Source organism: Streptomyces sp. NPDC091292 (genome assembly GCF_044757265.1).
In the GTDB taxonomy this organism is placed as follows: Bacteria; Actinomycetota; Actinomycetes; order Streptomycetales; family Streptomycetaceae; genus Streptomyces.
The window spans coordinates 1-115,343 of the sequence record NZ_JBIVUQ010000002.1 but is presented as its reverse complement, the minus strand read 5'-3'; the positions used below and the strand labels follow the sequence as shown (position 1 = coordinate 115,343).

General features: G+C 71.7%; 85 protein-coding genes, 2 pseudogenes and 2 riboswitches (1 of these 89 running past the window's edge). Of the genes and pseudogenes, 42 read left to right on the top strand and 45 right to left on the bottom strand.

Features of this window, described 5'->3' with window-relative positions; translation table 11 throughout:
• Positions 1-309, bottom strand: partial view of a GreA/GreB family elongation factor gene (locus ACIQNU_RS08620; RefSeq protein WP_401362828.1) — the 5' portion only. It extends 156 nt beyond the left edge of the window; the window shows 309 of its 465 coding nt (coding positions 1-309); it begins with the start codon at positions 307-309; the stop codon falls past the left edge of the window.
• 145 nt (positions 310-454) lie between these two features.
• Between ACIQNU_RS08620 and ACIQNU_RS08615 the strand changes: the two genes are divergently transcribed.
• On the top strand, positions 455-1,096 hold the full coding sequence (locus tag ACIQNU_RS08615) for a DUF1345 domain-containing protein (RefSeq protein WP_401364193.1): 642 nt from the start codon (positions 455-457) through the stop codon (positions 1,094-1,096).
• 105 nt (positions 1,097-1,201) lie between these two features.
• Complete coding sequence (locus tag ACIQNU_RS08610; protein WP_401362825.1) at positions 1,202-3,589, top strand: FdhF/YdeP family oxidoreductase; 2,388 nt, start codon at positions 1,202-1,204, stop codon at positions 3,587-3,589.
• On the opposite strand, the gene ACIQNU_RS08605 is transcribed toward ACIQNU_RS08610, so the two are convergent.
• The 6 genes from ACIQNU_RS08605 to ACIQNU_RS08580 form a co-directional block, all read right to left on the bottom strand.
• Positions 3,553-4,743 carry a HupE/UreJ family protein gene (locus ACIQNU_RS08605; RefSeq protein ID WP_401362822.1) on the bottom strand — a complete coding sequence of 397 codons (1,191 nt, stop codon included), beginning with the start codon at positions 4,741-4,743 and terminating at the stop codon, positions 3,553-3,555. The genes ACIQNU_RS08610 and ACIQNU_RS08605 overlap by 37 nt on opposite strands.
• A 99-nt stretch (positions 4,744-4,842) precedes the next feature.
• Positions 4,843-8,826 (bottom strand): metallophosphoesterase, encoded by a 3,984-nt coding sequence (locus tag ACIQNU_RS08600; RefSeq protein WP_401362820.1) that lies wholly within the window; start codon positions 8,824-8,826, stop codon positions 4,843-4,845.
• A gap of 231 nt (positions 8,827-9,057) precedes the next feature.
• Positions 9,058-10,251, bottom strand: coding sequence for an ABC transporter permease (locus ACIQNU_RS08595; protein WP_401362817.1), 1,194 nt, complete (start codon positions 10,249-10,251; stop codon positions 9,058-9,060).
• Positions 10,248-11,015: an ABC transporter ATP-binding protein gene (locus tag ACIQNU_RS08590; RefSeq protein ID WP_401362814.1), complete on the bottom strand. Its 768-nt coding sequence runs from the start codon at positions 11,013-11,015 to the stop codon at positions 10,248-10,250. The genes ACIQNU_RS08595 and ACIQNU_RS08590 overlap by 4 nt, the downstream gene beginning before the upstream one ends.
• Positions 11,012-12,097, bottom strand: a complete 1,086-nt coding sequence (locus tag ACIQNU_RS08585) for a peptidoglycan-binding protein (protein WP_401362811.1) — start codon at positions 12,095-12,097, stop codon at positions 11,012-11,014. Before ACIQNU_RS08585 ends, ACIQNU_RS08590 begins: the two co-directional genes overlap by 4 nt.
• Positions 12,094-12,774, bottom strand: coding sequence for a hypothetical protein (locus ACIQNU_RS08580; protein ID WP_401362808.1), 681 nt, complete (start codon positions 12,772-12,774; stop codon positions 12,094-12,096). Before ACIQNU_RS08580 ends, ACIQNU_RS08585 begins: the two co-directional genes overlap by 4 nt.
• Before the next feature lie 133 nt (positions 12,775-12,907).
• Between ACIQNU_RS08580 and ACIQNU_RS08575 the strand changes: the two genes are divergently transcribed.
• From ACIQNU_RS08575 to ACIQNU_RS08565, 3 genes are read left to right on the top strand one after another with little or no spacing between them, the layout of a single operon-like run.
• Positions 12,908-13,600 (top strand): response regulator, encoded by a 693-nt coding sequence (locus tag ACIQNU_RS08575; RefSeq protein ID WP_401362805.1) that lies wholly within the window; start codon positions 12,908-12,910, stop codon positions 13,598-13,600.
• A complete protein-coding gene (locus ACIQNU_RS08570; protein ID WP_401362802.1) occupies positions 13,597-15,072 on the top strand; it encodes an ATP-binding protein in 1,476 nt (491 codons plus the stop codon). The genes ACIQNU_RS08575 and ACIQNU_RS08570 overlap by 4 nt, the downstream gene beginning before the upstream one ends.
• On the top strand, positions 15,069-15,575 hold the full coding sequence (locus tag ACIQNU_RS08565) for a hypothetical protein (protein WP_401362799.1): 507 nt from the start codon (positions 15,069-15,071) through the stop codon (positions 15,573-15,575). The genes ACIQNU_RS08570 and ACIQNU_RS08565 overlap by 4 nt, the downstream gene beginning before the upstream one ends.
• A 64-nt stretch (positions 15,576-15,639) precedes the next feature.
• Here ACIQNU_RS08565 and ACIQNU_RS08560 read toward each other — a convergent pair whose 3' ends face one another.
• Positions 15,640-16,440, bottom strand: a complete 801-nt coding sequence (locus ACIQNU_RS08560; RefSeq protein ID WP_401362796.1) for an SDR family NAD(P)-dependent oxidoreductase — start codon at positions 16,438-16,440, stop codon at positions 15,640-15,642.
• Between the two features lie 132 nt (positions 16,441-16,572).
• Between ACIQNU_RS08560 and ACIQNU_RS08555 the strand changes: the two genes are divergently transcribed.
• Positions 16,573-17,217, top strand: coding sequence for a TetR/AcrR family transcriptional regulator (locus ACIQNU_RS08555; protein WP_401362793.1), 645 nt, complete (start codon positions 16,573-16,575; stop codon positions 17,215-17,217).
• An 86-nt stretch (positions 17,218-17,303) separates the two neighbouring features.
• A riboswitch (cobalamin riboswitch) is annotated at positions 17,304-17,537 on the top strand.
• Positions 17,538-17,704: 167 nt separating this feature from the next.
• Complete coding sequence (metE, locus tag ACIQNU_RS08550) at positions 17,705-20,023, top strand: 5-methyltetrahydropteroyltriglutamate--homocysteine S-methyltransferase (RefSeq protein WP_401362791.1); 2,319 nt, start codon at positions 17,705-17,707, stop codon at positions 20,021-20,023.
• A 94-nt stretch (positions 20,024-20,117) separates the two neighbouring features.
• Here the strand turns inward: metE and ACIQNU_RS08545 are convergent, their stop codons facing one another.
• On the bottom strand, positions 20,118-20,876 hold the full coding sequence (locus ACIQNU_RS08545; protein ID WP_401362788.1) for a CbtA family protein: 759 nt from the start codon (positions 20,874-20,876) through the stop codon (positions 20,118-20,120).
• Between the two features lie 22 nt (positions 20,877-20,898).
• Positions 20,899-21,120: a CbtB-domain containing protein gene (locus tag ACIQNU_RS08540; RefSeq protein WP_389887354.1), complete on the bottom strand. Its 222-nt coding sequence runs from the start codon at positions 21,118-21,120 to the stop codon at positions 20,899-20,901.
• A 35-nt stretch (positions 21,121-21,155) separates the two neighbouring features.
• Positions 21,156-21,341: riboswitch (cobalamin riboswitch) on the bottom strand.
• Between the two features lie 142 nt (positions 21,342-21,483).
• Here ACIQNU_RS08540 and ACIQNU_RS08535 point away from each other — a divergent pair.
• From ACIQNU_RS08535 to ACIQNU_RS08520, 4 genes are all read left to right on the top strand, one after another.
• A complete protein-coding gene (locus ACIQNU_RS08535; RefSeq protein ID WP_401362786.1) occupies positions 21,484-21,816 on the top strand; it encodes an antibiotic biosynthesis monooxygenase family protein in 333 nt (110 codons plus the stop codon).
• A 96-nt stretch (positions 21,817-21,912) separates the two neighbouring features.
• Positions 21,913-23,622 (top strand): ABC transporter ATP-binding protein, encoded by a 1,710-nt coding sequence (locus ACIQNU_RS08530; protein ID WP_401362783.1) that lies wholly within the window; start codon positions 21,913-21,915, stop codon positions 23,620-23,622.
• A complete protein-coding gene (locus tag ACIQNU_RS08525; protein WP_401362780.1) occupies positions 23,619-25,412 on the top strand; it encodes an ABC transporter ATP-binding protein in 1,794 nt (597 codons plus the stop codon). Before ACIQNU_RS08530 ends, ACIQNU_RS08525 begins: the two co-directional genes overlap by 4 nt.
• Positions 25,413-25,509: 97 nt before the next feature.
• Positions 25,510-26,586, top strand: a complete 1,077-nt coding sequence (locus ACIQNU_RS08520) for an iron-siderophore ABC transporter substrate-binding protein (RefSeq protein ID WP_401362777.1) — start codon at positions 25,510-25,512, stop codon at positions 26,584-26,586.
• Positions 26,587-26,669: 83 nt separating this feature from the next.
• Here the strand turns inward: ACIQNU_RS08520 and ACIQNU_RS08515 are convergent, their stop codons facing one another.
• Both ACIQNU_RS08515 and ACIQNU_RS08510 read right to left on the bottom strand, forming a co-directional pair.
• Positions 26,670-26,873, bottom strand: coding sequence for an MbtH family protein (locus tag ACIQNU_RS08515; RefSeq protein WP_401362774.1), 204 nt, complete (start codon positions 26,871-26,873; stop codon positions 26,670-26,672).
• Positions 26,874-26,893: 20 nt separating this feature from the next.
• Complete coding sequence (locus ACIQNU_RS08510) at positions 26,894-49,099, bottom strand: non-ribosomal peptide synthase/polyketide synthase (RefSeq protein ID WP_401362772.1); 22,206 nt, start codon at positions 49,097-49,099, stop codon at positions 26,894-26,896.
• Between the two features lie 265 nt (positions 49,100-49,364).
• Between ACIQNU_RS08510 and ACIQNU_RS08505 the strand changes: the two genes are divergently transcribed.
• The 3 genes from ACIQNU_RS08505 to ACIQNU_RS08495 all read left to right on the top strand — a co-directional run bounded on the left by ACIQNU_RS08505 (position 49,365) and on the right by ACIQNU_RS08495 (position 52,457).
• On the top strand, positions 49,365-50,390 hold the full coding sequence (locus ACIQNU_RS08505) for a FecCD family ABC transporter permease (RefSeq protein ID WP_401362769.1): 1,026 nt from the start codon (positions 49,365-49,367) through the stop codon (positions 50,388-50,390).
• A gap of 131 nt (positions 50,391-50,521) precedes the next feature.
• Positions 50,522-51,517 carry a FecCD family ABC transporter permease gene (locus ACIQNU_RS08500; RefSeq protein WP_401364190.1) on the top strand — a complete coding sequence of 332 codons (996 nt, stop codon included), beginning with the start codon at positions 50,522-50,524 and terminating at the stop codon, positions 51,515-51,517.
• A gap of 4 nt (positions 51,518-51,521) precedes the next feature.
• Complete coding sequence (locus ACIQNU_RS08495) at positions 51,522-52,457, top strand: ABC transporter ATP-binding protein (protein ID WP_401362766.1); 936 nt, start codon at positions 51,522-51,524, stop codon at positions 52,455-52,457.
• 65 nt (positions 52,458-52,522) lie between these two features.
• Here ACIQNU_RS08495 and ACIQNU_RS08490 read toward each other — a convergent pair whose 3' ends face one another.
• Positions 52,523-53,476 (bottom strand): methionyl-tRNA formyltransferase, encoded by a 954-nt coding sequence (locus ACIQNU_RS08490; RefSeq protein ID WP_401362763.1) that lies wholly within the window; start codon positions 53,474-53,476, stop codon positions 52,523-52,525.
• A gap of 82 nt (positions 53,477-53,558) precedes the next feature.
• Here ACIQNU_RS08490 and ACIQNU_RS08485 point away from each other — a divergent pair, with 82 nt between their 5' ends.
• Positions 53,559-54,890, top strand: a complete 1,332-nt coding sequence (locus tag ACIQNU_RS08485) for a lysine N(6)-hydroxylase/L-ornithine N(5)-oxygenase family protein (protein ID WP_401364188.1) — start codon at positions 53,559-53,561, stop codon at positions 54,888-54,890.
• Between the two features lie 58 nt (positions 54,891-54,948).
• Here the strand turns inward: ACIQNU_RS08485 and ACIQNU_RS08480 are convergent.
• Positions 54,949-55,299, bottom strand: a pseudogene (locus ACIQNU_RS08480) (isochorismatase family protein); the annotation flags it as partial.
• Positions 55,300-55,482: 183 nt separating this feature from the next.
• Positions 55,483-56,964, bottom strand: a complete 1,482-nt coding sequence (locus tag ACIQNU_RS08475) for an amidohydrolase (protein ID WP_401362761.1) — start codon at positions 56,962-56,964, stop codon at positions 55,483-55,485.
• Positions 56,965-57,393: 429 nt separating this feature from the next.
• Between ACIQNU_RS08475 and ACIQNU_RS08470 the strand changes: the two are divergent.
• A pseudogene (locus ACIQNU_RS08470) lies at positions 57,394-58,136 on the top strand (hypothetical protein).
• Between the two features lie 24 nt (positions 58,137-58,160).
• Here the strand turns inward: ACIQNU_RS08470 and ACIQNU_RS08465 are convergent.
• From ACIQNU_RS08465 to ACIQNU_RS08455, 3 genes are all read right to left on the bottom strand, one after another.
• Positions 58,161-59,747, bottom strand: coding sequence for a flavin-containing monooxygenase (locus tag ACIQNU_RS08465; RefSeq protein WP_401362758.1), 1,587 nt, complete (start codon positions 59,745-59,747; stop codon positions 58,161-58,163).
• Between the two features lie 2 nt (positions 59,748-59,749).
• Complete coding sequence (locus tag ACIQNU_RS08460) at positions 59,750-60,214, bottom strand: cupin domain-containing protein (protein ID WP_401362755.1); 465 nt, start codon at positions 60,212-60,214, stop codon at positions 59,750-59,752.
• Between the two features lie 160 nt (positions 60,215-60,374).
• Complete coding sequence (locus ACIQNU_RS08455; RefSeq protein WP_401362752.1) at positions 60,375-61,142, bottom strand: IclR family transcriptional regulator; 768 nt, start codon at positions 61,140-61,142, stop codon at positions 60,375-60,377.
• Positions 61,143-61,268: 126 nt separating this feature from the next.
• Here ACIQNU_RS08455 and ACIQNU_RS08450 point away from each other — a divergent pair, with 126 nt between their 5' ends.
• The 8 genes from ACIQNU_RS08450 to ACIQNU_RS08415 all read left to right on the top strand — a co-directional run bounded on the left by ACIQNU_RS08450 (position 61,269) and on the right by ACIQNU_RS08415 (position 68,075).
• The gene (locus ACIQNU_RS08450) at positions 61,269-62,054 is read left to right on the top strand and encodes an SDR family oxidoreductase (RefSeq protein ID WP_401364185.1); all 786 of its coding nucleotides are present in this window, start codon (positions 61,269-61,271) and stop codon (positions 62,052-62,054) included.
• Positions 62,054-62,557, top strand: a complete 504-nt coding sequence (locus ACIQNU_RS08445; protein WP_401362749.1) for a cupin domain-containing protein — start codon at positions 62,054-62,056, stop codon at positions 62,555-62,557. The genes ACIQNU_RS08450 and ACIQNU_RS08445 overlap by 1 nt, the downstream gene beginning before the upstream one ends.
• On the top strand, positions 62,554-63,495 hold the full coding sequence (locus ACIQNU_RS08440; RefSeq protein ID WP_401362746.1) for an alpha/beta fold hydrolase: 942 nt from the start codon (positions 62,554-62,556) through the stop codon (positions 63,493-63,495). The genes ACIQNU_RS08445 and ACIQNU_RS08440 overlap by 4 nt, the downstream gene beginning before the upstream one ends.
• Entirely contained in the window at positions 63,492-64,427 is a 936-nt protein-coding gene (locus tag ACIQNU_RS08435; RefSeq protein WP_401362744.1) for a 2,3-dihydroxyphenylpropionate 1,2-dioxygenase, read from the top strand. Before ACIQNU_RS08440 ends, ACIQNU_RS08435 begins: the two co-directional genes overlap by 4 nt.
• Positions 64,428-64,450: 23 nt before the next feature.
• Positions 64,451-65,293: a 2-keto-4-pentenoate hydratase gene (locus ACIQNU_RS08430; RefSeq protein WP_401362742.1), complete on the top strand. Its 843-nt coding sequence runs from the start codon at positions 64,451-64,453 to the stop codon at positions 65,291-65,293.
• Positions 65,290-66,231, top strand: a complete 942-nt coding sequence (locus tag ACIQNU_RS08425) for an acetaldehyde dehydrogenase (acetylating) (RefSeq protein WP_401362739.1) — start codon at positions 65,290-65,292, stop codon at positions 66,229-66,231. Before ACIQNU_RS08430 ends, ACIQNU_RS08425 begins: the two co-directional genes overlap by 4 nt.
• A complete protein-coding gene (dmpG, locus tag ACIQNU_RS08420) occupies positions 66,228-67,307 on the top strand; it encodes a 4-hydroxy-2-oxovalerate aldolase (protein ID WP_401362736.1) in 1,080 nt (359 codons plus the stop codon). The genes ACIQNU_RS08425 and dmpG overlap by 4 nt, the downstream gene beginning before the upstream one ends.
• A 72-nt stretch (positions 67,308-67,379) precedes the next feature.
• Positions 67,380-68,075 (top strand): alpha/beta hydrolase, encoded by a 696-nt coding sequence (locus ACIQNU_RS08415; RefSeq protein WP_401362733.1) that lies wholly within the window; start codon positions 67,380-67,382, stop codon positions 68,073-68,075.
• A gap of 77 nt (positions 68,076-68,152) precedes the next feature.
• Here the strand turns inward: ACIQNU_RS08415 and ACIQNU_RS08410 are convergent, their stop codons facing one another.
• Positions 68,153-69,313 (bottom strand): esterase-like activity of phytase family protein, encoded by a 1,161-nt coding sequence (locus tag ACIQNU_RS08410; protein WP_401362730.1) that lies wholly within the window; start codon positions 69,311-69,313, stop codon positions 68,153-68,155.
• 216 nt (positions 69,314-69,529) lie between these two features.
• Here ACIQNU_RS08410 and ACIQNU_RS08405 point away from each other — a divergent pair, with 216 nt between their 5' ends.
• Positions 69,530-69,964, top strand: a complete 435-nt coding sequence (locus ACIQNU_RS08405; RefSeq protein WP_401362727.1) for a nuclear transport factor 2 family protein — start codon at positions 69,530-69,532, stop codon at positions 69,962-69,964.
• Here the strand turns inward: ACIQNU_RS08405 and ACIQNU_RS08400 are convergent.
• On the bottom strand, positions 69,906-70,931 hold the full coding sequence (locus tag ACIQNU_RS08400) for an NAD(P)H-dependent flavin oxidoreductase (RefSeq protein WP_401362724.1): 1,026 nt from the start codon (positions 70,929-70,931) through the stop codon (positions 69,906-69,908). The two genes, ACIQNU_RS08405 and ACIQNU_RS08400, sit on opposite strands and share 59 nt — an antisense overlap.
• A gap of 156 nt (positions 70,932-71,087) precedes the next feature.
• Here ACIQNU_RS08400 and ACIQNU_RS08395 point away from each other — a divergent pair, with 156 nt between their 5' ends.
• Positions 71,088-71,408 (top strand): hypothetical protein, encoded by a 321-nt coding sequence (locus ACIQNU_RS08395; RefSeq protein ID WP_401362721.1) that lies wholly within the window; start codon positions 71,088-71,090, stop codon positions 71,406-71,408.
• 558 nt (positions 71,409-71,966) lie between these two features.
• On the opposite strand, the gene ACIQNU_RS08390 is transcribed toward ACIQNU_RS08395, so the two are convergent.
• Complete coding sequence (locus ACIQNU_RS08390) at positions 71,967-72,593, bottom strand: LysE family translocator (RefSeq protein ID WP_401362718.1); 627 nt, start codon at positions 72,591-72,593, stop codon at positions 71,967-71,969.
• A 234-nt stretch (positions 72,594-72,827) separates the two neighbouring features.
• On the opposite strand from ACIQNU_RS08390, the gene ACIQNU_RS08385 reads away from it, so the two are divergent.
• Complete coding sequence (locus ACIQNU_RS08385; RefSeq protein WP_401362715.1) at positions 72,828-73,973, top strand: PQQ-dependent sugar dehydrogenase; 1,146 nt, start codon at positions 72,828-72,830, stop codon at positions 73,971-73,973.
• A 55-nt stretch (positions 73,974-74,028) separates the two neighbouring features.
• Here ACIQNU_RS08385 and ACIQNU_RS08380 read toward each other — a convergent pair whose 3' ends face one another.
• Both ACIQNU_RS08380 and ACIQNU_RS08375 read right to left on the bottom strand, forming a co-directional pair.
• On the bottom strand, positions 74,029-74,946 hold the full coding sequence (locus ACIQNU_RS08380; RefSeq protein ID WP_401362712.1) for an RNA polymerase sigma-70 factor: 918 nt from the start codon (positions 74,944-74,946) through the stop codon (positions 74,029-74,031).
• Between the two features lie 30 nt (positions 74,947-74,976).
• On the bottom strand, positions 74,977-76,185 hold the full coding sequence (locus ACIQNU_RS08375; protein WP_401362709.1) for an NAD(P)/FAD-dependent oxidoreductase: 1,209 nt from the start codon (positions 76,183-76,185) through the stop codon (positions 74,977-74,979).
• A 146-nt stretch (positions 76,186-76,331) separates the two neighbouring features.
• Here ACIQNU_RS08375 and ACIQNU_RS08370 point away from each other — a divergent pair, with 146 nt between their 5' ends.
• Entirely contained in the window at positions 76,332-77,141 is an 810-nt protein-coding gene (locus ACIQNU_RS08370) for a class I SAM-dependent methyltransferase (RefSeq protein WP_401362706.1), read from the top strand.
• Positions 77,142-77,198: 57 nt separating this feature from the next.
• Here ACIQNU_RS08370 and ACIQNU_RS08365 read toward each other — a convergent pair whose 3' ends face one another.
• From ACIQNU_RS08365 to ACIQNU_RS08345, 5 genes are read right to left on the bottom strand one after another with little or no spacing between them, the layout of a single operon-like run.
• Entirely contained in the window at positions 77,199-77,993 is a 795-nt protein-coding gene (locus ACIQNU_RS08365; RefSeq protein WP_401362703.1) for an ABC transporter permease, read from the bottom strand.
• Complete coding sequence (locus ACIQNU_RS08360; RefSeq protein ID WP_401362700.1) at positions 77,990-79,015, bottom strand: ATP-binding cassette domain-containing protein; 1,026 nt, start codon at positions 79,013-79,015, stop codon at positions 77,990-77,992. The genes ACIQNU_RS08365 and ACIQNU_RS08360 overlap by 4 nt, the downstream gene beginning before the upstream one ends.
• Before the next feature lie 51 nt (positions 79,016-79,066).
• Complete coding sequence (locus ACIQNU_RS08355; protein WP_401362697.1) at positions 79,067-79,498, bottom strand: SHOCT-like domain-containing protein; 432 nt, start codon at positions 79,496-79,498, stop codon at positions 79,067-79,069.
• Positions 79,499-79,537: 39 nt separating this feature from the next.
• A complete protein-coding gene (locus ACIQNU_RS08350) occupies positions 79,538-79,798 on the bottom strand; it encodes a hypothetical protein (RefSeq protein WP_401362694.1) in 261 nt (86 codons plus the stop codon).
• Positions 79,795-80,160, bottom strand: coding sequence for a DUF2089 domain-containing protein (locus ACIQNU_RS08345; RefSeq protein ID WP_401362691.1), 366 nt, complete (start codon positions 80,158-80,160; stop codon positions 79,795-79,797). The genes ACIQNU_RS08350 and ACIQNU_RS08345 overlap by 4 nt, the downstream gene beginning before the upstream one ends.
• 257 nt (positions 80,161-80,417) lie before the next feature.
• Between ACIQNU_RS08345 and ACIQNU_RS08340 the strand changes: the two genes are divergently transcribed.
• Both ACIQNU_RS08340 and ACIQNU_RS08335 read left to right on the top strand, forming a co-directional pair.
• Positions 80,418-80,558: a hypothetical protein gene (locus ACIQNU_RS08340; RefSeq protein ID WP_401362688.1), complete on the top strand. Its 141-nt coding sequence runs from the start codon at positions 80,418-80,420 to the stop codon at positions 80,556-80,558.
• Between the two features lie 123 nt (positions 80,559-80,681).
• Positions 80,682-81,755, top strand: a complete 1,074-nt coding sequence (locus ACIQNU_RS08335; RefSeq protein ID WP_401362686.1) for a TauD/TfdA family dioxygenase — start codon at positions 80,682-80,684, stop codon at positions 81,753-81,755.
• Between the two features lie 96 nt (positions 81,756-81,851).
• Here the strand turns inward: ACIQNU_RS08335 and ACIQNU_RS08330 are convergent, their stop codons facing one another.
• From ACIQNU_RS08330 to ACIQNU_RS08315, 4 genes are read right to left on the bottom strand one after another with little or no spacing between them, the layout of a single operon-like run.
• Positions 81,852-83,018, bottom strand: coding sequence for a hypothetical protein (locus ACIQNU_RS08330; RefSeq protein WP_401362683.1), 1,167 nt, complete (start codon positions 83,016-83,018; stop codon positions 81,852-81,854).
• Positions 83,015-84,226 (bottom strand): Dabb family protein, encoded by a 1,212-nt coding sequence (locus ACIQNU_RS08325; protein WP_401362680.1) that lies wholly within the window; start codon positions 84,224-84,226, stop codon positions 83,015-83,017. Before ACIQNU_RS08325 ends, ACIQNU_RS08330 begins: the two co-directional genes overlap by 4 nt.
• Before the next feature lie 21 nt (positions 84,227-84,247).
• Positions 84,248-84,772: an aromatic-ring-hydroxylating dioxygenase subunit beta gene (locus tag ACIQNU_RS08320; RefSeq protein ID WP_401362677.1), complete on the bottom strand. Its 525-nt coding sequence runs from the start codon at positions 84,770-84,772 to the stop codon at positions 84,248-84,250.
• The gene (locus ACIQNU_RS08315) at positions 84,769-86,121 is read right to left on the bottom strand and encodes an SRPBCC family protein (protein WP_401362674.1); all 1,353 of its coding nucleotides are present in this window, start codon (positions 86,119-86,121) and stop codon (positions 84,769-84,771) included. Before ACIQNU_RS08315 ends, ACIQNU_RS08320 begins: the two co-directional genes overlap by 4 nt.
• A gap of 176 nt (positions 86,122-86,297) precedes the next feature.
• On the opposite strand from ACIQNU_RS08315, the gene fdxA reads away from it, so the two are divergent.
• From fdxA to ACIQNU_RS08300, 3 genes are all read left to right on the top strand, one after another.
• The gene (fdxA, locus tag ACIQNU_RS08310) at positions 86,298-86,645 is read left to right on the top strand and encodes a ferredoxin (RefSeq protein ID WP_401362672.1); all 348 of its coding nucleotides are present in this window, start codon (positions 86,298-86,300) and stop codon (positions 86,643-86,645) included.
• The gene (locus ACIQNU_RS08305) at positions 86,642-87,676 is read left to right on the top strand and encodes an NAD(P)/FAD-dependent oxidoreductase (RefSeq protein ID WP_401362669.1); all 1,035 of its coding nucleotides are present in this window, start codon (positions 86,642-86,644) and stop codon (positions 87,674-87,676) included. Before fdxA ends, ACIQNU_RS08305 begins: the two co-directional genes overlap by 4 nt.
• 257 nt (positions 87,677-87,933) lie before the next feature.
• A complete protein-coding gene (locus tag ACIQNU_RS08300) occupies positions 87,934-88,731 on the top strand; it encodes an IclR family transcriptional regulator (RefSeq protein ID WP_401362666.1) in 798 nt (265 codons plus the stop codon).
• A gap of 86 nt (positions 88,732-88,817) precedes the next feature.
• Here ACIQNU_RS08300 and ACIQNU_RS08295 read toward each other — a convergent pair whose 3' ends face one another.
• From ACIQNU_RS08295 to ACIQNU_RS08280, 4 genes are read right to left on the bottom strand one after another with little or no spacing between them, the layout of a single operon-like run.
• Complete coding sequence (locus ACIQNU_RS08295; protein WP_401362663.1) at positions 88,818-89,174, bottom strand: cupin domain-containing protein; 357 nt, start codon at positions 89,172-89,174, stop codon at positions 88,818-88,820.
• A complete protein-coding gene (locus ACIQNU_RS08290) occupies positions 89,171-89,944 on the bottom strand; it encodes an HpcH/HpaI aldolase/citrate lyase family protein (RefSeq protein WP_401362660.1) in 774 nt (257 codons plus the stop codon). The genes ACIQNU_RS08295 and ACIQNU_RS08290 overlap by 4 nt, the downstream gene beginning before the upstream one ends.
• Positions 89,945-89,972: 28 nt before the next feature.
• Positions 89,973-91,136 (bottom strand): amidohydrolase family protein, encoded by a 1,164-nt coding sequence (locus tag ACIQNU_RS08285; protein ID WP_401362657.1) that lies wholly within the window; start codon positions 91,134-91,136, stop codon positions 89,973-89,975.
• Positions 91,137-91,163: 27 nt separating this feature from the next.
• Complete coding sequence (locus ACIQNU_RS08280; protein ID WP_401362654.1) at positions 91,164-92,024, bottom strand: fumarylacetoacetate hydrolase family protein; 861 nt, start codon at positions 92,022-92,024, stop codon at positions 91,164-91,166.
• 350 nt (positions 92,025-92,374) lie between these two features.
• Here ACIQNU_RS08280 and ACIQNU_RS08275 point away from each other — a divergent pair, with 350 nt between their 5' ends.
• The 4 genes from ACIQNU_RS08275 to ACIQNU_RS08260 all read left to right on the top strand — a co-directional run bounded on the left by ACIQNU_RS08275 (position 92,375) and on the right by ACIQNU_RS08260 (position 96,604).
• Positions 92,375-93,457, top strand: a complete 1,083-nt coding sequence (locus ACIQNU_RS08275) for a zinc-binding dehydrogenase (protein ID WP_401362651.1) — start codon at positions 92,375-92,377, stop codon at positions 93,455-93,457.
• The gene (locus ACIQNU_RS08270; RefSeq protein WP_401362648.1) at positions 93,454-94,665 is read left to right on the top strand and encodes a class I SAM-dependent methyltransferase; all 1,212 of its coding nucleotides are present in this window, start codon (positions 93,454-93,456) and stop codon (positions 94,663-94,665) included. Before ACIQNU_RS08275 ends, ACIQNU_RS08270 begins: the two co-directional genes overlap by 4 nt.
• A complete protein-coding gene (locus ACIQNU_RS08265; RefSeq protein WP_401362645.1) occupies positions 94,662-96,065 on the top strand; it encodes an amidohydrolase family protein in 1,404 nt (467 codons plus the stop codon). The genes ACIQNU_RS08270 and ACIQNU_RS08265 overlap by 4 nt, the downstream gene beginning before the upstream one ends.
• 71 nt (positions 96,066-96,136) lie before the next feature.
• Complete coding sequence (locus tag ACIQNU_RS08260; RefSeq protein ID WP_401362642.1) at positions 96,137-96,604, top strand: VOC family protein; 468 nt, start codon at positions 96,137-96,139, stop codon at positions 96,602-96,604.
• Positions 96,605-96,680: 76 nt separating this feature from the next.
• Here ACIQNU_RS08260 and ACIQNU_RS08255 read toward each other — a convergent pair whose 3' ends face one another.
• From ACIQNU_RS08255 to ACIQNU_RS08215, 9 genes are all read right to left on the bottom strand, one after another.
• On the bottom strand, positions 96,681-97,079 hold the full coding sequence (locus ACIQNU_RS08255) for a nuclear transport factor 2 family protein (RefSeq protein ID WP_401362640.1): 399 nt from the start codon (positions 97,077-97,079) through the stop codon (positions 96,681-96,683).
• Positions 97,061-97,516 (bottom strand): VOC family protein, encoded by a 456-nt coding sequence (locus tag ACIQNU_RS08250; protein WP_401362638.1) that lies wholly within the window; start codon positions 97,514-97,516, stop codon positions 97,061-97,063. The genes ACIQNU_RS08255 and ACIQNU_RS08250 overlap by 19 nt, the downstream gene beginning before the upstream one ends.
• A 104-nt stretch (positions 97,517-97,620) precedes the next feature.
• On the bottom strand, positions 97,621-98,535 hold the full coding sequence (locus ACIQNU_RS08245) for an ABC transporter permease (protein ID WP_401362635.1): 915 nt from the start codon (positions 98,533-98,535) through the stop codon (positions 97,621-97,623).
• Positions 98,532-99,713 carry an ABC transporter permease gene (locus ACIQNU_RS08240; protein WP_401362632.1) on the bottom strand — a complete coding sequence of 394 codons (1,182 nt, stop codon included), beginning with the start codon at positions 99,711-99,713 and terminating at the stop codon, positions 98,532-98,534. Before ACIQNU_RS08240 ends, ACIQNU_RS08245 begins: the two co-directional genes overlap by 4 nt.
• Positions 99,710-101,263, bottom strand: coding sequence for an ABC transporter ATP-binding protein (locus tag ACIQNU_RS08235; protein WP_401362629.1), 1,554 nt, complete (start codon positions 101,261-101,263; stop codon positions 99,710-99,712). Before ACIQNU_RS08235 ends, ACIQNU_RS08240 begins: the two co-directional genes overlap by 4 nt.
• A 29-nt stretch (positions 101,264-101,292) precedes the next feature.
• Positions 101,293-102,381, bottom strand: coding sequence for a BMP family ABC transporter substrate-binding protein (locus tag ACIQNU_RS08230; protein ID WP_401362627.1), 1,089 nt, complete (start codon positions 102,379-102,381; stop codon positions 101,293-101,295).
• 296 nt (positions 102,382-102,677) lie between these two features.
• Positions 102,678-104,057 (bottom strand): amidohydrolase family protein, encoded by a 1,380-nt coding sequence (locus ACIQNU_RS08225; RefSeq protein ID WP_401362624.1) that lies wholly within the window; start codon positions 104,055-104,057, stop codon positions 102,678-102,680.
• On the bottom strand, positions 104,054-105,076 hold the full coding sequence (locus tag ACIQNU_RS08220) for a zinc-binding dehydrogenase (RefSeq protein ID WP_401362621.1): 1,023 nt from the start codon (positions 105,074-105,076) through the stop codon (positions 104,054-104,056). Before ACIQNU_RS08220 ends, ACIQNU_RS08225 begins: the two co-directional genes overlap by 4 nt.
• 577 nt (positions 105,077-105,653) lie before the next feature.
• A complete protein-coding gene (locus tag ACIQNU_RS08215) occupies positions 105,654-107,102 on the bottom strand; it encodes an aldehyde dehydrogenase family protein (RefSeq protein WP_401362618.1) in 1,449 nt (482 codons plus the stop codon).
• Between the two features lie 73 nt (positions 107,103-107,175).
• Here ACIQNU_RS08215 and ACIQNU_RS08210 point away from each other — a divergent pair, with 73 nt between their 5' ends.
• The 5 genes from ACIQNU_RS08210 (at position 107,176) to ACIQNU_RS08190 (ending at position 115,182) form a co-directional block, all read left to right on the top strand.
• Entirely contained in the window at positions 107,176-108,258 is a 1,083-nt protein-coding gene (locus ACIQNU_RS08210) for an NAD(P)-dependent alcohol dehydrogenase (protein ID WP_401362615.1), read from the top strand.
• Positions 108,259-108,389: 131 nt separating this feature from the next.
• Complete coding sequence (locus tag ACIQNU_RS08205; protein ID WP_401362612.1) at positions 108,390-110,666, top strand: cytochrome P450; 2,277 nt, start codon at positions 108,390-108,392, stop codon at positions 110,664-110,666.
• 228 nt (positions 110,667-110,894) lie between these two features.
• Positions 110,895-113,111 carry an MMPL family transporter gene (locus ACIQNU_RS08200; RefSeq protein WP_401362610.1) on the top strand — a complete coding sequence of 739 codons (2,217 nt, stop codon included), beginning with the start codon at positions 110,895-110,897 and terminating at the stop codon, positions 113,109-113,111.
• A 133-nt stretch (positions 113,112-113,244) separates the two neighbouring features.
• Positions 113,245-114,495: a sensor histidine kinase gene (locus ACIQNU_RS08195; RefSeq protein WP_401362607.1), complete on the top strand. Its 1,251-nt coding sequence runs from the start codon at positions 113,245-113,247 to the stop codon at positions 114,493-114,495.
• A gap of 9 nt (positions 114,496-114,504) precedes the next feature.
• Positions 114,505-115,182 carry a response regulator gene (locus ACIQNU_RS08190; protein WP_401362604.1) on the top strand — a complete coding sequence of 226 codons (678 nt, stop codon included), beginning with the start codon at positions 114,505-114,507 and terminating at the stop codon, positions 115,180-115,182.
• Positions 115,183-115,343 lie beyond the last annotated feature (161 nt).

Here is a 115,343-nt window from a genome sequence, read left to right as displayed (position 1 = left end):
CTGGACCGTGTGTTCGGAGCCGTCCGCGAACCGTAGGGTCACCGTGGATCCGACGCCGACCGTGTCGGTGCGGGGCGGTCCTGCGAGGGCGGACTCTTCGAGCCGCACCTTGATCTCGGCGATACGGGAGTCGATGCGGTCCACCTGGGTCGCGCGCTGCAATTCGTCGGCCTGGTCGGCGGTGTCGCCCGGCGAGTCCGTGCCGCCCAGGGTGGCCGCGACCGCTTCGCGTTCGACGTGCAGATCCGCAAGCTCCCGTTCGAGTGCCCTACGGCCTTCCGCGCTGATGGGGCCGGATTCGCTGGTCATTCCTGCTCCCGTTGATCATCCATTTCGCCGTTTGTGAGCTTAGTGGGCCGCTCGCATCGGCGCGCGGCGCCATATACCCGTAACCTCGCCAGGCAGCCACGAACCACTACCGTTGTCGCTTGTGAACCTGCGTCCCCGGTTGTCGATGTCCGCGGTGCCACGGCTTGCCTTCGCGGTGGTCGGTGGGGCCGTGGTCGGTGCGGCCGTGGGATTCCTGGTCGACGCGCCGCTGGGAATTCTCGGCGGTATCGCCGCGACCGAGACATTCTTCGTCGTGGCCGGCTGGAGCGTGCTGTGGCCGATGGACGCCGACGCCACCCGCCACAACGCCCGGCGTGAGGATCTGCGGCCCGTCGCCGAAGAGATCTCCGTCGTCGCGGCTGCCCTGTGCGGCCTGATCGGCATCGTGGTGTTTCTGCTCGGCAATTCCGACACCGCCCATGCCGGGGCGGCCCTGATCGGCGTATTCATGGCCTGGGCCGCGCTGCACCTGATGTACGCCACTCGATACGCGTACCTCTATTACGAGGAATCCGGGGACGGTGGGGATGCCGGGGACGGCAATGTCGGCGGCGGTATCGATTTCAACTCCGACCGGCCGCCCGCGTACCGCGATTTCTTCTATTTCAGCTACAACCTCGGCATGACTTATCAGGTCTCCGACACCGATGTGTCGAGTTCGACCATCCGCGCGATGGCGCTGCGCCACACCCTGCTGTCGTATGTGTTCGGCACCGGCATCCTGGCGACCGCCATCAGTCTCGTCGCGGGAGTCTTCACCCACTGACCGGCCGCCGGGATCCGTTTGAGCGAGCCACCGGATGGTTGTAGCGTTCCTCCATATCGCGTGCACCTTTTGTCCCCATACGGCCCCGTCGAAGGGTTGACCAGCATGGCTACCTCGGATGACGACAAGACCGGCACGCCCGCCGGTGGCGAAGGTCCCCGCACCGGGAAACGGCCGTCCCAGCACGCGTACCACCACCCGGCGGCAGGCTGGGGTGCCGCCAAAAGTGTCACGCGGGTCCTCCTGCGGGAGCGCGCGCTGATCGACGGGCCGCGCGCCATCTTCAAGATGAACCACGAGAACGGCGGCTTCGACTGCCCCGGCTGTGCCTGGCCCGACGACACCAAGGGCCTCAAGCTCGACATCTGCGAGAACGGCATCAAGCACGTCACGTGGGAGATGACACCCAAGCGCGCGCGACGTGAGCTGTTCGCCGCAAACACCGTGTCGGAGCTGGCGACGTGGACCGACTTCGCCCTGGAGGACACGGGCAGGCTGACCGAGCCCATGGTCTACAACGCGGAGACCGACCACTACGAGCCCATCACCTGGCAGGCCGCGTTCGATCTGATCGGGAGCGAGCTGCGCGCCCTCGACTCCCCCGACGAAGCCGCCTTCTACACGTCGGGACGGCTCGGCAACGAGGCGACGTTCCTGTACCAGCTGATGGCCCGCGAGTTCGGCACCAACAATCTCCCCGACTGTTCCAACATGTGCCACGAGGCGTCCGGACGCGCCCTGCGGGCCTCGCTCGGTACCGGGAAGGGCACGGCCGACCTCGCGGACTGGGAGAGCGCCGACGCCCTGTTCGTCATGGGCGTCAACGCCGCGTCGAACGCCCCGCGCATGCTCACCGCACTCGCCGACGCCTACCGTCGCGGCGCGCAGATCGTGCATGTGAACCCGCTGATCGAGGCAGCCGCGACCCGGACCATCGTCCCGCACGAGTTCGTCGACATGGCCCTGTTCAAGTCGGTGCGCACCAGCACACTCAACCTCCAGGTCCGCTCGGGCGGCGACCTCGCGCTGATGCGCGGGATCGCCAAGGCGGTGATCGAGGAGTCGGCGACGGACCCGAAGGCGCTCGACCGCGAGTTCATCGACCGGCACACGCAGGGGTTCGAGGAGTACGAGGCGCTGTGTGCGGCGACGCCGTGGGAGGAGCTGGAGCGTCAGTCCGGTCTGTCACGTGCGGACATCCTCAAGGCCGCCGAGGTGTACTCGCGGTCCGACCGGACCCTGATCAGTTGGTGCCTGGGCGTGTCGCAGCACGAGCACGGCGTGGACACCGTGCGGGAGATCGTCAACGTCCTGCTGCTGCGCGGGAACCTGGGGCGCGAGGGCGCCGGCCCTTCTCCGGTGCGCGGGCACAGCAACGTCCAGGGGAACCGCACCTGCGGCGTCGACCACCGGCCCACGCCCGAGTTCCTCGACCGGCTCGCCGCCGTGTGCGGCATCGACCCTCCCCGTGAGCACGGTCTGGACACGGTCGGGACGGTCGAGGGGATGCACCGGGGCACGGTGAAGGTGTTCGTCGGCATGGGCGGCAACTTCGCGATGGCCGCGCCCGACACCCCGTACACCGCCGAAGGGCTGCGGCGGTGCCGGCTCACCGTCCATGTCAGTACGAAGCTCAACCGCAGCCATGTCGTGCACGGGCGGAAGGCGCTCATCCTGCCGTGTCTCGGCCGGACCGAGCGGGACCAGCAGCGCGGCGGACTCCAGTCCACGTCGGTCGAGGACTCCATGAGCATGGTGCATCTGTCGCTCGGCATGAAGCGCCCGGCCTCGCCGCATCTGCTGTCCGAGCCCGCGATCATCGCCGGTATCGCGCGGGCGACGCTGCCCGACAGCGCCGTGCCGTGGGAGCACTACATCGAGGACTACGACCGGATCCGGGACACCATGGCCCAGGCCCTGGACGGGTTCGAGGACTTCAACCGCCGTGTCCGTCTGCCGCTGGGGTTCCGTCTCAAGCAGCCGGCCCGCGAACTCGTCTTCCTCACCCCCTCGGGCCGCGCCGAGTTCTCCACCGCTCCGCTGCCGGACTCCGTGCCCGAGGGCGACTTCCTGATCCTCCAGACGATGCGCTCCCACGACCAGTGGAACACCACCATCTACTCCGACGACGACCGCTACCGGGGTGTCAAGAACCTGCGCACCCTCGTCCTCATGAACGCCGCCGACATGCGCGCCCGGGGGATCACTCCCGGCAGCACGGTCGACATCACGGCCACCTCCAGGGACGGCAGCGAGCGCCGTCTCACCGGATACCGTGCGCTGCGGTACGACATGCCCCGTGGCTGCGCGGCGGGGTACATGCCCGAGATGAACTTCCTCGTCGGCGCGGCCGACTTCAGCAGGCAGAGCGATCAGCCGCTGATGAAGAACATCAAGGTCCGCATCGCTCCGAGCGCCACGGGCACCGGTTACGGCGCGGGCGCCGGCGACGCCGCTCAGGCGCTGACGGAGACCCGGTCCCACAGCCAGTAGAGGCTCACGGCGACGATCGGCACCGTCAGCGCGGGCAGCACCCAGCGGTGGACCGGCGACCTGCGCAGCAGGAGCAGCAGCGGGAACACCACGGCGATGATGCCCAACTGCACCGCCTCGATACCGACGTTGAAGCTGAGCAGCGACACCAGCAGCTCCCAGGACCAGCTTTCGTCGATGCCGAGTGATCCGGCGAAGCCCAGACCGTGGACGAGGCCGAACACGAAGACGGTCGGCAGCCGCCAGCGCGCGTTGTCCTCACGGTCGCGCAGCAGGAAGCCCGCGACGGCGACGACGGCGATGGACGCGGCGATCACCGGTTCCACCACGGCTGCCGGTACGTCCACGACGCCGCACGCGGCCAGCAGGAAGGTGATGCTGTGCGCGACGGTGAACGTCGTCGCGGTGAGCACGATGTCGCGCAGGCCGCGGGCGCCGATGAGCAGCGACAGCAGGAAGAGGATGTGGTCCAGTCCGAACAGCAGGTGTTCGGTGCCCAGCAGGAAGAACTCCCAGACCTGGTGCGACTCCTGGCCGTCCGCCGCGGCTGCGGTCACGGAAGGGTCGGTGACGGTGAGTACCTGCGAGCCGCGCTGCCCGTCGATGTCGTAGTGGACGATCGTTTTCGTGCTGTGCACGAAGCTCTCGGCGTCGGGGAACAGCGCACTGGAGACCGTGACGGGTCCGGTGGCGCCCGCGGGGCAGGTGAAGGCGAGGGTGAGCACGGCGTACGCGCGCTTGCCCCGCGTGGTGATGTCCGCGTCGCCCTCGGTGCGGGCCGTGCAGCGCTTGTCGTCGCGGACGACCGTGAAGCGTCCGGTGACGTACGAGGACACCGCGTCCGCGTTGAGCCTGAGCTGGCGCAACTGCTCGGTACGGTCCTTCGCGTCGTACGCCTCGGCGTACAGCCAGGCCGACTTCATCAGCAGGTCGTACTCAAGGTCGAGGGTGGCCTCGGGGCGGGCCGCGCTGCCGGTGATCTCGGCGTAGGCGTTCGTGGTGGCGTCGTGCGCGGCGGCCGGGGCCGCCTGGATCAGACCGGCGCCGAGCACCGTGGCCAGGGCGGCGAGGACGGTGAGCAGGGCGCCGCGCGCCCTTCGGGACCGGAAGCCGTGGGCGGGCACCGGGGCCTGCGTGGGGTCGGGGGGACACATGGGTGGCTCGGTTCTCCTGTCCGGGGATACGGACGGCGGGGCCCGCCGCCCCGGACCGGTCGGGTCCGGGGCGGCGGGCTCAGGTGGCCTTCCGGCGGGTCAGCGCCGGCCCGTGGACGGGCCGAACCACTCGTAGAAGGGCGTGTCCGGACCCCATGTGCCCGGTCGTCCGTGCGCGTCCTTCGTCACGAAGACGCTCGGTTCGGAAGCGGTCACACCGCCGCCGCCGGAACGCGCCGTGACGAACCACGCATGGGTCGAACCGGGCTTGAGGTTCTTCCACGGCACCGAGGCGACCGCCCCGGACTTGACCTTCGTACGGCCGATGACGTCGACCGGGTTGTACAGCGCGACCGAGTCCGTACGGAACATCGTCTTGCGTGTCTTGAGGTCGACCGGCAGCACCATGTTGTCCTCGGTGCCGTCGTACCGGTGGTCGGTGTCGTACTCGGTGGCACCGAACTCGTCGAGCAGCGGCGAGTAGGTGTCGACCGTCAACTCCGACCGCTGCACATTGAACTGGAGCATCCGGAAGAAGCTCGCGCCGAACTGGAGTCGGTCGTCGGGCTGGTAGCCGCCGATCTCGGTGAGCCCGAGCCGGTCCGCGGACACCGTGTAGAACTGGTAGTCCGCGAGGAGTTCGACCACGCCGTGGCTGACCTCGCCGACCTTCGGCTTCACGTTGGTGCCCACGCCGTGCTCGTGTCCGGCGAGGATCAGGAACACGTTCGGATTGTCCTGGACCACCGTCTTGTACAGCATCGAGCCGTCGGGCGCGGAGAACGGGGCGCCGCGGCCGTCGGGGCTGGTGCTCGGCGCGAGGTAGTCGTGCGAGAGCAGGATGCCGTTGCGGTCGGGGAAGCGCTTGAAGATCGAGTCGGCCCATTCGGCCTCCTCACGCGTCACGCCGTACGACAGACCGACGACGACGAAGTCCTGGCCGCCGGCCGAGAACAGGTCGTAGTGGTTCTGGTTGTCGCCCGCGCGCCAGGGGCCGCCGTAACTCGCGTGCTCCCAGCCCTGTGACACCGCTTCGTAGCGGTGCGGACCGTAGTACTGGTTGTAGAGGGCGTCCGGTCCGTTCTCGGTGCCGGACTGGTTGTCGTGGTTGCCCGCGATCACCCCGTTCGGGATGCCCGCGTCGTCGAGGATCTTCTGCTGCTTGGAGGACATCTCCATCTCGCCGACGACCTGCTTGCGTGTGGCTTCGTCGGCGGGCTTGCGGATGTTGTTCTCGATGATGTCGCCGGTGTGGGCGACATAGGCGATCTTCCGCTTGTCCTTGTTGGCGGCGACCCAGCGGGAGACATCCCCGTACGCCTTCTCCCAGACCGCGCGCTCCTCGGCCGTCTCCTGCTCGACCGCGCCCTCGGAGAGGTACTGCGTGTCGGTGTAGTGGACGATCGAGAAGTCGTACGAGGAGGGGTCGGCGAACGCGTTCGGGTCGCCCGCGTCGATGTCGTCGGCGAAGGGGTCCTCGCCCGTCACCATGACATGGACCTGCTGGCGGTCGACGTAGCCCCGGTCCAGGACCACGGTGAGCACCGTGTTGCCTTCGGCGGCGCCCCGCGCGCTGCTGACGACGTCCCACTGTGCGGTGCGGCTGTTCCAGACCCGCAGTGAGGCGAGCCGTTCGGGGTCGATGACGCCTTCCCAGCGCAGCACCGGCTGGTCGACGTGGCCCTTCACCTGGATGTCGAACCGCTGGAAGGTGACGTCGGACGAGGACGGTGCGGCGAGCATCTTGCCGTCGGCGGGTGCGAGCCCCGCGGCCTTGATCTTCTTCTCGCCCTTGACCTTGAGGGTGGTCGGGACGCCGGTGGACGTGCCCTGGTACACCTGGCCCGGCGTGAGGATCTCGGCCTCGGAGAACGTGGCGGTCACGTCACCGCCGTCGGGCTCGGCCACCTTGGCGGACAGGGTGACGTTCCGGCCGGCGTCGGTGGTGCCGGACGCGGGCGTCAGCCGGGCGGGGGTGTCCGGGATGCCGGCGGAGGTGAACTTCACCTCGCGGGTCCCGGTGTTGCCCAGGCCGTCCGTCGCGGTCACCGAGAGCGTGTGCTGTCCGGCGGACAGGCCGGGGCCGATCGCGGCGCCCGCCTTGACGGCCTTGCCGTCGAGCTTGATGTCCGGGCCGCTCACCACACCGGACGCGTCCTTCATCTGGACGCCGAGGACGACCGACGCGGTGATCTTCTGCCCGGCCTTCGGGGTGCTGCTCGCGATCTCGGGCGCCGAGTTGTCGGTGACCAGGGCGCGGGTGGCGGTCTTGCCGGTCTTCGAGGTGGCGGCCAGCTTGTGCTGCCCGTCCTTGATCTTCGCGGTGTCGAGGTCGGCGCGGACGCCCTTGGCCGGGCCGTCCACGAAGAACTCCAGGTCGACCTCGGTCAGCGGGTTGACGTTGTCACCGCAGTTGCCGTCGCCGAAGCTGTAGGAGCCCTTGACCATCCGGCCTTCGGCGGTGGCACCGGCCGGTGTCAGGGTGATCCCGGAGAGCGCGAAGTCGTCCCGGTTGGCGCCGCACGAGGTGGGATAGGTGCCGGTGACGACGTCGATGGTGTTCCAGCCGGGCACCAGCCACTCGTTGGGGAACGTCACATCGACGTGTTGGCTGACGTAGTCGGCGTCCAGGACGAGCTTCTGGCCGTTGACCAGGAGGTGGTTCTGGTAGCGGGCCTCGATGGAGTTGCTGCCGACGGTGAAGCCGAAGGTGGCGTTGCCGGAGCCGAGCGTGTCGGTGACGGCGACGGCCGGGGCGTCGATCGTGTAGTGCAGCTCGGCCTCCGGCAGCCGGTCGGTGCCGGTGCCGCAGGTGCCGTCGCCCATCGGGTAGGACGCGGCGATGTCCTTGCCGGTGACGGTGGCGCCGTCCAGGGCGAGTTGGAGGCGGGAGATGTCGAAGTCGTCGCGGTTGTTGCCGCAGCTCTCCTTGTACGCGCCGGTGACGACCTTGACGGTGTTGTCGCCGGGCACGAGCCACCGCGCGGGTATCGCGATGTCGACCCGCTGGCTGACCCAGGTGCCGCCCAGGTCGATCCGCTTGCCGTTGACCAGCAGGTAGTTGTCGTACTTGTCGTCGAGCGAGTTGGCGCCGACGTCGAAGGAGAACGTGGCCGCGCCGTTGCCCAGCTGGGGTGCGGTGACCGGCTTGGCGCCGTCGACGGTCAGCGAGGACACCGCGCCGTCGGCGCCGGCCGGGAAGTTCGCGAACACGGACTGTCCGCCCTTGACGAGCGTGCCGTCCTTGGGGAGCAGCCGAGGGGCGCCCGCCGGGGCGTTGTTGACGGTCACCTCGTTGGTGACCGTCTTGCGCGAGGCGGTGGTCGCCGTGATCGCGTGCTCGCCGTTGGGCAGCTTCGTGGTGTCCAGGTCCGTCCGCAGGCCGGTGGTGCCCTTCGGGTCGCCGAGGGCGAAGAAGCTGAGCGACGCCTCTTTGAGCAGTGAGGTGTTGGTGCCGCAGGAGCCGTCGCCGAAGGAGTAGGTGTACGCGTTCTCCTCGCCGTCCGCGACCTCGCCGAGGAGGGTGAGCTGGATGTCGGACAGCACGAAGTCGTCGTAGTTCGTGCCGCAGGAGGACTCGACGCTGCCGGCGAAGATCTGGATCTTGTTCTCGCCCTTGACGAGGTGTTCGTTGGGGATGTCGATGGTGCCGCGCTCGTTGACGAGGTCGCCGATGTCCACGCGGTACTCGCCGTTGACCAGCACGTAGTTGTGGTAGCGGGCCTCCGTCGAGTTCGAGCCGACGTCGAAGCTCAGCCGGGACACCCCGACCGTCTTCTCGGCGTCGACCGCCTTCCCGTCGACCGCGAGCTGCGTCACCGAGTCGCCCGCCAGGGCCGGCACGGCCGCGACCTTCTGGACGCCCTCCAGGTACGACCCCTCGCCGGGGGTGAGCGTGGGCAGGGTCGTCGCACTCTCGCTCGCCGCGCTCTTCTTGTCCGTGGCGCGCTGGTCCGTGCCGGTGTCGCCGTGCGCCACCGTCACGTTCGCGCCGACCAGGACGAGCGCGGTCAGGGCGGCGCCCGCGAGCCGTTGCCCGCCGGATCCACCACCCTGCCCTCTTCGCCGCTGTGTTGACCGCATCAGCAGCCGTCCTTCCTCAGGTTCGACATGAAGGGCGCGCGCCGTCCGGCCAGGACCTGGCAAATCGGGCATGCCCATGACGAACCTTCGGCAAGGAAGGTGAACGCCGGTGATGAACGGATGAACAATCAGCCGAAGGAACTTCGGACACATCGCGGTCGGAACCACCGTCGAGTCGCTCTGTGTTCAGCACCACCGTCGAGTCACACCGCGTTCAGCGCCACCGTCGAATCACGTCCCGTTCAGCGCCACCGTCGGATGGAGGCGGGCGGCGCGGATCGCCGGGTAGAGGCCCGCGACCACACCGAGCAGGAGGGTCGCGGCCAGGCCGCCCGCAAGGGACCAGGGCGGAACCACCGCCGTCCACCCCTGGACCTGCGCGAAACCATAGGTCGCCGCCGCGCCGAGCAGCGCGCCCGTCACTCCACCGAGCGCCGACAGCAGCAGCGACTCGGTGAGGAACTGGAGCCGGATCGCCTGCCGGGTCGCACCGAGTGAGCGGCGCAGCCCGATCTCCTGACGGCGCTCCAGGACGGAGATGACCATGGTGTTGGCGACCCCCACACCGCCGACCAGGAGGGCCACCGCGCCCAGGCCGAGCATCAGGTTCGTCAGGCCCTCGTCGGTGGCGGCCTTGGCGGCCAGCGCGTCCGACGGGCGGGAGACCTTGACGACCGCCTCGTTGCCGGGGCTGATGGTGCGGGCCAGGACCGCCCGCACGTCCTCCACCGAGGCGTCCGTGGACCGTTCGAAGACGGTGGTGGGGTGACCGTCGAAGCCGAAGTAGCGCTCGGCCGCCGGGAATCCGACCAGGGCCACCCGGTCCAGGGTGGGGACCAGTTCGAGCGGTGCGAGGATGCCGACGACGACCACGCGCGTGTCGTTCATCATGATCGTCTGGCCGGCACGGGTGACGCCGAGCCGGTCCGCCGCCCGCGCGCCGAGGACCGTCGTGGGAAGGCGCTCGCCGGCCGGGGTGAGCCATGTGCCCTTCTCGACCTCGCCACCGAGCGTGGACAGCAGGTCGATACGGGCCGCCTGCGCGATGACTCCGGCGCTGCGCTCCTCGGGGACGACGTCGCTGCGGCGGATCCTGGCGTCGACATCGGCGGTGGCCGTGACCTGCCGCACCGGGCCGATCCGCTCGACCATGGCGACCGCGTTCTTGGGGAGTTCGACCTCCCCGCCCATGGGGTCCTCGGCGGCTTCGGCGGTGAGAAGGTTCGTGCCGAGCCGGTCGAGCCGGTCCATCAGGTCCGCGCGGCTCGACTCGGAGAGGCCGACGACCGCGACCATCGTCGCGATACCGATGGCGATACCGAGCGCCGAGAGCACCACCCGTGCCCGCCGCGCCCGCAGACCGACCGCCCCCACGCGGAGGATGTCGCGGGGCGCGAGGCGGGCGGGTTTGAGGTCGTTCTTCATGAACCGGCTTCTTCCGTACGGGAATCGGAGCGCGGGCCGGAACCCGTGGCGGAGTGCGTACCGGAGTACGTACCGAAGTGCGTGCCGGAGCGTGTGTCCGAGACGATCTCGCCGTCCTTGAAGCGGACCCGGCGTGGCAGCGATTCCGCGATCCCGGTGTCGTGGGTGATCACACAGATGGTGGTGCCGGACGCGTTCAGCTCGTGCAGCAGCTCCATGACGATCTCGCCGGACGCGGTGTCCAGCGCTCCGGTGGGTTCGTCGGCGAGCAGCAGCGTGGGGTCCCCCACCAGGGCGCGGGCGATGGCCACGCGCTGTTTCTCGCCGCCGGACAGCTCGTTCGGCGTGTGCGCGTGGCGGTGGTCCAGGCGCACCTGGGCGAGCGCGTCCCGCGCCCGTGCGCGTCGTTCCCTCAGCGGTACGCCCGCGTACAGCAGTCCGTCGGCGACGTTGTCCACGGCGTCGCGGCCCGCCGCCAGATGGAAGTGCTGGAAGACGAAGCCGATGTGGCGGGCGCGCAGGGCGGACAGCCGGGAGTCGGAGAGCCGGGACACGTCGTACCCGGCGACCCGGACGGTGCCCGATGTGGGGGTGTCGAGGGTGCCCATGACGTGGAGCATCGTGGACTTGCCCGAGCCGGACGGGCCGACGACGGCGACCAGTTCGCCCGTGTCGACGGTGAGGTTCACTCCGCGCAGGGCGTGGACGCCACCGGGGTACGACTTGGTGGCGTCGCGCAGTTCCAGGACCGGGACCGGCGTCATGACGTCGCCGCCACGCCGACCTTCAGGCCCTCACGGAGGTCCGGGCCGCTGACCTCGATCCGCCCGTCGGCGGTCATGCCCGTCTCGACCCGCACCATCGTGGAGGTACCGCCCCGCACGACCTGGAGTCCGTAGCCGCCGTTCTCGCCGCGCAGCGCGACGACCGCCTCGACGGGGACCGCGAGGACTCCCTCACGTGCCTCGCTGACGAACGTCACACTCGCCGGCACCTTGGCGTCCTCACGGGACGCCGCGCGCACCCCGCCGTCCAGGACGACCTCGACGGTGATGCCGTCCTGGGCACCGGTACCGCCCTCGGCATTGGACTCGTCCTCCGGGCGCACCGTCCCGGCGACCCGCCCCGCCACGGTCTTCCCGCTGGGCAGGGTGACCTCGACCTTGGTGCCCTTCGCGGTGAGCGCACCGTCGGTCTGCTCCAATTGCGCCCGCACGACCGGTTTGGTGGAGGCGATCGTCAGGACCGCGTTGCCCGGGGCGACCTGTTCGGCGAGCGCCGCGTCGGCGGAGACCACCTTGACCTGGCCGGGCTGGAACACGACATCGCCTCTGCCGACCCTGCCGGTGGTCTCCCGGTTCAGGGACTTCTGCCACAGTTTGACGGCGGCCTCGGTGCCCTTGTCGTACCGCGTGTCGACGTACAGCGTCGCCCCGTACCCCAAGTCCCGCAGATTGCGCTCCAGTTGGAGCACGTCGCTGCCCCGGTCGCCCACCTTCATCTCGCGGAACATCGGGACCGGCCCGTAGAGCAGCGTGACGGGTTTGTCGTTCAGCTCGTACAGCGCCTGCCCCATGGTCAGCGTCGTCCCCTCGGACGCGGCCACCGTGACGGTGCCCTCGACGGCCGATGGGACGGCGCGGCGCTGCGCGAAGTCGAGCTTGCCGTCGACGGTCTTGGACTGCACGAGGTCGGTGCGGACGATCTTCGCGGTGGCGGGCGGCAGATCGCCGCCCTTCCCGGAGGCGCCCGCGTCGCCGCCGTTCCCGAGGAGGACGAATCCCCCGGTGACGGCGGCGCCGGCGGTCACGACGGCGAGGCCGAGAAAGGTGGTGCGGCGGCTCACTGCATGCCGTCCAGACCGTCGAGCAGCTTCGACTCGCACGCCTTGCGGGCCTGCTTGTACTTCGGGGACTCCTCGTCGTAGGCCCGGGACAGCGGGTCCGGCTGCCCGCCGGGCTGGGCGTTGCCCGCGCTCATGGTCGGATTGGTGAAGCGGGAGATGCCGTTGTCCCGCATGCACTGGGCGTGCGCGAGCATCGACTCGTACGCCTTCTGCTGGTCCACCTTGGGCTCGGCAGCGCCTACGGCCCGCAACTCCTTGACGCAGGCGCCGTTCCTGCCGCCCTTGATGCCTTCGTTGCGGCCCGGCTGGGAGCCGATCTCGTTGATCTTCGTCCAGTCGAGATGGCCGCTGAGCTTCGGGTCGGGGAAGTCCTTGAAGCCGCCCTTGGCGCGCATGCACGCGACGTAGGTCATCTGGGCGTCGTAGAACTCGCTCTTGGCCTCGGCGGGGGCGCTCGGTTTGCCGCTGTCCTTCGCACCGCCCGTGTCCGGCGCGTCCGACGCGTCCGGCGCTTCGGGTACGTCGGCGACCGTGTCGTTCTTCTGCCCACCGCCGGCGGTGTCGTCAACGCCGCCGCAGGCCGCCGCGAGGGCGAGGACGGGGGCCACGGCGAGCGCGGTCAGAAGCAGTCGGGAGGTGGAGCGGGAGGTGGAGCGGGAGATGGTCTTCGGGATCATGACCGCAACCCTCACCGCGCCACGTGATGGCCTGTGCATGGCCACATGATGGGAACGTAACAATGCCCCCGACCTGTGCTTCCGCCCCCTCCCGGGGCACCGGGCGGCGATCGTGGTGCCCATAATCGACGGCATGCCGCATGTACTTCTGATCGAGGACGACGCGTCCGTACGGGACGGGATGGAGCTGGTGCTGCGCCGGCACGGGTACGGCGTCGCCACCGCGGCCACCGGCGAGGAAGCGCTCGCCGTGCTGGCCGGTCCGGGCGGCGGGAGGATCGAACTGGCCGTCCTGGACCTGATGCTGCCCGGCATGGACGGCTTCGAGGTGTGCCGCCGCATCCGCGCCAGGACCACCGTCCTGCCGGTCATCATGCTGACCGCGCGCGGCGACGACGAGGACATCGTGAAGGGGCTGGAGGCGGGCGCCGACGACTATGTGGTGAAACCGGTCACCGCGCCCGTCCTGGAGGCCCGCATCCGAGCCGCGCTGCGCCGCGCGGAACCCGCGGCGCGCCGGGGCCCGGACGCCGACTTCGCCGGGCTGGTGATCGACCGCGCCGGGCTGACCGTCACCAAGCACGGCGTCCCGATCGCGCTGCCGCCCACCGAGCTGCGGCTGCTCCTTGAGCTGTCGGCGTCGCCCGGCCGCGTCTTCAGCCGCGAACAGCTCCTGGAATCCGTCTGGGACCACACGTTCCTCAGCGACTCCCGGCTGGTGGACGCGGCCGTGGGACGACTGCGGGCCAAGCTGGAGGACATACCGGCGAAGCCCCGGTATGTCCAGACGGTGCGCGGCTTCGGCTACCGCTTCGGACCGCTGTGAACCGCTCCCGGTGGCTCGTCGGCGGGCTGCGCACCCGGCTCGTCACCACCTTCGTCCTCGTCGCCCTCGTCAGCGCGGTGACCGCGACCGCCCTCGCCTACCGCGATGCCCGTACCGCCGTCCTCCAGCGCGCCCAGAACGCCGCCGTGGACGACCTCCGTGAACGGGTCACCTCGGTCGCCGGAGACGTCGACCTGCCGCCCGACCAGCGATCGCTGACCCGGTTCGCCGTGAAGGTCTCGGACGGTATCGGTGCCCGTATCGTCGTCGCCCGCCACCACGATCTCGTCGGGGTCTCCGACTCGCTCGCCGACACGGGGAGCCGGATCACCCCCGAGCTGCGGGCCGCCGTGCGCGGCGGGGGCGGGGCCCGGTTCCAAAGGGTGATGTGGCGGGGCGAGCCCTATCTCACGGTCGGCATGCCCGTGACGTACGCCGACGGGGACCGCGGCCTCTCCGGCCTTGAGGTCTTCGCGATCACCGATCTGCGGGCCGAACGCGACGACACCGCCGCCCTCCTGGACTCCGTACGCGCGGGCATCCTGCCGGTGGTGCTGCTGGCCGCCGTCCTGGCGCTGCTGGCCGCGGGCACGGTCCTGCGGCCGGTACGGAAGCTGGGCCGGGCGACCCGGGAGCTGGCGGCGGGCGACCTCGGCAGCCGGGTCGCCGTCACCGGTCACGACGAACTCGCCCGGCTGGCAAGGACGTTCAACGAGACCGCCGACGCGCTCCAGGCCTCGGACGCGGAGCTGCGCGAGCAGGAGGCGAAGGCGCGCCGCTTCGTCGCGGACGTGTCGCACGAACTGCGGACGCCGCTCACGGCGATGACGATGGTGGCGACCGTCCTGGAGGAGGACGCCGATCAGCTGCCGCCGGACGCGGCGCGGGCCGCCCGTACCGTCGGCGCGGAGACGGCGCGGCTGTCGCGGCTGGTCGAGGATCTGATGGAGATCTCCCGCTTCGACGCGGGTGCGGTACGGCTGAACGCGGCCGGGACCGACCTCGCCGACACGGTACGGGCATCCCTCGCGCTGCGCGGCTGGACGGACCGGGTGGAGGCGCACCTTCCCGAGGGCGTACGGGCGGTGGTGGACCGGCGGCGCGTCGATGTGATCGTGGCGAATCTGGTGGGCAACGCGCTGCGGCACGGCGCCCCGCCGGTGACCGTGACCCTCGGGACGGTCCTCGCGGTGGACGGGGAGTGGGTGACGCTGGAGATCGCGGATCACGGTCCGGGGCTGCCGCCGGGGGCCCGGGAGCGGGTCTTCGACCGGTTCTACAAGGCGGACGCGGCCCGCACGCGGGGCACGGCCGACGACAGTGGTCAGGGCAGCGGCCTGGGCACGGCGATCGCGCTGGAGAACGCGCGGCTGCACGGCGGCACGATCGAGGTGGCGGACGGACAGGAAGGGCGCGGCGCGGTGTTCACGCTGCGGCTGCCCCTGCGGCACGACGGGGAGGACGCGGAGTGAGGGTACGGGTCGGGCTCGGGCAGGGGGTGGTGGTCGCCGCGCTGGGGCTCGGTCTGGTGGGCTGCGGTGTCCAGCCGACCGGGGTGGTGGGAGCGGGCGAGCCCGCGTCGGGCGTGACGCGCGGGATGCGGCTGTACTACGCCTCGGACAGCGGGCTGCGCGGGGTACCCCTCCTCGACGAGGACATCAGGGACCTCAACGAGGTGGTGAAGCTGCTCGCCCAGGAGCCGCCGCCCGCCGAGCAGCGCGACGGCCTCACCTCGCTCGTGTCTCTCGGCGGCTACTCGGTGACGGGAACCGGGACGCGCGTCACGGTGCGCTTCGAGGGCCCGGACCCGATGCCGGGCCGCGGCCAGGCCACGGGCCAACTGGTGTGCAGTCTGGCCCGCGCCCAGTCCGTACTCGACCCGACGGCCAGGGCGGACGACGTCGAGGTCACCATCCGCCCGACCGAGGGCGCCGCGCAGGGCCCGTACCGGTGCGCGGAGTTCCTCAACGGCTGAGTTCCCCAGTGGCTGGGCCCCGTACGGCAACCGCCTTCTGTTCCAGGTGAGTTGACGGCGTGCGTCAGACCGCCGACCAGCCGTTGTCCACCGGCAGGATCGCGCCGTTGATGTTGCTCGCCGCCGCCGACGCCAGGAAGACGATGACGGCCGCCTGTTCCTCGGCCTCCGCGACACGGCCGACGTTCGCCATGTAGGCGGCGAGTACGCCCGGACCCGTGGCCCCGGGGACGGGGTCGACCTGGATGCCGGTGGCGGTGCCGCCCGGGGCTATCGCGTTGGCGCGCAGCCCCTTGTCCCGGTACATCACGGCGAGCGACTTGGTCAGCCCGGCCACCCCGTGCTTGGAGGCGGTGTAGGCGGCACCGGCCGCGCCGCCGCGCAGCGAGGCGGCGGACGCGGTGTTCACGATCACGCCGTTCCCCCGGGCCAGGAGATGCGGGAGGGCGGCGCGGGTGAGGAGGAAGGGCGCCGTCAGATTGATCCGGACGACCCGCTCCCACTCCGTGTCGTCGGTCTCCCCCAGCGCCGACATCCGGTCCATGACCGCCGCGTTGTTGACCAGGACGTCGATCCCGCCGAAGGCGTCCACCGCGGAGGCGACCAACCGGTCCACCACCGACTGGTCGCTGAGGTCGCCGGCCACGGCCAGGGCGGTGCCGCCGGCCGCCTCGATCTCGGCGACCGTCCTGTCCGCGCCCGCCTCGTCGATGTCCGCCACCACCACCCGGTCGCCCTGCGCGGCGAAGAGCAGGGCCGCCGCCCGCCCGATGCCCGCGCCGGAACCGGCCCCGGTGACCAGGACGCTGCGGCCGTGGGCACGGTCGGACGTGGTGGTGGTTGCCGCTGATGTGTCGTCACTCATGGTGTCGCGCTCCTTGTCTCGACTTCCTGTCACTCCGTGACCATAAGTCGCACCGTGCCGAAAATGCTAGAGTCGCCCTTGCGGAACGGACCCGGAAGGGGCCCCGCGTGGGAGAAGAGAAAGGGGACGCCCGTGCCGGCCAGTGAGTCGACGGCCGCCCGGACAGGGCGTCCACCGCTGAGCGAGCGGCGCCGGCAGCAGACCCGCCTTGAGGTGGCGAACGAGGCGGTACGGCTGTTCGGCACCCAGGGCGTCGCCGCCACGTCGGCGGAGGAGATCGCACAGGCGGTCGGCATGTCGGTACGCACCCTGTGGCGGTACTTCGCCAGCAAGGAGGAGTGCGTACGGCCGCTGCTGACCGTCGGCATGGAGGCGATGGCGGCCCGGCTGCGCGCCTGGCAGCCGGGTGCGCCGCTGATCCCGGCCGAGCCCTCGGACGACTGGTTCGACACCGACGCCGGGAAGCTGGCCGGGATGCGGGAGATCGTCCGTCTCACCCGCGACGAGCCGGCCCTGCGCGCGGTCTGGCTCCAGGCGCACCACGACGCCGAGGCGCTCTTCACCCGGGCGCTCGCCGAGCGCGGCGGGCACGACCCCGCCGCCATGGAACCGCGCGTCCAGGCCGCGGTGATCAATGCGGCGCTGCGGGTCGCCGTGGAGGACTGGGCCTGGCAGGCCCCGCGGGCGGAGGAGTCGACGGAAAGGGTCGTGGCCGGCATGCAGCAGGTCATGCGGCGCGCCCTGCGGATCGCGGCGGCGGGCCTGCCGGACAGCTGAGCCCCGCGCGCCCGCCCCGGTCCCGGGTGTTCCAGCTCACCATCCGGATGATGGACCTGTCCCTGTGCTGCCGTGTGGGACGCCGTAGGCTGGTCGGTGCAGTTGGTTCGCCCCGTCCGCCAGGCGGGAGGCGTCGCAAGAGGGAACCCGGTGGGAATCCGGGACTGCCCCGCAGCGGTGAGTGGGAACGACCGCCGTCATACGCACTGGGCCCGGTGAACAGGGTCTGGGAAGCGACGGCCAGTAGGTGTCCCGTACGGAGTCCGTACGGCTGGACGCGCCCGCGAGTCCGAAGACCTGCCAGCCGCCCGCGTACGACCCGATCGTGCGCGGACATCCCGGTGACCTCGTGGGCGGGTCGGCGTACATATCGGACGGACGACCGCGCTGTGCCGCGTGAGGTCGTTTCTCCGTCCGGTCCGTCACCCCTTCGCGCTCGCGTCCCGTCGCCGGGATCTCAGGGATTCATCTCGCGAAGGAGATCTCCGTGACCAGCAGGACCGCAGCCGCGGCAGCACGGGCCACCGTGTACGGCTACCCCCGCCAAGGCCAGGGCCGGGAGTTGAAGAAGGCGATCGAGGGCTACTGGAAGGGCCGGGTCACCGCCGACGCCCTGCGCGCCACGGTCGCCGGACTGCGCCGCGCCAATTGGCAGGAGCTGGCCGGGACCGGCGTCCACGAGGTGCCGACCGGTGACTTCTCGTACTACGACCATGTGCTCGACACCACCGTCATGGTCGGTGCGATCCCCGCCCGGCACCGTGCCGCCGTCGACGCGGACGCCCTGGACGGCTACTTCGCCATGGCGCGGGGCACCCAGGACGTGGCGCCGCTGGAGATGACGAAGTGGTTCGACACGAACTACCACTATCTGGTGCCCGAGTTGGGCCCCGGCACGGTGTTCACCGCCGACTCGACCAAGCAGGTCGCGGAGCTGAAGGAAGCCCTCGCGCTCGGGCTCGACCCCCGCCCGGTGCTCGTCGGCCCCGTCACCTACCTCCTGCTCGCGAAGCCCGCCCCGGGTGTGGCGGCGGACTTCGACCCGCTGACCCTCCTCGACCGGCTGCTTCCCGTGTACGCGGAGGTCGTCGCCGACCTGCGCGCCGCCGGCGCCGCCTGGGTCCAGTTCGACGAGCCCGCCCTCGTCCAGGACCGCACCCCGGCCGAACTGAACGCCGCCGCCCGCGCCTACCGCGACCTCGGCGCCCTCACCGACCGCCCGAAGCTCCTTGTCGCCTCCTACTTCGACCGGCTCGGCGACGCGCTCCCGGTCCTCGCCAAGGCTCCGGTGGACGGTCTCGCCCTGGACTTCACCGGGTCCGCCGCCGCCAATCTGGACGCCCTGGCCGCCGTGGGCGGGCTGCCCGGCAAGCGGCTGGTGGCGGGGGTGGTCGACGGCCGCAACATCTGGGTGAACGACCTGGAGAAGTCCCTGGCCACGCTCGGCACCCTCCTCGGCCTCGCCGACCGGGTCGATGTGTCGGCCTCCTGCTCCCTGCTGCACGTGCCGCTCGACTCCGCGCCGGAGCGGGACATCGAGCCGCAGATCCTGCGCTGGCTCGCCTTCGCCCGCCAGAAGTCGGCCGAGGTCGTCTCCCTCGCCAAGGGCCTGGCCCAGGGCACCGACACGATCGCCGCCGAACTCGCCGCGAACCGCGCCGACCTGGCGTCCCGCGCGGGCTCGCCGATCACGCACGACCCGGCCGTACGGGCCCGCGCAGCCGCCGTCACGCAGGCCGACGCCCGCCGGTCCGAGCCGTACGGGGAGCGGGCCGCGGCGCAACGGGCCCACCTGGGGCTGCCGCTGCTGCCGACCACCAGCATCGGTTCCTTCCCACAGACCGCCGACCTGCGCGCCGCGCGCGCCGATCTGCGGGCCGGGCGCATCGGCGCCGCGGGCTACGAGGAGCGCATCAGGGCGGAGATCCAGGAGGTGATCTCCTTCCAGGAGAAGACCGGTCTGGACGTCCTAGTGCACGGCGAGGCCGAACGCAACGACATGGTGCAGTACTTCGCCGAGCAGTTGACGGGGTACCTGGCCACGCAGCACGGCTGGGTGCAGTCCTACGGCACCCGCTATGTCCGCCCGCCGATCCTCGCGGGCGACATCTCGCGGCCCGAGCCGATGACGGTGCGCTGGACGACGTATGCCCAGTCCCTGACCGACCGCCCGGTCAAGGGCATGCTCACCGGCCCGGTCACGATGCTCGCCTGGTCCTTCGTCCGCGACGACCAGCCGCTCGGCGACACCGCACGGCAGGTCGCCCTCGCGCTGCGCGACGAGGTGAACGACTTGGAGGCGGCGGGGAGTTCGGTGATCCAGGTCGACGAACCCGCGCTGCGCGAGACGCTTCCCCTGCGCACCGCCGACCGCCCGGCCTATCTGGCGTGGGCCACCGAGGCGTTCCGGCTCAGCACGAGCGGGGTGCGTCCGGCCACGCAGATCCATACGCACATGTGCTACGCCGAGTTCGGGGACATCGTCCAGGCCATCGACGACCTCGACGCCGACGTCATCAGCCTGGAGGCCGCCCGCTCTCACATGCAGGTCGCGCGCGAACTCGCCGCCCACGGCTATCCGCGGGAGGCGGGCCCCGGCGTGTACGACATCCACTCCCCGCGGGTGCCGAGCGCGCAGGAGGCCGCCGAACTGCTCCGTATCGGGCTGAAGGCCATTCCCGCCGAACGGCTGTGGGTCAACCCCGACTGCGGCCTGAAGACCCGCGGCTGGCCCGAGACCCGCGCCTCCCTGGAGAACCTGGTCACCGCCGCCCGCACGGTCCGCGGGGAACTCCCCGCGAACTGATCCCGGCCCCGGCCGACCGGGGAGGGGGCTTCGGGCTCCCTCCCCGGGTTCCCCTGCCCGGCTTCCCCTGCCGGGTATCGGGAGAGGTCAGTTGTCAGTTGGGTGCGGTGGCCGGCTCGCCCGGGGTGACCCTCGCAGGCCTCGGGTGGAGCAGCCGCTCGGCCAACTCTCCGAAGACCAGGCCGAATCCGCCCCACAGGGTGATCTGCATGGCCAGCGCGGACACCCGGAACCGCCACAGCACGGTGGCCGGGAAGTCCGCGGGCACCTCGTTGACGACGGGCAGGAACGCGTACGCGAGTCCGATCGCGACCGCGAAGGCGGCCAGGGCGGCGACCGTGGCGTACCAGGTGCCCAGCCTCGGTGCGAGGCGTTTGCCCAGGAGGGTCGCGGCGACCGCGAGGAGGATGCCGAGGAGCATCATCAGGAGGTACAGGGTGGTGCGTTTGCCGATGGTGTCGCCGTTGCCGACGGCGGGCGGGTTGGCCGGATACTTCAGGAACGGCACGACGTACACGGCAAGGAGCGCGCACCCGGACAGGAGCAGGGCGGTGGCGCGGGCGCCGAAGCGGCCGACGCGGCCGAGCGCGAAGCAGTAGGCGAGGGCGGCGATACCGCCGAAGGCGATCCCGTAGATCAGGACGCCGGTGGCCAGACCGGCGGTGGACTGGAGGGAGCGCGAGACGAGTTCGACCTCGTGCTCGTGCCCGGAGGCGTGGGCCTCCTCGAAGCCGATCGCCCTGTCGACCATCGGTTCCCCGAGGAAGTAGGCGACGACCAGGGCGAGCACACCGGCGGCGAGACCGGCGAGCATGCCGCGTACGAGGAGATTTCTTACCGTTGCGGAGTTCATGTGGGTCCCGGTGTCCCTTGCGTCAGTGGCAGGGGAAGCCGAGGAGGTGGCGGGCGTCGTGCACCCACTCGTGGACGTCCTCACCGGAGACCACGGCGGTGGCACCCTGCTCGGCGCCGACGAAGTACAGCAGGACCAGCATCAGGATCCCGAAGAACACCGCCCACGGGACGATCGCGCCGATCGGCAGCTTGGCGGGCAGAGCGGGGGTGGTGACGGCCGGCGGGGCGACATGCTGCGCCATGGCGGGGCCTCCTCTGGGAGTTCGCGTCCCATCTCGGTGGTGCACTGGACGACGGCTACGGGTCTGACTCGCCCTCCCTCGTACGACGCGTCCAACTCATACAGCGCGTACGACTCGCACAAGGGGTGGCACACAGTGGCGCGACCGTTCCGGATTCTCACCGGCTTCCGTCCTGCCGTCGTCGATATCGCGTCGACGGTACCGCCTGGCGCGTACATGGCCAAGACCGGGCGTGACCGGGCACCACCCGCGGAAAGGGCCGTTCGGTGGGCGCGGCCGTTCGGCGGAATGCCGGGCCACACGTCTCGGCGGAATCCCGTACCGCACCCGCGCCCCCACCGCCGTAAGGGGAGAGATACGCGCATGACTGTTACCGTGACGATCGATCCCAGCCGCCCGGTGGCCACGCTCATCAACGTGTTCACCGTCTCCCCCGACCGTCAGGGCGAACTGATCGCCCTGCTCGCTCGCGCCACCGAAGAGACGATGAAGCATCAGCCGGGCTTCGTCCGTGCCAGCTTCCATGCCTCCCTGGACGGCGAGCGAGTCGTCAACTACGCCCAGTGGGAGTCCGTGGAGCACTTTCGCGCGATGCTCGCCGACCCCGAGGCCCGTGTACACATGGACGAGGCTTCCGCCCTCGCGACCGACGTCCAACCACGGCTGTTCCGGGTCGAGTCGACCCACTCGCCGTGAGGCCCTTCAGCCGGGCCACTCGGCCGGACCATTGACGCCCCCGCATTTACTTAGAGTAGCCTACCCTAAGTTGACCGGCTTCCGGAGGGTGGCGGGGTGGGACCAGGGGAATGGTCGAGGCGGGCTGTCCTGACCCGTTCGATCAGGGGACAGGCACGGCACCTCGGACTCGGTGCGGCGCTCGGGTGCGGGCACCAACTGGGGGAAGCCCTGGTGCCGGTGCTGATCGGTGTCGTCATCGACCAGGCCGTGGCCGGGCAGGACACCGGGCGTCTCGTGCTCTGGCTGGCCGTCCTGGCCGTGCTGTACGTGGGTCTGTCGTGGAGCTTCCGGCTGGGTGCGCGGGCCGGTGAGCGCGGCGCCGAGGAAGCGGCGCACACCCTCCGCCTGGCCCTGGTGCACCGGGTGCTCGACGCGCGCGGCGGCGCCGAGGAGGGACGGCTGCCGGGCGAGCTGGCGAACGTGGCCACCGAGGACGCCAAACGGGTCGGCGCGGTCAACATGGCGCTGCTGAACGGTGTCTGGGCCGTCGCCGGTGTCACCGCGAGCGCCGTGGCGCTGCTGCTGATCTCCGTACCGCTCGGCCTGATCGTGCTGCTCGGCACCCCGCTGCTGCTCTGGCTCGGGCATCTGCTGAGCAAGCCGCTGGAGCAGCGCAGCGAGGCCGAGCAGGACCGGGCCGCCCACGCGTCCGGGGTCGCCGCCGACCTGGTGGCGGGGTTGCGGGTGCTGAAGGGTCTGGGTGCCCGGCAGGCCGCCGTCGAGCGGTACCGGCGTACCAGCCGTGTCTCGCTCGCGGCCACCTTGCGCGCGGCGCGCGCGGAGTCGTGGCAGACGGGTCTGGTGCTGGCCCTGACCGGCGGGTTCATCGCACTGGTCGCCCTGGTGGGTGGCCGTCTGGCCCTCGACGGCTCGCTCACGCTGGGCCAGTTGGTGTCCGCGGTGGGGCTCGCGCTGTTCCTGCTCGGGCCGTTGGAGATGTTCGCCTGGGTGAACGCCGAGCTGGCCCAGGGCCGCGCGTCTGCCGCCCGGGTCGCGGAGGTGCTCGCCGCCGCGCCCGCCGTCGTGGGCGGGTCCGAGCCGGTGCCGGAACCGGTGCGCGGCGGGCTGCGGCTGCGCGGGGTGCGGCTCGGCGGACTGGACGGCGTCGACCTGGACGTACCGGCCGGGCTGCTCACCGGGGTCGCCGTGACCGATCCGGCCTGCGCCGACGCGCTGCTGCGCTGTCTGGGCCGTGAGGCGGACCCGGAGGCGGGCTCGGTCGAACTGGACGGGGTGCCGCTGACCCGGCTCGATCCGGCGGAGCTGCGGGCGGCGGTGCTGGTCGCCGCCCACGACGCGGCGCTGTTCGAGGGCTCCCTGGCCGCGAACGTCGACCCGGAGCACGGAACGGAGCGGGGCGGCCCGGATCCACGGACCGCGCGGGCCATGGCCGCCGCACGCGCCGACGAGGTCGCACGCTCCCTGCCCGACGGCACCGCCACCGAGGTCGGCGAGGGCGGCCGGTCCCTGTCCGGCGGGCAGCGTCAACGGGCCCTGCTGGCAAGGGCGTTGCGCGCCGATCCGGCCGTCCTGGTCGTGCACGACCCGACGACGGCAGTGGACGCGGTGACCGAGGCCCGTATCGCGGAAGGGCTCCGCGAGGTCCGGCGGGGGCGCACCACGGTCGTGGTGACCAACAGCCCGGCACTGCTCGCCGTGGTCGACCGGGTGGTGCTCCTCGACGCGGGCCGGGTCGGGGCCGAGGGCACGCACGCGGAGCTGGTGCGGGCCGACGCGGCCTACCGGACGGCGGTGCTCGCATGACGACACAGACCGGACCAGCGGCTCCCGACCGCACCCTGCTGCCCACGGCCACGCCCGCCCGCACCCGGGCCGCCGTCCGCGAACTGCTGCGTCCGCACCGGGGGTTGGCCGTCGCCGGGTTCGGCATGGTGGCGCTGGCCACCGCCGTCGGGCTGTGCACCCAACCCCTGCTCGGCCACATCGTCGACGTGGTCACCGAGAAGCGCCCGGCCGGGGCGCTCACGCTGCCCGTGGTCGCGCTGGCCGGGGTCGCGGTGGTGCAGGGCGCCACGACCGCGCTGGGCATGTTCCTGGTGTCCCGGCTCGGCGAGACCGCGCTCGCCCGGCTGCGGGAACTCTTCGTGGAGCGCGCCCTGTCGCTGCCGCTTGAGCGGCTGGAGAGCGCGGGCTCCGGCGATCTCAACGCCCGGGTCACCCGGGACGTGTCGCGGGTCGCCGAAGCAGTGCGCGGCGCCCTGCCCGAGCTGGCCCGCTCCGGGCTGTCGATCGTGCTCACCCTGGGCGCCCTCGCCCTCCTCGACTGGCGGTTCCTGCTGGCCGCGCTGGTCGCCGTGCCCGTACAGGCGCACACCGCCCGCTGGTACGTGCGCCACGCCGTCCCGCTGTACGCGAAGGAGCGGATCGCGACCGGGGCCCAGCAGCAGCAGTTGCTGGACAGCATCGGCGGGGCGCGGACCGTACGCGCGTACCGGCTCCAGGACGGCCACACCCGGCGGGTCACCGAGCGGTCGCGGGCGGCGGTGGAGCTGACGATGAGCGGGGTGCGGCTGGTGCTGCGCTTCTACAGCCGGCTGCACATCGCCGAGTTCGCGGGGCTGACCGCCGTCCTGGTCACCGGTTTCCTGCTGGTGCGGTCCGGCTCCGCCTCGGTCGGTACGGCGACGGCCGCCGCCCTCTACTTCCACAGCCTCTTCGGACCGGTCAACACCGCGCTGGTGCTGCTGGACGACGCCCAGTCGGCGACGGCCGCACTGGCGCGCCTCGTCGGGGTGGTGGACGAGCCGGCGCCCGCGGCCTCCGGGCGCGAGGACGACCGTACGGCCCCTGGGGGCGCCGCCCTGTCCGTGACGCTGACCGGGGTCTCGCACGCGTATGTGCCGGGCCGTCCGGTCCTGCACGACATCGACCTGGAGGTGCGGCCCAAGGAGCGGGTCGCGCTGGTCGGTACGAGCGGTGCGGGCAAGACGACCCTGGCCAAGCTGGTCGCCGGGCTGCACCACCCGGTGACGGGCACCGTCGACATCGGCGGCACCGCGCCGGACGAGTCGGGCCGGCTGGTGGGGCTCGTCACCCAGGAGGTGCACGTCTTCGCCGGACCGCTCGCCGAAGACCTGCGGCTCGCCCGCCCGGACGCGAGCGTCGAGGAGCTGCGCGAGGCGCTGGACACCGTGGGCGCTCTCGGCTGGGCCGATGCCCTGCCGGAGGGCCTGGACACGGTCGTCGGCGACGGCGGACACCGGCTCACCGCGGACCGCGCCCAGCAAGTCGCCCTCGCCCGGCTCCTGTTGGCCGACCCGCCGGTCGCCGTGCTGGACGAGGCCACCGCAGAGGCGGGCAGTTCGGGCGCACGCCTCCTGGACGAGGCCGCCGAGCGCGCGCTGCGGGGCCGTACGGCGCTGGTCGTGGCGCACCGGCTCAGCCAGGCCGCCGCGGCCGACCGGGTGGTCGTACTGAGCGACGGCCGGATCGTGGAGACCGGCACGCACGCCGAACTCCTCGCCGCCGACGGCGCGTACGCGTCCCTGTGGCACACCTGGTCCGGCAGCCGCTCCCCCGACGAACCCCACTGATCCCCTCTCTCCCCCGGGCCCTTGCCGGACACCCACCCCCCTGAAACACCCTCTCGACCCACCCTCCGCCCGACGCCACGAACAGAAGGATCACCCGATGCCCCGCGCCACCCGAGCCTCCCGGCTGACCGGCCTGCTCGCCTCCGTATCGCTGCTCTCCGCGGCGGCGGTCGGCTGCGGCTCCTCCGACCCCGATTCCGACTCCGGAGCTTCCTCGTCCGGTGGCTCCGGCTCGTCCGCCGCCGAGGGCGCCTTTCCCGTGACGCTCGACCACAAGTACGGCTCCACGACGGTGAAGTCCGAGCCCAAGCGGATCGTCACCGTCGGCCTCACCGACCAGGACGCGGTCCTCGCCCTGGGCAAGGTGCCCGTGGGGACGACGGAGTGGCTGGGCGGCTACAAGGGCGCGATCGGCCCGTGGGCCGAGGACAAGGCGGGCGGCGCGGACACGCCGACCGTGCTCAAGGACACCGGTACCGGGCCGCAGGTCGAGAAGATCGCCTCGCTCAAGCCCGATCTGATCCTCGCCGTCTACTCGGGGCTGACCAAGTCCCAGTACGACAACCTGTCGAAGTTCGCGCCGGTCGTGGCGCAGCCGAAGGAGTTCAACGACTACGGCGTGCCGTGGCAGCAGCAGACGGAGGAGATCGGCAAGGCGCTCGGCAAGGAGACCGACGCGAAGAAGCTGGTGTCGGACGTCGAGGAGAAGTTCACCGAGGCCAAGGAGGCCAACCCGGCCTTCGCAGGCGCCTCGGGTCTGATCGCGACCCCGTACGACGGCACGTTCGTCTTCGGCAGCCAGGACCCGCGCTCCCGGCTGCTGTCCAATCTCGGGTTCGCCCTGCCGAAGGACCTCGACAAGGTGATCGGGGACAAGTTCGGCGCCAACATCAGCAAGGAACGCTTCGACCTGCTCGACCAGGACGTCGACGTGTGGATAGTGCCCGACACCACGAAGGCGGTCACCAAGCTGCACAGCGACAAGGTCTACGCCGATCTGAACGTGGTGAAGCAGGGGCGCGAGGTCTTCGTCAAGGAGTCCAGCGACTACGGCAACGCGGTGTCGCTGTCGACCGTGCTGAGCATCCCGTACGTCCTCGACCGTCTGGTACCGCAGCTCGCGGCGGCGGTGGACGGCAAGCCCGGCACGAAGGTGGAGCAGCCGGCGTCCTGAACCGGAGGTGAGGGAGGAGGGGGACGGCCCGGTGTCGGGTCGGCCTCCTCCTCCTTCTTGTCCGCCTTCTTGTCCCCTGCGTCTCAGGAGCCGTTGACGAGGCTTTTCGGGCGCATGTCCGTCCAGTGGGTCTCGATGTGGTCCAGGCACTCCTGGCGGGCGGCCGGGCCGTGGGTGGCCGTCCAGCCGGGCGGGACGTCCACGAACTCGGGCCAGAGGCTGTGCTGGCCCTCGTCGTTGACGAGGACGTAGTAGGTGCCGTCGGGGTTCTCGAACGGGTTGGTCATGGCGGGGTCCTTTCGGTCGGTCAGGGACGGTCGCTGTCGGGACGCTTGCTGTCGGGTCGGTTCAGGGTGGCGGCCCGTCGGACCACCGCTTCCAGCGCCCGGAACCAGGTCCGCGCGAGGTCCCGTACCGCGTCCTCGGTGAGGAGTTCGGCGGCGTAGGCCCAGTGGGCGCTGAGTTCCGGGCCCCCGGGGCGGTCCTCGGTGAGGGCGTTGAGGGTCAGGGCGTGGGACATCGGCATGCCGGGGTCGGCGTCGAGGTCGGCGGCGTCCTCCTCGGCGGCGTAGGACCAGTCGGCGGCCTCGGGGCGGTCGAAGCGGCCCATGTAGTTGAACTCGATCTGCGGCTCGGTGAGCCCGGCGAGGCGCGGGCCTGTGCCGGGGTTGAGGTGGCGCAGCAGGCCGTGGCCGATGCCCGCCGTGGGCAGCGCGGTGAGGTGGTCGCGGATCCGGGCCAGGGCGGTGTCCAGCGCGGGGCCGCCCGCGAGGGCGTCCGCCGGGTCGGTGGCGCCCGGGTCGAGCCGGACGGGGACGACGCTCGTGAACCAGCCGACGGTACGCGACAGGTCCGCTCCGCCCGCGCACTCCTCCTCGCGGCCGTGCCCCTCCAGGTCGACCAGGACCGGCCCACCGCCGGGGCCTTCCGCGCCGAACGTCCGTGTCCTCCAGTCGCCGACGGCGAGGGCGAACGCGGTGAGCAGGACGTCGTTGACGGTGGCGCCGAAGGCGGCCGGGGCGCGGCCGAGCAGCGGTGCGGTGAGGTCGGCGGGCAGGGTCAGGGAGAGGTACCGGGTGGTGGCGACCGTGTCCCGGGCCGGGTCGAGGGGCCGAGGCAGGGGCAGGTCCGCGCCCTCGGCGAGCGATGAGGTCCACCACGGCAGCTCGTCCTCGGCCGCGGGATCAGTGGCGCGGGTGGCGAGAAGACGTGACCAGCGGGCGAACGACAGCTCCGCGGGCGGGAGTTCGGGCGTACGGCCGTCCCGCACATCCGCCCAGGCGGCGGCCAGGTCGGGCAGCAGGACGCGCCAGGACACGCCGTCGATCACGAGATGGTGGACGAGGATCAGCAGCCGCCCGGGGTGTCCCGGCCCGGCGTCGAACCAGACCGCCCGGACCATCGCCCCGGCGTCGGGGTCGAGCTTCGCCCGGGTCGCCTCGGCGTGCCGGGAGACGGCAGCCCGCAGCGCGTCCTCGTCCGCGCCCCGCACATCGGCACGGGTGAGCCAGGCGCTGACGTCGGAGTCCCGCGCCGGTGGCACCCGTAGAGCCGGCTCCGGTACGCGGACGAGGCGGGCGCGGAGCATGTCGTGCCGTGCGGCGAGCGCCTTGAGTACGGCGAGCAGGCCGGGCTCGGTCAGGTCGGCCGGGGTGCGGATGAGGGCCGCCTGGTGGTAGGCGGCGATGGGGCCGCCGCGTGCGAGCAGGGCGCGCATGATCGGGGTGAGCGGGACGGTTCCGGTGCCGTCGTCGTGGACGGCGTGCCGTTCGCCGGAGCCGAGCGGGACGGCGACGGCGGCCAGGGCGGCGGCGGTGCGGTGCTGGAACACCTGGCGTGGCGTGACCCGGAGGCCGCCGGAGCGGGCGCGGGCGACGAGTTGCATGGCGATGATGCTGTCGCCGCCGAAGGAGAAGAAGTCGTCGTCCGTACCGACCGCGTCGGCGGGCAGTCCCAGGGCGTCGGCGAACAGGTCGCGCAGGGTGCGCTCGGTGTCGTTGCGTGGCGCCCGGCCGCCACCCGCCGCGGCGAAGTCCGGGGCGGGCAGGGCGGTCCGGTCGAGCTTGCCGTTGGACATCAGCGGCAGCCGGTCCAGGACGACCACGGCGGCCGGGACCATGTAGTCGGGCAGCGCGGCGGCTGCGTGGGCGCGCAGGGCGGCGCCGTCCGTACCCTGACCTTGCGTGACCGCGTACGCGATCAGTTGCCGTACGCCCGGCCGGGGTTCGCGGGCCACGACGACGGTGCGGGCGACGGCCGGGTGGGTGGTCAACGCGGCCTCGATCTCGGCGAGTTCGACCCGGTAGCCGCGGATCTTGACCTGGTCGTCGGAGCGCCCGGCGAACTCCAGGAGGCCGTCCTCGGTCCAGCGGGCCAGGTCGCCGGTGCGGTACATGCGCGCGCCCGGCGCCCCGAACGGATCGGCGGAGAAGCGTTCGGCGGTGAGTGCGGGGCGGCCGAGGTAGCCACGGGCAAGGCCGGGACCCGAGAGGTACAGCTCGCCGGTGACACCGGGCGGGACCGGGCGCAGGGCGCTGTCCAGGACGTAGGCGCGGGAACCGTGGACCGGACGTCCGACGACGGGGCGCGCGCTGTCGCGTACCCGGCCGACCAGCGCGTCCACGGTGGCCTCGGTGGGGCCGTACAGATTGAACGCCTCGGTGTGCGGCAGCGCGGCCAGGCGGGTCCACAGCGGCTCGGGGACGGCCTCGCCGCCGAATCCGACCACCGCCAGCGGGCAGTCGCCCTCGGGTGTGATCAGGCCGCTGTCCGCGAGCTGCGTGAGGAGGGACGGGGTGACCTCCACGAAGTCGATGCGCTCCTCGCGCAGGAAGGCGGCCAGGAGTTCGGGGTCGCGGCGCGTCTCCTCGTCGGCGATGTGCAGGGCGTGCCCGTCCAGGAGCCACAACTGCGGCTGCCAGGAGGCGTCGAACGAGAACGACCACGCGTGCCCGACGCGCAGATGCCGCCGCCCGGTGCGGCGCCGCGCGGGTTCGTGCAGGTCGTGGCGGTGGCTGTGGAAGAGGTGGGCGAGACCGCGCTGGCTGACGACGACGCCCTTGGGGCGGCCGGTGGAGCCTGAGGTGTAGATGACGTAGGCGGGGTGGTCGGGGGCGGGGGGTGTGGGGTCGGATTCCGGGAGCCCTTGGGTCGACGGTGCGTCGGTCAAGGTGTCCAGGCGCAGGACGGGGACGTCCGTGGCGGGCAGCGCGTGCGCGGTGTCGGCCGTGGCCAGGATCAGGGCGGGGCGTGCGTCGTCCAGCATGTCGGCGAGGCGGGCCGGGGGCAGGTCGGTGTCGAGGGGCAGATAGGCGGCGCCCGCCTTCATCACGGCGAGGATCGCGGCGATGTGGTCGGCGCAGCGGGGCAGGGCGAGGGCCACGATCCGCTCGGGCCGGGCGCCGTGCCCGGCGAGGATCCGGGCCAACCGGTCAGTACGGGCATGGAGTTCGGCGAACGTCCAGGTGGTACGGCCGTCGGTGACGGCGACCGCGTGGGGTGCGGCGGCGGCCTGGGCGGCGAAGAGGGCGGGGACGGTGCCGGGGCGCCGGGTCTCGCCGGGCGCGAGGTCCGTGAGCGGGGTCTCCGCTGCCGTTGCCTCCCTGAGCCCGGTGTCGTTCCAGTCCTCCAGGACCCTGTGCCGGTCGGCGGGGCCGAGCAGGTCGAGGCGCCCGACCGGGCGGTGGGGGTCGGCCGCCATGCCGGTGAGGACGGTGGTCAGGGCGTCCGTGATGCGGCGGACGGTGGCCGCGTCGAACAGGTCGGGGCGGAACTCGGCGGTCAGCCGCAGCCGTTCGGCGGGCTCGACCGCCCAGGCGAGCGGGTAGTGGGTGGAGTCCTCGTGGTCGAGCACGGTCGTGCGGGGCGCGGCGCCGATCTCAGAGTTGCTGTCCTCGGTGATGTCGTCAGGCACCGGATACGACTCGAAGACGACGAGGGTGTCGAAGAGTTCGCCGAGTCCGGCGGCGCGCTGGATGTCGGCGAGGCCGAGGTGCTGGTGGGCGATGAGCGCGGACTGCTCGTCCTGGAGCCGGTCGAGGAGGGTTGCCGTGGTCTCCCTCGGATCGATCCGCACCCGTACCGGCACGGTGTTGATGAACAGGCCGATCATCGCGTCGGAACCGGGCAGATCCGGTGAGCGTCCGGCGACGGTGGCGCCGAACACGACGTCGTCGCGGCCCGTGAGCCGGCCGAGCAGCACGCCCCAGGCGGCCTGGACGAGGGTGTTGAGGGTGACGCCCCGGCGCCGGGCGAACGCCTCAAGAGCGGCGGTGCGTCCGGTGTCGAGGTCCACGGTGTGGGTGTGCGGGACGGCGGCGGCCCGGTCGGGGTCGGCGGGTGCGAGCCGGGTGGGCTCGGCGAGCCCGGCCAGGGCCCGGGTCCACGCGGTGACGGAGGTGCCGGGGTCCTGGGCGGCGAGGAGCCGCAGGTGCTCACGGTAGGGGGCGGGCGCGGCCGGGGCCCGGCCTTCGTAGCGCGCCCACAGTTCGGCGGTGAGCAGCGGGAGCGACCAGCCGTCGAGCAGGAGGTGCTGGTGGGACAGTACGAGGCGGTGCCGGTCGGGGCCGAGCCGGGCCAGCAACAGGCGTAGCAAGGGCGGGCGTTCGAGGTCGAAGCGGCGCCGCTCCTGTCCGAGCAGCCGGGGCCACGCACCGGGGTCGCCGTCCCGGCCGGTGAGGTCGAGGTGCCGCCACGGCAGGGCGGCCGTACGCGGTACGACGGCGACGGGACGCCCTGACGTCAGATGCCGGAAGCCGCTGCGCAGGTTCTCGTGAGCGTCGAGCACGGCCTGTCCGGCGGCGCGCAGCCGGTCGGCGTCCACGGGCCCTTCGAGGTCGTAGGTGACCTGGACGGTGTAGACGTCCGGGCCTTCGTCGCCGGAGTCGAGTGCGGCGTGGAAGAGCAGTCCGGCCTGGAGCGGTGAGACGGGCAGGACGTCCGTACCGGCGGGCAGACCGGCTAGTTCGGCGCGCTCGTCGTCGGTGAGGTCGGGCAGCAGGGTGCCGCCGCCCGGCCGCCCGCCGCTGCCGGTGGTCGTGGTCACGGTGGCGAGCCCGGCGGGCGACTTGTGCCGGAACACGTCACGCGGGCTGAACACGAGCCCGGCCGCACGCGCCCGGGCGACCAGCCGCATGGCGACGATGCTGTCCCCGCCGAGCGAGAAGAAGTCGTCCTCGACACCGACCCGTTCGAGCCCGAGTACGTCCGCGACAAACCCGCACAGGGTCTCCTCCAGCGGGGTGCGCGGCCGGGTGCCGGACACCTCGGCGGCGAAGTCCGGCGCGGGCAGCGCCCGGCGGTCGAGTTTGCCGTGGTCGGTGAGTGGGAGCGCGTCGAGGGTGACCACGGCGGCGGGGACCATGTGGTCGGGGAGCGAGCGCGCGGAATGGGACCGCAGTGCGGCGGAGTCCGCGGCCGGGCCGTCGCCGGGCACGACATAGGCGACCAGCCGCTCGTCCCGTATGAGGACGGTGGCATGCGCGACGCTGCCGTGGGCGGCGAGTACCGTCTCGATCTCGCCGAGTTCGATCCGGAAGCCGCGCAGCTTGACCTGGTCGTCGGTGCGCCCGAGGTACTCCAGAGCGCCGTCCCGGTTCCAGCGGGCGAGGTCTCCGGTGCGGTACATGCGGGTGCCCGGCGCCCCGTACGGGTCGGCGACGAACCGTTCGGCGGTCAGCCCCGGGCGGTCCAGGTAGCCGCGCGCCAACTGGACGCCCGACAGATACAGTTCGCCGGCCACGCCCGGCGGCACCGGACACAGCGAGGCGTCGAGGACGAGGGTGCGGGTGTTCCACACCGGGCGGCCGATGGGGACGCCCGCCGGGTCGGCGGGGACCTCGTGGGTGGTGACGTCGACGGACGCCTCGGTGGGTCCGTACAGGTTGTGCAGGCGGCGGCCCGGGAGTACCCGGTGGAAGCGGGCGGCCAGCGGCGCGGACAGTGCCTCGCCGCTGCACATCACCTGACGCAGGCCGGTGAGCCGGGCGGCGGCGGGTTCGTCGAGGAAGGCGCTCAGCATGGACGGCACGAAGTGGGCGGTGGTGACCCGCCGGTCCTCGATTAGCGCGGCCAGGCGGGCGGGGTCCTTGTGCGCGTCGGGCGGCGCGACGACGAGGGTGGCGCCGGTGATCAGCGGCCAGAAGAACTCCCACACCGATACGTCGAACCCGGCCGGAGTCTTCTGCAACACCCGGTCGGAAGCGTCGAGTTGATAGGTGTCCTGCATCCACAACAACCGGTTGGCGATGCCCTCGTGCGGCACCACCACACCCTTCGGGCGGCCGGTGGAGCCCGAGGTGTAGATGACGTACGCGGGGTGGAGGGGTTCGTACGACGTCGGCAAGGGGACCCACTGGTCACCGCCAGGAGTGCTGTCGGGTGCGCCTTCGGGGTCGACGGTGATGCGGGGCACGTCGGTGGCCGGGAGGTCGACGCCGTCGGCGGTGACCACGCAGACCGGGTGGGCGTCGGTGAGCGTGTGGGCGAGCCGGTCGGCCGGGTAACCGGTGTCGAGCGGCAGATAGGCGGCGCCCGCGCGGTGGACGGCGAGCAGGGTGACCACGAGGGCGGTGGAGCGGGGCAGGGCGACGGCGACCGTGGTCTCGGCCCGTGCGCCGTGCGCGGCGAGGGTGTGGGCGAGCCGCTCCACCCGCAGGTCGAGTGCGGCGTAGGTGAGCGTGTTGTCACCGAAGACGACCGCCGTGGCCTCCGGGGTGCGGGCGGCCTGGGCGCGGAACAGTTCGGGCACGGTGGTGCCGGGGACGGTCCGTGCGGTGTCGTTCCAGTCGGTGAGGACGAGGGCGCGTTCGTCGTCGCTCAGGACGTCGAGCCCGGCGACGCGTCGGTGGGGGTCGGCGACGACCTGTTCGAGGAGCGCGTCCAGGCGCCGGGCGAGGCGTTCGGCGGTCGTCTCGTCGAAGAGGTCGGCGCTGTACTCGATCCAGCAGCGCATGCCGTCCGCGCCCTGCTCCACGAAGTCGAAGCCGAGGTCGAACTTGGCGTCCCGCTGCCCGAGCGGTTCGCGGCGGGCGGTCAGCCCTGGCAGCGCGGGCGTGGCGCCGGCGGAGTCGAGGTGCACGACCATCACCTGGAACAGCGGGTGCCGGGCCAGCGAGCGGACCGGGTTGAGGGCTTCCACCAGGCTTTCGAAGGGCAGGTCCTGGTGCTCGTAGGCGGCGAGGTCGGTCGCGCGGACGCGGGCGAGCAGATCGGCGAACGTGGGGTCGCCGGACAGGTCGGTGCGCAGGACGAGGGTGTTGACGAAGAAGCCGACCAGGTCCTCAAGGTGTTCGTCGGCCCGCCCGGAGACGGGTGCGCCGAGCGGGATGTCGTCCCCTGCGCCGAGCCGGTGCAGCAGCGCGGCGACGGCGGCCTGGGCGACCATGAACATACTGACGCCGTGGCGGCGGGCCAGTGCGCGCAGGGCGCGGGTCCGTCCGGCGTCGAGCGTCAGCCCGACGGCGCCGCCACGGTGGCTGCCCTCCAGCGGCCGGGGCCGGTCGACGGGGAGCGCCAGTTCGTCCGGCAGTCCAGCCAACACGCCCTTCCAGTACGCGAGTTGGTGTGCCTGGCGGCTGTCCGGCGCGTTGGCGTCGCCCAGCGCCTCACGGTGCCAGAGGGCGTAGTCGGCGTACTGCACGGGCAGCGGTGTCCACGCGGGCGGGTGTCCCGCGCGGCGGGCCTCGTAGGCGGTGGCGAGGTCCCGCCACAGGGGGCCGTCGGACCACTCGTCCGTGGCGATGTGGTGCAGGACGAGCAGCAGGACGGACTCACCCTCGCGGACCGACTCCTCCTCGCCGACGGAGTCCTCCGCGCCGACCTCGAACACATGGGCGCGCAGCGGGAGTTCGCGGTCGATGGCGAACCCTTGACCGGCGGCCTCCGCGAGCCGGGCGGGCAGTTCGGTCTCGGTGGTCCGGGTGTGGTGGAGGGGCACCGAAGCAGGGTCCAGCACGACCTGGCGGGGGCGGCCGTCCCGCTCGGGGAAGACCGTCCGCAGGCTTTCGTGCCGTACGACCACGTCGTGCAGCGCGGCGGCCAGCGCGTCCCGGCCGAGCGCGCCGGTCAGCCGCCAGGCGGCCGGGACGGTGTACGTGGCGCGCGGCCCCTCGATGCGGTGGAGCAGCCACAGGCGCCGCTGGGCGGAGGACAGGGGGAGTTCGTCGGGCCGCTCGCCGGGGACGAGGGCGGGCAGCCCGCCGGCCCGGTCGTCGAGCCGGGCCGCGAGGAGCGCGGGTGTGGGTGCGTCGAAGACGCTGCGGACGGTCAGGTCGGCGCCGAGCGCGGTACGAACGCGGCTGACCAGGCGCATGGCGAGCAGGGAGTGGCCGCCGAGGGTGAAGAAGTCGTCGTCGGCGCCGACCTGTTCGAGGCCGAGGACGTCTCCGAAGAGCCCGGCGACGATCTCCGCACGCGGACCACGCGGACCACGCGGACGGTGGGGACCGTGAGCTGAGGTGCCGTCCGCCAGGGCGGCCGTGAAGTCGGGGGCCGGCAGGGCCGCCCGGTCGAGCTTGCCGTTCGGGGTGAGCGGCAGGGCGCCGAGCGGGACAAAGGCCCCGGGGACCATGTGCGCGGGGAGCGTGGCGGCGGCGTGGGCGCGCAGCGCCGCCACGTCCACCGGTCCGGCGTCCGCGACGGGGCCCGCGACCGGGACCGGGACCACGTACGCCACCAACCGCTGGTCCCGGGCGACGACGACAGCGTGCGCGACGGCCGGATGCCGGGTGAGGGCGGCCTCGATCTCGCCGGGTTCGACGCGGAAGCCGCGCACCTTCACCTGGTCGTCGGTGCGGCCCAGGTACTCGATCGCGCCGTCGGCCGTCCACCGTGCCAGGTCGCCCGTGCGGTACATGCGGGTGCCCGGCTCCCCGAACGGGTCCGCTACGAACCGCTCGGCTGTCAGCCCCGGGCGGTCCAGGTAGCCGCGCGCCAACTGCACGCCCGACAGATACAGCTCGCCGGGGACGCCGGGCGGTACGGGGCGCAGTGCGGCGTCGAGTACATGGGTGCGGGTGTTCCACACCGGTCGGCCGATCGGGATGCTCGTCGCGTCGGGTCCGATCTCGGCGGCGGTCACGTCGACCGACGCCTCGGTCGGCCCGTAGAGGTTGTGCAGTGCGCAGGCCAGCAGGTCGTGGAACCGGTGGGTGAGGGCGACGGGCAGCGCCTCGCCGCTGCACATCACCCGGCGCAGACCGGTGCAGTCCGCCGCCGAGGGTTCCTCCAGGAAGAGTTGCAGCATGGAGGGCACGAAGTGGACGGTGGTGACGCCCTGTTCGCGGATCAGGCGGGCCAGATAGGCGGGGTCGCGGTGGCCGTCGGGCCGGGCGACGACCAGTGCGGCGCCGGTGATCAGCGGCCAGAAGAACTCCCACACCGACACGTCGAACCCGGCCGGAGTCTTCTGCACCACCCGGTCCGAGGCATCGAGCCGATACATGTCCTGCATCCACAGCAACCGGTTGACGATGCCCTCGTGCGGCACCACCACACCCTTGGGCCGACCGGTGGAGCCGGACGTGTAGATGACGTACGCGGGATGCGCCGGGTCGTAGGAGAGGGGCAGGTCGCCCTCAGGGCCGGTCGGCAGTGTGTCGCGGACGACGTACACCGGGTCGGCGTCCTCGACCATGAGCGCGAGGCGTTCCTCGGGGTGGTCGGGGTCGAGCGGCAGGTAGGCGGCTCCGGCGCGGTGGACGGCGAGCAGGGCGACGACGAGGTCGGGCGAGCGCGGGAGTGCGACCGCCACGGTCCGCTCAGGGCCCGCGCCGAGCCCGGCCAGCACCCGCGCGGTCCGCTCCACGCGGGCGTCCAGCTCCGCGTACGTGAGGCGGCGGCCCTCGAAGACGAGTGCCGTGGCGTCGGGGGTGCGGGCCGCCTGGGCGCGGAAGAGTTCCGGCAGGGTGGTGCGCGGGACGGGGTGTCCGGTGGCGTTCCACTCCCCCAGCAGCCTGGCGCGTTCGGCGTCCGCCAGGAGGTCGATGTCCCGTACGGGGCGGTCCGGTGCGGCGGCGGCGCGTTCCAGCAGCCGCACCATGCGGCCGGCGAGCCGTGCGGCCGTTCCGTGGTCGAAGAGGTCGGTGGCGTACTCCAGGAGCAGGACGACTCGGTCGCGGCCGGTCTCGTCGACGAAGGTGAAGTGGAGGTCGAACTTGGCCATGCCGGTGTCCATGTCGCGCCACTCGGTGGGCAGACCGAACATGTCCGGGTCGCCGTCGGGGCGGTGGTGGTAGCCGATCATGACCTGGAAAAGCGGGTTGCGGCCGGCGACCCGGGGCGGGTTCAGGGCCTCCACGACCCGGTCGAAGGGCAGATCCTGGTACGCGAAGGCCGCAAGTGACGACTCCCGGACTCGGCCGAGCAGTTGACGGAACGTCAGCTCGTCATCTCCGGACAGGTCGGTGCGCAGCACCAGGGTGTTCACGAAGAAGCCCACCAGATCGGTGAGCGCGTCGTCGGTGCGTCCTGCGACGGGCGCGCCGAGCGGGATGTCGTCGCCCGCGCCGAGCCGGTGCAGCAGCGCGGCGGTGGCCGCCTGGAACAGCATGAACATGCTGGTCCCGGTGGCGCCCGTGAGGTCGCGCAGGGTGTGGCCGGTGGCGGCGGGCAGCTCCAGGCGGACCTTGCCGCCGCGCCCGGTGGGCTCGGCCGGGCGCGGGCGGTCGGCGGGCAGGGCCAGCTCGTCGGGCAGACCGTGCAGGGCGTCCGCCCAGTGGGCGAGCTGCGTCTCGCCGGTCCTGGCCAGCAAGTCGTTCTGCCAGAGGGTGTAGTCGGCGTACGCCACCGCCGGCGGTGTCCACGCGGGCGCCCGCCCCTCGCTGCGGGCCGCGTAGGCGGTGGTGAGGTCGGCGAGGAAGGGCCGGTCGGACCATTCGTCGGTGGTGATGTGGTGCAGGACGAGCGCCACCACATGGTCGTCGGGGCCGAGCCGGAACACCTCGCAGCGCAGCGGGAGTTCGGCGGTGAGGTCGAAGGGGCGGCGCTGGGCCGCCGTGATCAGCGCGGGCAGCGCGTCCTCCGCGCAGTCGGCCACCGTCAGGGCGGGGACCGCTTCGGCGGCCGGGACGATCCGCTGGTACGGCTCGCCGTCGTGCGCCGGGAACACCGTGCGCAGCGCCTCGTGCCGCCCGGCGACGTCCCGCAGGGCGGCGCGCAGCGCCTCGGTGTCGAGGCTCCCGCGCAGCCGGAAGACGAGCGGGAAGTGGTACGCGATGCCGCTCCCGGTGATCTGCTCGACCAGCAGAAGCCGTCGCTGGGCCGCCGACAGCGGGATGCGGGCGGGCCGGTCGGCGACGGCGGTGACCGGCGGGCGGGCCGGGTCGGCCGTGTCGGCGCGTCCGGCGAGCAGTGCGGGGCTGGGCGCCTCGAACAGGTCGCGGATGGCGAGTTCGGCGCCCAGTTCGGTGCGGGCCCGGCTGACCAGGCGGGTGGCGAGCAGCGAGTGCCCGCCGAGGTCGAAGAAGTGGTCGTCGGCGCCGACCTCGGGCAGCCCCAGCACCTCCGCGAACAGCCGGCACAGCACCTCCTCGCGGGCGGTGCGGGGGCCGCGTCCGCCGCCGAGGGCGACGGCGGGTTCGGCGTCGGGCAGCGCGCGCACGTCGAGCTTGCCGTTGGCGTTCATCGGCAGGCCGTCGACGGTGACGAAGGCGGCGGGAACCATGTACGCGGGCAGTTCGCGGCCCAGGTCCTCGCGCAGCCGCCGCACCAGGGCACTCGCCTCACGCGCCGCCGTGGGGTCGCCCGCGTAGGGCGGGGTACCGCCGCCGGGACGGAACAGGCCGCCGGTGAGGCGCGGTTCGCCCCCGGAGTCGGTGTTGAGGAACACCGCGTCGTACGTCCCGGCCTCCTCCGCCCAGGTGGTCAGCGTCCGGTATCCGGCCGCCGCGCCCAGGTCGTGCAGGTCCTCCGGGTCGACGCCCGTCTCGGCTGTCCGGCCGTCGGGTACGCGGGTGACGCGCAGGGTCGCGGGTCGGTCGCCGCGCAGGAGTGCGGTGAGGGCGTCGGCGGAGGTCCAGTCGACGGCGGGCGCGTCGTCCAGCCGGATGTCCGGCTCGTCGGCGTAGAGGACGACGTCGTAGCGGTGCCGGGTCAGCTCGTTGTGGTGCCGGCCGCGCTTGGTGCGCAGGTCGACTCCGTGACCGAGGGTGGTGAAGTAGTCCGGGTCGACCAGGAGTTCCTTCTCCAGGCGCAGACCGCGCTCGACCGCCCGGTCCAGGTCGGCGCCGGTCGTGCCCCGGGCGCGCTGGATCTCGGTGTGGAAGGTGCGGGCGAGCCGCAGATTGCGTACGTCGCCGACGAACAGGGCGCCGCCCGGTGCAAGCAGGTCCAGGGCGCCGCGCAGGACGGCGGTGAGGTGGTCGACGCTCGGGAAGTACTGGATGACGGAGTTGATGACGATCGTGTCGAAGTAGCCGGTGGGCAGGCCGCTCAGATCCTCGGCGGGGCGGCAGCGCAGCTCGACCTTCGCGGCCAGCGCGGGGTCCCGGTCCCGCAACTCCTCGCCGATCTTCCGGATGACGGGCGCGGCGAAGTCGGTCGCCCAGTACGCGTCGGCGTCCGGGGCGAGCCGGGACAGCAACAGCCCGGAGCCGACGCCGATTTCGAGGATGCGGCGGGGGCGGAGCGCGGCGATGCGGGCGAGGGTGGCCTCGCGCCACTCGTGCATCTCCTCGAACGGGATGGGCCGGCCGTCGTAGGAGCTGTCCCAGCCGTCGTAGCGCTCGGTGAAGACGGCGGTGCCGATCTCCTCGTACTCGTCGGAGTAGATCTCCTGCCATTCGCCGACCTGGGCGGCTTCGGCGGCGGACCGCTCCGCCGGGTCGGCGCCGGACGGCACGACGTAGCCGACGAGGCGTTCGTCGCGGACGACCACGGCCGCCTGGGAGACCAGCGGGTGGCGGCTGAGGGCGGTCTCGATCTCGCCGGGTTCGACGCGGTAGCCGCGGATCTTGACCTGGTCGTCGGTGCGGCCGAGGAAGTCGAGCAGGCCGCCGGGGCCCCGGCGCACCAGGTCGCCCGTGCGGTACATGCGCTCGCCGGGCGCGCCGAACGGGTCGGCGACGAAGCGTTCGGCGGTCAGCGACCGCCGGTCGAGGTAGCCGCGGGCCAGGCCGATGCCGGCGATGTACAGCTCGCCGGGCACGCCGTCGGGCACGGGGCGCAGCCAGGTGTCGAGGAGGTGGGCGCGGGTGCCCCGGATCGGCCGGCCGACGGTCGGTGTGTCGCTGTCGTGGGTGCCGCCGCCGAGGGTGTTGATGGTGTACTCGGTCGGCCCGTACAGGTTGTACCCGTACGTCCCCTCGGTGTCGCGCAGCGCCGCCCACACAGTCTCCGGGACCGCCTCGCCGCCCAGCAGCACCAACGGCGGTACGTGGCCCTCCAGCAGGCCCTGTTCGATGAGCAGCCGGGCGTAGGTGGGGGTGACGTTGACGACGTCGACGCGGTGGCGTTCGCAGTACGCGACCAGGGCATCGGCGTCACGCCGCAACTCCTCGTCGCACACGTGCACTTCGTGCCCCTCGACCAGCCACAGCAGCTCCTCCCACGACATGTCGAAGGCGAAGGACACGGTGTGCGCGATGCGCAGCCGCCGCCCGCCGGCGGCGGCGATCGCCGGGGCGAAGATCTCCTTCTGGTGGTTGAGCTGCATGTTCGTCAGACCCCGGTACGGCGTGACGACACCCTTGGGGCGGCCGGTGGAGCCGGAGGTGTAGATGACGTACGCGGGGTGTTCGAGGCTGAAGCGGCGGTGCACCGGGCCGTCCGGCCGCTCGGCCAGCTCCCGCCGGGTGCCGGGGTCGTCGAGGAGGACGCGCCGCATGTCGCCGTCCGGGGTGGTGTCCAGGGTGGCCGATACGGCGGTGGTGGTGAGCAGCAGCAGCGGCCGGGCGTCGGCCAGCATCAGCGACAGACGGTCGGCCGGGTGGTCCAGCTCCAGCGGCAGGTACGCGGCGCCCGTACGCAGCACCGCGAAGAGGGCGACGACCATGTCCGGGGTGCGCGGCAGCCCGAGGGCGACGACCCGCTCGGGTCCCGCGCCCCGGTCGATCAGGAGCCGGGCCATGCGGTTGACGGCCGCGTCGAGTTCGGCGTACGTCAGGGAACGGTCGCCGTAGACCAGGGCGCGCGCGTCCGGGGTGCGTCCTGCCTGGGCGGCGAGCAGGTCGGCGATGGTGTCCTCGGGGTCGGGGACGCGGCTCGCCTCCCACTCCCGGCGCAGCGCCGCGTGTTCGGCGGGCAGCAGCGGGTCCAGGCAGCCGACCGGTGCGCCCAGGTCGGCGGTGAGACGGTCGAGCAGCAGCGTGAACCGGTCGAGGAGGGTGCGGGCGCGGTCCGCCGGGACGAGGTCGGGGCGGTGGGTGAGGGTGACGGTGATGCGGTGGCCGGGGGTGATGACGAGGTTGGCCGGGTAGTGGGTGGCGTCGACGTTCGCGACGGCCGTCGCGCCGTGCCGGGTGCGCAGGTCGTCCAGCCGCTGTTCGGTGTCGCTGTCGCGCAGCACGAACAGCGTGTCGAACAGCTTGCGGTGTCCGGTCTCGGCCTGGAGCACCCCCAGGCTCAGATGCTCGTACGGCATGAGGTCGAGCCGTTCGCCCTGGAGGCGGCGGAGCAGGCCGATGACCGGTTCGGCGGGGTCGAGGGTGATACGGGCGGGGACGGTGTTGAGGAACAGGCCGATGATGTTCCCGACGTCCGGGACCTCGCTGGGCCGGCCGGCGACGGTGGTGCCGAAGACGACGTCGGCGCGGCCGGTGGCGGAGGCGAGGGTCAGTCCCCAGGCCGCGGTGAGGAAGGTGTTCAGGGTCAGGCCGTGCGCGCGGCCCGATTCCCGTAGCCGGTCGCCGAGTTCGGCCGTCAGGCGTACGTCGAGCTGGTCGGGGATGACCGGTTCGAGGCTGTCGGTGGCGGCCGGGGCGAGCAGCGTGGGCTCTTCGAGGCCGGCCAGGGCGGTGCGCCAGGCGGCGGTGGCGGCCTGGTCGTCCTGCTGCTCCAGCCAGGTCAGATAGGCGCGGTAGCTGCCGGGGGCGGGCAGCGAGGTCGCGTCGCCGCCGGTCTCGTAGAGCGCGAACAGCTCGTCCAGGAACAGCCACGCCGACCAGCCGTCCCAGAGGATCAGATGGCGGCCGATGACGAGCCGGTCGCCGCGCTCCGCGCCGAGGCGCAGCAGGAGCAGCCGGAACAGCGGGGGCGCCGAGAGGTCGAAGCGGCGGTCGCGCTCGGCGTCCGTCAACTCCCCTACTCGTACGTCCTGTTCGGCGGCGGGAAGGCCGGAGAGGTCGACCTCCTCCAGCGGGATGTCCGGGTCCGCGGCGATGAACTGAACGGGCTGGTCGAGGCCGTCGCTGGTGAAGCCCGCGCGCAGACCGGGGTTACGGGCCAGGAGGGTGCGGACGGCGGCCCGTAGCCGGGGGGTGTCGATGCGGGTGGCGAAGTCGAAGGTCTCGTGGACGGTGTAGACGTCGAGGACGCCCTCGTCGTACGCCGAGTGGAAGAACAGGCCCTCCTGGAGGGGGGCCATCGGCCATACGTCGGCGACCGTCGCCGGGGCGGCCACGGCACGGACGCGGGCGTGTTCGGCGGCGGTGAGCGCGAAGGCCGGGTCCGGAGCCGCGGCCGGGGTGACCGCCGCCGTGCCTGCCGCCGCTGCCAGGGCGGCGGGCGTCCGGTGGGTGAACACATCGCGCGGGCTCAGGTCCAGGCCCGCCGCCCGCGCCCGGCCCGCGACACCGATGGAGCTGATGCTGTCGCCGCCGAGCCGGAAGAAGTCGTCGTCGGGGCCCGCGTCCTCGATCCGCAGGACGGCCGCGAAGATCTCGGTGAGCCGCCGCTCCAGCGGCCCCGAGGGCTCCCGGCGGGCCGTGCGCTCGGCCTCCGGGGCGGGCAGCGCGGACTGGTCGAGCTTGCCGCTGGGGGTGAGCGGGAGGTCTTCGAGGACGACGTACGCCTCCGGGACCAGGGGCGCGGGCAGCGCTGCGGCGAGGGCGGCACGCAGCGCCGCCGGGTCGGCGAGGGCACCGGCCACCGGCACCGCGTAGGCGACGAGACGCTGGTCCCGGATGGTGACGGCGCCCCGCGCCACGGCCGGATGGCGGGTCAACTCGGCCTCGATCTCGCCGAGTTCGATCCGGTTGCCGCGTAGCTTGACCTGCCGGTCGGTGCGGCCGATGTAGTCGAGGGTGCCGTCGGGGCGGCGGCGCACCAGGTCGCCGGTGCGGTACATGCGGGCGCCGGGCCCGGTGGCGTACGGGTCGGCGACGAAGCGTTCGGCGGTGAGCGCGGGACGCACGTGGTAGCCGCGGGCCAGTTGGACGCCGGTCAGATACAGCTCGCCGGGCACCCCGTCGGGGACCGGGCGCAGACAGGAGTCGAGCACGCGCAGACCGGTGTTCCACACGGGCCGCCCGATGGGCACGGTGACGTCGTCGGCCGCGCCGTCGAAGGCGTGGTACGTGACGTCGACGGCGGCCTCGGTGGGCCCGTACAGATTGTGCAGCGGGACACCCGTCAGCTCGTGCCAGCGGCGGGCGGCCGACCCGGGCAGCGCCTCGCCGCTGCTGAACACGCGGCGCAGTCCGCCCGCCCACGCGGGGTCGGCGGTGACCTCGTCGGACGCGAGGAACGCCGCCAGCATCGACGGCACGAAATGCATCGTCGTCACGTGCTCGGCGCGGACGAGGCGGGCCAGGTAGGCGGGGTCGCGGTGACCGTCCGGCGCGGCGAGCACGACGGCGGCGCCCTCGCACAGCGCCCAGTAGAACTCCCACACGCTCACGTCGAAACTCGACGGCGTCTTCTGGAGGACGCGGTCGTCGGCCGTGAGCCCGTAGGCGCCCTGCATCCAGGCCAGCCGGTTGACGACGGCCTGGTGGGTGACGACGACGCCCTTGGGGCGGCCGGTCGAGCCGGAGGTGTAGATGAGGTAGGCGGGGTCGTCGGGGCGGGCGGCCTCCGAGCGGCGGCCGGGGGCGACCTCACCCGACTTCGCGTACGCCCCCTCCGCGTACCCGTCGTCGGCGTCCAAGGCGTCCAAGGCGTCCACGGCGAGCACGTCGAGGCCCGCGACCCCCGGCAGCCGTCCCGCGTCCGTGGCCGTCGTGACGACCGTGGTCGCCCCCGAGTCGGACAGCATGTACGTGAGCCGTTCGGCCGGATAGTCCAGGTCGAGCGGCAGATAGGCGGCGCCCGACTTCAGGACGGCCAGGAGCGCGACCATCAGTTCGGCCGAGCGCGGTACGGCGACGGCGACGAACCGTTCCCGGCCAGCGCCGCGCGCCCGTAGCTGTACCGCCAACTCTTCGGCGCGCGCGTCGAGTTCGGCGTACGTGAGCGTCGTACGCGTCGTACGTGTCGTGCCGTCGAAGACGACGGCGGTGGCGCCGGGGGTGCGTGCGGTCTGGGCGGCGAACGCGGCGGCGAGTGTGGTGGCCGGGACCGGCCGGGACTCCCCCGCCGGGTGGGCGGCGGCGCGTTCGTCCGGGGTGAGCAGGTCGAGGTCGGCGACCCGGGCGGCGGGGTCGTCGGCCAGGGCATGCAGGGCGAGGGTGAGCCGGTCGGCGAGGGAGCGTACGGCGTCGGCGTCGAGGCGCCGGGCGTGGTGCTTCAGCCGCAGGTCGAGCCGGCGGCCGGGCTTGACGACGAGGGCCAGGGGGTAGTGGACGGCGTCGTGGAAGGCGTGTCCGGTGACGGCGACCGTGCCCGTGGGGTCGGTGATGCCGGGGGCGCCCTCGCCGCCGGGGTAGTTCTCGAACACCACCAGGGTGTCGAAGAGTTCGCCGCCGTGGGGGTGCCCGGCGGCGCGCTGGATCTCCGCGAGGCCGAGGTGCTGGTGGTCGAGGAGGGCGCTCTGCTCCTCCTGGAGCCGGTCGACGAGCGCGCCGAGGGTGTCGCCGGGCGCCCAGCGCAGCCGGGTCGGCAGGGTGTTGATGAAGAGGCCGATCATCGACTCGATGCCGTCGACGGCGGCGTCCCGGCCGGAGACGGTGGTGCCGAACACGATGTCCTGACGGCCCGTCATCCGGCTGAGTACGAGGCCCCAGGCGCCCTGGACGAGGGTGCCGAGGGTCACCCCGCGCTCCCGGGCGCGCCCGGCGAGGCGGGCGGTGACGCGCTCGGTCAGCTCGACCCGGATCTGTGCGGGCGCCACGGGTCCGGCGGATGCGGGCACCTCCACCAGACGGGTGGGCTCGTCCACCCCGGCGAGTGCGGTGCGCCAGGCGGTGCGGGCGGCCTCGCGGTCGGACCGTGCGATCCGGCGCAGATAGAAGCGGTAGGGGGCGACTTCGGGCAGGGGCGGCGGGTTCTCGCCGTAGAGGGCGAGCAGTTCGCGGTGCAGGACCGGCAGGGACCAGCCGTCGGCGACGATATGATGGAACGTCAGCACCAGTCGGCTCACGTCGTCGCCGAACCGGATCAGCGCGCAGCGCACGAGCGGCGGCCGGGCGAGGTCGAAGCGGTGCGCGCGTTCGTCGGCGGCGACGGACGCGGCGAGGGCGTGCCGGGCCGCGCGGTCGCCCCGCGCGGTGAGGTCGACCTCGCGCCAGGGCAGCCGCAGCCCGGACGCGATGAGCTGGACGGGCCGGCCGTCGGGCCCCTGCCGGAAGCAGGCGCGCAGGGGGGCGTGCCGGTCGAGGAGCCGCTGCGCGGCACCGTGCAGCAGCTCACCGTCGACCGGTCCGGTCAGCTCGATCACCTGCTGGACGACGTACGCGTCGTGCTCGGCGCCGTCCACCAGCGCGTGGAAGAAGAACCCTTCCTGGAGCGGGCCGAGCGGCAGCGCCTCCTCGACGGTGACGGGGTACTCCCCTTGCAGGGCGGCGAGTTCGTCCTGGCCCAAGGTCCGCCACGGGAGGCCGTCGGTGGAATCCGCGTCGGCTCCCCCAGCGCGGGCGACGGCGGCCAGTTCGGCGACCGTACGGTGCCGGAAGACCTGGCGAGGCGTCAGCTCCAGGCCCGCCCGCCGGGCGAGGACGAGGAGCTGGACGGCGACGATGCTGTCACCGCCGAGCGCGAAGAAGTCGTCGTCCACGCCCACCGACGGCAGGTCGAGCGCGCGTGCGTACAGCCCGCACAGCAGCCGCTCGCGGGCCGTGCCGGGGGCGCGTCCGGCGCCGCGTGGGGCCCGGTCGGGTACGGGCAGCGCCGCGTCGTCCAGTTTGCCGCTCGGCGTCACCGGCAGCCGGTCCAGCGGGACGAACGCGGACGGGACCATGTGGTCGGGAAGGTACGCGGCGGTGTGCGCCCGTACGGCCGTCATCAGCGCGGCGACGTTGCGGAAGGGCGCGGGACGGTTGGTGAGCGGCCGGTTGGCGTCGGGCCGGTAGGGGGCGGCGAGGCCGTCCCGGACAGGGGCGGCACCGGGCGCGAACACGGCGTCCAGGCTGCCGTCGTCGGCGCTCCCGTCCCAGGTGACCGCCGCCTCGTAGCCGTGCCGCGCCGCGGTCTCGTACAGCGACTCGGGGTCCACGCCGTACGGTCCGCCGGCCGGCCTGCTGCTGTCGTCCAGGGCGCCGAGCGCGGCCAGGTCGTCGGCGAGACGGGCGTTGGGAATGCCGGTGACGCGCAGCGGGCCGGGGCGGGCGGTGAGCAGGGCGTCCAGCGCCCGCACCGATCCGAGCGCGGGCCAGGGATGTTCGGGCACCTGGTCCTTTACGCGGGGCCTGCCCACGGTCGGCCGCAGGACCACGTCGTACCGGTAGCGGGTGAGTTCGTTGTGGTGCGTGCCGCGCTTGATACGGAGGTCTGCGGTGAAGCCGTCGAGTCCGGCGAAGTAGTCCGGGTCGACGAGGAGTTCGCCCTCCCAGGCGACGGCCCGGTCCACGGCTGCCCGCAGCGCCTCCTTCTCACCGTCGTCCGCGCCGTCGCGCACCCGCCGCCCGGTCTCCACCGCCGCGCTCAGGGTCCGCAGCAGCCGCAGGTTGCGTACGTCGCCGACGAAGACGGCACCGCCGGGGGCGAGCAGCGCGGCGGCCCCGCGCAGCACGTCGGTGAGGTAGTCGCCGCCCGGGAAGTACTGGACGACCGAGTTGACGACGACCGTGTCGAAGAAGCCGTCGGGCAGTCCGGCGAGGTCGTGGGCCGGCCTGGCCAGGAGCGTGACGCGGTCGGCGAGTCCGGGGACGGCGGCCACCTGGGCGGACAGGGACCGTACGGCTTCTTCGGACAGGTCGGTGCCCCAGTACGCCTCGCAGTCGGAGGCGAGCCGGGACAGGAGCAGTCCGCTGCCTACGCCGATCTCCAGGACGCGGCGGGGCCGCAGTCCCCGGATGCGGTCGAGGGTCGCCTCGCGCCACTCGCGCAGATCGGCGAGGGGAAGCGGCAGCCCGTCGTACATGCTGTTCCAGCCGGCGAAGTTCTCCTCGAAACCTTCGGCGCCGGCGGCGGAGTAGAGGAGTTCGTGCAGGTCCTTCCACTCGGCGACACCGGCTTCGACGCTCGCCCGCCCGTCCTCGTCGGTGTCGAGCGAGGGCACGACGTAGGCGGCGAGGCGGCGTTCTCCGGGGCGGTCCTCGCGGACGACGACCGCGGCCTGGTCGACGGCCGGGTGGGAGCGCAGCACGGACTCGATCTCGCCGGGTTCGATACGGAAGCCGCGGATCTTGACCTGGTTGTCGGCGCGGCCGTGGAATTCGAGCCGCCCGTCGGCCTTCCAGCGGACGAGGTCGCCGGTACGGTACAGCCGTTCGCCGGGTGCGGTGGCGAGGTCGGCGGGGGCGGCGACAAAGCGTTCGGCGGTCAGGGCGGGGCGGCCGAGGTAGCCGCGGGCGAGTCCGGCGCCGCCGAGGTACAGCTCGCCGGTGACCCCGGCGGGGACGGGCCGCAGCCGGTCGTCCAGGACGTAGGCGCGGGTGCCGGGGTCGGGTACGCCGATGGGCACGAGGGTGCCGGGCGGCGTGTCCGGATCGCAGCGGCCGAGTGTGGAGTTGGTCGTGGCCTCGGTCGGGCCGTACGCGTTGAACATCATCCGGCCGCGCGCGTACCGCCCGACCAGTTCCGGCGAGACGCGTTCGGTGCCCGCGAGGAGCGTCGCCTCCGGCGGCAGCCGCACATCGTCGGGCAGCGCGGCGAGCAGGGCGGGCGGCAGGATCATGAAGGTGATGCCGTGCTCGTGGGCGTAGTCGGCGAGCGGCGGGCCCGGCACCCGGCGGTCGGCGGGTACGACGACGAGACGTCCGCCGGAGAGCAGGCCGAGGCACAGGTCCCAGAACGCCACGTCGAAGCTGGGCGAGGCGAATTGCAGGACCCGGCTGTGCGGGCCGATCCCGAAGCGCTCGCGCTGCGTGGCGACCAGCTTGGCGACGCCCGCGTGCGAGAGGACCACGCCTTTGGGGCGGCCGGTGGAGCCGGAGGTGTAGATCACGTAGGCGGCGTGGGCGACCGTGAGGCCCGCCGCCGCCGAGGGGTCGTGGGCGGGGTGCGCGGCGAGTTCGGCGACGGTGTCCGGGGCGTCGAGTACGAGCACATCGGTGCCCGGCGGCAGATCGGGGGCGAACTCCGCGGTGGTGACGAGGCAGACCGGTCGGGCGTCGGCGAGCATGTACGCGATGCGGTCGGCCGGGTAGTCGGTGTCGACGGGCAGATAGGCCGCGCCCGCCTTCAGGACGGCGACCTCGGCGACGATCATGTCGGCCGAGCGCGGCACGGCGAGCGCGACGACCTTCTCGGGTCCCGCGCCCCGGGCGACCAGGGCGTGCGCCAACCGGTTCGCGCGGGCGTCGAGTTCGGCGTAGGTGAGGCGGACGTCCTCGTGGACGAGGGCGACCTCGTGCGGTCGTGCGGCGACCTGGTCGGCGAACATGCGCGGCCAGGTGCGGGCGGGCACGTCGTGCGCGGTGTCGTTCCAGTCGGCCAGGATGCGGTGCCGCTCGGCGTCCGCGAGGAGTGGGAGGTCGGCGACCGGTGTGTCCGGGTGGGCGAGGGCATCGGTGAGGAGGGTGCGGTAGTGGCCGATGATCCGGTCGACGGTGGCGGGGGTGAAGAGGTCGGTCCGGTGGTCCGCCCTGATCTCGCCGTCGGCCAGGGACAGGGCCAGGGCCAGGGGGCCGCCCTCGTCCCAGGGCGCGTCGCCGAATCCGGTGGCGCACAGCAGCCCCCCGCCCCGGGACGGTTCGAGCGCGAGCAGTCCCAGCAGTTCGGCGACGGGCAGGCGGTGGGGTTCGGCCTGCGCCCGCGCCGCCGCGACCTGATCGCGCAGGTCGGCGAACGGGGTGTCGCCGTGGACGGACACGCGCAGCGGAAGCCCCGCGTGGGCCACCGTGACCTCGGTCGCCGCCGCTCCGCCGTAGCGGTGCAGCAGGGCGACGAAGGCGGCGAGTGCGGTGGCCTCGTCGGCCATCACGCCGGCCGCTTCCGCGCGCCGCGCACGGGACACCGGCCCTGCGGGGCGGGGTTGTGGGTACGGGAAGTCCAGGGGCAGGGATGTCTCGGGGGCGGGTGCGGCGAACCGGTCCCGCCAGTAGTCCGCCGCCGGTGCCGTCGCCCTTGCCCCTGCTGAAGAACGCGTGTTGTCCGACACAGCTTCCCGTGCCTCCCCAATCGGCGCGCGGAACGGCTCAGCGGAGCCGCGACCGCTCGCATAGTAAGGTAAGGATTGCCTAACCCAACAGACCGCTTTCGGATCCGGCCACCCCTGACCGAAGCGACTGAGGTTATGCTCACCTAACCCGTTCCGACCCGCTCACGGGACTGCCCGGCGGCCCCTCAACAGGGCACTTCGGAACGGCAGATGACACGGCAGATGACGTGGCAGATGACACGGAAGACGACATGGAGACCGGCACGTGGCTTCAGGCAGAAGGCTTCGCACCACGGTGCTCGTGGCGCTGATCGTCGCCCTCCTCGCCGTGCTGTCCCTGCTGTCCGTGGCACTGGGCGCGCTCAGCGTCCCGCCCGACCAGGTCGTCCGCGCGGTCCTCGGCCATCCGCCCAGCCGCCTCGTCGACAACGTCATCTGGTCGGTGCGCGTCCCCCGCACCCTGCTCGGCCTGACGACGGGCGCCGCGCTCGGCATGGCCGGTGCGCTGATGCAGGCACTGACCCGCAACCCGCTCGCCGACCCGGGCATCCTCGGGGTGAGCGCCGGGGCGTCCTTCGCGATCGTCCTGGCGGTCGGGGTGCTCGGCTTCGGATCCCTGTACGGATATGTCTGGTTCGCGTTCGCCGGAGCGCTCGCCGCGAGCGTCCTGGTCTTCTTCCTGGGACGGCTCGGCCGATCCGGGGCCACGCCCGTCAAACTGGCGATCTCCGGAGTGGCCGTCACGGCCATGCTGTCGTCGCTCACGAGCGCCGTGGTGCTGACCGACCAGGACGCGCTGGACCGCTTCCGGTTCTGGTCCGCCGGCACGCTGGCCGACCGGGACTCCGGCGACCTGATGCGCATCCTGCCCTTCCTCGCCGTCGGCGCCGTCCTGGCCCTGTCCTGCGCGCCCGCGCTCAACAGCCTCGCCCTCGGTGACGACGTGGCCGCTTCGCTGGGCCGGCGGCTCGGACTGGTCCGCCTCCAGGGGGTCGCCGCGGTCGTGCTGCTGACCGGCGCGTCGGTCGCCGTCATCGGACCCGTGGTCTTCCTCGGTCTGGTCGTCCCGCACATCGCCCGGGTCCTCGCCCAGTACGCGGGGATCGGCCCCGACCATCGCTGGCTGCTGCCGATGTCCGCCGCGCTGGCACCCGTTCTGCTGCTGTCCGCCGACATCCTGGGCCGGATGGTGGTGCGCCCCTCCGAGATCCAGGCCGGCGTCCTGGTCGCCTTCCTCGGCGGCCCGTTCTTCATCGCCCTGGTCCGCCGCCGCAAGCTCGCGGAGGTGTGAGCGTGTCCGTGAAATCGTCACCGGTCGCCGCCGACCCGTCCACCGATTCGCCCCCCGCCGGGTCCGTGCGCTCCGCGCGTTTCCCCGTACGCGACCGCCCCTTCCGGCTCACCGTTCCCCCGGTCTCCGGCATGCTGCGTCCCCGACTCGTCCTGACCGGAACCCTCCTCGCGGTCGGCGCCTTCCTGCTGTTCTGCTGGGGCCTGACCATCGGCGACTATCCGGTGCCCTTCGCCGACGTCGTCAGGGCGCTCGGCGGCGCGGGCGATCCCGGCACGGTCACCGTCGTCCAGGATCTGCGGCTGCCGCGCGCCCTGACCGGGCTGCTGGTCGGCATCGCGTTCGGCGTCTCAGGGGCCGTGTTCCAGACGATGACCCGCAACCCGCTCGCCAGCCCCGACATGATCGGGCTGACCCAGGGCGCGGGAACGGCCGTGGTGGCCGCCGTGGTCCTCGGCTGGGGCAGCGGCCTCGGACTGCCGACGATGGGCCTGCTCGGCGCCCTGGCCACGGCCCTGCTCGTGTACGCGCTGTCGTGGAAGGGCGGGGCCACCGGGTACCGCATCATCCTCGTCGGCATCGGCGTGTCGTGGATCTGCACCAGCGCCACCGACTTCCTCGTGGCGCGGGGCAACAGGTTCGAGGCCGAGGCGGCCCTCGGCTGGCTGGTCGGCAACCTCAACGGCCGGACCTGGGACCAGGTGAACTCCCTCGCCCTCGCCCTGCTCGTCCTGCTCCCGGTCACCCTGGGCATGGGCCGCTGGATGCGCACGCTCCACCTCGGCGACGACGTGGCGGCCGGGCTCGGCACACCCGTCCAGCGGGTCCGGCTGGCGCTGCTGCTGACCGGGGTCGGACTCGTCGCCTTCGGTACGGCGGCGGCGGGCCCGGTGGCCTTCGTGGCCCTGGCCTGCCCGCAGATCGCGCTGCGGCTGGCCGGCACGGCGTCACCGCCCCCGCTCGTCTCCGGTCTCACCGGCGCGTTCGTCGTCCTCGGCTCCGACCTCCTCGCCCGTGAGGGGGTCCCCGGGACGGAACTGCCGGTCGGGATCGTCACCGGCGCCCTCGGCGCGCCGGTCCTGCTGTGGCTGCTCATCCGCGCCAACCGCGCGGGCTCTGGAGGCTGATCGCATGTCGACCACCGACCCGCGCGCGCCGCGCGCCCCGCGGCCGTCCAAGTCCGGAGGCGGCAGCACCTTGCCCGGACCGAAAGGCAGCCTGCCCGTACCGGGCCCCGAGTTGCGGGCCCGTGGCCTCCAACTCGCCTACGACGGGCGCCCGGTGGTGGAGGATCTGGACCTCACCGTGCCGACCGGCCGGATCACGGCCATCGTCGGGGCGAACGCCTGTGGGAAGTCGACCCTGCTGCGCGCCCTGGCCCGGCTGCTGACCCCGCGTCAGGGCACCGTCGAACTCGACGGCACCACCCTGCGGTCCGTGCCCACCCGCGAACTCGCGCGCAAGCTGGGCATCCTGCCCCAGACGCCGACCGCGCCGGAGGGGCTGACCGTGGTCGACCTGGTGGGCCGGGGCCGTTCACCGCACCAGACCTGGTGGCGGCAGTGGTCGGCGGACGACGAGGAGGCCGTGCACGCGGCGCTGGCGGCAACCGGTCTGACCGGGCTCGCCGACCGGCCGGTGGACGAACTGTCCGGCGGCCAGCGGCAGCGCGCGTGGATCGCGATGGCCGTCGCCCAGGGCACCCCCGTCCTGCTCCTCGACGAGCCGACGACCTATCTCGACCTCGCCCACCAGATCGACGTACTGGACCTGATCACGGACCTCAACCGGCGCGAGGGGCGCACGGTGGTGATGGTGCTGCACGATCTCAACCAGGCCTGCCGGTACGCCGATCACGTCATCGCGATGAAGGCCGGCCGGATCGTCGCCGAGGGCCCGCCCGCCGACGTCGTCACCGAGGCGACCGTCGAGGACGTCTTCGACCTGCGCTGCCGGATCACGCCCGACCCGGTCAGCGGCACCCCGATGGTGATCCCGCTGGGCCGCCACCACCATACGGACGCCGCACACCGCGAGGACGCCGTGCCCGCGGCGGCCATCGAGTGACCCCACGGGCCCCGGCACGTACGGGGCCCAACTCGTCGGCAGGCAGGCCCCGTACACCGCGCCCCTCAGGGACGGGACGTCAGATACCCGCCCATGGTGCGGAAGTAGTCGTCGGCCGCGTGCTCGGTTCCGTCCTCCGTGCGCACCCGGCGTATCAGGAGTCCGTGGCAGCGTCCGGTGTGGGCGTCGGCCCCGGCCACGACCACGACACCGTCGTCCTCGCGGATGAAGATCCGCCCCGGGGTGCCGCCGTACCGCCCCTCCGAAACGGCGGCGGAGACGATCCTCAGCCGCCGGCCGCGGTGGAAGGCGTACGCGTTCGGATACGGGTCCGACTGGGCCCGTACGAGGCGTTCGAGGCGCTCCGCCGGCCAGGTCCAGTCGATCCGGCTGTCCTCAAGGGACCGCTTGTGGAAGAAGCTCGCCCGGCTCCGGTCCTGCGGCACCCATTGTCCGGCGTCCCGTCCCGAGGCGATCAGGTCCAGCGACTCACGCACGAGGGGAGCGATCAGGTCGACGGTCCGGTGGAACAGGTCGGTCGCCGTGTCGGCGGGCCCCACCGGCACCGAGCGCTGCACCAGTACGTCCCCGGCGTCGAGTTCGGCGTTCATCCGGTGCGCGGTCACGCCGACGCGGGTCTCGCCGTTGAGGAGCGCCCAGATGATCGGTGAGAAACCGGCGTACGACGGCAGCAGCGAGTCGTGGATGTTGAGGGTGCCGTACGGCGGGAGGTCGAACAGCTCCGGGGGCAGCCAGGTCCGCCAGTTGTTGGCCACGATGATGTCCGGGCGCGCGTCACGCACCTCCGCGAGGAGTTCGTCGTCGTCGGGGCGGTTGCGCAACAGGACCGGCACACCGTGCTTCTCGGCGAGTTCGGCGACGTTGTCACTCCAGATCTTCTCGTAGGCGTGTTCGCTCTTCGGGTGGGTGACGACGAGGACCACCTCGTGGTCGGAGTCCAGCAGCGCCTGAAGCGTGCGGTGACCCCAGGTCTGGTAGCCGAGCATGACGACCCGCATGACGGTCCTTCCCTCAAGGTTCCATTGCTAGGTAAGCCTTACCTTATCTAGCATGGGCCTGCCTGAGGGAGGCGATGCCACGGTGAAGTCACCGCTCACGGGTTCCGACGCCGTCCACGACGTCATCGGAATCGGATTCGGTCCGTCAAATCTCGCTCTGTCCATAGCGGTTGAGGAGCACAACGCGCGTCTCGGGGCCGGCCCCGGTCTGCGCGCCCTGTTCCTGGAGCGCCAGCCGCGGTTCGGCTGGCACCGGGGCATGCTGATCGACGACGCGACCATGCAGGTGTCCTTCCTCAAGGACCTCGTCACCCTGCGCAACCCGACCAGCGACTACAGCTTCCTGTGTTTCCTGCGCGAGCGGGGCAGGCTGATCGACTTCCTGAACCAGAAGACGCTCTTCCCGCTGCGGATGGAGTTCCACGAGTACTTCGCGTGGGCGGCCGAGCGCGTCGCCCATCTGGTCGCGTACGACAGCGAGGTGGTCTCCGTCGACCCGGTGCGCGACGACGACGGTACGGTGAGCCGCTTCGACGTGACCTCGCGGGACACCGCGCGCCCCGGTGCGACCGTGACCCGCCGGGCCCGCAACATCAGCGTGGCGATGGGGCTGGAACCGCATGTGCCGCCCGGCCTGGAGCTGACCGAACACGTCTGGCACAACAGCGAGTTGATCCCCCGCGCCACCGGGCTCGCGGACTCCGGCGTCCCCGTACGCCGGGCGGTCGTGCTCGGCGCCGGGCAGAGCGCGGCGGAGGCGGTGGACTATCTGCACCGCACCTTCCCGGAGGCCGAGGTGGTGTCGGTCTTCGCCAAGTACGGCTACACGCCCGCCGACGACAGCCCGTTCGCCAACCGCATCTTCGATCCCGAGGCGGTCGACGTCTACTTCTCGGCGCCCGCCGAGGTCAAGCAGTCCCTGCTCGACTACCACCGGTCCACGAACTACTCCGTGGTCGACATGGAGTTGATCGAGTCGCTGTACGCCACCGCGTACCAGGAGAAGGTGGCCGGGCGGGAGCGGCTGCGGTTCCTCAATGTGTCACGCGTCCGCGCCGTCGACCCCCGCGCCGGAGGCGGTGTCGATGTCGCCGTCGAGTTCCTGCCCACGGCGGAGCGGCAGATCCTCTCCGCCGACATGCTCGTACTCGCCACCGGCTACCGTCCCCGCGACGTCACCTCGCTGCTCGGCGCGGCGGGCAAGCTCTGCCTCAGGGACGACGGGGACGCCATCCGCGTCGGCCGGGACCACCGGGTCGAGACGGTGCCGGAGGTGACCGCCGGTATCTATCTCCAGGGCGGGACCGAGCACACCCACGGTCTGACCAGCACGCTGCTGTCGACGGTCGCGGTTCGGGCGGAGGAGATCCACCACTCGGTGCTGGCGGGTCTGGCGGGGTTGGCGACGGCCTGAGCGGCCGGAGCCGTGCGGGGCCCGGACGGCACGGTGGTGGTTGTCCGGGCCCTCCGGATCAGGCCGGCCCGGACACCGGCCCGCCGAACACGGCCGCCACACTCCGCACCGTCCTGACGGCCCCGCAGGTCGCGGCGATCCAGTCCACGGCCATCCTGTGGTCCTCAGTCGCCCGGCCGGCCACGGCGTCCGCGACGACGAAGGGTTCCAGGTCCTGCGTCCGGGCGTCGGCCGCCGTCAGCAGGGCCTGCGTCCGCGCGAACACCCCCACGATCACCGGCTGGTCGCGCCGCAGCTCCGCGAGGCGGGGGCGCAGCCGGGTTCCGGCGAAGGCGCTGAACTTCTTGGCCGTCAGCACACTGTCGCCGACCCGTGGCCGGATCCGGTCCGCGATCTCGCGGGACTCGTCGTCCCCGGGAAGACCGGGGAGACCGGGAAGGTCCGGGAATTCGGGGAAACCGGGGTGCCCGAAACCGCTCCCGTGCCCGGCCGGCTCCCGCGCATGACCTAGGGAACCCCACCGGGGGACGACATGTGCATCGGCCTTTCACCGGTGCTCGGGCGTCATCGGGAACGCCGTCCGGGGCCGGGCTCAGTACGGCCCATGGGTCCACCGGCCGTTCATCATCGTGGCGTGCACGGGCATGGCGCGCAGGGTGCCCGGGTCGGCGGTCAGCGGGTCCGCGTCCACGACCACCAGGTCGGCGGCGTCCCCGACCCTGATGAGCCGCCGCCCACGGGCCGCCGCCACGAGCGCGTCCGGTACGGACAGGCGCTGTTCGGGGTGCCAGGCGGGGCGGTCGTCGTCGGTACGGGTGACGGCCGCCGCGATGGCGAGCCAGGGGTCGAGCGGCGAGACCGGGGCGTCCGAGCCGAACTCCAGGCGGGCGCCGGCGGCGAGCAGAGCGGCGTAGGCGAAGGCCCTGTCGGTGCGCCCGGCCCAGTGCCGGTCCGCCACATCGCGGTCGTCGGTGGCGTGCCGGGGCTGCACCCCCGCCGTGACGCCCAACTCCGCGAAGCGCGGGAGGTCTTCGGGGCTCAGCAACTGCGCGTGCTCGATCCGTCCCCGGCAGCGCACCGCCGCGAAGGCGTCCAGTGCGACGGTGTTGGCGCGGTCGCCGATGGCGTGCACGGCGGGTTCGATGCCGTGCGCGGCGGCCCGTCGCATGAGCCGCACCAGGTCGCGGGGTGAGGTCTGCTCGATGCCGTGGGAGCCGTCCGTTCCGTCCAGGCCCGGATAGGGGGCGCGGCACAGGGCGGTACGGGTGTTGAGCGAGCCGTCGGTGAAGAGCTTCAGCGGACCGACGCGTACCAGCCCCCCGGACGCGCCGGTCTCGTCCCCGGTGCGCAGTCCGCGTTTCACCGCCATGTCCAGGTGGCTCGGGTAGACGGCCGCCGACACCCTTACGGCGGGCGCGGATGCGGCCGAGCGGCGCTCCCAGTCGCCGACCGTGTCGCCGTACTGGAAGTCGATGATGCCGGTGACTCCGCGCGCGGCGGCGGCCTCGCAGGCGTCCGCGACCCGGCCGTCGACCACGTCGGCCGGTGTCTCGGGGAGGGCGGACAGGACCTCGTGGGCCTCGTGCTCCCTGATCAGACCGGTGGGATGCTCGCTCCGGCCGACCAGGGCGAGGCAGGCGGAGTTCAGCCATACGGCGTGCAGGTCGGCGCTGACCAGGGCGGTCGGCCGGTCGGGCAGCGCCGAGTCGAGCAGCCGCTTGTGCGGGGCGTCGGGCCAGAGCCCGTCCCGGAATCCGTACCCGTAGAGCACCGCGCCGCCGGGCACCCGACCGCCGTGGTCCCGTACGCGGTCGGCCACCGCCCGCGCGGACGCCGTACCGGACAGGTCGAGGCGGTGCCGGGCGCTCGCCCACTCCGCCATGTGCACATGTGCGTCCCACAGACCGGGAAGGAGGGTGCGGCCGTCCAGATCGACGACACGTTCCTCGCCGTCGGACGCCCCGTGCCCCTCGGCCTCCGCCACGACCTGGGTGACCCTGCCGCCCTCGACGCGCACACGGGCGAGCGGCCCGCCCGCGCCCAGCCGCACCCGGTCAAGGGTCAGGGCGGACACCGGGGTCGGATCCCCGGCCGGGGTCCTGACCGGGCCACGTTTCCGGGCACCTTCCAAAGCACCTCCCGAAACACGTCCCGAGACACCTCCCGAGACGCTTTCCGAGACACCTTCCGGGGCGCTTGCGAAGTCCGTCATGAAGCCTCCATCTGCGACACCAGGCGGTCTCGACGGGACCGCGACGGATGGGACGAGGTCGCGGGCCTGCCGGCGCCGCGCACCGACCGGCCCACCCTGTCAGGAGCGGACAGTTCAGGGGCAGGCCAAGGCCACACCTCACAACCGAACACTCATCCAACTAAGCTTAGCCTTACCTTATCTCGCCATTCAGGCCCCGCCCGCGGGCCGACCAACGCCGCCGCCACACAAGGCCGTTGGTCATCCTGCCCCGCCCGCCACGGGTGCCACCGCCGGGGGGCAGGATCGCGTTTGCCTGGGGCGAGATCGGGTTGCCCACGGCGAGTGGGCCGCGCCGTCGACCGCATAAAGGCCGACACCGCCCACCGTCTCGCCTGCGAAGGCACCGCCCTGCTGTGGCGGGGCGACTTCCCCCAGGCACGCCAACTGCTGAAGGCGATGAGCCGCCGCATCGACCGCAAGGCTCCGCCGCACAGTGGCAACCCGGCGGAGTCCTTCCGCCTGCACCGCCGAGCACGCGGCCACCGCGCCCGCGTACTGGGCAGACTCCTCGTACTCCTGGAGGACGGCTACACCCGGAACCTGCGCGGAGCCCCCGACGTGCGCCGAGCCTGCGCCGAGGCGTACGGTCCGCCGTCCGGACCGGTGGCGGTCGCGCTCACCGAGCTGCTGGGGGTGCTCGGAGCGCATCAGTGGCGTACGAAGGGCGTGGAGGTACGCGCCATCGGCACTCGGATTCACCCGCACTACGGTGTGTTCTCGCCGGTCAGGGCGAATACGTCGACCTGGTCGCGCATGCGCCGCTCCCCTGGGCGCACGGCGGTCCCCGTACCGCGTTCGATCTCGGCACGGGGACTGGGGTGCTCGCGGCGGTGCCGGCCCGCCGGGGCATCGAGCGCGTCGCGGCCACCGACATCAGCCCGCGCACCCTGGACTGCGGGCCACGGCATCCACGGGCGAGGGACACCGCCGACCCGCTCCACGCGGCGCGCGCCGCCGAAGTCACGTCGCTGTGGCGTCTCACCGGCCGTTGATGTTCAGGGTGGATGGGTTGATGTTCAGGTCACCGGGTGGCCGGAGATCTCCTCCCCCGTGCGCTCGGCGTCAGGCAGTTGCGGCGTGGTCGCCGGTGGCACGGGGTGCGGCTCGCGTGCTGCCAGGCGCTTGAGGAGCGCCGGGGTGACGTTCTTGTAGGCGGCCGGGTCGATGGGGTTCAGCCAGTGCGAGGCGCGGACGCGGGCACTGATGTTGAGGCCGAGGTCGCCCAGCACCTCGTCGACGTTGTGCATCGAGAAAGGGATGATCTTCGTGCCGCGGCAGTGGTGCGTGTCGGTCGCATCGTCCATGAAGGCCAGCTGGTCGCGTACGGCCCGAAGCCGGGTGCCGGGGTCGGGCAGCCGCAGTTCGCCCGCGAGGTCGGCGGCGATCCAGACGGCCGCCATCTCGGCGTTGAGGGGGCTGAAGAAGGACGAGTTGTAGCCGTTGAAGTACAGGCCGGGGGTGCCGAAGGGCAGGATCTGGCGGTAGAGCTGGAAGTTCCCGCGCTCGTCGAACAGCCTGTCCCGCACCTCCTTGTCCAGGAAGGGCACCGCTTGGACGAAGCCGGTGGCGCAGACGACCAGGTCGGCCGGCAGCACCGTACCGTCGTTCAGCTCCGCGCCCGGTCTCCCGCCGTCGGCGAGGAGCCGCCTGATGGTCCGGTCCCGGTGGACGGTGATACCACCGTCGGCGACAGCCTCGAAGAACCCTTCGGTGGACAGCCCGATCGCCCCCCGGACGATGTCCTCCATCCGTCCGGCCGGCACCAGGCCGAGCTCGGCGAGGCCGAACTGCCGTACCGAGATCTTCCCGACGGAGTCCAGCATCCTGCGGCGCAGTCCGTTGCCGGGTCCGTGCAGGAACTTCTCGAATCCGCTCAGCCTGATGTACCGGAAGAGCGCCTCCCCGAGCCGGGTCAGCAGCAGCATCTTGAAGTTGACCCGGCCCGCGATCCTACGGGGGACCTTCCACAGGAGCTGACGGGCGATCACATCGGTCTGTTCCGCGACCTCACCGATCGCCATGGCGACGTCGCACGCCGACTTCCCGTACCCGACGACCAGGACGTGCCTGCCGCGCGCCTCCTCCACGTCGTGGAACGCGGTGGCGGGGCACAACCGGCCGCCCGCCCCGGTGAATTCGGACCGCCCGGGATAGTCGGGCATGTGCGGTTCGCAGAACACCCCGTTGGCCACGACGAGACGGTCGAAGACCTCCGTGACCCCGGCGGACCCGCCGTCCCCGCTTGCCTTGACGTCCCGGGTGTCGAGGGTCCACCGGTCGTCACCCGTCGGACGCGCCCCCGTCACCTCGGTGCCCAGCCGCAGGCACGGCTCGATCCCGAAGTGCCGTGCGTACGCGGCCAGATAGGACTGCACCTGCGCGCCGGTCGGCCACTCCGGATAGTCGCGCGGCATGGGGAAGTCCGAGAACGAGTACTGCGCGGCGGGGCTCTGGGTGGTGACGCCCGGGTAGCGGCGGCTGCGGCTCCACACCCCTCCGACGTCCGGCGTACGGTCGAGGACCACGACGTCGTGGCCCGCCTGGGTCAGGGTCTTCGCGGTGGTGAGGCCGGCGATGCCCGCGCCGATGATCGCGACGCGCATGACTACCGCACCTCTGGCGGCAGTTGGAGTTCGATACCGAACTCGGCCATGATCTTTTTCATCAGCGAGATGTCCTTGGGGCCGGGCGGCATGTCGGCGAGGGCCTGGTAGTAGGCCTCCAGACCGGCCGGTGACACCACGGAGACGACCCGCGACTCCTCCCCGTACGGATTGCGGAACGCGTGCACCACGTCGCGCGGCAGATAGAGGTAGTCGCCGTGTTCCAGGACGAAGTCCTCGCCGCCGAGGTGCACGTCCAGCCGTCCGGCGAGACAGATGAAGGACTCGTCCTCGCGCCGGTGGATGTGCGGGGGCGGCCCGTCGGTCCTCGGCGGGATCGCGTACTCGAACAGCGAGTACGCGTCACGGGTCGCATCGCCGTCCGCCTTCACGGTGATGCCGAGCCCGATCGCTCCGATCGCCCGCCCCTGGCGTGAGGGCAGCATGTAGCCACCGCCTAGAGTCACCGTCGTCTCCTCTCGGATGGCACACCACCACGTCCTTGGTGTGTCGGGGCTCACAGCGTGGGGCGGGCCGGTGATGAGCGCAAACAACCGTCCCGCTCACTGGGACATCAGACGGTGAGCGGTGCCGGTACGGGAACCAGTCATGGTGTCCGTACGGGCGTCAGTGCCGGTACGTGTACGCCCGGGAGGCAGCCGCCGCGGCCAGCCGGACCGCGGGACCGATCCGGTCCGCCCGTACGGCGGCGCTCGGCCCGGTCACCGACAGGGCCGCCGCGACCGCGCCGAGCGGTCCGAAGACGGGCGCGGCCACGCAGCTCACGCCGATGTTCCCCTCCTCGCGGTCGACCGCCCATCCCCGGGACGGAATCGCGGTCAGCTCCCGCATGACGGCGGCCTTGCTGGTCAGCGTGCGCGGTGTACGCGGCTCCATGCCGGCGTCCAGGACGGCGTCGATCGTCACGGGGTCGGAGTAGGTGAGGATCGCGCGGCCGAGCGCCGAGCAGTGCGCGGGGATGAGTCCGCCGACCTGGGAGAGCACCGGGATGGGGCGGTGGCCGGTGATCTTCTCGACGATGAGGACCTCGGCGCCCTTGAGGACGCCGAGCTGCACGGTGATACGGGTCGCGGTGTGCAGGTCCTGGAGGAACGGCAGTACGGTTTCGCGCAGTTCGAGCCTGAGCGGGGCGAGGCTCGCGATCTCGAAGAGCCGGTCGCCGATCCGGTAGCGCCCGTCGGGTTTGTCCATCCAGCCGAGCCGGATCATCCGCTCGGCGGTCCGGTGCGTGGTCGACCGCGGCAGGCCGCAGCGCGCCACCAGTGCGGCCAGTGTCAGTTCGCGGTGGGTGGCGTCGAAGGCGCCCAGAATCGCGGCGGCCCGGTCGAGGCCGCCCATCGCCCCGCCCGGGTCGTCCCGCTCAGCGGGACTCATGGTTGGTTCCCGAGTTCATACGGGACAGGCTAGGCCCGTCGCCGCTCGACGCAACCCCCGAAGCACGCGAAACCCATCCCCTCGTACCCGCTCACGCAACCCACCACCTCGCATCCGGAGGCAGCCATCACAGCCATCCCCACGAGAACCGCCCTGGTCGGTGGCGGTGGCGCCGGAATCGGCAACGCCACCGCCGCACACCTCCTGCGGACCGGCCACCGGGTCGTCATCACCGGCCGCGATGCCACCACCCTCGACACCGCCGCACACGGACTCCGCCGCCGCACCGGCGGTGAGGTGCACGCGCTGGTCAACGACGTGGCGGACGCGTCCGCGGCCGAGAAGGCCGTCGCGGAGGTCGAAGCCCGGTACGGCGCCCTCGACATCCTCGTACTCAACGCCGGCGGCCCCCCGCCTGGCCGCATCCTCGACGTCGGCGACGAGCAGTGGCGGACTGCGTACGAACTGCTGCTGCTCGGCCCGCTGCGGCTCGCCCGGCTGGCGCTGCCGAGGATGGCGGAGCGGGGCTTCGGCCGCGCCGTGCTCATCACCTCGGGCGCGGTCCGGCAGCCGCAGCCCGACCTGGCGGCCTCCGTCGTCCTGCGCTCCGCCGTCACGGCCGCCGCCAAGCTGCTGTCACGGGAGTTCGCGGACCGGGGCGTCACAGTCAACTGCGTGGCGCCCGGCGCGACCGCGACCGAACGGCGCACGGAGATCCTGCGGGCACGGGCGGAGCGCGCTGCGCGAACCTTCGAGGCGCTCGACGCCGAGGACACCGCGAGCATTCCGGCCGGTCGCGCCGCGCGGCCGGAGGAGATCGCGGCGACCGTGGCCTTCCTGGCATCGGACGGCGCGGCGTACATCAACGGGACCGTACTCACGGTCGACGGCGGAAGGACGGAAACGATCTGATGGGCGAGTCCGGAGAACACTTCGCGCTGGCCGACTTCCTCGGCGCGCTGTCGGACACCGTACGGCCGAGTGCGGCCCGTCCGGTCGTCGTGCGCGCCGCCGAACTCGAACCGCTCCCCGCCGACCAGGTGCACAACCCGACGAAGCTGTCGATCGCCGGCCGGCTGCCCACCACCACCTTCGAGATCTTCCGGCAGACCATCCCCGCCGGGCTCAGCTCGGACATGCAGCGCCACCACCACGAGACCGTGCACTACGTGATCTCCGGGGACGGGCACAGCGAGATCGAGGACGAGACCGCCGGCTGGTCGGCCGGTGACTTCGTCTACACCCCGCCGTGGACCTGGCACCGCCACTACAACGACTCCGCCGAGCACCCGGTCGAATTCCTGACCATCGAGAACTCCCGGCTGCTCGGACTGCTGGGCGTCGGCCGGCGGCAGAGCGCGGGACTGGCCACCGTCGCCGAGGCCCGCGAACGGTTCAAGGAGGACACCGCATGAACGGCACCGACGGGCGCGCCCTGCCCGAGCACATCAGCATCTGGGCCGAACTGGCCACCACCGACCACGAGGTGCGTCATGTGGACGTCGACGGTGTGCGGACGCGCGTACTGCGGGCCGGTTCCGGACCCGACCTCGTCCTGCTGCACGGTACGGGCGGCCATCTGGAGGCGTACGCGCGGGACATCAGGGGACTGGCCGCGCACTTCCGGGTCACCGCGTACGACATGGTGGGGCACGGCTGGTCGGACCTGCCGGACCGGCCCTACACCACCGATGTGCTGTCGGACCATCTCGTCGCCCTGATGGACGCCCTCGGAATCGGCTCGGCGCATCTGTCCGGTGAGTCGCTCGGCGGCTGGGTGGCGGCCTGGACGGCGGCGCACCACCCCGGCCGGGTCGACCGGCTGGTGCTCAACACGCCGGGCAACATCGCCGACAAGCCGGAGGTGATGGCCCGGCTGCGCGCGAGCACACTGGCCGCCGTCCAGGACCCGAGCGACGAGACGGTACGTCGCCGGGTCGCCTTCCTCTTCCACCACACGGAGATGGTCACCGACGAACTGGTGAACCTGCGGCGCGCCGTCTACGGCCGCCCCGGCTTCCTCCAGGCGATCACCAACACCCTCGTCCTCCAGGACCCCGAGATCCGCAAGGACTTCGCCTGGCGGCCGGAGTGGGTCGGCAGGATCACCGCGCCGACGCTGCTGCTGTGGACCGACCACGACCCCACGGGCGGGCTCGACGAGGCGGCCATGCTCCAGAAGTGGCTGCCCGATTCGCGGCTGCACGTCATCGAGGACGCGGGCCACTGGCCGCAGTGGGAGAAACCCGCGGAGTACCTCCGTGCCCACCACGACTTCCTCGTCCTCGGCAAGGACCCCGGCAAGGACCCCGGCAGGGACCCCGGCAGGGACCCCGGCAGGGACCCCTCATGAGCGAGATCATCGGGCTGGCCGCGCTGTCGCACTCACCCTTCGCCACCCTGCTGCCGCCCAGGGACAGTTCACAGCCGGGCGGTCGCTTCCTGGCCGACGCCGCCAGGGTGGCCGGGGCCGTGGAGCGGCTGGCGCCCGACGCCCTCGTCGTCATCGGCCCCGACCACTTCCACGCCCACTTCTACGACGTCATGCCGCCGTTCGTCCTCGGCGTCGAGGAGATCACCGGCTTCGGCGACTTCGGCAGCAGGTCGGGCCCGCTGCTCTCCGCCGACGCGCTGGCCTGGTCGATCCACGACGGCCTGGCGCGCGAAGGCTTCGACCCGGCCCTGTCGTACGCCCTCACCCTCGACCACGGCGTGGTGCAGAGTTACGAGATGGTCTGCGGCGACCGTGAGATCCCGATGGTGCCGCTGGTGGTCAACACGGCCGCGCCACCGCTGCCGGGCCTGGCCCGCTGCGTCGGCCTCGGCCAAGCGCTCGGGGCGGCGATCCGTGCGGCGCGCTCGCCCGCCCGGGTCCTCGTCGTCGCCAGCGGCGGGTTGTCCCATTGGCTGCCGTCCAACGATCCGCGCGATCCGGCGGTGGCCGGGGAGCGCCGGGCGGCCCTGATCCACGGCCGCAAGAACGTCGACGCCTTCGCCGCGGCCCGCGAGCCACGCGTCCGGGCCATGGGCGGCGATCCCGGCGCCCGGGTCAACTCCGACTGGGACGAATGGTTCCTGCGGCGGATCGCGGACGGCGACCTCGCCTCCGTCGTCGCGCTGGGCGACGAGGGGTTGGAGGAGAGCGCGGGCCGGGGCGCCCACGAGGTCCGCACCTGGCTGATCGGCGCCGCCGCGACCGGCGGGCCGCTGGTGTGGAGCAGCTATGAACCCGTGCCCGAGTGGATCACCGGCATGGGTATCGCGACGACGTTCGAGGTGAACTGACATGTATATCGAGGTGAGTTGACATGCGTGCCGACATACCTACGGACACCGGCAGCGCCTCGTCGGCGACCGCACTGGCGGTGGCCGTTCTCGCCGCCGCACGCAAGGCCGGCAGACCCTGCCCTCCGGTACGCGGACTGCTGCCCGATGGCGACCTCGACGCCGCCTACGCCGTCCAGTCCTCCTGGGTGGCGGACCAGGTAGCGGGCGGCGCACGCGTGGTGGGCCGCAAGGTGGGCCTCACCAACCCTGCCGTACAGGAGCAACTCGGCGTCGAGCAGCCGGACTTCGGTGTCCTGCTCGACAGCATGGAGTGCCCGCCGGGCATCCCGGTCGACATCGGCCGCACGCTCCAGCCGAAGATCGAGGCCGAGATCGCCTTCGTGCTGGGTTCCGACCTGACCGACACGGTGATCGGTCCGGCGGAGGTCGCCGCGGCCACCGCGTACGTCGTCGCCGGGCTGGAGATCGTGGACAGCCGGATCGCCGGCTGGGACATCACCATCGTGGACACCGTCGCCGACAACGCCTCATCGGGCCTGTTCGCGCTCGGCGCCGACCGGCAAAGCCTCGACGGGCTCGACCTGCCGGGCTGCGTCATGACGATGCGTCGCGGCGGCGAGGTGGTATCGCGGGGTACGGGCGCCGCGTGTCTGGGCGATCCGCTGGCCGCGGTCGCCTGGCTCGCGACGACCGCCCGCGACCGCGGCAGCCCCCTGCGGGCCGGTGACATCGTGCTGTCCGGCGCGCTCGGCCCCATGGTGCCGGTCGCCCCCGGCGACAGCTTCCGGGCCGAGATCACCGGCGTCGGCGAGGTCGCCGCCGCCTTCACAGGGGTACCGGGTGGACCGGGGGGACCGTCATGAGCGGGCGGGTGAAGGCGGCCGTGATCGGCTCCGGCAACATCGGCACCGACCTGATGATCAAGATGCTGCGCGTCGTTGAGCACCTGGAGATCGCCGCCATGGTCGGCATCGACCCCGCGTCCGACGGCCTGGCACGCGCCGCGCGGCTCGGGGTGCCGACCACATCGGACGGCGTACGGGGTCTCGTCGCGCTGCCCGGCTTCGCTGAGATCGATATCGTCTTCGACGCCACGTCGGCCGCCGCGCACCGGCACAACGCCGGCGTCCTGGCGCCGTACGGGAAGCGGCTCGTGGACCTGACCCCTGCGGCCATCGGCCCGTACGTCGTCCCGGCCGTCAACCTCGGCCGGCATCTGGACGCGCCCGACATCAACATGGTCACTTGCGGCGGCCAAGCCACGATCCCCGTCGTGGCGGCGGTGGCCGGGGTGGTGCCCGTGCCGTACGCGGAGATCGTCGCGTCCATCGCGTCGAAGTCGGCGGGGCCCGGGACCCGGGCCAACATCGACGAGTTCACCGTGACCACGGCGCGTGCGATCGAGTCCGTGGGCGGCGCGGCCCGTGGCAAGGCGGTGATCGTCCTCAACCCGGCCGAGCCCCCGCTCACCATGCGGGACACGGTGTTCTGCCTGGTCGACGCCCCGGAGGCGGCCACGCGTGAGCGGATCGCCGCCGCCGTGGAGCGGATGGTCGCGGACGTCGCCGCTTACGTAGCCGGCTACCGCCTCCACCGGCCCGCACAGTTCACCCCGGTCACCGACCGGGTCCGTACTCTCACGGACGGGCGCACCGTCACCCACCAGGTGTCCGTCCTGCTCGAAGTCGAGGGCGCGGGGCACTACTTGCCCGCCTACGCCGGCAATCTCGACATCATGACCTCGGCCGCCCTGCGGGTGGGCGAGCGGATCGCCGCACGCACACGGGAGGTGGCACGGTGAACAGCACCGGGACCGGCAGGGGGGCTGGAGATGCTGACGGCGGTGGGCGCCGCCTCTACCTCCAGGACGTCACCTTGCGCGACGGCATGCACGCCACGCGCCATCAGCTCCGGCCGGAACAGGCGGCCCGGATCGCCTCCGCGCTGGACGCGGCGGGCGTCGACGCCATCGAAGTCGCCCACGGCGACGGCCTGGCCGGCAGCAGCCTCACGTACGGGCCGGGCAGCAACACCGACCAGGAGTGGATCGAAGCCGTCGCCGCGAGCGTGACCCGGGCCCGGCTCACGACGCTGCTGCTGCCGGGCATCGGCACGGTCGAGGACCTGCGGCACGCCCACGGCCTGGGCGTACGGTCGGTGCGCGTCGCCACGCACTGCACCGAGGCGGACGTCGCCGCACAGCACATCGCCACCGCGCGCGAACTGGGCATGGATGTGTCCGGCTTTCTGATGATGAGTCATATGGCGCCGCCCGCCGAACTGGCCCGGCAGGCCGCCCTCATGGAGTCCTACGGCGCGCACTGCGTCTATGTGACGGACTCCGCCGGGCACTTGACGATGAACGGGGTGCGCGAGCGGGTCCGCGCCTACCGTGAGGTGCTCGCGCCGGACACCGAGATCGGCATTCACGCGCACGAGAACCTTTCCCTGTCGGTGGCCAATTCGCTGACCGCCGCCGAGGAGGGCGCCACCCGCGTGGACGCCTCGCTCGCGGGCCATGGCGCGGGCGCCGGGAACTGCCCGATCGAGGCGTTCGCCGCCGTCGCCACCATCGAGGGCTGGGCCCACGGCTGCGACCTGCTCGCACTCCAGGACGCCGCCGACGACCTGGTCCGCCCGCTCCAGAGTCGACCGGTCCGGGTCGACCGGGAAACCCTGACTCTCGGCTTCGCGGGCGTCTACTCCAGCTTCCTGCGCCACGCGGAGACGGCCGCCGAGACATACGGCGTCGACGCACGCGCGCTGCTGCTGCGAGCGGGTGAACGGGGGCTCGTGGGCGGCCAGGAGGACATGCTCCTGGACACCGCCCTGGCCATGCGAGCCGCCGAGGACAGAAGCACCACACCAGGACAATAGGTACACGGTCAGTTACGCTCCGTTCCGGGCGGGAATCGCAGGCACACCCCTCGAACGGATTGGTGCGGGAACATGGCGGACAAGCCCACGGTCGTCCTGGTGCATGGTTTCTGGGGCGGCGCCGCCCACTGGTCGAAGGTCATCACCGATCTCCACGGCCGAGGCTACGGCTCGCTGCACGCGGTGGAGATGCCGCTCACCTCGTTGGCCGACGACGCCGAGCGGACCCGCAAGATGGTCCGCCAGATCGACGGCCCGGTGCTGCTGGTCGGGCACTCGTACGGCGGTGCGGTCATCACCGAGATGGGCGACCTGCCCAACGTGCAGGGTCTGGTGTACATCGCCGCGTTCGCCCCCGACGCCGGCGAGAGCCCCGGTGGGATCAGCGAGGAGCCCGCCCCGGCCGCGTTCAAGAACATCGCCCCGGACTCCGACGGCTACCTGTGGATCAAGCAGGACGAGTACCAGTGGAGCTTCTGCCAGGACCTCGCCGACGACGAGGCCTTCGTCCTGGCCGTCACCCAGAAGGCTCCGCTCGCGTCCACCTTCGGCGACACGGTCACCGCGCCCGCCTGGCGCAGCAAGCCCGTCTGGTACCAGGTCTCGGCCGACGACCGCATGATCCACCCCGACACCGAGCGGAGGATGGCCCAGCGGATGAACCCCCGCAAGACCATCGAACTCCCCGCAGGCCACGCCTCCCTGGCGTCCCACCCCGGCCCGGTCACGGACCTCATCGACGAGGCGGCCCGCACCCTGAGCAGCTAGAGGGCCCCAGGGAATTCACGTAAGACGCCTACGGGTGCCGGGCCGACGTCGGCCCGGCGCCCATGGGCGTCAGGTGTTCAGCGGATACCGAGTGCGACGATCTGGGTGACCTCGTCCTCGGCGAAGTTGTCGTCGCTGACCAGAAGCAGGGTTCGTTCGCCGTTCCGCAGGGTCGGACCCCAGGTCATGCCCTCGGTGTTGTCGACCGTGGACAGACCCAGGTCGGCGAAGTCCGCGACCAGTTTCTTGTGCATCGGTACGACCCTCTGCCCGGCCAGCGAGTCCATGCGCCGTACGTCTGTCGCACCCCGCGTGGTGGCGTCGTAGATGCGGATCTTGAATCCCGCGCCCGCCACCCAGGTACGTTCGAGTACGAGATAGCGGCTGGGGTCGCCGGGGAAGGCGAGGATCGACGCCACTCCGGTGTCCGGGGGCCACGGGCTGGACGGGTCGGACTCGGCGAAGATCTTCTCCAGGGGGTAGGCGAACTGCCCGAGCACGGCGCCGTTGCGGCTCTGCTGGGTGACGCGGATCAGGGCGCCGTGTTCCACGGTGGGCTCCGGGCCGTCCTGGATCAGCGGACCCTCGACGGCGCTGGTGAGCACGCGGCTCCCGGCTCCGAAGGTGATCGCTTCCACGGCCTTGTTCCGCCGGATGCCCCGATCGGCCATGGTGATCTCGTACTGGGGCGGCAGGCGCAGTTGGCCGCGGTAGGCACCGGAGCGGTCGGCGAACTGGATCGACGGCTGGATCACCGGCTCGCTCGCCGACTTCGGCCGGTCGCCCTCCTGCGCCCACCAGTACCGGCAGGTCCGCGGGTCCACCCGCAGCTCCTCCGGGTCCACCGCCTTGCCGTCGCCGGCGCTCGCCGGTGGGTAGACCGAGCCGTCCGGCTGAAGGAAGGGGTGGGTGCCGGTGAAGTCGACGGAGTGCACCCCTCCGGCGTCCACCTTGATCCTGGCGGTGTAGAAGCGGGCGGGCTGGAGGTACGAGCGGTCGTCGCTGATCATGACGTACTCGCCGCTGCACGGGTCCCGGTCGACGCCGGACAGCCCGCCAACTGTCGTGTTCTGAAAGGAGAGTTTGTGCGGAACGATCTTCTCGCCGAGCAACCGGGCGTGCACCCCGATCGTGGACCGTGCGGCGGGATCGTCCGGCTGAGCCGCCACCGCGGGAGCCATCGCCGCCGTCAGCACCAGGGCCGCGGCGGATGCGCGGAGGGTCAAGGAGGAGTTCATGGAGTCGATCTTGGCCCGGCATACGCGTCCAGCGCAGTCACCCATCCGGCTGACAGGGCCGGGCACCGGGGTGAGAGGTGACGCCCCGTCACCAGCCGCCGCGCCTTACCCCCGGGGTAATCGACGGCTCTCGCCTCCCCCGGCAGGATCGACCCGTCGACGGGAAACCCCGCCGGAATCCGGCCCCAATCCGGCCGCGGCCTTGAGGAGAGCGCCATGTCAGTGAAGTCGGCGGACACCACAACGAGTTCGGACGCCACCCGGGCCGTCGTACGGGAGTTCCTTGCCGCCCGGATGGCCGGGGACACCGAGCGTCTTGTCGCCCTTTTCGCCGACGAGGTGGACTGGCTGCTCGCCGAGAACCCGGCCGCACCCTGGATCCGCCCGCGGTCCACCGCCGCCGAATGCGCAGCCCAGTTCACGGATCTGGCGGAGCACACCGTGCCCGAGGACGCGCGCGCGTCCGTGGACACCTTCCTGGTCGACGGCACCGACGCCGTCCTGATGGGCCGTCTGTCAGGAACCGTACGCGCGACGGGAAAGACCTTCGAGGGCCCGTTCGCGCTTCGCCTCACCGTCGAGGACGGCCGGATCACGCGCCACCATCTCTACGAGAACAGTCTGTCGATCGCCGAGGCGTGCGGTGCGTGAAGTCGTGGCGCCGTCCGGCGCGGTCGAGTGCGGCTTCGGCCTGCGTGGCCAGGGTGGTGACGAGGTCGGCAGCGGAGGGCAGGTCCGTGATCAGGTCGGTGGCTTCGCCGGCCCACAGCGGCTGCGACGGGATGACTCCGCGCGCCACGTCGTCCCGGTAGCCCTGCCGGGCCTCCGGGTCCGCCGCGAGTTCGGCTTCCCTGCCCCGCCACCGGTCCAGGTAGGGGTGGCCGAGGGTGCGTGCGGTGTACTTCGACGGCCACCGGGAGCCTCGGGCGATGTCGAGCACCCTGCTGCGCTCGGTGTCCTCGCTGCTACCCTCCACGATCGCCTTGGCAGTCGAAGGATGCACCAGGGCCTCGGTCGTGGCCTGGAAACGGGTCCCGATGAGCGCACCCGCCGCGCCCAGCGCCAGTGCCGCCGCGACACCGCGGCCGTCCGCGATCCCGCCGGCCGCCAGGACCGGCACCGGCGCCGCCAGATCCACCACTACAGGTACGAACGGCAAGGTGGAGCGCCCGTGCCGGGCCCCGTGCCCACCGCTTTCGGTGCCCTGCGCCACGATGACATCGGCGCCCAGGTCGACGGCCCGCCTGGCCTCCTCCAGATCGGTCACCTGAAGGATCAGCAAGGTGCCGGCCGCGCGGACGCGTTCGGTGAACGGCCTCGGGTCACCGAAGGACAGCATCACGGCCCTGGGCCCGTACTCCAACGCCCGCTCGACCGCGCCGACATCGAGCTGCCAGGTCAGGAACCCGATGCCCCAGGGTTTCCCGGCGGCCTCCGCGACAAAAGGCACCTCGCGGCCCAGCCACTCCGGGTCCCCGTTCGCGGAACCCAGCAGCCCGAGCCCGCCGCCGCGAGAGACGGCCGCCGCCAGCGCACCACCGGCCGATCCACCCATGGGCGCCAGCGCGATCGGATGCCGCACACCGAACAACTCCGTGAACTGCGTCGAAAGCACCATGGCGGCCATCATCCCTCTCGTGGAGCCGACCGTCGGCGTCGCAGTAGCGCGGCACCGCGTTGACGTGGGTGTATCCGGGCTTGGGCGGGAGACGGGGTTCCTCGCGGCAGGGAAGCCCACCCTCTAACCTGGATGGAGACGGTAAGGACCACGGCCATGAGGATTACGGTGCTCGCGATTCCGGGTTGCCCGAACGTGCCCGTGACGCTGGAGCGGCTGGATGCCGCCCTGGCCGGGCGCAAGGCCGAGGTGGTGTCGGTCGAGGTGCGTGACGAGGCGGAGGCGGCCCGGCGCGGCATGGCCGGCTCACCCACGGTCCTGCTCGACGGACAGGACCCGTTCGCACGGACCGACTCGGTGCCGGGCGTCGCATGCCGGATCTACCGCCACCTGGACGGCACCACGGACGGGGCACCCAGCACGGACGAACTCCGCGAGGCGCTGACCGCCGCCGGAATGGCCTCCGGTCACAGCTGAGCGGAGAAGGAAATCACACAGCCGCGAGGCCCTGCCCCCGGTCTTGATGAGCGGTGCGTCTCGCGTGAACAAGCGGCGACCGACGCTGTAGTACAGGCCGCGTGCCTTCGGGTGTCCCGGGGCGCCCAGGCAGGCGACCGTCGTGTGACGTGGAGATCGCCACGGTACGGCGGTGTCCGCCGGACGCCCTCGTAGGCCGTGGCTGTGTACGCGGTCGGAGCCCACGCGTCCACGTGGGCTTGAACCGCGGTCTGCGGACCGGCCTCATCGGCGGTGCGGAAGCGGAATCCGTCCGGCAGCACCGGCTGTTCCAGATCGTTCAGGTCCCGTTCGTTGAGCTGGGTCCAGGAGCCGGTGTCGCCGAACGAGGCCGGATCGGTCTCGTAGCCGTGCGCCGCCCATCACCGTGGCTCGCGTGCCCCTTTCCTCAGTTCCAGGCCAGCTCTCCGAACGAAGCGTCGCTGTTCACCAGGTCGGGACGGACGGCCGTGATCCGCTGGGCCAAGTCCTGCATGAGCTGCACGTCCGCGGCGGACAGCAGATCCCGGCGGCACCCGTCTACCTCGCCGTCGCCGTGCGGATCCCCAGGGTCACCAGCACCGCCCCCGCCACCCGCGCCGTCGCACGCCGGAACCGTGGCGTGTCGATCGCCGTGCGCGCTGCGGCGACGACGGTCGTCCAGAACAGCAACCACACCAGGACGACGCCCACATGTGCGACCGCGAGCTGCGCGATCTGCGGTGCGATGGGCCGGCTGGAGGTCAGGAACTGCGGAACGAGCGTGAGATAGACCGACGCCGCCTTCGGGTTGAGGACGTTGGACCACAACCCCTGCCCGAAGCCCCCGAGCCGAGCCCACGGCAGCCGCCAACGCGCCCGCGCCCTCACCTCGCCGCCCCGACGCGCCGAGCGCCACGTCGTCACGCCCAGCCAGATCAGATAGACGCCGCCCACGACCTTCACCACCGTCAACGCCTGGGCGGACGACATGACCAGCGCCGACAGACCCACCGCGGCGAACGTCGCGTGCACCAGGAGCCCGCACGCCGTGCCGAAGGTGGCGAGCACACCGTCGGACCGCGAACCCGCGATCACCCGCTGTGTGACAAGTGTGAAACTGGCGCCGGGGATCAAGGTGAGAGGAGTGACCGCAGCCACGAAGCCGAGTACCTGATGCCACTGCACACCCGCCAGCCTATTCGGCTTTCCGCGCCCCCTGTTGTGCCCCCTGCGGAACGGACGGCGAGATGGCCGACGCGTTGGTCTATACCAGCCACCCATGTCCCCGTATCCTCATCCGTAGCCAGTAGCACACCATCCCCCACCCAGGTTGCGTGCTGGCGCGGGCGACACCCCAACTCGCAACTGCCCCAGCAGCCGGGTGACTTCCCCCCGTTCGCCGCCTCCAGGAGGATCACGGTGAAAGTTCGTACCAGAAGCTCGGCGATCGTCGGCACGCTCTGCCTCGTCGCCTCCCTCGCCCTGACCACGGCGTCCGCCAACGGGGCCGCCGCTCCGCACCATGTGGCCGGGGTCGCGCTCACGGAAGTGGCCACGGCCCAGAATCCGTCCGCCGGAACAGCCGGTCCCGGTGGCACCGTCTGGCTGGCCGAACGCGCCGGAACCGTAAGGGTGTTGAGCGGCAAGGGGCTCAGCGAGCCCGTCCTGGACATCACCGCCGAGACCACTCTCGACGGCGAACGCGGCCTGCTGGGCATCGCGTTCGACAAGGAGTTCGCGCACTTCTACATCTCGTTCACGGACCTCGAAGGCACCAGCACCATCGACGAGTTCGCCGTGCGGAAGGGCAAGATCCAGCCGAACACCCGGCGCACCGTCCTCACCCAGACACAGCCCTACTCGAACCACAACGGCGGCGACATCCACTTCGGCCCCGACGGCTACCTCTACATCGCGCTCGGCGACGGCGGCGCGGGCGGCGACCCGCACGCCAACGGGCAGAACCTCGACACCCTGCTCGGCAAGCTGCTGCGGATCGACCCGGCCGGCGCCACGCCCGGCAAGCCGTACGCGATCCCGCCGGACAACCCGTTCGTGGACGACCCGAACGCCAAGGACGAGATCTGGGCGTACGGGCTGCGCAACCCGTGGCGGTTCTCCTTCGACGCGCGCACGGGCGATCTGCTGATCGGTGACGTCGGCCAGAGCGACTGGGAGGAGATCGACTGGGCCCCGGCGGACAGCGAGGGCGGCGAGAACTACGGCTGGTCCCAGATGGAGGGCACGCACACCTTCCGGGGCGGCACGGAGCCCGCGAACCACGTGCCGCCGGTCCACGAGTACGACCGCAGCGGCCTGGCCTGCTCGGTCACCGGCGGATACGTCTACCGGGGCAAGGCGATCAGCGGCCTCCAGGGTCAGTACGTGTACAGCGACTACTGCGACGGCACCCTCCGCACCCTGCGGATCAAGAACGGCAAGGTGACCGCCGTGGGCGACCTCGGAGTCAACGGCGGCTCGGTGGTCTCGTTCGTGCAGAACACCAGGGGCGAGCTGTTCGTGCTCGACCTGGGCGGCAAGGTCTCCCGCCTCGACCCGGCGTGACGGCTCCCCGGCCGGCCTGAGGTGCGCCCCGGCCCGAGAACCTTCGGGCCGGGGTTCACCGGAGCGTGAGCGGGGTTTCGGACGCGACGCGGGACAGTTTCTCGGGGTTGCGGACGTAGTAGAGGCCGGTGATACGGGCCTCTTCGACACGGATCGCGAGGATGCCGTCGAGTTCGCCGTCGAGGCGGACTACGAGCGCGGGGCTGCCGTTGACCACGGTGGGGTCGCAGGTGATCGTGCTGTCCACCTTGGAAGTGCCGCCGAGGTAGAAGCGGACCACCTTGTCGGCGCCGATGACGGGTCGGAGCGCGGCCTGCTTGACGCCGCCTCCGTCGCTCACCAGGACGACCCCCGGGGCGAGCACGTCGAGGAGGTCCTGCGGATCCCTGGTTTCGAGCGCGCGCTGGAACGACTCCATCGCGGCCCGGGTCTCGCTCGCGGAGACCGTCCGGCGGGGGCGGCGGGAGTCGACGTGCCGGCGCGCGCGGTGCGCGATCTGGCGGACGGCTTCCGGGCTCTTGTCCACGGCCGCGGCGATCTCGTCGTAAGCGATGTCGAAGGCCTCGCGCAGGACGAAGACGGCGCGCTCGGTCGGCGACAGCGTCTCCAGGACGAGCATCAGCGCCATCGACACGCTCTCGGCGAGTTCGGCGTCCTCGGCCACGTCGGGCGTGGTGAGCAGCGGCTCGGGCAGCCACTGGCCCACGTACGCCTCCCGGCGGCGCTTCATGGTGCGCAGCCGGTTGAGCGCCTGCCGGGTGGTGATCCGGACCAGATAGGCACGCTCGTCGCGCACCTCGCCGAGGTCGACCTTGACCCAGCGCAGCCAGGTTTCCTGGAGGACGTCCTCGGCGTCGGCGGCCGAGCCGAGCATCTCGTACGCGACGGTGAAGAGGAGGTTGCGGTGGGCGACAAAAGACGCGGTCGCGGGGTCGAAGGGCTCCGGCGCCGGGTCAGTGGCGTGGTCGCTCATCTCTCGGACCTCTCTCTTTCGCGTCGTGCCTCACGGCCGGGCCAGGGTGCCGACCGCGGCGGCCGGCGCCTCGTCGCGCTTGGCCTGGAGCAGCGGTCGGCGCTTGGCATCCTTGGTCCACCAGGTGCGGACACCCGGCTTGCGCGCCTCGTACGAAAGCTGCCAGGGGATGCCCTTGCAGATCAACTCCTTGATCTTCGCGCCCGAACGGCCGCCGATGTAGTACCTCTTGGCGGTGTCGTCCCTGCCGGTGATCTGGAAGACGCCGGCGTGGCGGCCCAGGCTGAGGCACTGGCTGACGAACCCCACGTCGATGGGCGCGGGCTGCTCACCGGCGAGGCGGCTGAGCACGGTCCGGGCGGCCTGCGGGCCGAGTTGGACGGCGGCCTGGCAGCTCATACGGAACGGCAGGTCCGAGGGTGCCGCCGAGTCCCCGGCCGCGACGATGCGCGCGTCGTCCACGCTCGTCAGGGTCTCGTCGGTGCGCAGACGGCCCAGGGCGTCGGTGCTCAGCCCGCTGCGCGCGGCCAGATCCGGCACGCCGAATCCGGCGGTCCAGATGGTCACATGGCTCGGCAGCTCGCGTCCGTCGACGAGCCGCACGGCATCCCGCGCGACCGTCGCGACCCTCGCGCCGGGCCCTTCGACGACGGTCACGCCGAGCTTGGCCAGCCGCTTGGCGACCGCGCGCCGCCCCCGGGGATGCAGGGACGGGCCGAGCGTCTCGCCGCAGACCAGGGTCACGGTGCGGCCCAGCTCGGCCAGTTCGGCGGCGGTCTCGATGCCGGTCGCACCCGCTCCGACCACCGTCACGGCGGCGGTCGTGGGCGCGCCGTCGAGAACGGGCCCCAGCCGCTGCGCCTCCTCCAGGCTGCCGATCGGGTACGCGAACTCGGCGGCTCCGGGCACCCGGGGGTCGGCGCTGCCGCTGCCCACCGCGTAGACCAGGTAGTCGTAGCCGACCGTGCCCCCGGTCGCCAGCGTCACCTCGCGCTCGGCCGCGTCGATCCGTGTCACGGTGTCGACCACGAGCCGGACGCCCTCGGCGAGGACCTTCCGGTACTCGGCGACCGCCTCATGGGATCCGCCCACCAGTTGGTGCAGGCGGATCCGGTCGACGAAGGTCGGACGCGGGTTGATGAGGGTCACGGTGACGTCGTCGCGCTGGGTCAGGCGGTTGGCCGCCATGACGCCGGCGTATCCGCCGCCGATCACGACCACATCGGTGTGCTGAGCCATGGTGTCTCCTCCGTTTCAGGGGGTTCGGCCTCAAGACACCAGGTGAGAGATCCCTGTGACAGGATGTGACGCAGGTCACACCACGATCCCATCGCTCAGCACGGTTCACTGCCCAGCCCCGTCCGACCTCTGATGGGATCGACGGCATGGACTTCGCAACAGCAGCGACAGGTGGCAGGCCGGCGACATACGACGAGATCGGAATCGGCTACCGGGAGATCCGGCGCCCCGACCCCCGGCTCGGCGCGCTGATCGTACGGGCCCTCGCGGGCGCCCGGACAGTGATCAACGTCGGCTCGGGCGCCGGCTCGTACGAGCCGCCGGACGCGGAGGTGACCGCCGTGGACCCTTCGCAGGTGATGCTCGACCAGCACCCGGGCCCGCGTAAGACCCTGGCCGGGGCCGAGCAACTGCCCTTTCCGGACGGCGCCTTCGACGCGGCCATGGCCGTGATGACCGTGCACCACTGGCAGGATCTCCCCAAAGGGCTCGCCGAGATGCGGCGGGTGTCGCGGCGGCAGGTGGTCTTCACCTGGGACCCCACCCACGCACGCGAGTTGTGGCTGGTCGACGAGTACCTGCCGGAGATCCGCCTGATGGACCACGCACGCTTCACCCCGTTGTCCGACGTGGCGGAAGCGATGGGAGCGCACACCGTGCTCCCGTTTCCCATCCCGCACGACCTCACCGACGGCTTCCAGACCGCGTACTGGCGGCGCCCGGAGTCCTATCTCGACCCTGCCGTACAGCGGGCCAACTCGACCTTCGCCCAACTGCCCGCCGACGTGGTGGAACCGGCCATGGACCGGCTCCGCGCGGATCTGCGTTCCGGCGCGTGGCACCGGCGCCACGCGGCGCTGCTCGAAGAGGAGGAGGTGGACTACGGGTACCGCCTGCTGATCGCGGGTCCCGAGCCGACTTCCTCGGAGGAGGGGAGGGGTGGGCGGCGCCCATAAAGCGCGATCAGGACCGGGCGGCGGCCCGCGAACCGCCGACCGGCCCTTCGCCCGCCGCTACCTCGGGTCGCGGTTGTAGACCGCCTTCGACCAGCGGTAGCCGAGCACGGTCAGACCGACGCACCAGGCGATCGTGATCCACCCGTTGTTGCCGATCCCGGTGCCGAGCAGCAGGCCGCGCAGGGTCTCGATGGCCGGGGTGTACGGCTGGTAGTCGGCGATCGGCCGGAACCAGCCCGGCATCGTCTCGGCCGGAATGAAGGCGCTGGAGATGAGCGGCAGGAGGATCAGGGGCATGGCCATGTTGCTGGCCGCCTCGGGGTTCGGACTGGCCATGCCCATCCCGACCGCGATCCAGGTGAGAGCCAGGGCGAACAGCGTCAGGAGACCGAGCGCGGCAAGCCACTCCAGGGCGGTGGCGTCCGTGGACCGGAAACCGATGGCCACGGCGACGACCCCGACCAGGACCACGCTCATCACGCACTGGATGACGCTGCCGACGACGTGCCCGATGAGCACCGATCCGCGGTGGATCGCCATCGTGCGGAAGCGGGCGATGATGCCCTCGTTCATGTCGATGGCGACGGACATGGCGGCGCCGATCACGGTGCTGCCGATGGTCATCATCAAGATGCCCGGGACGATGTAGGCGATGTAGTCGGAGCGGTCGGCGCCGCCGCCACCGATGCCGGCGCTCATCACGTCGCCGAAGATGTAGACGAAGAGCAGCAGCAACATGATGGGTGTGAGCAGCAGGTTCAGGGTCCCGGACGGGTAGCGCCAGGCGTGCAGGAGGTTGCGGCGCAGCATCGTGTTCGAGTCGCGTACGGCGAGGGAGAGGGCGCTGCTCATCGGGCGTCCTCCTTGGACTGGGCGGGGACGTTGGCGGGGGCGTGGGTGGTGGAGGCGGTGGAGGCGGTGAGGGCGAAGAACACGTCGTCGAGGTCGGGGGTGTGGACGGTCAGTTCGTCGGCCTCGATGCCGAGGGAGTCCAGCCAGTCGAGGAGGGAGCGCAGTTCGCGCTGGCTGCCGTCGCTGGGGATCTGGAGGGCGAGTGCGTCGTCGTCGCGGGTGGATTCGCGCAGGGCGGTGGCGGCGGACTGGTAGGCGGCCGGGTCGGAGAAGCGGAGCCGTACGTGTCCGCCGGGGATGAGCCGCTTCAGCTCGTCGGCGGTGCCCTCGGCGGCGATCCTGCCGTCGTGGAGTACGGCGATACGGTCGGCGAGTTCGTCGGCCTCCTCCAGGTACTGGGTGGTGAGGAGGACGGTGACGCCGTCGGAGACCAGTTCGCGGATGATCCCCCACATGGTGTGGCGGGAGCGGGGGTCGAGGCCGGTGGTCGGCTCGTCGAGGAAGATGATCCGGGGGCTGCCGACGAGGGTCATGGCGATGTCGAGGCGGCGCTTCATACCGCCGGAGTAGCTCTGGGCGGGCTTCTTGGCGGCCTCGGTGAGGTCGAACCTCTCCAGCAGTTCGGCGGTGACCCGCCGCCCCTCGCGCTTGGACAGGTGGTGCAGGTCCGCCATGAGGAGCATGTTCTCCTCACCGGTGATCAGACCGTCGACGGCGGAGAACTGTCCGGTGACACCGATCGCGGCGCGCACTCCGTCCGGTGAGTCGGCGATGTCGTGGCCGGCGACCTGGGCCTGTCCGCCGTCGGCGCTGATGAGCGTGGAGAGGATCTTCACGGCGGTGGTCTTGCCTGCGCCGTTCGGCCCGAGCAGCGCGAAGACAGAACCGGCAGGAATGTGCAGGTCGATGCCGTCGAGGACGGTCTTGTCGCCGTACGACTTGCGCAGACCGACGGCGGAGACGGCGGCGGGCGACTGCGGGCCACCCTTCCACTTAGACGTGGACATGACAGACGAGCGCATGGAGTACTCCCTTTCGAGGGCGGAGGTCAGCAGGGAGGGTGGTAGGGGGCGTTACTCGCAGAACACCTGCACCTTGGCGTCGGGATCGTCGACGTCGACGGTGACATCGTCGAGTTGGTCGATCAGCTCCTCAAGGTGCTGCGGCTTCAGCTCGCCGAGGTCGATCGGGACCCCTGATTTCTTCAGCTCCGCGTTGACCTTGGTGAGGGCCTGCGGAGGGATGAGGCTCGTGAGCCGGACGCCTGCGCGCAGCAGTTGCAGCGGGACCCGGATGTCGACCCGGCCCGACTCGTCACCACCGGAGCCGTCCGCCCAATACACCTTCACACGCAGGTACTTGGGCCGGGTCTTCGGGCGGGACACGGCTCCCGGGGGCGGTTCGGGCCGCTCTCGTTCGAGGGCGTCGATCAACCGCTCGGCCTCGTCCGCGGTGACCTTGCCCGCGGCCAGCATGTCCAGGATCTGGCGGCGCTGCTCGTTCATCGTTGCTCCTGACTCCTCGTCACTCGTGGCTCCTCCGACTCATCTGACGCTGACCAGTACGGCCGTTCGCCCCTGCTCACTCTCGAACCGGGTGCCGGGCAGCGCCCACAGGACCTGCCCGGCGCCACGCAGCGCACCCACCGGACTCACCCGGGTGGCGAGGCAGGCGATCAGCCCGCCCAGTACGGCGAGGAGCAGCAGCGGTGACAGCACCAGCAGGACGAGGAGTACGGGGATGTACAACCGCAGCCGACGGCCGTGGGAACGGCGTATCCGCACGGTCACCAGGTACGGGATCACCGGGTTCCCTCCAGCTCGGCCAGCGCCTCCTGGGCGCTGATCTCCCCCCGCCGCAGACGGTCGACCACGTCGGCGGCGCCGCCGGGCGCGGGGTCGGTGTCCACGAAGTCGAGTTGCTCGGCGATCCGCTTCAGCCGGGACTTGATCGTCGGGTAACTCACCCCGAAGATCCGCTCCATCTCCTTGATCGAACCGTGCGACCGCACGAACGCGGCGATGAACACCTGGTCGTCGATGTCGAGTTGTGCCAGCTGTGGCGGCTCGAACTGCCCCTCGATCGCGACGCCGCTGCCGGCGAGACGCACCCGCTCGACCACGAACGGCTGCCCGCGCGTCAGGTCCGTCAGCTCCTGCCAGTCCACACTCGGCTCCCTCACTCTCGGCGACAGCCTGTCATTCCTTTGTATCTTGAGTTTTTTGATGCGTCAACACACAGATCTTCATTTTCTTAATTCGATCTTCGAAGAACTGGATCGCGAGCGCGGTGGGCGGAGTCGGGCGCCTCCGACCTCTGGCGTACCACTTACGAGATGACGTCTCGCATATTGACGAAGGTACAGACCGTGCCTATCGTGGGGACACTTCTCGAAAGGGCGGGACCGGAAAGGACGGGACCAGCATGAAGCCAGTCGCTCTCATCGGCGTCCTGCTCGTGTCGTGCGCCGGTCGCCGGACCTACGATCAACCGCTCAAGTACTCCCCGCCCCGCGAGGGACTGCGCCCCGGTACGGCCGTCGGCGAGCCTCAGACCCCCTTCTGAGAGTTCCGCGTGCCGTTCGTCGCCGCTGTGCGACGTGCAAGGCACCGCACCGCACCGAATCGCCGTCCGTCGTGTCTTCGCCGACGGGCCCTCCACCGCTTCTTCTTCGAGGAGTACATCAGCATGACCACCACCGTCGGCCCCGAGCCGATCTCCGGACCTTCCGCCTGGCGCGGCGACGAACTGTCGAAGTCCACCGAGTGGATCTACGTCCTCAGCGACGCCGAGCGCGCCGAGCTGGAAGACCTGGGACGGCGCTTCGTCGCCGACGACCCGGACCTGCGCACCGTCACCGCCGCCGACTACCCGTTCGACGCCTGCCGCGCCCTGAACGACGAGTGCGCCCGCCAGATGGACGCGGGGCGGGGCTTCGTCCTGGTGCGCGGCCTGCGCACCGAGGAGTACGGGGACGCCATGGCCGCGGCCGTCTTCTTCGTCATGGGTCTGCACCTCGGCCGGCCGATCGGGCAGAACCAGCGGGGCGACCTGCTCGACCATGTGATCGCCACGTCGAACAAGACGTTGTCCGACGAGGGCGCGCTGCCCTCCCGGGTGCGGGACCGGCTGCCGTTCCACTCGGACAGCTCCGACGTCGTCGCCCTCATGTGCCTGCGCGGCGCCAAGGAGGGCGGGGCCTCCAGCCTGGTCAGCGGCACCACGGTCTACAACGAGATGCTGCTGCGCCGCCCGGACCTCGCCCCACGGCTCTTCGACACCTATCACTGGGACTGGCGGCGCCAGGACCCCGACTCCCCGGAGCTGACCTACACCTCGCCGATCATCAGCTACACCGACGGCGTCTTCAGCACCTACGCGGGCAGCTCGATGATCTTCAGCGCCCAGGAGTACGACGATGTCCCTCGGCTGACGCCCGATCAGACCGCGGCCATCGCCCTCTTCGACGAGATCTCGCAGGAGCAGGGCCTGCCGATCGACATGGACTTCCAGCCGGGGGACGTGCAGTGGCTGCTCAACTATGCCGCGTTGCACTCGCGCACCAGCTACCTCGACCACCCGGAGCCGGAGCGCCGCCGGCACCTGCTGCGTCTGTGGCTCAAGCGCGACGTCGGCCGTCCGCTGACGCCCAAGTTCGGCAAGCACGTCGTCGCCCTGGGTGAGCCCACCAAGCCGCCGATGCCCGGCGGCCGGTTCCACGTCGCCGACGCCGTCACCGTGAACGACGACTGGGGAGTGTGACGCCGCGCCCTCCGGCCACCCCGGGCGGAAGCCCGCGTACGCCCCGTACGCGGGCTTCCGCCCGGCACACCGAGAGCCCGCACCGGGATCTCCCGGCTACGCCGGCAGCTCCGACAACAACCGGCGGTAGATGCGCGCGTACGCGGTGAGCTGCGCCAACGACAGTTCGTCGCGGCGCGGATCGTCTGCGGCCGGTTTCGCCTGCGGGCCGAGGCGCACGGTCTCGACGCCGAGGGCGCGCAGCACGACGCCGTCGGTCGAGCCCGTCCAGCCGGTGACCGGCGGCGGCCGCGCGCCGAACTCGTCGAGCCAGGCCGCCCGTGCGGCGGTCACCACCGGGGCGTCGGCCGCCGTGGCTGCCGGTGCCGCCACCGGCTCGGCCTCCACATCGACCACGCACCCCCGCAACACCGAATCGGCGCACCGCGCCCGCAGTCGGTCGGCCAGTTCGGTCGCGAGCACCTTCGGCTCCACCTGGTCACCCGCGACGACGTACAGACCGATCCGCAGCCCGGCCGGCAGCAGGTCCGGCTTGTCCGGCCAACCCGCGCTGATCGCACCGATGCCGCAGGCCCGGCCGGTCTGCCCGATCCGGGGGTCGGCGGCCAGGTAGGCCGTGCGCCAGCGGGCCAGCTCGTCCAGGACGATGCCGGCCGATGCGATCACGCCCCCGGGTGGTGTGGCCGACTCCGCCGCCATCGCGGCACCGGAGCGGCCGGTCACCCGGACGGTCAGGTAGAGCGCGCCCGGCTCGTGCCACAGCAGTGTGGGCGGGCCGCACTTGGCGACGATCGCCGACCTCGGCAGCGGATACGTGTCGGCGTAGGCCTCCAGGCCGGTGATCCCGCCGCCGCGGCGGTGTGTCCCGGAGCCGGCGAGGAGCAGCCGCCCCGCGCCCGCCTCGGCGAAGGCGACCAGTGCGGCGGCGGCCGGTGCGCGGGCGACCCCGAGGCCGAAGCCGGACACTGCGTCGCCCGCCACGGCGAGCGGAGCGACCGGCGCGGCGCTACCGGTGACGAGCCCCATGCCCGCGCCGTCGGCGTCCAGCGAGGTGTCGAGGTGGGAGTACAGCAGCGGCCCGCCGGCCCCGTGGGAAGCGGCCAGGCTGCCGCCATCGGGGCCGTGCTCCAGCACCTGCCACTCGACGTGCGGCCACCGGTCCGCGCACCAGGCGCGCAACCGGTGGGCCGCCGTCCGCTCCCCCCCTCGTGGAGCGGGGACCGTGTCGAGCAGCCGCAGGATCTCCAGCAGCCGCTGTCTCAAAAGCGTCCCCAGTCGTCGGAGGCCGGGCGCCACACGTCGATGTTGCGCGGGTCGGCCGGCATCCTGCGGGGCCGGTGCGTCCGGTGCTCCTCCGGGGTGAACACCCGGTGGTCGTCGCAGAGTTCGAACCGTGGGCCGAAGGCGGGGTCGTGCAGGTAGAACGCGATCGACGTCGACGCCGAGTGGTTGACGATGTCGGAGGCGATCGGGGCGCCCTTGTACAGGGCGCGGGCGCGCATCCGCATGACGTGGTCGAGGCTCTTCATCGCGAAGCACAGGTGCGCGACGTAGTGTTCCGTGTTCTTCTGCACCGCGAGGCTGTGGTGGTAGCGGTCCTCGCAGCGGTAGAAGGTGGTCGAGCCGACGACGTGGTCCGAGGGCAGGAACCTGAGGACGTTCTCGTAGAAGTGCAGCGTCTCCTCGAACTTCGCGGTGGCGATGAAGGGGTGCACCAGGTCGACCGGCCGGATCTCGATGTGCGGCGGCTCGGCGTACTCCTGGAACTCGGTGAACAACTCGATGACCAGGCCGTTCGGGTCCTTCACCGCGAAGCCGTTGTCGCAGAGCGCCTGCTGCCGCTCCTGGAGTTCGAGAACGTCGAGGCCGGCGTCGAGGACGCTCTTGTGCAGTTGGTCGAGGACCTCCTCGCTCTCCACGCTGTAGCCGACGGCGGTCGTCCATCCGTCGGTGCGTTCGGGTGCGTGGATCAGCTCGATGGCGTGGTGCTCGATGTCGGCGCGCAGATAGGCGTACTCGTCCGTGCGCTGCTCCAGTTGCAGGCCGACGTGGTATTCGAGGAAGTCGATGGTGGCCTGCATGTCCGGAACCTCGATCCGGGCGTACTCCATGCCGTACGGGCCGTGCGGGCGGGTGCTCACCGGCGGTGTCCTTCCTGCCGTGAGCGACGCACGCTCGGCGAACTCGAACGAGGTGATGGCCTGCTGGGCGATCACCGGCCGCCAGCGCGTGCGCACGAAGTTCTCGTGGGACTCGCTGCCGAGATAGGCGAGCAGGTCGTCCTGAGTGTCGAAGTCGACGGCCATGGTGTGGGTGAAGGTCTGGTCGCGGGTGCTGATGTTCTCGCCGAGGACGAAGCCGCGCATGGCCGGGTACCGGTCGGGGAAGGTGCGCAGTTCGTCCAGCACGGACGCGCGTGTCGCCTGGTCGGCGCCGTCGGCGAAACGGAAGGACAGGGTATGTCTGATCATCGGGTCACCGTCCGTCGCCGGCTAGAGGATGAAGCTGAGCCGGGCGCCTGCCGCCAGCGACTCGTGGCCGAGTACGGAGCGCCGCAGCCGGAAACGGAGTCCGTCGTCGGTCGGCACCAGCAGATGGTCGTACCACCCGACGTAGGCGTCGAAGTGGCCGTCGCGCGCGCGGTGCACCACGAAGGAGGCAGCCACGCGGAAGGAGTCCTCCGTAGCCGCGGACAGCCGCACGTTGGACACCAGCCGGTGGGTACGGGAGTGCGGGTTCTCGGCGTGTGCCTTGCGGGACTTCAGGCGCTTGACCCGGGCGAGGAGCAGGTCGTAGTCGTCGTCGACGAACGATCCGCTCTCGTGCGGTGACCAGCCGGGCCGGTAGTCGGTGGTCGGGATCTCGTAGCGGGCGCCGGGTTCGAAAAGGCCCAGCCAGCCGTCGTAGTCCCAGTGGTCGAGGAGGTCGGCCTCGGCGTAGAGGAAGTCCTCCACCTCCTGCCGGGTGACGGTGCGTCCCGCACTCCGCACGGAGCCGCTGTTGCTGACCGTGGTCATCGCACATCCCTCCCCACCAGGAAGGACGCCGGACGCTCACCGTTGATCTCGGAGCCGCCGTCGAGCCCCAGAGCGTCGACCCAGTGGCGCCAGAAGCCCCGCATCGCGCCCTCGTCGACCGAGCGGCCCTGCACCCCCTTGACCTCGTCGGCCATGCCGCGCGACATGTCACTGAAGTCCAGTTCGGGCGCGCCGGTGCCCGCCGTGGCCTGGATGCCGCGCTGCACCGCCTCGTACGCCTCGATGTCGTCCGGTGTGGCGAGCCCGCCGGGACCGACGAAGCTGACGACCGTCTTCATGCGCAGGGCGCGGGTGTCCGGGTCCTCGGCGCGCGGGACCAACTGCCAGGCGCGCACATCGGTCTGGTCGGGCGCCACCGGCTCCAGTTGCCGGATCGACAGGCCCTCGATGTCGAAGAGCAGCAGATTCGGGAACACGAACAGGATGTGGCTCTCGTCGGCCACGTGGTGTGCGCGCTTCTCCCCCAGCCGCTGCGTCATCTCGGCCCGGTGGGCGTCGGTGCGGATCCGTTCGTCCTCGCCGAAGCGCGGTTCCCAGATCATGCTGATCCGTCCGCCGTGCCCGGTCAGGACCAGCAGTCCATGGCCGTTGCCGAGGTTGTACGCGTACTGGTTGTCGTCGGTGACGGCGTAGCCGCTCTCCCGGAGGTAGCCCACGAAGGTGTTGTGGGTCGGCGCGAAGTGGTAGCCGTCCATCGCGTTCTCGACGGCGAGTTTCCAGTTGCCGCGCACGCTGTAGAGCTGCGTACCGGGCAGGGTGGTCATGCCGCCGACGTGCTGCTGCTCGATCATCGTCATGTAGTCGGCGGCGTCGCCGAGGTGGTCGAGCAGCGGGGGGACGTCGGGGTCGAAGGAGACGAAGACGAAGCCCTCGTGGATCTCCAGGCGCGGCACGGCGCGCAGGCCCATCGAGGCCCGGAACTCGTCGGTCGACTCGTACGCCCCGGCGTCCGGGATCGCGGCGACCTCACCGTTGTTGCGGAATGTCCAGGCGTGGTAGAAGCACTGGAAAAGCCTGGTCGAGCCCTCGTTCTCGCGGCACAGCACGGTGCCTCGGTGCGGGCAGGAGTTGAGGAACGCGTGCACTTCGCCGGCGCTGTCCCGGCAGAAGATCAGCGGTCGACCGCCCAGCGTGCGGACCTTGAAATCGTTGGGTTGGGGGATCTCGGTCTCATGGCCGAGATAGAGCCAGGTGTGCATCCACACCCAGCCGCGTTCCCGCGCGAAGATCTCCGCACTGCGGTAGGCCTCGCGGTTGACCCGGAAGGTGAGCTGGTCCCAGTCCTCGACGATCATCGGTGCTGGGGCGGTCCGTGGATTGCTTCCCATGGGGAGTTTGCCTCTCACAAGTCCCGACCCGAGTGACGCGCTACGTGAGACGCCATCTCGTATGTCGCATTAGCGTCCCTGGCGCATTCCGTACTGTCAAGCATTCGTCCCCCTCTGTTGACATCAGGGGTCGGCGCGGCCATCATCCTGTTCCACATTGAAATACACCGTCTCGCATGTTGTGCGACCGTGTGAAGGGCAACAAGCTCGTGCCGTATGTCATCACTCAGGCCTGCGTCGACGTCATGGACAAGTCGTGCATGGAGGAGTGCCCGGCCGACTGCATCTACGAGGGCGACCGGATGCTCTACATCCAGCCCGACGAATGCGTCGAATGCGGGCGCTGCGAACCCGTCTGCCCCCAGATCTCGATCTTCCACCACGAGGACCTGCCCGAGCAGAGCAAGGAGTTCGAGCGCGTCAACGCCGAGTTCTTCACCCTCGGAAACCCGCCGCTCGGCTCGCCCGGCGGGGCCCGCAAGGTCGGCCCGGCCGGCCGCGACCACCCCGAGGTGGGGGCGTGACCGGCCCCACGGCCACGGGCACTCACCCCGAGACCGAGATCGAGTTCAACACCGGCACCGACACCGAAGTCTCCGTCGACCTGCTCATCATCGGCGCCGGCCCCACGGGGCTGTACGGCGCGTACTACGCCGGCTTCCGCGGTCTGAGCGTCGCGGTCGCCGACGCCCTGCCCGAGGTGGGCGGCCAGATCGCCGCGCTGTACCCCGAGAAGTTGGTCTACGACGTGGCCGGGTTCCCGGCCGTCCGGGGGCAGGATCTGGTGGACCGGCTCGCCGAGCAGGCCGGCCGGTGGAACCCCACCTATCTGCTCGGGCACGGGGTCACCGGGCTGGACGACACTGGCGACGGCATCGTCGCCACCACCGACGCCGGCGCGCGGATCACGGCGGGCGCGGTGCTCGTCTGCGGCGGGATCGGCAACTTCGTCCCCCGCGAACTCCCGGTGGGCTCCGCGTACCTGGGCCGGGGGCTGCGCTACTTCGTGCCGCGCCTGAACGAGCTGGCGGGGCAGGACGTCGTGGTGGTCGGCGGTGGGGACTCCGCGCTGGACTGGGCGCTCTCGCTGGAGCCGATCGCCTCCTCGGTGACGCTGGTGCACCGGCGTACGCGGTTCCGTGCCCACGAACGCACCGTCGAACAGGTGCACACGTCCTCGGTGCGGGTCCTGACGCCCTACGAGGTCGAGAAGATCTCCGGCGACGGGCCGGTCTCGGAGGTCGTGGTCACCGGTTCCGACGGCGACCGGATCACGCTGCCCGCCCAGACCGTCGTGGCCGCGCTCGGCTTCATCGCCGACCTCGGCCCCATCGAACAGTGGGGTCTTCGGCTGCGCCGCCGGCGCATCCTGGTCGACCCCACCATGCGCACCAGCCGCGAGCGGGTCTTCGCGGCCGGTGACATCGCCGACTACGACGGCAAGGTCGGCCTCATCGCGATCGGCTTCGGCGAGGCCGCGCTCGCCGTCAACCACATCGCCACCGTGCTCGACCCGGCACGCTCGATCACACCGGGGCACTCCTCCGACATGTGAGGGGACCGGGCCCTCCGTAGAGGCGGTGCGGTGAACGGGGGCGCTTCCAGGGCTGCCGACCGTTAGGCTCCCGTTCTCCACCGTCGCTCGCCAGGGTCGGCAGTCGTAGCTCACCGTGGTTCGCCGTAGCTCGCCGTAGCTCGCCGTGGAGGAACACCTCAGCACTCTTCACGCCCGCTTACCATTGCGTTATACAAGACGGCATTTCATTTGACGTCCCACTTATGTGACTGAGCATCGACAGGAGCGTGGAATTCATGGCCACGAAGGTGCAGCGCGGCACCGGCGAGCAGGACGGTCCCGAAAGGACCGCCCCGACTATCCAGACGGTGCAGCGTGCGGCGCTGATCCTCGGTTCGTTCACGGTCGGCAAGCCGCACATGAGCCTCAACGAGATCACCGCTCGCCTCGGGGCGAGCAAGGCGACCGCGCACCGCTACACGAAGGCACTGCGGGCGGCGAACCTGTTGCGGTACGACGAGCGCAGCTCCCTGTACTCCCTCGGCCCCCAGGTACTCACGCTCGCCGCGGCGGCGCGGGCGGGGCTGCCGATCGTCGCCGCCGCCGAACCGTACATGGAGGAGCTGGTCCGGCGCATCGACGAGACGATCGTGCTGTCGGTCTGGGACGGCGAGTCGGCGACCGTGGTGCGCTCGGTGGACAACACCGACCACATGGTGCGGATCAGCGTCCGGGTCGGTTCGCGCCTGAACCTCACGTCCTCGGCGCAGGGACGCGTCTTCCTCGCGCTCCTGCCCCCGGAGCTGGTTCCGACGCTGCCGCGCGCGGTGCGCAGGTCGGCCGAGCTGACCGAGGAGCTGGACGCCATCCGAAAGCACGGCCTGTCGGTCAACTCCCCCACGGTCAACGGGGTCCGCACCATCGCGGCGCCGATCTTCGAAGGGGACAAGATCAGCGGGACGCTCGCGATCGTCGGTACGACGGCGACCGTTCCCGACGACGTCACGTCGCCGATGGCCCAGGCGCTCCTGGAGACCGCCCGCGCCTTGTCGCAGCGGCTGGGCACCACCGACGGCACACCGAGCGGCGGCTGATCCCCACCGCGTACGCAAAGGTCGGCCCACCGCCGAGGCGGTGGGCCTTCCGTCGCTCAGGATCGTTCAGGTGCGTTCAGGGGCGTTCAGGGAAGCAGGTCGGCCCGTGGCGGGACGAAGAAGTCGATGTTCACGCAGGGGGCCTCGGTCGGCTCCACATAGTGCTCGCTGCCGCGCGGAACGAGCAGGAACGAACCGGCACGCATGTCGTGCGCGACACCGTCCACGTAGTAGTTCGCACGCCCCTCGGCGATGTGGACCAGTTGGTCGAAGTCCTCGTGCCGGTGCGGGTTGAGCGTCATGCCGACGTCCAGTTCGTGGTGGCAGATCATCACCTCGTCCGTCGCGTAGACCCGGCGGCGGACCCCCGGCCGCACCTGGGTCACCGGCAGCTCGTCCCAGTTGACGACGGTGTGGAACAGCGCCGCGTTGCGTGTGCTCACTGATCTCCCTCTCCGGCGGCTGCCCGCAGGCCGGCCGCCAATATCTGCAGGTCCGAACCGACTACGAGGTAGCCGGCGGCACCGAGGCCCAGGTCCGCGGCGGCGGCCCGGGTCGGCGCCCAGCCGCCGAACGCCACCCGTGCGGAACGGGCGGCGTCCCGCACCCGGTCCACCGCGGCGCGCAGCACCGCCGGGTCCGCAGGCAGGCCCAGGTCGACGGCGAGGTCGGTGCTGCCGACGAAACACACGTCGAGCGCGGCGACCAGCTCCGGCAGAGGGTCGGTCCGCGCCGTCTCGATCTGGCCCACGAGCACCGGCGGTTCCTCCTGCTCGGCGCGGAGGAACCCGGCCAGCGGGGCCGCGCCGAACCGGGCGGCCCTGTTGGCCAGGCTCACCGAACGGCGGCCGGCCGGAGCGAACCGGGTGGCCGCCACCAGTGCCTCGGCCTGGGCGAGGCGGGTGAGCATGGAGAGCTGGATGCCGGCCGCCCCGGCCTCCAGGAGCCGGTTGACGGCGGCGGCGTCGACCTCCGGCACTCGGACCAGGGCCGGCAGGCCGCAGGCGTCCGCGTGGCGCACGAGGTCGACGGCGTCCCGCTCGGTGAGGGTGGAGTGTTCGAGGTCGACGACCACGAACGCGAACCCGGCCGCCGCGGCCAGTTCCACCACATCGGGCGACGCCAGCTTGACGAAGGTGCCGACGGCGGGTTTCCCCGCCGTCAGGGCCGCTCGCAGTCGCCGCCGCAGCGGATGGACATCACTGGCGGTCATCGGAGTCTCCCCTGGAAGTGCGGGTGTGTCAGGCCGACTTGAGACCCCGCCACGGCACGATGTCGACCTCGGCGCCGGCGTGCAGCACCACCGTCGGCTCCAGGCGCGGCGCGACGATCGTGTTGCCCGCGGCGTCGGGCAGGACGACCTCGTCGGTCTCGGTGACGACCGTGACGTCGGCGCGCCCGCCGACCTCCAGGCGCCCGTAACCCTCGGTGTCGAGGCCGAGCAGCCGGGCGGGCGCGACGGTGGCCCGCCGGACGCACTCCTCCAGCGGCGCGCCGAGCGCGATCAGCTTGGAGACGCTGGTGAGCAGGTCGAACACCGGGCCGCGCCAGTTGCGCGCGCTGGTGTCGGAGCTGAGGACGTCGGGCAGGAAGCCGTCGGCGATCGCCCGGCGGGCCACCTCGAAGCTGAGGTTGCTCTTGCCGTGGGCGGAGTCGAAGAGGACGCCGCGCGCGCGGGCGGCGGTCACGGCGGGTTGTACGTGGTCGCCGTCGAGGATGCCGTGCGGCTTGCCGGTGTAGCAGTGCGCCACGATGTCGCCGGGGCGCAGATAGTCCAGGACGACGGGCAGCGGCTCCGCGGTCTCGCCTATGTGCAGCATCAGCGGCAGACCGGCCTGTTCGGCCAGCGACAGGGACTTCTTCAGCAACGACTCCCAGTTCTCGCCGACGACGTCGTCGGAGAGACGGATCTTGAAGCCGCGCACGATGTCGGGGTGGGCCTCTGCGGTCGCGAGCGCGTCCTCGGGGACCAGCGTGTCGGGGTTCAGCAGCTCGCCGAACCGGAAGTCGATCAGGCCGAGCACCGAGACGTTGAGGAAGTTGACGATACGCAGCGGGTTCGGCTCGACCACCAGCTTGCGGAAGGCCGCGAACGTCGAGGCGCCCGCCGTACCGGCGTCCGCGGCGGCGACCACGCCGCGCCGCAGATGGGCTTCCTCGGCGGGCGCTCCGACGGCGGAGACGTACTGGAATATGTGGGTGTGGCCCTCGACGAGGCCCGGTAGCACGGTGGAGCCGGTGACGTCGACCGTGCGGGCCGCGTGCGCCGCCAGGCCCTCGCCGATCGCGGCGACACGGTCGCCGGTGACCGCCACGTCGAGCCGGGCGTTGGTGGCCGATGCCGGGTCGATGACGGTGCCGCCGGCCAGGACGAGGTCGTAGGACGGCACGGAGGTGTGGGACATCGGTGTGGGCTCCTGGGTGAGGGGCGGTCAGCCGACCGGTTCGGTCAGCCGGTGGTCGCGAGGTGAGGCGTCCGAGGGACGCACGACGCGGGTGACGAGGGGGAGCACGCCGTCCACCTCGACGCGTACCTCGTCGCCGTCGGCGAGGAAGCACGCGCGGTCCTGGCCGGTGCCGGCCGGGGTTCCGGTGAGGACGACGTCGCCGGGTTCGAGCGCGGCGAACCACGAAAGCCTGCTGAGCAGATCGGGGATCGGGAAGATCATCCCGGCGCTCGTGTCGTCCTGGAGGAGCGTGCCGTTGAGCCGGGTCCGTACGCGGATCGCGTCGCGGTCGGCGAGGTCGTCGGGGGTGCGGAGCGACGGGCCGAGCGGCGTGAACCCCGGGTAGCTCTTGGCGAGGGCGGGGATGCCCGTGGTGCGCATGACCTCACGCGCCGTCATGTCGTTGGCGGCGGTGACGGCGGCGATCGCGGGCCAGATCTCGGCCTCGGTCGCCTGGTACAGCCGGCGCCCGACGACGACCGCGATCTCGCCCTCGTAGTCGGGTTCGGTCGTGGTCCGCGGGACGACCACGTGCGCGCCGGGTGCGCACACGCCGGACGACGCGGCCAGGTAGAGGATCGGCTGTTCGGGCAGTGGCCGGCCGGTGCGGGCCGCCTTCGACACGTAGTTGAGCCCGACGCCCCACACCGCGCGGGGACGGCCCAGCGGCGCCGTGAGCGTGACTTCGTCGAGCGGGATGCGCCGGCGCACCGCGCAGGACGCCAGGCACTGCAGCGAGCCCTCCTGCTCAAGGACCGCGCCGACGTGCGGAAATGCCGTGTCCAGCAGGGCGGCTGCCCCGTCCTCGATCCGGCAAAGGCCGGTCGGCGTCGTCACTACATGCATGGCGAGCATCTTTTAATGCGAGATGGCGTCATGTCAAGCGATACGCAAACGGGGGCCGGGGGCGCTCGGACACGTCACCGGGGGCCGTGTCACCGACGTCTGCGGTGTGCCGGTGTGTGGGCGACGGCCGGTGTGTCTCTCACCGGGACGACCGCGTTCAAGGCGATCGGTTCAAGCCATTGACAACCGTCGACAAGCCCCCATACGTTTCGGCCCGACCCGATCGGTGGGCAACAAACCGATCGGAGGGAGCGCTCACGACGCTCCGCGGAGGCCGTTGCATGCCGACCAGGCGTGCGACGACGAACTGGCCGGCGACCGAAGTCCCCCAGCCAGTGGAGGTCTCGCGCATGAAGGTCGTACTCCATCGAACTCACGGCGGTTCCGATGTGCTCCAGGTCGCCGACGTGCCGGTGCCCGAGCCGGGACCGGACGAAGTGCTCGTCCGCGTCGCGGCCTGCGGACTCAACCACCTCGACGTCCTCCAGCGGCGCGGCCCCGGTCTGATCCCGGGCTTCGCCCTGCCGCACGTGGCCGGCATGGACGTCGCGGGCACCGTCGCGGCGGTCGGCCCGGCGGGCATCGGACGGGCGGGCAGCGGACGGGCGGGCGACGGACGGACGGCCAACGGAACCGCGCTCGCCGAGGGCGCGCGCGTCGTGGTGAATCCGGCCGTGCCGTGCGACCGCTGCGAGAGCTGCACCGAAGGAGCCGACGGCAGATGCCCGACCGCGGGTGTCATCGGCGCGACGCTGGCCGGCGGCTACGCCGAGTACGTCCTCGTCCCGAGGGCCAACGTGCACCATGTGCCCGACGAGATCGACCTGGTCGACGCGGCCGTCGTGCCGACGATCTGGATGACGGCCTGGCACGCGCTCATCGAGATCGGCAAGGTCCGCCTCGGCGAGACGGTGCTGATCCACGCGGCGGGCAGCGGCGTCAGCACCGCGCTGATCCAACTCGCCAAGGCCGCCGGCGCCCGCGTGGTCACCACGGTCAGCACGGACGCGAAGGTCGACTACGCACACGCTCTGGGCGCCGACGTCGTGGTCAACTCCACGACCGGCGACGTCGTGAAGACCGTCCGCGAGGTCACGGGTGGACGGGGCGCCGACCTCGTACTCGATCACGTCGGCCCGGCCACCTGGAACACCGGCGTCTACAGTCTCGCGCCGCGCGGACGGCTGGTGTTCTTCGGCAACACCACCGGCAACCGGGCCGAGTTCGACCTCGTGTACGCCTACCACTTCGGGCTCCAGTTGCTCGGCTCGGACCCGTACGACCGCCGCGAGTTCGCCGCGATGCTCGACGCCTACTGGGCCTCGCCGTTCCGCACGCCGATCGACAGCGAGTTCCCGCTCACCGAGGCCGCGGCGGCGCAGGAGCGGATGGAGTCGCGGCTGGCCACCGGCAAGATCGTGCTGCGCCCGTGACCACGGCGGACTCCACCCCGGTCGGCCCGGCGCCGGTGTGGGACGTGATCAACGGCTTCGCGTCCTACTGGGCGCTCTCGGCCGCGCTCGACCTCGGCCTGTTCGACGCCCTCGCGAAGGACGCCGATTCCGGCAACGGACTGGACGCCGCACAGTTGGCGACGGCGATCGGTGCGGCCGGGCCCGGCCCGGTGACCGTGCTGGCCGAAACCCTCGTCGCGCTCGATCTGCTCGCCGCCGAAGGGGACCGCTTCCGGCTCACGCCCGTGGCCGAGCGCTATCTGGTGTCGACGGCGCCGGCCTCGATGGCCGCACTCGTGCGGTACTCGCCCGGACCGCAGGCTGCCTGGCCGGGCCTGGCCGACACTGTCCGCACGGGCGCACCCGAGCCGTCCGTGGCAGCCGAACTGACGGACCTGTACCCGGCGCTCGTACGCGCGACAGGGCCGACCCAATCGGGCGTGGCGACGGCTGTCGCCGCCGAGCTGGAGCGCCGCGCGTGGTGGCCTCGGCGGCCGACGGTCGTCGACCTCGGCTGCGGCTCGGGGGCGTGGCTCACGGCGCTGCTGCGCACCCGGCCGCACGGCACGGTGATCGCCGTCGACCTGCCGCATGTGCTGCCGATCGCCGAGCGGGCGGCCACGGACGCCGGGCTGCGTGGGCAGGTGGTCGCCGTCCCCGGCGACTACCTTGACGCCGCGCTCCCGGTCGCCACGGCCGATGTCGTCGTCCTGGCGCACGTGCTGCGGGCCGAACCGCCGGAGCGGGCACGGAAGTTGCTCACCCGCGCGGTCGAACTGGCCGGTGCGGACGGGGTCGTCGTGGTCGTGGACTACGCGCGCCCCGACCCGGCCACCGCCTCACACCACGACAGCGGCGGTACGGGCGACGGCGATACGAGCCACGGCGGTACGGGCGACATCGGTACGCGCGACATCGGTACGCGCGACATCGGTACGCGCGACATCGGTACGGGCGGCGATGACCGCACCGCCGTCTGCGCCTCCGCACGCCACGAACTGCTCCTTTCCCTGACGATGCTGGCCTCGACAGCGGGGCTCGGTGTCACCGTCGCGGACCTGCGCGCGTGGGCCGAAGCGGCCGGAGCCGAGTTGGTCGACTCGTTCGAGCCGGTGCCGCGCCAGCACGTCCGCCTCATCCGTTCCCGCACGCGCTCCCGCACCCGCACCCCGGAGGCCACCTCGTGAACACCTCACACACCACGGCACCCGCCGACACCCTGATCGTCCACACCCTCGTCGTGACGATGGACGACTCCCGCCATGTGATCAGCGACGGCGCGGTCGCCATCCGGGACGGCCTGATCGTGGCCGTCGGCAAGACCGCCGACGTGACCGCCCGGTGGCACAGCGACACCGTCATCGCCGGCGAGCGGTTCGTCGTCACCCCGGGGCTGATCAACACACACGTACACATCACCGGCGAACCACTCACGCGCGGCTTCGTCCCCGACGACACCCCGTTCCTGGAGAACGTCTTCGAGTGGCTCACGCCGATCCACACGCACTACACCGAGGAGGACGAGCACATCTCGGCGCAGCTCGCGGCGCTGGAGATGCTCAAGAGCGGAACGACCGCGTTCCTCGAAGCCGGCACGATCCGGTTCATCGATCCCGTCGTGGAGGCCCTCAGCGAGATCGGTATCCGCGCCCGCGTCGGACCGTGGGCATGGGACCTCGTGCCCGAGCCGGAGGTGCTGCGCCTGTCGACCGCGCAGGCCGTCGCGCGCCTGAACGACACGATGGACAGATACGCCTCGGTCGCCGACGGCCGTATCCAGGCCTGGCCGATCATCATCGGACACACCTGTTGCAGCGACGAGCTGTGGCGAGCCGCGAAGGGGCTTTCGGTCGAGTGCGGCACCGGGTTCAGCGCCCACATGTCGCCGGCAGCGATGAATCCCGATGGGTTCCTCGCGGCGTTCGGGCAGCGGCCGATGGTGCACCTCGACGAGATCGGCGCACTGGGCCGGAACGTGGTCCTGACCCACGCCGTGCACGCGGACGACGACGAGGTGGCGGTGCTCGCCAGGACCGGGACGAGTGTGTCGCACTGCCCGACCACGGCGCTCAAGGTGTCGTACGGCGTGACCCAGATCGGCAAGTTCCCCGAGATGGTGGCCGCCGGTGTGAACGTGGCGATCGGCACCGACGGCAACAACGCGTCGAACTACCACGACCTGATGCGCGCGACCTATCTGGTCGCCGGCCTGTTCAAGGACGCCCGGCGCGACGCCACGGTCTTCCCGGCCGAGGACGCGTTCGCGATGGCCACCCGCAACGGCGCCCGCGCACTCCAGGCCGAACACGAGATCGGCTCGATAGAGACGGGCAAGAAGGCCGACCTGGTCCTGCACGACACGAACCGGCCGGAGTGGCGGCCCCTGCACAACGTCGCCAACCAGCTCGTGTGGTCGGCCGACGGGCGGGGTGTGCACACCGTGTTCGTCGACGGGCGGCGCGTCGTCGACAACTACCGCTGCACGACGATCGACGAGGAGGACCTGCTGCGCCGCGCCCAGACCGCGGGCGAGGGCATCGTGGCCCGCTCAGGCCTGCCCGACCGAGCCAAGTGGCTCACGGTCTGACCCACCACGAAAGCAAGTCGAGGTCGGGCCGAACGGAACGAACGAACCCAACGAATGAGGAGAGCCGAACCATGGCAGAACTGACCGAACCCCGCTGGACCCACGTCGCCCTCCCGGTCAGCGACCTGGACCGATCGATCGAGTTCTATGAGCGCATCACGCCGCTGGTGCTGGTCACCAAGAACACCGACAGCAACGGGCGCGGCGCCTGGCTGTCGAACAAGGGCCAGGTCGACTCGCCGCTCGTCCTCGTCCTGGCCGAGTTCATCCCCGAGGTCGGGGCGCGCTTCGGCATCGAGCCGGGCGAGAAGGTGCCGACGCTGGCGCCGTTCGCGCACATCGGTATCGAACTGCCGCACCGCGAGGACGTGGACGCGGTGGCGGCCAAGGCGCGCGAGACGGGCAACCTGCGGTGGGAGCCGGTGGAGATGGCCGCCCACATCGGATACATCTGCGCCGTCAACGACCCCGACGGCAACACCATCGAGTTCTCGCACAACCAGAAGGTGTTCTCGACCATTCAGGAGCTGTGGGGCTGAGAGGTACGTCCTCGTGGTCGGCGACATCGCCGACCACGAGCCGACCCCGGCGGGGGCGCGGGCTGCCCGACCGGCGTCATGCCAGTTGGCGCCGCACCTCGCCGCTGTCCCAGTAGTCGGTGCGGCGCGTGACGAGACCGCCCGCGACGGTGAACACGAAGACACCGCGGACGCGCACCGGCCGGTCCCCCGCCGAACGCATCCGGAACGTCATGACGTACGGCACCGCGGCCGACCCGCCGTCCACGAGGATGGCCTCGGGCACATAGCGAAGGTCCGCGAAGTCCTCCAGGAAGCCGGTCAGCGCCGCGCGGTACTCCGCGCGGCCCTTTCGGCTGTGGCCCAGCGACGACGTGTGTTCGTTGACGAAGTCCTCGGCCACGCAGGCCGCCACGGCGTCGGCGTCGTGCGCGTTCAGCGCCGCCAGATACGCCTCCACCGCGGCGCGGGTGTCGTTCAGCGCGCGCCTCCCCACTTGGCCCGGACGGTGTCGAACACCCGCTGGTCGTGGGAGATCTCGACGACATTGCCGTCGGGGTCCTTCAGCGCGCAGATGTAGCCGACGGGATCGGGCATCTGCCGGGGCTCCCAGTGGAGGCAGCCGAGTTCGCGGGCCCTGTCGGCCAGGGCGTCGACGTCCTCACGCGCCGGCACCTCGATGCCGATGTGCGCGAACGGATGCAGCAGGCCCAGTTGGCCGCCCTTGTCCTTGTTGAACGACACCAGGACGAGCACCAACGGTGTCTCGACCTGCTGGTCGTTGGAGAGCCAGACACTTTCGCCGTCGGCGTCCTTGAACCGTTCGACTACGACAAGGGGAGCCAGCGCGGTGTAGAACGCGATCGCCTTGTCGAGATCGCCGGTCGGCAGTGCTACGTGAGTCCAGCGGGCCGAAGTGAGACCGGTTGCCACGGTTCCTCCATGGAGTGGTGCGGGTTCTGAGTGGTGCGACTTTGGGTGGTGGGACTTTGGGTGATGGGACGTTCTTCGAGCGTAGGTTCGCCGGATTCGTGCCGTCAGGTCGACCCGCGCTGGAAGGGCCGGCCGAGTGCGGCTGGTTCCCTGTGCTGGGTGGCGAACAGCAGCATGGCGAGGAGCGCGAGCAGATACGGGGCCGCCACGAGCAGTTGGGCGTTGAGGGTGACACCGAGCGCGGGAAGCGCCAGGCGCATCGCGTCGGAGAGGCCGAACACCAGGCAGCCGAGCAGCGTACGGCCGAGCCGCCACGCCCCGAAGATGACAGCGGCGATGACGATGTATCCGCGTCCCGCGGTCATGTTCTGGTTGAACGATCCGACTTCGCCGACCGCGAGATAGGCGCCGCCGAGACCGGCCAGGGCACCGCACCACAGCAGGGCCTGTCGGCGCCGCACATTGACCTTGATGCCCGTGACGTCGGCGGCCTGCGGGTTCTCGCCCACCGCGCGCAGTTCCAGGCCCCAGCGGCTGCGCTCCACGAGCCACCAGGTGAGCGGCACGAGCAGGATCAGCAGGTAGGCGGGCCAGCGTCCGGAGAACAGTGGCTCGCCGATGAGCGGGATGTCCCGCAGCAGCGGGATCGACAGCACTCCCACCTGGTGCGAGGCGAACTGCTCCGTCGTGATCAGGTAGCTCGTCAGCCCCAGCACCAGCGCGTTGAGCACGAGGCCGACGACGAAGGTGTTGATGTAGGCCCGGTGGGAGAGGTTGCCGTGCACGAAGCCGAGAACGAGGCCGGTCACGACGCCGGCCGCGAGGCCGATGGTGGCGCTGCCGGTCGCGCTGGCGGTGGCGACCGAGGTGAACGCTGCGCCGAGCATCATCGCCTCGACGGAGATGTTCATCGCGCCGGCGCGCTGTGCCAGGTACTCACCGCAGGCGGCGAACGCGAGCGGCACGGTCAGCCGGACGCCGCTCGCGAGGATGGTCTCGGTGCTGTCCAGGACGCTCACGCGGTCACCTCCATCTTGGTCGGGACGACGGGCGCGGCGGGCGGTGCCGACGGCGGCTGCGCGCCGCGGCGGCTGCGGAAGAGGTCGATGAGGACGGGCGGTACGACGAACGCGAGGACGAGCAGTGCCTTGACGATGTCGACGAGGTAGGGCGGCACACCGGTGGCCGAGAGGAAGTCGCCGCCCGCACGCAGCACGGCGAACACGAACGACACCGGGATCGCGATCAGGGGACGGTTGCGTGCGACGAGCGCGACGAGCAGGCCGTCCCAGCCGACGTTGTCCGAGAGGCCGGTCTGGAGCCGGTTGGTGCTGGCCGGGCTGGCCAGCAGCAGCCCTCCGGCCAACCCCGCGAAGGCGCCCGACAGCGCCAGGGTGAAGCCGCCGAGCGCGGACACCCGTACGCCGGCGTGCTTGGCCGTCAGCGGATTGAGCCCGACCATGCGTACTTTGAAGCCCCACCGGCTGCGGCTGAGGACGAGGACGACGCCGATCGCGGCGGCGAGCGCGAGGAACAGTCCCGCGTTGAGCTGCAACGACGGGTACTCCCCGAAGCCGGTGAGCAGGGCGCCCGCCGGCAGGGGGTTGGACTGCGCGTCGGCGATGCCGGACGAGCCCTGCGCGGTCTCCTGGAGCCACGGGCTGCTGACCGCGAAGGTGACGAGCTGGATGGCGAGGAACGTCATCAGCAGGGTGCTCACCACGACGTTGACGCCGCGGAAGCGGTACATCAGGGCGCTGAGCGCGGCCCAGGCGCCACCGCCGACCGCCGCGGCGATCATCACCACGACGACCAGTGTCGGGCCGGGCAGGGCCAGCCGCAGCCCGACCCAGGCGCCGAACAGTCCGCCGATGAGTACCTGGCCCTCCTGCCCGATGTTGAACGTGCCGGCGGTCGCGCAGATACAGGCACCGAGCGCGACCAGCAGCAGCGGCGCCGCGTTGAGCAGCGTCGTCGTCCATCCGGTGGTGTTGGCCAGACTCCCCTTCCATATTGCGGCGGCCGAGTCGCCCGGCGAGGCGCCGGTCGCCGTGAGCAGCAGGGCGGACGCGCCGAGGGCGACGGCGACGAGTACGACGGTGAGGCCGGCGGTGAGCCAGCCGTCGCGCCCGGGGCGCAACCGGGCGAGGAAGCGCCGGCCGATGTCGTCCGGGTCGGTCAGGGCGGCGAACTTCACGCGGCCTCACCGCCGACCAGCATGCCGAGCCGTTCGGGGGTCGCGTCGGCGGTGGGGAGCGCTCCGGTGATCCGGCCGGCGGAGATCACCGCGATGCGGGTGGCAAGGGCCATGACTTCCTCGAATTCAGTGGAGATGAGCAGCACTCCGACGCCTTCCGCGGATGCCTTGCGCAGTCGTGCGTACATGTCCTCGATGGCGCCGACGTCCAGGCCGTGGGTGGGCTGCGCGGCCACCAGGACGTGTGTGTCGCCGGACAGCTCCCGGGCGAGTACGACCCGCTGCTGGTTGCCGCCGGAGAGGCTGCGCACGGGTGCGTCCAGCGACGGGGTGACGATGTTGAACTCCTCCGCGAGGCGACGGGCCTCGGCGAGCATCGCCCGCCGCCGCAGCAGGAACCGGCCGCTGACCTTGTCGAGCGACTTCATCGTCAGGTTCTCGGCGACGCTCATGTCGAGCACGACGCCGCTCTGGTGCCGGTCCTCGGGCACGATGCCGAGTCCGGCCTTCGACAGCGCGCCGGGCCGGCTCACGTCCACCGTGCTCCCGGTGATCTCGACGGTGCCGGCGGCCGGCACGACGAGCCCGGCGAGGACATCGCCGAGCGTCGCCTGGCCGTTGCCCTCGACGCCGTAGAGGGCGACGATCTCACCGGCGCCCACGGTCAGATCGATGCCGTCGAGCACTTTGACCCCGCCTTGCTCGACGGTGAGTCCGGCGAGGCGCAGCGCGGGCTGCCGTACCTCGGTGGTCATGTCGTCGGCGGTGCCCGGCTGTTGTGGCAGCAGTCCGAGGGCGGCTGCCTCCTCGCCGAGCGACACCTCGCGGCCCACCATCTGCCGGGCGAGCAGTTGGGGAGTGGTGTCAGCGGTGACCGCCCGGAAGGCGACCCTGCCCTTGCGCAGGACGGTCACGCGGTGCGTGGCCTGGGCGATCTCGGCGAGCTTGTGGCTGATGAGGATGACCGCGCGGCCCTCCTCCCGCACCACCCGGCCGAGCATGGCGAACAGCTCCTGCGACTCGGCCTGGGTCAGCACCGATGTGGGCTCGTCCAGGATCAGGATCTGCGGGTCGCGCCGCAGGCACTTGACCACTTCGACCCGTTGCCGCTCGCCCGCCGAGAGGGTGTCGACGCGCGCCTCGGGGTCGATCGGGAGCCCGTACCGTGCGCAGACGGCGGCGATGTCGGCGTGGACGGCCTGCTTGTTCACCTTGCCGGTGTCGCCCAGCGCCACGTTCTCCCACACGGTCAGGCCGTTGATGAGGCTGAAGTGCTGGTGCACCATGCCGATGCCGAGTTCGGCCGCTTCCTGCGGGCTGTCCAGCGCGACGGTCTCGCCGCGCACCAGGACGCTGCCGGAGTCACGCCGGACCAGCCCGAGCAGAACCTTCATGAGGCTGGACTTGCCCGCCCCGTTCTCACCCAGGAGTCCATGGATCTCGCCGGCGTCGACCCTGAGGTCCACGGCGTCGCAGGCCATGACGGATCCGTAGGACTTGGTGATGCCGCGCAGCTCAAGAATCGCAGCCGCTGAGGTCGTCGGTGTCATCGCTGATCTTCCTCGTGGGTGTCGACGTGTCAGCCGAGGCGCTCGACCTCGGCCTTCGGGTCGATCTCCTTGCTGCCGATCTTCTTCATGAAGGCGGCCAGTTGCTCGTCCTCGTCGCCCTGGCCGGCGCAGATCTTGACGGTCGGGTAGGGGTCGACGCCCAACTGCCACACGCGGGTCGTGCCCATCTTCAGGTTGTTCTTCTCGAACTCCTCCAGCGCGGCACGGAAGTAGTCGCCGGGGCTGAACATCACCGAGATGTCGAACTTCGGGCTGGTCGAGTCGCACCGGTCGGTGCCCGGGGTGAGGGTCAGCGCGCCCTTGGCGTTCGCCAGCTTCGCCGAGGCGTCCGTCGCGCCGCCGAGGTAGGGGTAGATGACCTTGACGCCCTGGCTGAGCTGGGCCTGCGTGGCCTCCTTGGCCTTCGCCGAGTCGTTGAAGTCGCCGGTGTACGTGGTCGTCAGGGTGGCCTTCGGCACCACTTCCCGTATCCCGGCGAGGAATGCCTTGGAACCGGCGACGCTGAAGTCGGCCTTGACGCCGGTGATGAACCCGGCCTTGGTGTCGCCGGACGCCTTCATCTTCAGACCCGCCGCATAGCCGGCGACGAGCATGGACTGGTTGGGATCGTCGGTCGACAGCAGAATGCGCGGGGTCTGGTCGATGTTGCCCTGCATCGGCACGTACCAGGAGGTCTTCGCGCAGACCGGCTCCTCCGACGCGGGGATGGCGGCCTTCAGCTCACTCGCGCCGAGCGCGACCATGTCGACGTCCTGCTGACACAGCGCGCGCGCCGCGGTGAGCGCGTCGCTCGGGGGCACGCTGCCGCGCTTGATGATCGTCCAGCCCTTTTCCTTGGCATAGGCGTCCGCCGAGTCGACGAAGCTCTGGTAGTAGCCGCGGTCGTTGATGTCGCCGGGGCTGAGGACACCGATGACGACTTTGCCGTCACCGTTGACATCGGGCTGCTTGACGCCGGAGTCGCTGCCGCCGCTCGCCGTGGGCGTCGTCTTGGCCGCCGTGTCCGCGTTGCTGGCGCAGCCGGACAACGCGAGGGCTCCTGCGAGGGCGAGGCCGGCCGCGGCCCCACGACGCCGGAACATGCTGTGTGTAGTCATGTGCGGGGTTCCATTCGCTGGGTGACACCGCCTCGTCGAGGCGGTGGTGGCGGCGTGGGGGTGGTCAGTTGGCGGTTTCGATACGTCGGTCGCGCTCGGATCCGGTGGGATCGGTACGGCATTTGGTGTGTACGACGTTTGATGCGTTCGGCGTTGATGCGTACGGCGTTTACGGCCGTGAAGGAGGTGCAGGGGGCGCCGGCCGTGGAGGTGACCCGCGGGACACCGCCTCGATGTGCTCGGCGACCGGCGGCGGGAGCCCGGGGATGTCGATGAGGTTCAACGGTGTGTCCCCTTCACTGCTCGGCCGCCGGCCGGGTGGGCCAGGTCGGGCGGGGCGTGATTCCGGCGCGCCGCAGGAGCGCGGCGGACCGGTCGGCGGCAGCGGCGGCGACGGCTTCGAGGTCGACGCCCGTCGGTCGCCGGTCGCGGACGACCACGCGGCCGTCCACCAGCACGTCACGAACGGTGCGCGAGACGTGGCCCCATACGAGTTGGCGGGCCAGATCGCCCCGGGGCATCCAGGCGGGGTCGCGGGCGTCGAGTACGACGAGGTCGGCCGCCTTGCCCACCTCCAGGGATCCGATCCGGTCGCCGAGCCCGATCGCCTCGGCGCCGTCGACCGTCGCGAGCGCGAACGCCTGCTCGGCGCGGATCGGTTCGGGCAGGTCACGGTCGCGTTCCAGCCCTGCGAACAGGTAGGCGGCGAGGAGGACGTCCGGGGCGTCGCCGGCGTTGTGCGCGTCGCACCCCAGTGCCACCCTGCCTCCCCGCCGCACCAGTTCGGCGTGGCGGGACGCACGGGTGTACCCCTGGGCGAGCCGCAGGTAGGCACCCGGGCAGGCGGCGACCGCGGTATCGGTCTCCAGGATCGCGTCGACCTCCGCGTCGTCGAGCCACACGGCGTGCCCGAGGAGCAGACGCGGGCCGAGTACGCCCAACTCGCGGAAGTGGACCACGGGTCGGCGCGCGCAGCGCTGGGCGTACGCCTCGACGTCGGCGGGTCCCGGCGAGATGTGCCAGGTCAGTCCGGTGTCGAGCCGTTCGGCCAGGCTCGCGGCCCCGGTGAGGAGTTCGTCGCCGGCGAGGTCGTGGCCGACGAGCGTCACCCATCCGGTGACCGGCCCGGTGACCGGCAGGGACCGGACGATGTCCTCCTGCCGGGCGAGCACCTCGCGCGCGGGCGCGCCGAACGGCACGTCCTTGGCGTCCCAGCCCCAGCCGCCGACCCGTGCGCGGATGCCCGCTCCGCCCAGACCGGCGGCGACTCGTTCGGGGTAGGCCACCGTGCCGGGCTCCAGGACCGTGGTGATGCCACGGGACAGGCACTCGACCGCGGTGATGGTCGCGGCCAGTTCGTCGTCGTCACCGTCGGCGTGGGCGTGCAGCGGGACGATCCAGTCGAAGATCGACTCCTGTGAGCCGATGTGGTCGGGGATCGTGCTGCGTACGAGGGGGTCGACCGTCGTGTGCTGGTGGGCGTCGATCAGGCCCGGGATGACGACACACCCCGACGCGTCGATCTCCCGGGCGCCCGGGAAGCGGGCGCGCAGGTCATCGGCCGTGCCGAGCGCGGCGATGCTGTCCCCTGACACGGCGACGGTGGCACCGGTGAGGACGCGCCGGGCGGGGTCCATCGTGACGACGTCGCCGCCCACGATCAGCAGATCGGTCATGGGGTGATCACGACCTTGCCGATGGTCGCGCGGGCGGCGAGCAGGCCCCATGCCCCGGCCAGATCCTCCAGCGGGACGATCGCGGCGATGGGCAGGTGCAGGCCGTCGGCGAAGCAGGCCGAGGTGGCGGCGACGAAATCGGCCGAGGTGTAGCCGCCTGTGCCCAGCAGTTTCAGACCGCGGTGGAAGACCTCTTGCAGCGAGAACGACACCTGGTCGCCGCCGGTGTTGCCCATCAGGATGAGCCGCCCGCGGATGCCGAGGCAGTCCAGCGAGGTACGCCAGGTGTCGGCGCCGACGTGGTCCAGAACCAGGTCGGCCCCGTCGCCGCCGGTGAAGGCCGTCACCGTTTTCGCCGCGTCCGGCTCGTCGTTGGGCAGCACCAGGTCGGCGCCGGCCTCGCGGGCCGCAGCACGCTTCGCGTCGCTGCCGGCGAAGGCGACGACCGTGGCACCGGCCCGTTTGGCGAGCGCGACGGCCGCCAGGCTCACAGCGCTCGCTCCGGCGTGCACGACAAGGGTTTCGCCGGCGGCGAGTGATCCGACGTTGTGCACCGCGTGCCACGCCGTCGCGAAGGCGGTGGGCAGGGTGACGGCCGCGGCGAGCGGCAGGGATTCGGGGACCTGGACGACCGATTCCGCGGTCGCCAGGACGTATTCGGCCAGCGCGCCGGGGGCGTTGCCGCCGATGATGCGGGGGCTGACGCAGTACGCGCGATCGCCCACCGCGCAGCGCGGGCAACTGCCGCAGCCCTGGGTGGGGTCGGCGATGACCCGGTCACCGGGGACGACCGAGCTGACCGCGGACCCGGTCGCCACCACCGTTCCGGCGAAGTCCATGCCCGGCACGTGCGGAAGACGGAAGCCGGGGATCAGGCCGGGCCCCTGGAGTTGCAGCAGGTCCAGGCGGTTCAGCCCGCAGTACGCGACTTTGACGACGACGTCACGGGGTCCGCAGACCGGTTCCGGGACATCCTGGGGGAACACGGCATCGGGCCCGCCGAAATCGGTCTGCACCATGGCTCGCACCGCACGGCCTCCTCACCCTTGCTCATCTCGCATTGCGAGGCAGTGGAACGTATTGCGAGGTACTTTGCCTCCGCCGCCGGGCGCTGTCAACGCTCCTGCGCTACATCTTCGTTTCGCCGCCATTTCACCTGTTCGCGAGGCCGACAGCCCAGGTGGCGGGCGGTGGAGGCGGGTACGCGGGCGGGCGTGGGCGGGCCGCGCGGCGGGTCGATGAGGAACGAAATGCCGGTTCCGCGCCCGGCCGACATGAGTGACAAGGGAAGAGCGAATGTCGGTTCAGTGTGCGATCGACACGGGCTCGTCGCCGCGCACCTGACGTCGCCCTCGCGTGGGGGCTGCGGGGGGGGCGGGCAGCCGGCCAGGCGCGCAGCGTCTCCATCAGCCCGGGACGCCGCACGGGGCGCTGCCGGACCGGACCGAGGTGTGCCTCGGCGTACGCCTCAAGCCGGGCGCGCGGCAGAGGCAACAGCTCCTGGACGGTGCCGCAGGTGTCCCCCGCCGATGGCGCCCATGGCGTGCGGCCTCATGACGTCCGACCTCATGGCGTCCGGCCTCACGACGTCCGTTCTCAACGGCCCAGCAGCCGGATCGCCACACCCTTCTCCTGGGTGTACTCACGCAGCGCCGCGTACCCACCACCCCGGCTGAAACCGCTGTCCTTCTGCATGTTGAACGGAAAGCCGATCACTCCCGCGTCGTGGAACTGGTTGACCGCCACCTGCCCGGAGCGGACGTCCTTCGTCAGCCGCAGCGCCCGGGAGATGTCGTTGGTCCAGACGCAGGCCAGCAGGCCGAAGTCGGTCGCGTTCATCAGCTCGGTCGCCTCGGCGGTGGAGCGGAACGACTGGACGGCGAGTACCGGGCCGAAGACCTCCTCGCGCGCGACGCGCATGCCCGCTTCCACACGGTCGAACACGGTCGGCCGGACGAACCACCCCTCGTCGGCGGGTGCGCCACCGGTGACCAGCCGAGCCCCCTCGCGGGGCGCTTCGCCGAGGAAGCCGCTGACGCGGGCGAACTGCGCGGCGCTGACCAGCGGACCCATGTCCAGGTCGGCCTCCCAGGGCCCGGTCCTGATCGCGGCCATGGCGGCGGCGACCCGCTCCACGACCTCGTCGTGCACCGATGCCTCGACGAGCAGCCGGGAACCGGCGTAGCAGTTCTGCCCCGCGTTCTCGGTGATGGAAGTGACGATCGCGGGGATCGCCGTGTCGAGGTCGGCGTCGGCGAAGAGCACGTTCGGCGACTTGCCGCCGAGTTCCAGCTTCACCGGGACGAGGTTCTGTGCCGCGGCTGTCATGATCGCCCGCCCGGTGGCGGTGGAGCCGACGAAGCTGATGTGGTCGACGCCCGGGTGCGAGGTGAGTGCGGAGCCCGCCTCGGGGCCGAGGCCCGCCACGACGTTGATCACGCCGGGCGGGAAGCCGGCGCGGCGGGCGAGTTCGGCGAGGGCGAACGGGGCCAGCGGCGCGATCTCGGACGGCTTGAGGACGACCGTGTTGCCCGCGGCGAGCGCCGGGGCGACGTTCGCGGCGGTGAGCACGGCGGGCACGTTCCACGGGATGACGACGGCGCACACGCCGTACGGTTCGGGAACCGTGTAGCCGAGGTAGTCGGGGCTGCGGGTCGGGAGCGTCACTCCGGTGAGCTTGTCGGCCGCGCCGGCGAAGTACTCGATGATGCCGTGGGCGATGTAGATGTTCGTCCGGCCCCCGGACAGGGGCTTGCCCACGTCCTGTGCCTCGACGGCCGCGAGCGCCTCGACCTCGGCGATGATCAGGTCGGCCCAGCGCCGGAGGAGCGCACCGCGCTCGCTCGGGTTGGTCGCCGCCCAGGCAGGGAAGGCGCGGCGCGCCGCGGTGACCGCTCCGTCGACATCGGCGCCGCCCGCCCGCGCCACGGTGGTGATCACCTGCCGGGTGGCCGGATCGAGGACGTCCAGCGTGCCGCCGTCGCGGGCCGCGACCCACTCGCCGTCGATGAAGTGCTGGGAAGGAGGGAAGTCAACAGCCGCCATGGGGGGAACATTGACCGACCCTGTCCCGCATGTCAATATGCAGTCTCGCTTTGTGAGGCACTGAGGAGGCCCTGTGCGTGCCACCGCCGCTCTGCTGGAGCAGCCCGGACAGCCGTTCGTCCTGACCGAAGTGGATCTGGAGGAGCCGCGCCCGGACGAGGTGCTCGTCCGCGTCGCCGCCGTCGGTATCTGCGCCACGGACCTGGAGTTCGCCGGCTTCTTCCCCACACCCGCGCTGCTCGGGCACGAAGGGGCGGGCGTGGTCGAGAAGGTGGGCGCGCACGTCACCTCCGTACGTCCGGGCGACCACGTCGCCATGTCCTTCACCTCCTGCGGTACGTGCGCCCTGTGCCGTACGGGCTCGCCCGCCTACTGCCGCAGCTTCGACGCGGTGAACTTCTCGGGCCGCAGGCCCGACGGCTCCACCGCGGTGACCCACGGGGGGCGGGAGGTGAACGCCCACTTCCTCGGCCAGTCGTCGTTCGCGAGCCATGTCGTCGCACCGGAGCGGGCGGTCGTCGGAATCGACCCGTCGTGGGATCTGCTGCGGGCCGGACCCTTCGGCTGCGGCTTCCAGACCGGGGCGGGCGGCGTGCTCAACGTGCTCCAGCCGCGCCCCGGCTCGTCCCTCGCGGTCTTCGGGGCGGGTGCTGTCGGTGTGGCCGCCGTCATCGCCGCCTCGCTGAGCGGCTGCAAGGTCGTCGCGGCCGTCGACGTGAACCCGGCGAAGCTGGAGGCGGCCCGCGGTTTCGGAGCCACGCACTGTGTCGACTCGTCGGCCGGGGGGACCGCCGAGCAACTGGCCGCCCTGGTCCCCGAGGGGTTCGACTTCGTGATCGACACGACCGGGCGCGAGGACGTCCTGCGCACCGCGGTGGAGGCTCTTGGGCCGCTCGGTCGCGCTGGTGTCATCGGTGTCGGCCCGAGCGAGTCGATGAGCTTCGACTGGCGCAGCATCCTCAACGGACGCACGGTCACCGGCATCGTCGCCGGGGCGAGTGTGCCGCAGCTGTTCCTGCCGAAGCTGCTCGAACTCAACGCGGAAGGCCGGTTCCCGGTCGAGAAGATGATCACCTACTTCCCGTTCGAGCAGATCAACGAGGCTGTCGCGGCGATCCGGTCCGGCTCGGTCGGCAAAGCCGTCCTGACCTTCTGAGCGTCGTTCACGAGACATTGTCAAGCTCGGCGGCGCACCTTAGGGTGACGGACGCCGATGAGGCAGCTGACATCCGGTGGCGCGGCCGGACAACACCGCGCACTGCGCCGAGCACGTGGAGCGTGCCCACCATGTCCGCCGACTTCGACACGCACATCGACTTCGACCACCACTCCGCATCCGATCACCGCTCGACCATCGACGACCCCTCCGCGTTCGACCACCACTCCGACGAGGCCAACGCCGATCCGGTCGCCTACTACGCCGCCTTCCGTGAGAGCTGCCCGGTGGGCCACTCGGCCGCCCACGGCGGCTTCCACTACACGACGCGGTACGCCGATGTGGCCCGCATCGCCCGCGACGACGCGACGTTCTCCTCGGCCCGCAGCGACCACGGCGGGCCGGGCGTCGGCATCGTCATCCCCAAAGGACCGGGGCTCGAACAGTTCCCGATCGAGCTGGACCCGCCGCGCGCGACCGAGTACCGGCAACTGATCAACCCGCTGCTGACCCCGGAAGCGGTCGAAAACCTCGTACCGATGATCGAACGCCACGCCGCCCGCGTCGTGGACGACTTCATCGAGCTGGGCTCCTGCGACCTCGTCCGCGACCTCACCAATCCGCTGCCGGCCGCGGTCACCCTGGACTGGCTGGGTTTCCCCGAGGAGGACTGGGCGAAGCTGGCCGGGCCGGTCCACGACATCTTCGCGGCACCCGCGGGCAGCGAGCGCGCCGCGCGCGGGGCCGCGGGGCTCGCGTACATGGACCGGCGTATCCGCGAGCTGATCGCGGAGCGCCGCTCGGCGCCACGGGCCGACGCGGTCAGCGCGCTGGTGGCCGGCCGGCGTGCCGACGGCGGCGAGTTCGGCGAGGACGAGCTGGTGTCGGTGGTCGGTCTGCTCATCGCGGGTGGCGTCGACACCACGACCTCGCTGACCGGTTCGACGCTCGTCCACCTCGCGCGCCACCCCGAGCAGCGCCGGCGGCTGATCGCGTCGCCCGATCTGCTGGACGGCGCGACCGAGGAGTTCCTCCGCGCGTTCGCCCCGTCGCAGTCGATGGCGCGCACGGTCACCGAGGACGTCGAGGTCGGTGGCTGCCCGATGCGCGCGGGCGAGCGGGTGCTGATCCCGTGGGTCGCCGCGAACCACGACCCCGCCGTGTTCCCGGGCCCCGAGCAGGTACGGCTCGACCGTGACGCCAGTCGCCACCTCAGCTTCGGCATCGGATCGCACCGGTGCGCCGGTGCCCACCTCGCCCGAGCCATGTTCCGCGCGATGATGACGCAGGTCCTGACCCGGCTGCCCGACTACCGGGTGATCGAGGAAGGGCTCGTCCCCTACCCGACGCGCGGCAACCAGTCGGGGTGGGACGCGGTCCCGGCGCTCTTCCCGCCCGGCCCACGGGCGGGCGCGGCGGCAGGCACGGTCCGCACGCTGAGCACGCCGACCCCGCTGCGGGTGACCTCGGTGCGCGAAGCGGCGCAGGACGTGCTCGCCGTCGACCTCGGCCTGCCGGACGGAGGGGAACTCCCCGCGTGGCGGCCCGGCGCACATGTCGAGCTGCGGCTGCCCTCGGGCCGGCTGCGTCAGTACTCGCTGTGCGGCGACCCCGCCGACGCCACGACGTGGCGCATCGGGGTCCTGCGTGAGCCCGCGGGCCGGGGCGGTTCGGCCGAACTCCACGAACTCGCCCGCCCCGGAGCCACGTTCGCGGTACGCGGGCCGCGCAACCACTTCCCGCTCGCCGATGCGCCGTCGTACCTGTTCCTCGCCGGTGGCATCGGCGTCACACCGATCCTCGCCATGGTCCGCGAGGCCGCCGTACGCGGCACGCCGTTCACCGTCGTGTACGGCGGACGCACCCGCTCGACGATGGCGTTCGCCGACGAACTCGCCGCCGTCGCCGGCGGAGCGCTCACGCTGCTCCCGCAGGACGAGGCCGGGCTGCCGGACCTTCCCCGGCTGCTGGGCGGGCTGAACACGGGGATGTCCGGCACCGCCGTGTACGCGTGCGGGCCCGCACCGATGCTGGCGGCCGTCGAGCGCGAGTGCGCCCGTCTGGGCCTCGGCGACCGGCTGCACCTGGAGCGCTTCGCCGCGGGCGACGACCTCGAAACGGCGTTCGACGCCACGGAGAACCGGGCCTTCGAAGTCCAGCTCGCACGCACCGGGGGCACGCTCACCGTGCCGCCCGACCGCCGTCTCATCGAGGTCCTGCGCGAGGCCGTGAGCGGCCTGTCCTACGACTGCGAGAAGGGATACTGCGGCGCCTGCGAGACCCGCGTCCTGGCCGGGACACCGGAGCACCGGGACTCCGTACTCAGCGACGAGGAACGTCTTGCCGGACGCACGATGATGATCTGCGTCGGACGCTGCCGCAGCGACCGGCTCGTCCTGGACCTCTGAGCCGGACGGCCGGAGCACCCTTGTCCGGAGCACCCTGGTGAGGAGGCCGCCCGGCCGCCGGGCGGCCTCCTACCGGCGCGGTAGCCCGTCTCCTACCGGTGCACGACACCGGCCCGCGTTCTCCGCCGACCGCATCAGCACGCGGTCACGGCACACGCACGACGACGTGGAGCAGGTCCACGGGAGAGCGTTGAGGCTCACCCAAGATCGGACCTGGAGACGTTTCTCGTGGCTTCCTTCCTGTATCGACTCGGCCATGGCGCCTTCCGATGGCGCTGGTTCGTGGTGCTGTTGTGGGCCGCGGCCCTGGTCACGGCCGGCTTCGGCGCGCTCAAGGCACCGGCCGCCGACGACAGCAACACTTCGTTCATGCCGGGGATCGAGGCGCAAAAGGCCTACGACCTGATCGGCGAGCGCTTCCCGGGTGCCGACGCGAACGGTGCCGACGCCCGGATCGTGTTCGTCGCACCCGACGGCCAGAAGGTGACGGCGGCCGGTACCCGTACCGTCATCGACGACTTCGTCACCGAGGCGGGCCAGGGCTCCCAGGTCGCGAGTGCGGTCAGCCCGTACAAGAGCGATGCCGTCAGCAAGGACGGCTCCACCGCGTACGCGACGGTGACCTACAAGGTGGCGGCCGGCGATCTGACCGACTCCAGCAAGGACGCTCTGCGGCACGCCGTCGACGGCGCCCGTGACAAGGGTGTCACCGTCGAGGTGGGCGGCACCGCCCTTGCCACCCAGCCGGCCGCGGGCGGATCGGCGGAGGCGATCGGCATCGGGATCGCCGCGGTCGTGCTGCTCATCACCTTCGGCTCGCTCGCCGCCGCGGGTCTGCCGCTGCTCACCGCTGTCATCGGGGTCGGCGTGTCCATGGCGGGAATCCTCGCTCTGGGCAGCACCTTCGGCCTGTCGCTGACCACCGGCACGCTGGCCTCCATGCTCGGCCTGGCGGTGGGCATCGACTACGCCCTGTTCGTGGTCTCCCGCTACCGAGAGGAGCGCTCGCGTGGCCGTGATCCACGCGAGGCGGCGGGCCTGGCGGTCGGCACGGCGGGCTCCGCGGTGGTGTTCGCCGGCCTCACGGTGATCATCGCGCTGGGCGGTCTGTCCGTCATCGGTGTGCCGATGCTGACCAAGATGGGCTTGTGTGCCGCAGGCGCTGTCGCGGTGGGGGTGCTGGTCGCTCTCACTCTGGTGCCCGCCCTGCTCGGCATGTGGCCGGACGCGGTGCTCTCGCGTGGCGTCCGAAGGAAGCGGGCCAGGGCCCTGCGCAAGCAGAACAGCGAGCACAACGGCGGCTCGCGGTGGGCACGGTTCGTTCAGCGCCGCCCGATCGCGGTGCTCCTGGTGTGCGTCGCGGGTCTCGGAGCGCTGGCTCTGCCCTCCGCCAGTCTGGAACTGGGGATGCCGGGCGACGAGTCCAAGCCCGTCTCCACGACGGAACGCCGTGCCTACGACGCGCTCGCCGAGGGCTTCGGTGCCGGGTTCAACGGGCCGCTGACCATCGTCGTGGACGCCAAGAACTCCGACGCCCCGAAGGCCGCCGCCTCGGCGATCGCCGAGGAGATCAAGGGCACGGCCGGGGTGGTGTCGGTGTCGTCGCCCCACTTCAACCCCACCGGTGACACGGCGCTCTTCTCGGCCGTACCGGCCACCGGCCCGAACGACCAGACCACCAAGGACCTTGTGCAGACCATCCGGGCGGAGCGCCCCGGTCTTGAGAAGAGCGCGGGTGCCACCTTCGAGGTGACCGGCAGCACGGCGATGAACATCGACGTCGCGACCGCGTTGCAGAACGCGCTCGTCCCGTACCTGATCGTCATCGTCGGTCTCGCTCTGGTACTGCTCCTCGTGGTCTTCCGGTCGGTCCTCGTTCCCGTCAAGGCGGCCTTCGGCTATCTGCTGTCGGTGCTGGCATCCCTCGGCGTCGTCGTGGCCGTCTTCCAGTGGGGCTGGGGCGCACAGCTCCTGGGCGTCGAGCAGACGGGCCCGATCATGAGCCTGATGCCGATCTTCCTGGTGGGCATCGTCTTCGGCCTCGCCATGGATTACGAGGTGTTCCTCGTCGCCCGGATGCGGGAGGCGTACGTCCACGGTGACCGCCCGGCCCAGGCCGTCGTGGCGGGCTTCCGCCACAACGCGCGAGTGGTGGTCGCCGCGGCCGTCATCATGATCGCCGTCTTCTCCGGGTTCATCGGCTCGACGGAGTCGATGATCAAGACGATCGGTTTCGGCCTCGCCATCGCCGTCCTGTTCGACGCGTTCTTCGTCCGCATGACCATCGTGCCGGCGGTGCTGGCGCTGCTCGGCGACAAGGCCTGGTGGCTGCCGCGATGGCTGGACCGGCTGCTCCCCCGGGTGGACATCGAGGGCTCCGGTCTCACGCCCGCGCCGGCCGAATCGTCGCACGAGTCGGCGCGACCGGAACCGGTGCGCACCTGATCGCCCGCCCGCCAGGGCCTGGCCCTACGGGGGAGGAGCGCCGTCGCCGGGGCCTCTCCCCCGTTTGTCACTATGTTGGCGTCTGTGTCTGTTGTGGAGGTCTCTTGTGGAGGTCTGTTGTGGAGAGACCGAGATGAGTACGAGGTGGTGGGCGAGGGTTTCAGAGCGGTGGGCCAAGGTTTCGAAGCGGCCTCGCGCCGTGGAGCTGACGGCGCTGCTGCTGTTGTTCGGGGCCACCGTGGGCGGTTGTTTCGTCATCGGCTGGGTCACATCGGGATCGCTCGCGCTGTGGTCCGGGATCCTGCTGTCCGCCTTCTGCTGTCTGGCACTGTTCTGGCGCAATCGGCACCCCTTGCCCGTGGTGGGGTTCATCACGGTGCTCACCATGGTCGAGGGAGCCCTCGGCTTTCTCCTCACCCCCCTGGTGATGGGCCCGCTGATGGTGGCGCTGTACTCGCTGGGCCTGCGCGCCGACCGAGCCGTGACCCGCAATGTCTCGTTGCTCGCCGCCGTCTGCGTGGTGGCCACCGGGCTGTTCCTCGATCCCTATGGCCATCCCGTGCTGCTCGGCGTCGTCAACCCGACGGCGTGGGTTCTGCTGCCGGCGCTCCTGGGCAGCTACGTCGGCGTGCGTCGTGCCTATGCCGCCGATCGCGCCCGGCAGGCCGAGCGGACCCGTGCGGAGGAGGCCCGCCACCACGTGGTGCAGGAGCGCATGCGTATCGCCCGTGAGCTGCACGACATCGTCGCCCACCATCTCGCTCTCGCCAATGCCCAGGCGAGCACGGCGGCGCACCTCTACCACACACATCCGGACGAGGCCTTCGAGATGCTGACCACGCTCTCGGCGACCACGGCCGAGGCCCTGCGGGAGCTGAAGGCGACCGTGGGGGTGCTGCGACAGGACACCGAGACCGGCGACGGCCTCGCTCCCGCCCCGGGTCTTGCCCAGCTCTCCGATCTGACCGCGGCCTGTGCCGCCGCCGGGCTCGACGTCGACGTCACCGTCAGCGGCCCGCCACAGCCCCTCTCGCCCGGAGCGGATCTGGCGGCCTACCGCATCGTCCAGGAAGCCCTCACCAACGTCACGAAGCACGCGTCGACGCGGCGGGCGGAGGTGCGGCTCACGTATCTCCCGGACACGCTCAGCCTGACGATCTCGAACGAAGTGGCCCCAAGCCGTGCTTTCGGGGCCGCCCCTGGCTCCGGCGCCGACCGTGGCTTCGGGCTGATCGGCATGCGGGAGCGGGCACAGTCCGCCGGAGGCACCCTCACCGCGGGTCCGACCCCAGATCCCACCCCGGGCCGAGCCCCGGGCCCCGCGGCCCCCCGTCCCCGCGGGTTCCAAGTCACCTGCACTCTCCCCCTGCACCCCACCACCTGAAGGCCTCACATGACGATCCGTGTCCTGCTCGCCGACGACCAGGCGCTCCTGCGCACCACATTCCGCATCCTGATCGACACGGACCCCGACATGACGGTCGTCGCCGAGGCCGCCAACGGCCAGGAAGCCGTCGACCTTGCCCGCGATCACCACCCCGACGTCATCGTCATGGACATCCGTATGCCGGGCACCGACGGCCTCACCGCGACCTCCCGCATCGCCGCCGACCCCACCCTGTCCGCCACCCGCATCCTGATCCTCACGACCTTCGAGGACGACGAGAACGTCGCCAATGCCCTGCGCGCCGGGGCCAGCGGCTTCCTGGGCAAGGACGTCAGCGCCGAAGGACTCCTCACCGGTATCCGAACGGTCGCGGTGGGCGACTCACTCCTCTCGCCCGCCGCCACCCGATCCCTGATCAGCCGATTCCTGTCGGTGCCCGACCCCCACACCCAGCTCGTCGCACCCGAGCAGCTCGGCCTCCTCACCGACCGGGAACGCGAGGTCATGGCACTGGCCGCACAGGGTAGGACCAACGACGAAATCGCGGACGAACTGGTCATCAGCCCCCTGACGATCCGCTCCCACATCCACCGCTCGATGACCAAACTCCACGCCCGCGACCGGGCCCAACTCGTCGTCATCGCCTACCAGACGGGCCTGGTGAGCGCCCGCCCCCCGCACTGAGCCCGACCAGCGTGGTCTCACCGCCGAGGGGCAGCCACGCATCCCCTACGGACGGGCACCGTCAGCCCCCGTTATCGTCTTGGCGGTCCTGCAAGAGGGCCGCTGGCCTCCGGGCCCGGTATGACTGTGTCCCCCTGTCCAACGGATGACCTGGGGGGTGG

Excerpts from the sequence above, each read along its gene's own strand:
- ACIQNU_RS08590 (WP_401362814.1), bottom strand. The coding sequence starts at position 11,015 with ATGACGCCGGTCCCGGTCCTGGAACTGCGCGACGCCACCAAGTCGTAC.
- ACIQNU_RS08615 (WP_401364193.1), top strand. The coding sequence starts at position 455 with ATGTCCGCGGTGCCACGGCTTGCCTTCGCGGTGGTCGGTGGGGCCGTG.
- ACIQNU_RS08355 (WP_401362697.1), bottom strand. The coding sequence starts at position 79,498 with ATGAACGAGCAGCGCCGCCAGATCCTGGACATGCTGGCCGCGGGCAAG.
- ACIQNU_RS08190 (WP_401362604.1), top strand. The coding sequence starts at position 114,505 with ATGACGATCCGTGTCCTGCTCGCCGACGACCAGGCGCTCCTGCGCACC.
- ACIQNU_RS08430 (WP_401362742.1), top strand. The coding sequence starts at position 64,451 with ATGCGTGCCGACATACCTACGGACACCGGCAGCGCCTCGTCGGCGACC.
- ACIQNU_RS08300 (WP_401362666.1), top strand. The coding sequence starts at position 87,934 with ATGGCCACGAAGGTGCAGCGCGGCACCGGCGAGCAGGACGGTCCCGAA.
- ACIQNU_RS08235 (WP_401362629.1), bottom strand. The coding sequence starts at position 101,263 with ATGACACCGACGACCTCAGCGGCTGCGATTCTTGAGCTGCGCGGCATC.
- ACIQNU_RS08500 (WP_401364190.1), top strand. The coding sequence starts at position 50,522 with ATGCTGCGTCCCCGACTCGTCCTGACCGGAACCCTCCTCGCGGTCGGC.
- ACIQNU_RS08260 (WP_401362642.1), top strand. The coding sequence starts at position 96,137 with ATGGCAGAACTGACCGAACCCCGCTGGACCCACGTCGCCCTCCCGGTC.
- ACIQNU_RS08540 (WP_389887354.1), bottom strand. The coding sequence starts at position 21,120 with ATGGCGCAGCATGTCGCCCCGCCGGCCGTCACCACCCCCGCTCTGCCC.
- ACIQNU_RS08380 (WP_401362712.1), bottom strand. The coding sequence starts at position 74,946 with ATGAGCGACCACGCCACTGACCCGGCGCCGGAGCCCTTCGACCCCGCG.
- ACIQNU_RS08425 (WP_401362739.1), top strand. The coding sequence starts at position 65,290 with ATGAGCGGGCGGGTGAAGGCGGCCGTGATCGGCTCCGGCAACATCGGC.
- ACIQNU_RS08605 (WP_401362822.1), bottom strand. The coding sequence starts at position 4,743 with ATGTGTCCCCCCGACCCCACGCAGGCCCCGGTGCCCGCCCACGGCTTC.
- ACIQNU_RS08320 (WP_401362677.1), bottom strand. The coding sequence starts at position 84,772 with ATGACCACGGTCAGCAACAGCGGCTCCGTGCGGAGTGCGGGACGCACC.
- ACIQNU_RS08205 (WP_401362612.1), top strand. The coding sequence starts at position 108,390 with ATGTCCGCCGACTTCGACACGCACATCGACTTCGACCACCACTCCGCA.
- fdxA (WP_401362672.1), top strand. The coding sequence starts at position 86,298 with ATGTTGTGCGACCGTGTGAAGGGCAACAAGCTCGTGCCGTATGTCATC.
- ACIQNU_RS08490 (WP_401362763.1), bottom strand. The coding sequence starts at position 53,476 with ATGCGGGTCGTCATGCTCGGCTACCAGACCTGGGGTCACCGCACGCTT.
- ACIQNU_RS08325 (WP_401362680.1), bottom strand. The coding sequence starts at position 84,226 with ATGATCAGACATACCCTGTCCTTCCGTTTCGCCGACGGCGCCGACCAG.
- ACIQNU_RS08520 (WP_401362777.1), top strand. The coding sequence starts at position 25,510 with ATGCCCCGCGCCACCCGAGCCTCCCGGCTGACCGGCCTGCTCGCCTCC.
- ACIQNU_RS08315 (WP_401362674.1), bottom strand. The coding sequence starts at position 86,121 with ATGGGAAGCAATCCACGGACCGCCCCAGCACCGATGATCGTCGAGGAC.
- ACIQNU_RS08560 (WP_401362796.1), bottom strand. The coding sequence starts at position 16,440 with ATGAGTGACGACACATCAGCGGCAACCACCACCACGTCCGACCGTGCC.
- ACIQNU_RS08545 (WP_401362788.1), bottom strand. The coding sequence starts at position 20,876 with ATGAACTCCGCAACGGTAAGAAATCTCCTCGTACGCGGCATGCTCGCC.
- ACIQNU_RS08395 (WP_401362721.1), top strand. The coding sequence starts at position 71,088 with ATGAGGATTACGGTGCTCGCGATTCCGGGTTGCCCGAACGTGCCCGTG.
- ACIQNU_RS08525 (WP_401362780.1), top strand. The coding sequence starts at position 23,619 with ATGACGACACAGACCGGACCAGCGGCTCCCGACCGCACCCTGCTGCCC.
- ACIQNU_RS08195 (WP_401362607.1), top strand. The coding sequence starts at position 113,245 with ATGAGTACGAGGTGGTGGGCGAGGGTTTCAGAGCGGTGGGCCAAGGTT.
- ACIQNU_RS08405 (WP_401362727.1), top strand. The coding sequence starts at position 69,530 with ATGTCAGTGAAGTCGGCGGACACCACAACGAGTTCGGACGCCACCCGG.
- ACIQNU_RS08535 (WP_401362786.1), top strand. The coding sequence starts at position 21,484 with ATGACTGTTACCGTGACGATCGATCCCAGCCGCCCGGTGGCCACGCTC.
- ACIQNU_RS08400 (WP_401362724.1), bottom strand. The coding sequence starts at position 70,931 with ATGGTGCTTTCGACGCAGTTCACGGAGTTGTTCGGTGTGCGGCATCCG.
- ACIQNU_RS08360 (WP_401362700.1), bottom strand. The coding sequence starts at position 79,015 with ATGCGCTCGTCTGTCATGTCCACGTCTAAGTGGAAGGGTGGCCCGCAG.
- ACIQNU_RS08290 (WP_401362660.1), bottom strand. The coding sequence starts at position 89,944 with ATGACCGCCAGTGATGTCCATCCGCTGCGGCGGCGACTGCGAGCGGCC.
- ACIQNU_RS08365 (WP_401362703.1), bottom strand. The coding sequence starts at position 77,993 with ATGAGCAGCGCCCTCTCCCTCGCCGTACGCGACTCGAACACGATGCTG.
- ACIQNU_RS08465 (WP_401362758.1), bottom strand. The coding sequence starts at position 59,747 with ATGCGCGTCGCGATCATCGGCGCGGGCATCGCCGGCCTCACCACCGCG.
- ACIQNU_RS08455 (WP_401362752.1), bottom strand. The coding sequence starts at position 61,142 with ATGAGTCCCGCTGAGCGGGACGACCCGGGCGGGGCGATGGGCGGCCTC.
- ACIQNU_RS08435 (WP_401362744.1), top strand. The coding sequence starts at position 63,492 with ATGAGCGAGATCATCGGGCTGGCCGCGCTGTCGCACTCACCCTTCGCC.
- ACIQNU_RS08580 (WP_401362808.1), bottom strand. The coding sequence starts at position 12,774 with ATGATCCCGAAGACCATCTCCCGCTCCACCTCCCGCTCCACCTCCCGA.
- ACIQNU_RS08440 (WP_401362746.1), top strand. The coding sequence starts at position 62,554 with ATGAACGGCACCGACGGGCGCGCCCTGCCCGAGCACATCAGCATCTGG.
- ACIQNU_RS08220 (WP_401362621.1), bottom strand. The coding sequence starts at position 105,076 with ATGGTGCAGACCGATTTCGGCGGGCCCGATGCCGTGTTCCCCCAGGAT.
- ACIQNU_RS08375 (WP_401362709.1), bottom strand. The coding sequence starts at position 76,185 with ATGGCTCAGCACACCGATGTGGTCGTGATCGGCGGCGGATACGCCGGC.
- ACIQNU_RS08515 (WP_401362774.1), bottom strand. The coding sequence starts at position 26,873 with ATGACCAACCCGTTCGAGAACCCCGACGGCACCTACTACGTCCTCGTC.
- ACIQNU_RS08285 (WP_401362657.1), bottom strand. The coding sequence starts at position 91,136 with ATGTCCCACACCTCCGTGCCGTCCTACGACCTCGTCCTGGCCGGCGGC.
- ACIQNU_RS08225 (WP_401362624.1), bottom strand. The coding sequence starts at position 104,057 with ATGACCGATCTGCTGATCGTGGGCGGCGACGTCGTCACGATGGACCCC.
- ACIQNU_RS08275 (WP_401362651.1), top strand. The coding sequence starts at position 92,375 with ATGAAGGTCGTACTCCATCGAACTCACGGCGGTTCCGATGTGCTCCAG.
- ACIQNU_RS08610 (WP_401362825.1), top strand. The coding sequence starts at position 1,202 with ATGGCTACCTCGGATGACGACAAGACCGGCACGCCCGCCGGTGGCGAA.
- ACIQNU_RS08370 (WP_401362706.1), top strand. The coding sequence starts at position 76,332 with ATGGACTTCGCAACAGCAGCGACAGGTGGCAGGCCGGCGACATACGAC.
- ACIQNU_RS08445 (WP_401362749.1), top strand. The coding sequence starts at position 62,054 with ATGGGCGAGTCCGGAGAACACTTCGCGCTGGCCGACTTCCTCGGCGCG.
- ACIQNU_RS08215 (WP_401362618.1), bottom strand. The coding sequence starts at position 107,102 with ATGGCGGCTGTTGACTTCCCTCCTTCCCAGCACTTCATCGACGGCGAG.
- ACIQNU_RS08230 (WP_401362627.1), bottom strand. The coding sequence starts at position 102,381 with ATGACTACACACAGCATGTTCCGGCGTCGTGGGGCCGCGGCCGGCCTC.
- ACIQNU_RS08495 (WP_401362766.1), top strand. The coding sequence starts at position 51,522 with ATGTCGACCACCGACCCGCGCGCGCCGCGCGCCCCGCGGCCGTCCAAG.
- ACIQNU_RS08335 (WP_401362686.1), top strand. The coding sequence starts at position 80,682 with ATGACCACCACCGTCGGCCCCGAGCCGATCTCCGGACCTTCCGCCTGG.
- ACIQNU_RS08595 (WP_401362817.1), bottom strand. The coding sequence starts at position 10,251 with ATGAAGAACGACCTCAAACCCGCCCGCCTCGCGCCCCGCGACATCCTC.
- ACIQNU_RS08575 (WP_401362805.1), top strand. The coding sequence starts at position 12,908 with ATGCCGCATGTACTTCTGATCGAGGACGACGCGTCCGTACGGGACGGG.
- ACIQNU_RS08410 (WP_401362730.1), bottom strand. The coding sequence starts at position 69,313 with ATGAACTCCTCCTTGACCCTCCGCGCATCCGCCGCGGCCCTGGTGCTG.
- ACIQNU_RS08280 (WP_401362654.1), bottom strand. The coding sequence starts at position 92,024 with ATGCATGTAGTGACGACGCCGACCGGCCTTTGCCGGATCGAGGACGGG.
- ACIQNU_RS08415 (WP_401362733.1), top strand. The coding sequence starts at position 67,380 with ATGGCGGACAAGCCCACGGTCGTCCTGGTGCATGGTTTCTGGGGCGGC.
- ACIQNU_RS08600 (WP_401362820.1), bottom strand. The coding sequence starts at position 8,826 with ATGCGGTCAACACAGCGGCGAAGAGGGCAGGGTGGTGGATCCGGCGGG.
- ACIQNU_RS08340 (WP_401362688.1), top strand. The coding sequence starts at position 80,418 with ATGAAGCCAGTCGCTCTCATCGGCGTCCTGCTCGTGTCGTGCGCCGGT.